Origin of the sequence: Actinacidiphila sp. DG2A-62, assembly GCF_035825295.1 — a bacterium.
Lineage (GTDB): Bacteria > Actinomycetota > Actinomycetes > Streptomycetales > Streptomycetaceae > Actinacidiphila.
Map to the genome: position 1 here is coordinate 5,252,721 of NZ_JAYMGI010000002.1, position 115,343 is coordinate 5,368,063.

95 protein-coding genes, 4 tRNA genes and 10 pseudogenes (2 of these 109 cut by a window edge) are annotated in these 115,343 nt (G+C 71.8%); 62 read left to right on the forward strand and 47 right to left on the reverse strand.

Annotation, left to right across the window (positions count from 1 at the left end; translation table 11 throughout):
- The 6 genes and pseudogenes from VSR01_RS23560 to egtA all read right to left on the reverse strand — a co-directional run.
- Positions 1-368, reverse strand: the start of a protein-coding gene (locus VSR01_RS23560) for a hypothetical protein (protein ID WP_326451146.1). Its footprint begins 1,138 nt before the window's first position; the window shows 368 of its 1,506 coding nt (coding positions 1-368); it begins with the start codon at positions 366-368; the stop codon falls past the left edge of the window.
- A gap of 772 nt (positions 369-1,140) precedes the next feature.
- The gene (locus tag VSR01_RS23565; RefSeq protein WP_326451147.1) at positions 1,141-1,839 is read right to left on the reverse strand and encodes a Crp/Fnr family transcriptional regulator; all 699 of its coding nucleotides are present in this window, start codon (positions 1,837-1,839) and stop codon (positions 1,141-1,143) included.
- Between the two features lie 165 nt (positions 1,840-2,004).
- Positions 2,005-3,012, reverse strand: a complete 1,008-nt coding sequence (gene egtD / locus VSR01_RS23570; protein ID WP_326453778.1) for an L-histidine N(alpha)-methyltransferase — start codon at positions 3,010-3,012, stop codon at positions 2,005-2,007.
- A 99-nt stretch (positions 3,013-3,111) separates the two neighbouring features.
- A pseudogene (locus VSR01_RS23575) lies at positions 3,112-3,861 on the reverse strand (class II glutamine amidotransferase); the annotation flags it as partial.
- A gap of 92 nt (positions 3,862-3,953) precedes the next feature.
- Positions 3,954-5,429 (reverse strand): annotated as a pseudogene (gene egtB, locus VSR01_RS23580) (ergothioneine biosynthesis protein EgtB); the annotation flags it as partial.
- A 209-nt stretch (positions 5,430-5,638) separates the two neighbouring features.
- The gene (gene egtA, locus VSR01_RS23585; protein WP_326451148.1) at positions 5,639-6,940 is read right to left on the reverse strand and encodes an ergothioneine biosynthesis glutamate--cysteine ligase EgtA; all 1,302 of its coding nucleotides are present in this window, start codon (positions 6,938-6,940) and stop codon (positions 5,639-5,641) included.
- A gap of 435 nt (positions 6,941-7,375) precedes the next feature.
- Here egtA and VSR01_RS23590 point away from each other — a divergent pair.
- The 4 genes and pseudogenes from VSR01_RS23590 to VSR01_RS23605 all read left to right on the forward strand — a co-directional run bounded on the left by VSR01_RS23590 (position 7,376) and on the right by VSR01_RS23605 (position 12,442).
- A pseudogene (locus tag VSR01_RS23590) lies at positions 7,376-8,394 on the forward strand (polyprenyl synthetase family protein).
- A gap of 271 nt (positions 8,395-8,665) precedes the next feature.
- Positions 8,666-10,060: a LolA family protein gene (locus VSR01_RS23595; RefSeq protein ID WP_326451149.1), complete on the forward strand. Its 1,395-nt coding sequence runs from the start codon at positions 8,666-8,668 to the stop codon at positions 10,058-10,060.
- Positions 10,061-10,236: 176 nt separating this feature from the next.
- Positions 10,237-11,232, forward strand: a complete 996-nt coding sequence (locus VSR01_RS23600; protein WP_326451150.1) for an ABC transporter ATP-binding protein — start codon at positions 10,237-10,239, stop codon at positions 11,230-11,232.
- Positions 11,233-11,572: 340 nt separating this feature from the next.
- Entirely contained in the window at positions 11,573-12,442 is an 870-nt protein-coding gene (locus VSR01_RS23605; protein WP_326451151.1) for an ABC transporter permease, read from the forward strand.
- On the opposite strand, the gene rarD is transcribed toward VSR01_RS23605, so the two are convergent.
- Both rarD and VSR01_RS23615 read right to left on the reverse strand, forming a co-directional pair.
- Positions 12,379-13,434, reverse strand: a complete 1,056-nt coding sequence (gene rarD, locus VSR01_RS23610; protein ID WP_326451152.1) for an EamA family transporter RarD — start codon at positions 13,432-13,434, stop codon at positions 12,379-12,381. The genes VSR01_RS23605 and rarD overlap by 64 nt on opposite strands.
- A 195-nt stretch (positions 13,435-13,629) precedes the next feature.
- Positions 13,630-14,490, reverse strand: coding sequence for an SDR family oxidoreductase (locus tag VSR01_RS23615; protein ID WP_326451153.1), 861 nt, complete (start codon positions 14,488-14,490; stop codon positions 13,630-13,632).
- Positions 14,491-14,628: 138 nt separating this feature from the next.
- Between VSR01_RS23615 and VSR01_RS23620 the strand changes: the two genes are divergently transcribed.
- Positions 14,629-15,012: a winged helix-turn-helix transcriptional regulator gene (locus VSR01_RS23620; protein ID WP_326451154.1), complete on the forward strand. Its 384-nt coding sequence runs from the start codon at positions 14,629-14,631 to the stop codon at positions 15,010-15,012.
- Between the two features lie 64 nt (positions 15,013-15,076).
- Here the strand turns inward: VSR01_RS23620 and VSR01_RS23625 are convergent, their stop codons facing one another.
- From VSR01_RS23625 to VSR01_RS23635, 3 genes are all read right to left on the reverse strand, one after another.
- Positions 15,077-16,141, reverse strand: coding sequence for a 2-oxoacid:ferredoxin oxidoreductase subunit beta (locus VSR01_RS23625; RefSeq protein WP_326451155.1), 1,065 nt, complete (start codon positions 16,139-16,141; stop codon positions 15,077-15,079).
- Complete coding sequence (locus VSR01_RS23630) at positions 16,134-18,137, reverse strand: 2-oxoacid:acceptor oxidoreductase subunit alpha (protein WP_326451156.1); 2,004 nt, start codon at positions 18,135-18,137, stop codon at positions 16,134-16,136. The genes VSR01_RS23625 and VSR01_RS23630 overlap by 8 nt, the downstream gene beginning before the upstream one ends.
- A gap of 220 nt (positions 18,138-18,357) precedes the next feature.
- Positions 18,358-19,017 (reverse strand): response regulator transcription factor, encoded by a 660-nt coding sequence (locus VSR01_RS23635; protein WP_326453779.1) that lies wholly within the window; start codon positions 19,015-19,017, stop codon positions 18,358-18,360.
- A gap of 209 nt (positions 19,018-19,226) precedes the next feature.
- Here VSR01_RS23635 and VSR01_RS23640 point away from each other — a divergent pair, with 209 nt between their 5' ends.
- On the forward strand, positions 19,227-20,327 hold the full coding sequence (locus tag VSR01_RS23640; RefSeq protein ID WP_326451157.1) for a quinone oxidoreductase family protein: 1,101 nt from the start codon (positions 19,227-19,229) through the stop codon (positions 20,325-20,327).
- 152 nt (positions 20,328-20,479) lie between these two features.
- Here the strand turns inward: VSR01_RS23640 and VSR01_RS37905 are convergent.
- The 3 genes and pseudogenes from VSR01_RS37905 to VSR01_RS23660 form a co-directional block, all read right to left on the reverse strand.
- Positions 20,480-21,197 (reverse strand): annotated as a pseudogene (locus VSR01_RS37905) (sensor histidine kinase); the annotation flags it as partial.
- Positions 21,192-22,027, reverse strand: a pseudogene (locus tag VSR01_RS23655) (sensor domain-containing protein); the annotation flags it as partial. The pseudogenes VSR01_RS23655 and VSR01_RS37905, both read right to left, overlap by 6 nt.
- A gap of 120 nt (positions 22,028-22,147) precedes the next feature.
- Positions 22,148-23,353 (reverse strand): sensor histidine kinase, encoded by a 1,206-nt coding sequence (locus VSR01_RS23660; protein ID WP_326451159.1) that lies wholly within the window; start codon positions 23,351-23,353, stop codon positions 22,148-22,150.
- 233 nt (positions 23,354-23,586) lie between these two features.
- Here VSR01_RS23660 and VSR01_RS23665 point away from each other — a divergent pair, with 233 nt between their 5' ends.
- The 13 genes and pseudogenes from VSR01_RS23665 to VSR01_RS23725 all read left to right on the forward strand — a co-directional run bounded on the left by VSR01_RS23665 (position 23,587) and on the right by VSR01_RS23725 (position 35,594).
- On the forward strand, positions 23,587-23,976 hold the full coding sequence (locus VSR01_RS23665) for an NADH-quinone oxidoreductase subunit A (protein WP_326451160.1): 390 nt from the start codon (positions 23,587-23,589) through the stop codon (positions 23,974-23,976).
- Positions 23,967-24,707, forward strand: a pseudogene (locus VSR01_RS23670) (NADH-quinone oxidoreductase subunit B); the annotation flags it as partial. The gene VSR01_RS23665 and the pseudogene VSR01_RS23670, both read left to right, overlap by 10 nt.
- Before the next feature lie 37 nt (positions 24,708-24,744).
- On the forward strand, positions 24,745-25,944 hold the full coding sequence (locus VSR01_RS23675) for an NADH-quinone oxidoreductase subunit C (RefSeq protein ID WP_326451161.1): 1,200 nt from the start codon (positions 24,745-24,747) through the stop codon (positions 25,942-25,944).
- Positions 25,941-26,903: an NADH-quinone oxidoreductase subunit NuoH gene (gene nuoH, locus VSR01_RS23680; RefSeq protein ID WP_326451162.1), complete on the forward strand. Its 963-nt coding sequence runs from the start codon at positions 25,941-25,943 to the stop codon at positions 26,901-26,903. The genes VSR01_RS23675 and nuoH overlap by 4 nt, the downstream gene beginning before the upstream one ends.
- A 2-nt stretch (positions 26,904-26,905) precedes the next feature.
- On the forward strand, positions 26,906-27,454 hold the full coding sequence (locus tag VSR01_RS23685; RefSeq protein ID WP_326451163.1) for a NuoI/complex I 23 kDa subunit family protein: 549 nt from the start codon (positions 26,906-26,908) through the stop codon (positions 27,452-27,454).
- Positions 27,451-28,080, forward strand: a pseudogene (locus VSR01_RS23690) (NADH-quinone oxidoreductase subunit J family protein); the annotation flags it as partial. The gene VSR01_RS23685 and the pseudogene VSR01_RS23690, both read left to right, overlap by 4 nt.
- Positions 28,081-28,171: 91 nt before the next feature.
- A complete protein-coding gene (gene nuoK / locus VSR01_RS23695; protein WP_326453780.1) occupies positions 28,172-28,555 on the forward strand; it encodes an NADH-quinone oxidoreductase subunit NuoK in 384 nt (127 codons plus the stop codon).
- Complete coding sequence (locus tag VSR01_RS23700) at positions 28,552-30,540, forward strand: NADH-quinone oxidoreductase subunit 5 family protein (RefSeq protein WP_326453781.1); 1,989 nt, start codon at positions 28,552-28,554, stop codon at positions 30,538-30,540. Before nuoK ends, VSR01_RS23700 begins: the two co-directional genes overlap by 4 nt.
- 6 nt (positions 30,541-30,546) lie before the next feature.
- Positions 30,547-32,123 (forward strand): annotated as a pseudogene (locus VSR01_RS23705) (complex I subunit 4 family protein).
- Positions 32,123-33,724, forward strand: a complete 1,602-nt coding sequence (locus VSR01_RS23710) for an NADH-quinone oxidoreductase subunit N (protein ID WP_326451164.1) — start codon at positions 32,123-32,125, stop codon at positions 33,722-33,724. The pseudogene VSR01_RS23705 and the gene VSR01_RS23710 overlap by 1 nt, the downstream one beginning before the upstream one ends.
- Positions 33,725-33,846: 122 nt before the next feature.
- Complete coding sequence (htpX, locus tag VSR01_RS23715) at positions 33,847-34,707, forward strand: zinc metalloprotease HtpX (RefSeq protein ID WP_326451165.1); 861 nt, start codon at positions 33,847-33,849, stop codon at positions 34,705-34,707.
- The gene (locus VSR01_RS23720) at positions 34,704-35,096 is read left to right on the forward strand and encodes a YccF domain-containing protein (RefSeq protein WP_326451166.1); all 393 of its coding nucleotides are present in this window, start codon (positions 34,704-34,706) and stop codon (positions 35,094-35,096) included. Before htpX ends, VSR01_RS23720 begins: the two co-directional genes overlap by 4 nt.
- Before the next feature lie 45 nt (positions 35,097-35,141).
- A complete protein-coding gene (locus VSR01_RS23725; RefSeq protein WP_326451167.1) occupies positions 35,142-35,594 on the forward strand; it encodes a peroxiredoxin in 453 nt (150 codons plus the stop codon).
- 262 nt (positions 35,595-35,856) lie between these two features.
- Here the strand turns inward: VSR01_RS23725 and VSR01_RS23730 are convergent, their stop codons facing one another.
- A complete protein-coding gene (locus VSR01_RS23730) occupies positions 35,857-36,345 on the reverse strand; it encodes a YajQ family cyclic di-GMP-binding protein (protein WP_326451168.1) in 489 nt (162 codons plus the stop codon).
- A 244-nt stretch (positions 36,346-36,589) separates the two neighbouring features.
- Here VSR01_RS23730 and VSR01_RS23735 point away from each other — a divergent pair.
- Positions 36,590-36,671 (forward strand) — tRNA-Tyr (locus tag VSR01_RS23735).
- A 134-nt stretch (positions 36,672-36,805) separates the two neighbouring features.
- Here VSR01_RS23735 and VSR01_RS23740 read toward each other — a convergent pair.
- Positions 36,806-40,735 carry a LamG domain-containing protein gene (locus VSR01_RS23740; RefSeq protein WP_326451169.1) on the reverse strand — a complete coding sequence of 1,310 codons (3,930 nt, stop codon included), beginning with the start codon at positions 40,733-40,735 and terminating at the stop codon, positions 36,806-36,808.
- A gap of 1,044 nt (positions 40,736-41,779) precedes the next feature.
- Between VSR01_RS23740 and VSR01_RS23745 the strand changes: the two genes are divergently transcribed.
- On the forward strand, positions 41,780-48,202 hold the full coding sequence (locus VSR01_RS23745; RefSeq protein WP_326451170.1) for an RHS repeat-associated core domain-containing protein: 6,423 nt from the start codon (positions 41,780-41,782) through the stop codon (positions 48,200-48,202).
- Between the two features lie 69 nt (positions 48,203-48,271).
- Entirely contained in the window at positions 48,272-49,036 is a 765-nt protein-coding gene (locus VSR01_RS23750; RefSeq protein ID WP_326451171.1) for a barstar family protein, read from the forward strand.
- A gap of 36 nt (positions 49,037-49,072) precedes the next feature.
- On the opposite strand, the gene VSR01_RS23755 is transcribed toward VSR01_RS23750, so the two are convergent.
- Positions 49,073-49,651 carry a transposase family protein gene (locus VSR01_RS23755; RefSeq protein WP_326453782.1) on the reverse strand — a complete coding sequence of 193 codons (579 nt, stop codon included), beginning with the start codon at positions 49,649-49,651 and terminating at the stop codon, positions 49,073-49,075.
- Here VSR01_RS23755 and VSR01_RS23760 point away from each other — a divergent pair.
- The gene (locus VSR01_RS23760) at positions 49,573-50,229 is read left to right on the forward strand and encodes a hypothetical protein (RefSeq protein WP_326451172.1); all 657 of its coding nucleotides are present in this window, start codon (positions 49,573-49,575) and stop codon (positions 50,227-50,229) included. The two genes, VSR01_RS23755 and VSR01_RS23760, sit on opposite strands and share 79 nt — an antisense overlap.
- 138 nt (positions 50,230-50,367) lie before the next feature.
- Positions 50,368-50,640, forward strand: a complete 273-nt coding sequence (locus VSR01_RS23765) for a hypothetical protein (protein WP_326451173.1) — start codon at positions 50,368-50,370, stop codon at positions 50,638-50,640.
- 188 nt (positions 50,641-50,828) lie between these two features.
- Here the strand turns inward: VSR01_RS23765 and VSR01_RS23770 are convergent, their stop codons facing one another.
- The 4 genes from VSR01_RS23770 to VSR01_RS23785 all read right to left on the reverse strand — a co-directional run bounded on the left by VSR01_RS23770 (position 50,829) and on the right by VSR01_RS23785 (position 54,734).
- Positions 50,829-51,446 (reverse strand): DUF3761 domain-containing protein, encoded by a 618-nt coding sequence (locus VSR01_RS23770; protein ID WP_326451174.1) that lies wholly within the window; start codon positions 51,444-51,446, stop codon positions 50,829-50,831.
- 336 nt (positions 51,447-51,782) lie between these two features.
- Positions 51,783-52,856 carry an ABC transporter substrate-binding protein gene (locus tag VSR01_RS23775; protein WP_326451175.1) on the reverse strand — a complete coding sequence of 358 codons (1,074 nt, stop codon included), beginning with the start codon at positions 52,854-52,856 and terminating at the stop codon, positions 51,783-51,785.
- A 166-nt stretch (positions 52,857-53,022) separates the two neighbouring features.
- Complete coding sequence (locus tag VSR01_RS23780; RefSeq protein ID WP_326451176.1) at positions 53,023-53,940, reverse strand: ABC transporter permease; 918 nt, start codon at positions 53,938-53,940, stop codon at positions 53,023-53,025.
- Positions 53,937-54,734, reverse strand: a complete 798-nt coding sequence (locus VSR01_RS23785; RefSeq protein WP_326451177.1) for an ABC transporter ATP-binding protein — start codon at positions 54,732-54,734, stop codon at positions 53,937-53,939. Before VSR01_RS23785 ends, VSR01_RS23780 begins: the two co-directional genes overlap by 4 nt.
- Before the next feature lie 374 nt (positions 54,735-55,108).
- On the opposite strand from VSR01_RS23785, the gene VSR01_RS23790 reads away from it, so the two are divergent.
- The 5 genes from VSR01_RS23790 (at position 55,109) to VSR01_RS23810 (ending at position 61,339) form a co-directional block, all read left to right on the forward strand.
- Positions 55,109-56,062 carry a transposase domain-containing protein gene (locus VSR01_RS23790; RefSeq protein ID WP_326451178.1) on the forward strand — a complete coding sequence of 318 codons (954 nt, stop codon included), beginning with the start codon at positions 55,109-55,111 and terminating at the stop codon, positions 56,060-56,062.
- A 519-nt stretch (positions 56,063-56,581) separates the two neighbouring features.
- The gene (locus tag VSR01_RS23795) at positions 56,582-59,569 is read left to right on the forward strand and encodes a sensor histidine kinase (protein ID WP_326451179.1); all 2,988 of its coding nucleotides are present in this window, start codon (positions 56,582-56,584) and stop codon (positions 59,567-59,569) included.
- A 147-nt stretch (positions 59,570-59,716) separates the two neighbouring features.
- Positions 59,717-60,139, forward strand: coding sequence for a roadblock/LC7 domain-containing protein (locus VSR01_RS23800; RefSeq protein ID WP_326451180.1), 423 nt, complete (start codon positions 59,717-59,719; stop codon positions 60,137-60,139).
- A gap of 49 nt (positions 60,140-60,188) precedes the next feature.
- Positions 60,189-60,545, forward strand: coding sequence for a DUF742 domain-containing protein (locus tag VSR01_RS23805; RefSeq protein ID WP_326451181.1), 357 nt, complete (start codon positions 60,189-60,191; stop codon positions 60,543-60,545).
- A gap of 26 nt (positions 60,546-60,571) precedes the next feature.
- Entirely contained in the window at positions 60,572-61,339 is a 768-nt protein-coding gene (locus VSR01_RS23810; RefSeq protein ID WP_326451182.1) for a class I SAM-dependent methyltransferase, read from the forward strand.
- A 31-nt stretch (positions 61,340-61,370) separates the two neighbouring features.
- On the opposite strand, the gene VSR01_RS23815 is transcribed toward VSR01_RS23810, so the two are convergent.
- The 3 genes from VSR01_RS23815 to VSR01_RS23825 form a co-directional block, all read right to left on the reverse strand.
- Positions 61,371-62,930 (reverse strand): carotenoid oxygenase family protein, encoded by a 1,560-nt coding sequence (locus tag VSR01_RS23815; protein ID WP_326453783.1) that lies wholly within the window; start codon positions 62,928-62,930, stop codon positions 61,371-61,373.
- Between the two features lie 371 nt (positions 62,931-63,301).
- A complete protein-coding gene (locus VSR01_RS23820) occupies positions 63,302-63,961 on the reverse strand; it encodes an NAD(P)H-binding protein (protein ID WP_326451183.1) in 660 nt (219 codons plus the stop codon).
- Between the two features lie 116 nt (positions 63,962-64,077).
- Positions 64,078-65,334, reverse strand: coding sequence for an amidohydrolase family protein (locus VSR01_RS23825; protein WP_326451184.1), 1,257 nt, complete (start codon positions 65,332-65,334; stop codon positions 64,078-64,080).
- A gap of 288 nt (positions 65,335-65,622) precedes the next feature.
- On the opposite strand from VSR01_RS23825, the gene VSR01_RS23830 reads away from it, so the two are divergent.
- The 8 genes and pseudogenes from VSR01_RS23830 to VSR01_RS23865 all read left to right on the forward strand — a co-directional run bounded on the left by VSR01_RS23830 (position 65,623) and on the right by VSR01_RS23865 (position 70,893).
- Positions 65,623-65,695, forward strand: a tRNA-Thr gene (locus VSR01_RS23830).
- A gap of 47 nt (positions 65,696-65,742) precedes the next feature.
- Positions 65,743-65,815, forward strand: a tRNA-Met gene (locus VSR01_RS23835).
- An 84-nt stretch (positions 65,816-65,899) separates the two neighbouring features.
- Positions 65,900-66,064 carry a 50S ribosomal protein L33 gene (rpmG, locus tag VSR01_RS23840; protein WP_004571794.1) on the forward strand — a complete coding sequence of 55 codons (165 nt, stop codon included), beginning with the start codon at positions 65,900-65,902 and terminating at the stop codon, positions 66,062-66,064.
- A gap of 155 nt (positions 66,065-66,219) precedes the next feature.
- Positions 66,220-66,666: pseudogene (locus tag VSR01_RS23845) on the forward strand (FAS1-like dehydratase domain-containing protein); the annotation flags it as partial.
- Positions 66,667-66,773: 107 nt separating this feature from the next.
- On the forward strand, positions 66,774-67,202 hold the full coding sequence (locus tag VSR01_RS23850) for a MaoC family dehydratase (RefSeq protein ID WP_326451186.1): 429 nt from the start codon (positions 66,774-66,776) through the stop codon (positions 67,200-67,202).
- 133 nt (positions 67,203-67,335) lie between these two features.
- Positions 67,336-67,866 (forward strand): annotated as a pseudogene (locus tag VSR01_RS23855) (TetR/AcrR family transcriptional regulator); the annotation flags it as partial.
- A gap of 359 nt (positions 67,867-68,225) precedes the next feature.
- On the forward strand, positions 68,226-69,611 hold the full coding sequence (locus VSR01_RS23860) for a DHA2 family efflux MFS transporter permease subunit (RefSeq protein ID WP_442785701.1): 1,386 nt from the start codon (positions 68,226-68,228) through the stop codon (positions 69,609-69,611).
- A 226-nt stretch (positions 69,612-69,837) separates the two neighbouring features.
- Positions 69,838-70,893, forward strand: a complete 1,056-nt coding sequence (locus tag VSR01_RS23865) for a UDP-N-acetylmuramate dehydrogenase (protein ID WP_326451189.1) — start codon at positions 69,838-69,840, stop codon at positions 70,891-70,893.
- An 18-nt stretch (positions 70,894-70,911) separates the two neighbouring features.
- On the opposite strand, the gene VSR01_RS23870 is transcribed toward VSR01_RS23865, so the two are convergent.
- Both VSR01_RS23870 and VSR01_RS23875 read right to left on the reverse strand, forming a co-directional pair.
- On the reverse strand, positions 70,912-71,931 hold the full coding sequence (locus tag VSR01_RS23870) for an adenosine deaminase (RefSeq protein WP_326451190.1): 1,020 nt from the start codon (positions 71,929-71,931) through the stop codon (positions 70,912-70,914).
- Positions 71,932-72,052: 121 nt separating this feature from the next.
- A complete protein-coding gene (locus VSR01_RS23875) occupies positions 72,053-73,336 on the reverse strand; it encodes a pyridoxal phosphate-dependent aminotransferase (RefSeq protein WP_326451191.1) in 1,284 nt (427 codons plus the stop codon).
- Positions 73,337-73,521: 185 nt separating this feature from the next.
- On the opposite strand from VSR01_RS23875, the gene VSR01_RS23880 reads away from it, so the two are divergent.
- The 5 genes from VSR01_RS23880 to cutA all read left to right on the forward strand — a co-directional run bounded on the left by VSR01_RS23880 (position 73,522) and on the right by cutA (position 76,983).
- Positions 73,522-73,594, forward strand: a tRNA-Trp gene (locus VSR01_RS23880).
- 96 nt (positions 73,595-73,690) lie between these two features.
- Positions 73,691-73,984, forward strand: coding sequence for a preprotein translocase subunit SecE (gene secE, locus VSR01_RS23885; RefSeq protein ID WP_326451192.1), 294 nt, complete (start codon positions 73,691-73,693; stop codon positions 73,982-73,984).
- 80 nt (positions 73,985-74,064) lie between these two features.
- Positions 74,065-75,009, forward strand: a complete 945-nt coding sequence (nusG, locus tag VSR01_RS23890) for a transcription termination/antitermination protein NusG (RefSeq protein WP_326451193.1) — start codon at positions 74,065-74,067, stop codon at positions 75,007-75,009.
- 466 nt (positions 75,010-75,475) lie between these two features.
- Positions 75,476-76,429, forward strand: coding sequence for an IS481 family transposase (locus tag VSR01_RS23895; RefSeq protein WP_326451194.1), 954 nt, complete (start codon positions 75,476-75,478; stop codon positions 76,427-76,429).
- A gap of 230 nt (positions 76,430-76,659) precedes the next feature.
- Complete coding sequence (gene cutA, locus VSR01_RS23900; protein ID WP_326451195.1) at positions 76,660-76,983, forward strand: divalent-cation tolerance protein CutA; 324 nt, start codon at positions 76,660-76,662, stop codon at positions 76,981-76,983.
- Here the strand turns inward: cutA and VSR01_RS23905 are convergent, their stop codons facing one another.
- Positions 76,984-78,246, reverse strand: coding sequence for a helix-turn-helix transcriptional regulator (locus VSR01_RS23905; RefSeq protein WP_326451196.1), 1,263 nt, complete (start codon positions 78,244-78,246; stop codon positions 76,984-76,986).
- A gap of 187 nt (positions 78,247-78,433) precedes the next feature.
- On the opposite strand from VSR01_RS23905, the gene tgmA reads away from it, so the two are divergent.
- Genes tgmA through tgmC form a run of 3 tightly spaced genes read left to right on the forward strand, consistent with a single transcriptional unit; the run spans position 78,434 to position 80,819 of the window.
- Positions 78,434-78,745, forward strand: a complete 312-nt coding sequence (tgmA, locus tag VSR01_RS23910) for a putative ATP-grasp-modified RiPP (RefSeq protein WP_326451197.1) — start codon at positions 78,434-78,436, stop codon at positions 78,743-78,745.
- Positions 78,742-79,692, forward strand: a complete 951-nt coding sequence (tgmB, locus tag VSR01_RS23915; protein WP_326451198.1) for an ATP-grasp ribosomal peptide maturase — start codon at positions 78,742-78,744, stop codon at positions 79,690-79,692. Before tgmA ends, tgmB begins: the two co-directional genes overlap by 4 nt.
- Positions 79,689-80,819 carry an ATP-grasp peptide maturase system methyltransferase gene (gene tgmC / locus VSR01_RS23920; RefSeq protein ID WP_326451199.1) on the forward strand — a complete coding sequence of 377 codons (1,131 nt, stop codon included), beginning with the start codon at positions 79,689-79,691 and terminating at the stop codon, positions 80,817-80,819. The genes tgmB and tgmC overlap by 4 nt, the downstream gene beginning before the upstream one ends.
- A gap of 197 nt (positions 80,820-81,016) precedes the next feature.
- On the opposite strand, the gene VSR01_RS23925 is transcribed toward tgmC, so the two are convergent.
- Both VSR01_RS23925 and VSR01_RS23930 read right to left on the reverse strand, forming a co-directional pair.
- On the reverse strand, positions 81,017-81,784 hold the full coding sequence (locus VSR01_RS23925) for an SGNH/GDSL hydrolase family protein (RefSeq protein ID WP_442785702.1): 768 nt from the start codon (positions 81,782-81,784) through the stop codon (positions 81,017-81,019).
- A gap of 216 nt (positions 81,785-82,000) precedes the next feature.
- Complete coding sequence (locus VSR01_RS23930) at positions 82,001-82,690, reverse strand: hypothetical protein (protein ID WP_326451200.1); 690 nt, start codon at positions 82,688-82,690, stop codon at positions 82,001-82,003.
- Between the two features lie 256 nt (positions 82,691-82,946).
- On the opposite strand from VSR01_RS23930, the gene VSR01_RS23935 reads away from it, so the two are divergent.
- From VSR01_RS23935 to VSR01_RS23985, 11 genes are all read left to right on the forward strand, one after another.
- Complete coding sequence (locus VSR01_RS23935; RefSeq protein WP_326451201.1) at positions 82,947-83,777, forward strand: helix-turn-helix domain-containing protein; 831 nt, start codon at positions 82,947-82,949, stop codon at positions 83,775-83,777.
- Between the two features lie 5 nt (positions 83,778-83,782).
- On the forward strand, positions 83,783-84,073 hold the full coding sequence (locus VSR01_RS23940) for a DUF397 domain-containing protein (RefSeq protein WP_326451202.1): 291 nt from the start codon (positions 83,783-83,785) through the stop codon (positions 84,071-84,073).
- Positions 84,070-84,549 carry a hypothetical protein gene (locus tag VSR01_RS23945; RefSeq protein WP_326451203.1) on the forward strand — a complete coding sequence of 160 codons (480 nt, stop codon included), beginning with the start codon at positions 84,070-84,072 and terminating at the stop codon, positions 84,547-84,549. The genes VSR01_RS23940 and VSR01_RS23945 overlap by 4 nt, the downstream gene beginning before the upstream one ends.
- Entirely contained in the window at positions 84,546-84,803 is a 258-nt protein-coding gene (locus tag VSR01_RS23950) for a type II toxin-antitoxin system RelE family toxin (RefSeq protein ID WP_326451204.1), read from the forward strand. Before VSR01_RS23945 ends, VSR01_RS23950 begins: the two co-directional genes overlap by 4 nt.
- Before the next feature lie 124 nt (positions 84,804-84,927).
- On the forward strand, positions 84,928-85,362 hold the full coding sequence (rplK, locus tag VSR01_RS23955) for a 50S ribosomal protein L11 (RefSeq protein ID WP_326451205.1): 435 nt from the start codon (positions 84,928-84,930) through the stop codon (positions 85,360-85,362).
- 96 nt (positions 85,363-85,458) lie between these two features.
- A complete protein-coding gene (rplA, locus tag VSR01_RS23960; RefSeq protein ID WP_326451206.1) occupies positions 85,459-86,184 on the forward strand; it encodes a 50S ribosomal protein L1 in 726 nt (241 codons plus the stop codon).
- A 133-nt stretch (positions 86,185-86,317) separates the two neighbouring features.
- The gene (locus tag VSR01_RS23965) at positions 86,318-87,190 is read left to right on the forward strand and encodes a hypothetical protein (protein ID WP_326451207.1); all 873 of its coding nucleotides are present in this window, start codon (positions 86,318-86,320) and stop codon (positions 87,188-87,190) included.
- 338 nt (positions 87,191-87,528) lie between these two features.
- Positions 87,529-88,065, forward strand: coding sequence for a 50S ribosomal protein L10 (gene rplJ / locus VSR01_RS23970; RefSeq protein WP_326451208.1), 537 nt, complete (start codon positions 87,529-87,531; stop codon positions 88,063-88,065).
- A 117-nt stretch (positions 88,066-88,182) separates the two neighbouring features.
- Positions 88,183-88,572, forward strand: a complete 390-nt coding sequence (gene rplL, locus VSR01_RS23975; protein ID WP_326451209.1) for a 50S ribosomal protein L7/L12 — start codon at positions 88,183-88,185, stop codon at positions 88,570-88,572.
- Between the two features lie 498 nt (positions 88,573-89,070).
- A complete protein-coding gene (gene rpoB / locus VSR01_RS23980; RefSeq protein WP_326451210.1) occupies positions 89,071-92,556 on the forward strand; it encodes a DNA-directed RNA polymerase subunit beta in 3,486 nt (1,161 codons plus the stop codon).
- A 113-nt stretch (positions 92,557-92,669) separates the two neighbouring features.
- Positions 92,670-96,569, forward strand: coding sequence for a DNA-directed RNA polymerase subunit beta' (locus VSR01_RS23985; RefSeq protein WP_326451211.1), 3,900 nt, complete (start codon positions 92,670-92,672; stop codon positions 96,567-96,569).
- 89 nt (positions 96,570-96,658) lie between these two features.
- On the opposite strand, the gene VSR01_RS23990 is transcribed toward VSR01_RS23985, so the two are convergent.
- The 11 genes from VSR01_RS23990 to VSR01_RS24040 form a co-directional block, all read right to left on the reverse strand.
- Positions 96,659-96,922 carry a hypothetical protein gene (locus tag VSR01_RS23990; RefSeq protein ID WP_326451212.1) on the reverse strand — a complete coding sequence of 88 codons (264 nt, stop codon included), beginning with the start codon at positions 96,920-96,922 and terminating at the stop codon, positions 96,659-96,661.
- Positions 96,919-97,173 carry a hypothetical protein gene (locus VSR01_RS23995; RefSeq protein WP_442785523.1) on the reverse strand — a complete coding sequence of 85 codons (255 nt, stop codon included), beginning with the start codon at positions 97,171-97,173 and terminating at the stop codon, positions 96,919-96,921. Before VSR01_RS23995 ends, VSR01_RS23990 begins: the two co-directional genes overlap by 4 nt.
- A gap of 58 nt (positions 97,174-97,231) precedes the next feature.
- A complete protein-coding gene (locus VSR01_RS24000) occupies positions 97,232-98,146 on the reverse strand; it encodes a peptidoglycan-binding protein (protein ID WP_326451213.1) in 915 nt (304 codons plus the stop codon).
- Between the two features lie 48 nt (positions 98,147-98,194).
- Positions 98,195-98,581: an ATP-binding protein gene (locus VSR01_RS24005; RefSeq protein WP_326451214.1), complete on the reverse strand. Its 387-nt coding sequence runs from the start codon at positions 98,579-98,581 to the stop codon at positions 98,195-98,197.
- A gap of 131 nt (positions 98,582-98,712) precedes the next feature.
- Positions 98,713-99,264: a hypothetical protein gene (locus tag VSR01_RS24010; RefSeq protein WP_326451215.1), complete on the reverse strand. Its 552-nt coding sequence runs from the start codon at positions 99,262-99,264 to the stop codon at positions 98,713-98,715.
- A complete protein-coding gene (locus tag VSR01_RS24015; RefSeq protein ID WP_326451216.1) occupies positions 99,264-100,382 on the reverse strand; it encodes a hypothetical protein in 1,119 nt (372 codons plus the stop codon). Before VSR01_RS24015 ends, VSR01_RS24010 begins: the two co-directional genes overlap by 1 nt.
- On the reverse strand, positions 100,379-101,434 hold the full coding sequence (locus VSR01_RS24020; protein WP_326451217.1) for a hypothetical protein: 1,056 nt from the start codon (positions 101,432-101,434) through the stop codon (positions 100,379-100,381). The genes VSR01_RS24015 and VSR01_RS24020 overlap by 4 nt, the downstream gene beginning before the upstream one ends.
- Before the next feature lie 88 nt (positions 101,435-101,522).
- A complete protein-coding gene (locus VSR01_RS24025; RefSeq protein WP_326451218.1) occupies positions 101,523-102,707 on the reverse strand; it encodes a hypothetical protein in 1,185 nt (394 codons plus the stop codon).
- Between the two features lie 103 nt (positions 102,708-102,810).
- On the reverse strand, positions 102,811-103,752 hold the full coding sequence (locus VSR01_RS24030; RefSeq protein WP_326451219.1) for a phage distal tail protein: 942 nt from the start codon (positions 103,750-103,752) through the stop codon (positions 102,811-102,813).
- A gap of 130 nt (positions 103,753-103,882) precedes the next feature.
- On the reverse strand, positions 103,883-105,193 hold the full coding sequence (locus VSR01_RS24035; protein ID WP_326451220.1) for a tape-measure protein: 1,311 nt from the start codon (positions 105,191-105,193) through the stop codon (positions 103,883-103,885).
- Entirely contained in the window at positions 105,190-106,383 is a 1,194-nt protein-coding gene (locus tag VSR01_RS24040) for a phage tail protein (RefSeq protein ID WP_326453786.1), read from the reverse strand. The genes VSR01_RS24035 and VSR01_RS24040 overlap by 4 nt, the downstream gene beginning before the upstream one ends.
- A 1,127-nt stretch (positions 106,384-107,510) precedes the next feature.
- Between VSR01_RS24040 and VSR01_RS24045 the strand changes: the two genes are divergently transcribed.
- A complete protein-coding gene (locus VSR01_RS24045) occupies positions 107,511-108,422 on the forward strand; it encodes a hypothetical protein (protein ID WP_326451221.1) in 912 nt (303 codons plus the stop codon).
- 53 nt (positions 108,423-108,475) lie between these two features.
- Here VSR01_RS24045 and VSR01_RS24050 read toward each other — a convergent pair whose 3' ends face one another.
- From VSR01_RS24050 to VSR01_RS24080, 7 genes are all read right to left on the reverse strand, one after another.
- Entirely contained in the window at positions 108,476-108,814 is a 339-nt protein-coding gene (locus VSR01_RS24050) for a hypothetical protein (RefSeq protein ID WP_326451222.1), read from the reverse strand.
- 65 nt (positions 108,815-108,879) lie between these two features.
- Positions 108,880-109,167, reverse strand: a complete 288-nt coding sequence (locus tag VSR01_RS24055) for a hypothetical protein (protein WP_326451223.1) — start codon at positions 109,165-109,167, stop codon at positions 108,880-108,882.
- Positions 109,168-109,259: 92 nt separating this feature from the next.
- A complete protein-coding gene (locus VSR01_RS24060) occupies positions 109,260-109,853 on the reverse strand; it encodes a phage tail tube protein (RefSeq protein WP_326451224.1) in 594 nt (197 codons plus the stop codon).
- A gap of 118 nt (positions 109,854-109,971) precedes the next feature.
- The gene (locus VSR01_RS24065) at positions 109,972-110,379 is read right to left on the reverse strand and encodes a hypothetical protein (RefSeq protein ID WP_326451225.1); all 408 of its coding nucleotides are present in this window, start codon (positions 110,377-110,379) and stop codon (positions 109,972-109,974) included.
- 450 nt (positions 110,380-110,829) lie between these two features.
- On the reverse strand, positions 110,830-111,027 hold the full coding sequence (locus tag VSR01_RS24070; protein ID WP_326453787.1) for a hypothetical protein: 198 nt from the start codon (positions 111,025-111,027) through the stop codon (positions 110,830-110,832).
- The gene (locus tag VSR01_RS24075; protein WP_326451226.1) at positions 111,027-111,800 is read right to left on the reverse strand and encodes a hypothetical protein; all 774 of its coding nucleotides are present in this window, start codon (positions 111,798-111,800) and stop codon (positions 111,027-111,029) included. The genes VSR01_RS24070 and VSR01_RS24075 overlap by 1 nt, the downstream gene beginning before the upstream one ends.
- Positions 111,793-112,161: a hypothetical protein gene (locus VSR01_RS24080; RefSeq protein WP_326451227.1), complete on the reverse strand. Its 369-nt coding sequence runs from the start codon at positions 112,159-112,161 to the stop codon at positions 111,793-111,795. The genes VSR01_RS24075 and VSR01_RS24080 overlap by 8 nt, the downstream gene beginning before the upstream one ends.
- Positions 112,162-112,569: 408 nt before the next feature.
- Between VSR01_RS24080 and VSR01_RS24085 the strand changes: the two genes are divergently transcribed.
- From VSR01_RS24085 to fusA, 5 genes are all read left to right on the forward strand, one after another.
- Positions 112,570-113,034, forward strand: a complete 465-nt coding sequence (locus VSR01_RS24085; protein WP_326451228.1) for a helix-turn-helix domain-containing protein — start codon at positions 112,570-112,572, stop codon at positions 113,032-113,034.
- A 73-nt stretch (positions 113,035-113,107) separates the two neighbouring features.
- Entirely contained in the window at positions 113,108-113,560 is a 453-nt protein-coding gene (locus tag VSR01_RS24090) for a DUF1707 and DUF4190 domain-containing protein (RefSeq protein ID WP_326451229.1), read from the forward strand.
- Positions 113,561-113,900: 340 nt separating this feature from the next.
- Entirely contained in the window at positions 113,901-114,272 is a 372-nt protein-coding gene (gene rpsL, locus VSR01_RS24095) for a 30S ribosomal protein S12 (protein WP_014144289.1), read from the forward strand.
- 2 nt (positions 114,273-114,274) lie between these two features.
- A complete protein-coding gene (gene rpsG, locus VSR01_RS24100) occupies positions 114,275-114,745 on the forward strand; it encodes a 30S ribosomal protein S7 (RefSeq protein ID WP_326451230.1) in 471 nt (156 codons plus the stop codon).
- 39 nt (positions 114,746-114,784) lie between these two features.
- Positions 114,785-115,343, forward strand: the 5' portion of a protein-coding gene (fusA, locus tag VSR01_RS24105; protein WP_326451231.1) for an elongation factor G. The gene runs 1,568 nt beyond the window's last position; only the first 559 of its 2,127 coding nucleotides appear in the window; the start codon lies at positions 114,785-114,787; its stop codon lies beyond the right edge, outside the window.

Here is a 115,343-nt window from a genome sequence, read left to right on the forward strand (position 1 = left end):
CCGAAGCCCGGCCCCGCGCCGGGCCCGTACGCCGCCTCCGCCGGGGGTCGGAGCGCTGCCTCCGCGCCTGGCCCGAACCCCGGCCCCGCGCCGGGCCCGTAGGCCGCCTCGATCCCCGCGCCGGGCCCGCACGCCACCTCGATCCCCGCGCCGGACCGCGGGTCCGGCACGGCCTCGCGGCCCCATCCCAGGGCCGCGTCGAAGACCGCCGCGCGCCGCCCCGCCCCGCGCGCGCCCAGGTCCGGCCGGCGGCCGGCCGCGCGCCCCGGCACGAGGTCCGCGGTGTGCCGCCCGCCGTCGGCCGCGGTGCGCGAGGGCGCGTCGTCGGTCGTACCCGGGGCCGCGTCGCCGGAGGCGTGCCGGGGCACAGTCCCCGGCGCCGGCCCGGCGCCTGCCCCGCCGTGTGCCCCGGCGTACGGCCGACGACGTCCCCCGACGCGTCCGGAGCCGGGCCCCCACCCGGCTCCGGACCCCCGACGGCCCCCTGCTCCGCCGGGCGTTCCACCCCCTTGTCCCCGCGACCCCCGTCGTCCCCCTGGCTCCCGTGTCCCGCCTCTTGCCCAGCCGACCGCTCCCGGGGTCGTTCCCCCGGTCGTTCCCCCGGCCGTTCCGGTGACTGTCCCGGTGACCGTTCCCCCGGCCGCTCCGCCCCGCCCGCGCCGTGCGCCTCGCCGTGCATCCCGCCGCCTCGCTGCCTCTCGCCGTGCTTCGCGCCCGCCGTGCGCGGCGCCGCCGCCCGCTTCCCGTACGGGGCCGGTACGTGCGACTGTCCTCCGGGCCGCGGCGTCGCGCTGTAGCCGTTTACACAGCGGCAGTCGGCGGTGGCGGCGTGCCCGGACGCCCCGGCGCGACCGGCCCGCGCCGCCCCGGGCAGCACGGTCCGACCGGCGGAACGGGTCCGACGGGAGACCAAGTCTGACGGACCGTCAGGAGATTCGTGCGACTTTCCGCGAACTTCCGCGCATCGGGACCTATCTGTGCTCCGGCGCGGCCCCCCGGGGGAGCCCGCGGCCACCGCTCCCGGAGCCCGCGCCGGCGCTCGACCGCCGGGCCCACGCCACCGGTCGAGTCGCCCCAGACGCCCAGACGCCCAGACGCCCGGCCGCCCAGCCGTCCAAGTCGCCGGCGCCGCCCGGCTGCTCAGCCGCCCTTCGCGCCGTCCGGCCCGCCGCCCAGCAGCCGCAGCGGCTCCAGGTCGGCGATGGTGATGGACTTGGGCGCGGTGGCGACCAGGCCCTCCTCGCGCAGCAGCCGCAGCGCCTTGGCGACGGCCTCGCGCGTAGCTCCGACCGCGGCGGCCAGGTCGCTCTGCGACAGCGGCAGCCGGATCGCCACCGAGCCGCCGCCCTCGCGCCGCCCGGTGCGGTCGGCCAGTTCCACCAGGCGGGCGGCGAGCCGCTGCAGGACCGTCGCCGAGGCCAGCGCGCGGCGCTCGTCGTCGGCGCTGCGCAGCCGCTCGATCAGCTGCGACATCACCAGCCCGGTGGCGTACGGCCGGGCGGCGAGGAAGTGCCGGAACCGCTCGCCCGGCACCACCGCGGAGGTCACGGGACCGAGCGCGGTGACCGAGGCGCTGCGCGGGCGCCCGTCCAACGCGGCCATCTCGCCGACGAGTTCGCCGCCCTGGCGGAGCGCGAGGATCAGCGGGCCGCGGTCGGTGGAGCGCTGCACCGCGCACCAGCCGGACAGGACGACCACGACGAAGGTGCTCGTGTCGCCCTCGGCGATCAGCGTCGCGCCGGCCTCGTACGAGCGCCGGACGCCGAGTCCCACCAGGGCCTGCCGGTCGGCGGCCCCCAGCTTCTCCAGGAGGACCCTGCGGTCCCCGAACAACCCCATACCGCACTCCGCCCGGCTGACAGGGGCGCTCAGCTTAGCCCCGGCGCGCCCGGGCGCTCAGCCGAACGGAACGACTGCTCCGCGGCCCGCGCGCCATGGTGGTGCGGGCATGCCGCCGCCCCTCCGGAAGGAGCGTGACCGGAGGGACGGCGGCGACGGGACGGGCTAGATGGGCACCACGAGCAGCAGCGCGAAGCGGCGGGCCGTGTCGGTCCACCAGTGGCGGACGGTGAAGCCGCCGGCCTTCAGCTCCGCGGTGAGCGACTCGCGGCGGAACTTGCAGGACAGTTCGGTGCGCAGGTCCTCGCCCTCGGCGAAGTCGACCGACAGGTCGAGGTCGGGGATCTTGACGGTCTGTGCGCGGCGCGCCCGCAGGTGCATCTCGATCCGCTCCTGCTCGGTGTTCCAGACCGCGACGTGGTCGTACGCGTCGGGGTCGAAGTCCGCGCCCAGTTCGCGGTTGAGCACGTGCAGCACGTTCTTGTCGAACTCCGCGGTCACGCCGGCCGCGTCGTCGTACGCGCGCACCAGCACTTCCGGCTCCTTGACCAGGTCCGCGCCGAGCAGCAGGACGTCGTCGCTGGTCAACTCCAGTGCCAGCATGCGGTAGAAGGCCGCGCGCTGGCTCTGGTCGAAGTTGCCGATGGTGCTGCCGAGGAAGGCGAGCAGCCGCGGGCCCGGTTCGTCGGACAGCGCGAGGCCGCCCTCGAAGTCGGCGACCGTGGCGGTCACCCGCAGGTCCGGGTAGTCGCGGCAGATCGCCCGGCCCGCCTCCTCCAGCGCCGCCGCGCTGACGTCCAGCGGGGCGTACCGGCGCAGGGTGCCGCCGGCGGTCAGCGCGTCGAGCAGCAGCCGGGTCTTGCGGGAGGAGCCGGAGCCCAGCTCGATCAGCGTGGCGGCCCGGGTGAGCTGGGCGATCTCCGGGGCGCGGCGCTCCAGGATCTCCTGCTCGGCGCGCGTCGGGTAGTACTCCGGCAGCCGGGTGATCTGCTCGAACAGGTCGCTGCCGCGCTTGTCGTAGAACCACTTGGGCGGCAGCGTGCGCGGCCTGCCGCCCAGCCCGCGCCGCACGTCGGCGTGCAGCGTGGTGCTGAAGTAGTCCGCGGGCAGCCGGTCGTCGAGGCTGAAACGGTCCTCTGCCGGGGTCGAGGTGGTCTGGCGGCTGTCGTCCATGAGGGTGCTGTCCTTGCCGTCGGCGCCGCGCGGGGTGCGCAGCGGGATGATCCGGACCCCCGCCGTGGTGGCGAGCAGCAGCGAGCGGTCGGGGACCTCGCACCAGTCCCCGGGCGCGTCGTCGGGCTCGGACGCCACGACGACGGAGGCCCTGCCCGTGCCCTCGTCCGCGACGCGGTACCAGAGGGTGTCCCCCCACGCGGTGGCCGCTATCGTGCGGCCGTCGGTGAGCAGCAGGTTCAGGCGCGCGGCCGGGCGTGCCGCGGCGACCTCGCGGACCACCGCGGCCAGCGCGCCGCCCGGCGACTCGCCCTGCCGCAGCCGCCGCGCGGTCATCGCCCACAGCAGCGCGGAGTCGCTGCGGGACTCCAGGCCGAGCAGCTCCGCCGACGTCAGCGGCGTCGGCAGCCGGGTCCAGTCGGCCACCGCGCCGTTGTGGCTGAACAGCCAGCGGCCGTCGCGGAACGGCGCCGCCGCCGACTCGTCCTGCGTGGTGCCCGCGGTGGCCGAGCGGACCGCCGCGAGGACCGCGCCGCTGCGCACGCTGCGGGCCAGCTCAGCGGCGTTGGCGTCGGCCCAGATCGGCAGCGCGCGGCGGTAGCGGGCAGGCACCGCGAACCCGGGGTCGCCGTCGGCCTCGCCCCCGCCGTCCGCCGCCGTACGGGCCCCGGGCGGCTGCTCGTCCGGCGCCTCCAACGGGTACCAGCCGAAGCCGAACCCGTCCGCGTTGACCGTCCCGTACCGCTGCCTGCGCGGCTGCCAGGACTGCTCGTACAGCCCGCGCGGCGGCTCGGTCAGCAGCCGGGCCAGCGTCACCGGCGGGCCGAGGTAGGCCAGGTGACGGCACATCAGGCCCCCTCCCGCGCGGCCGCGGAGGCGGCGCCGCTCGCCGCGCCGTCCGCCGCTCCGTTCGCTGTGCCGCCCGGTGCGCCGTCCGCCGTGTCACCCGGTGCGGCGTCGCGCGCGGTGCGGAAACCGGAGAAGATCTGCCGGCGTATCGGGTAGTCCCAGTTGCGGAAGGTGCCCCGGCACACCACCGGGTCGACGCCGAACGCGCCGCCGCGCAGCACCTTGTACTCCGGCCCGAAGAACACCTCCGAGTACTCCTTGTAGGGGAACGCCTCGAACCCCGGGTAGGGCGCGAAGTCCGAGGACGTCCACTCCCACACGTCGCCGATCAGCTGGCGGGCGCCGCTGGGGGCCGCGCCCCGCGGGTAGCTGCCGGCCGGCGCCGGGCGCAGGTGGCGCTGGCCGAGGTTGGCGTGCTCGGGGCCGGGGTCGGCGTCGCCCCACGGGTAGCGGCGGGTGCGGCCGGTCGCGGGGTCGTGGCGGGCGGCCTTCTCCCACTCGGCCTCGGTCGGCAGCCGGCGGCCGGCCCAGCGGGCGTACGCGTCCGCCTCGTACCAACACACGTGCAGCACCGGCTCGTCCGGCGGCACCGGTTCGATGTGTCCGAAGCGGCGGCGCACCCAGCCGCCGCCGGCGCCGGACCCGCCGCCGCCCTCGCCGTCGCGCAACCAGAACAGCGGGGCCTGCAGGCCGGCCTCCTGGACGTGCCGCCACCCCTCGGGCGTCCACCACGCCGGGTCGCGGTAGCCGCCCGCCTCGATGAACTCCTGGTAGGCGGCGTTGGTCACCGGCACGGTGTCCAGCCAGAACGCGGCGACGTCCACGGTGTGCGCCGGGCGTTCGTTGTCCAGCGCCCAGGCCTCGCTGTCGGTGCCCATGGTGAAGGGGCCGCCGGGCACGAGGACTTCGCGCGGCAGATCGGCGGCGTCCGCGGGGGCGGGCGGCGGCTCCGGGGCCTCCAGCACCGGCGGGCCCTGCCGCAACTGGTGGGTGGCGAGCATGGTCTCGTCGTGCTGCTGCTCGTGCTGGGCGAGCATGCCGAAGACGAAGCCGCCGGCGAGCAGCCGGTCGTGGCGCGGGGCCAGGTCCGCGCCGAACGCGGACGCCAGGGGCGGTGCGAACGGGCCGGCGCCGGTGCTGTCCCCGGCGTCGGCAGCGGGCTCGGTCCCAGCACCCGGCTCGGGCTCGGTCCCGGCACCCGGCTCGGTCCCGGCTCCCGGCTCGGTCCCGGCGTCGCGCGGCCCGCTCAGCGTGCGCAGTGCTTCGTCCAGCACCTCGTGCGTCTGCTCGCGCACCGCCGCCACGTACGCCCGCGCCTCCTCGGGGCCGAGCAGCGGCAGCGCGGGGCGGTCGGCGCGCGGGTGCTGGAACGCGTCATAGAGGTGGTCGAGGTCCGGGCGCAGCCCGGGGCGCCCGCCCGCCTCCCGGACCAGCCACAGCTCCTCCTGGTTGCCGATGTGGGCCAGGTCCCACACCAGGGGGGACATCAGCGGGGAGTGCTGGGCGACGAGGTCCTCCTCGGTGACCGCGTCGGTGAGCGCGAGGGTGCGGCGCCGGGCGCGCTCCAGCGCGGCGCGGGCCGCGCCGACCGGGTCGTTTCCGGGGCCGCCGTCGGCCGCGGCGCCGGGAGACAGGGTCCCCGGGTCAGAAGAGGCGGAAGGGGTGGAAGAGGCGGAAGGGGTGGAAGGGGTCGATGGGGCGAAGGGGGCTGGAGTTGCGGTGTCTCGGGCAGTGTTCCGGCTCGTACGTGGGTTGGTCACGAGATGCCTTCCAGGGGTCAGGCGCGGCTGAGCGCGTCCAACTGGTCGTGGGCGGGACATCGGCCCCGGTCCGGATAGCGCTCGGCGAAGGCCGACAGGGCCGCGCGCAGCGGCGCGGGCGCGTGGGCGCGGGCGAGCGCGCTCTCGGCCGCGGCGAAGCAGGCGCGGGCGGCCCGCCCCAGCTCCGGGTCGGCCAGGCCGTCCCGGCTGGCGCGCGCCCAGACCTCCTCGGCCGGCAGGGGCGCTCCCGCGCACAGCGGCTCGGTGGCCGCGCGGGCGGCGTCGGCGGCCAGCGGATCGTCGAGCAGGGTCGCGGCCAGCACGGTCGGCACGATCCAGCCGTCGCCGTCCTGCGCGTCGATCATCCGCAGCTCCAGCCACCCGCGGGGGCGCACCGGCGGGAAGAGCGTGCTCAGGTGGTAGTCGAGGTCGGCCGTCGTCGGCCGGCGGAGCCCTGGGTGGGCGCCGCGCAGCCAGCCGCGGAAGGTCAGCCCCGGCGGCGCCGACCAGTCCCCGCCGCCTCCCGGGCCGGTGCCGCCGGCGTCCGCGTCGGTGTCCCGTATGCACAGCACCCGCGCGTCCAGGGCGTACCGCGTCCAGGCCGCGCGGGGCTCGGCGTGGTGGCGGGGATGGCGGGTGCGGCCGGGGTCCATCCGCGCCCAGGTCGCCTGCCGGGTGGACAGCCACCCGGTGGGACGGCCGCTGCGGAAGGGGGAGTTGGCGAACGCGGCGACCAGGACCGGGCCGATCCGGTGGGCCAGTTCCCAGCGGGCGCGGTAGCCGCCGGCTCCGTCGCCCTCCTCGCCGCTGTCGAGGTTGATCTGCAGGGAGGCGGTGCGCCGCATCATCGTGCGGCCCCAGGGGCCCTCGCGGTCGAAGAAGCTCTCCATCGCCCGGTAACGGGGGTGGTCGAGCACCCGGGGCGGTTCCCTGAGCGGGTCCAGGCCCTTGCCGACCAGGACGAGTCCCGCCTCGTCCAGGGCCTGCCGCGCGGCGGCGAGGTCCGCGGCCATCGCCTCGACGCATGCGCCGAGGCCGCGGGCGGGCGGGGAACTCAGCTCCACCTGTCCGCCCGGCTCACGGGTGAGCCTGCTGCCCCTGGGAAGTGCTCCCGGGGCCTCGACCGGCGCGAGGGCCGCGTCCAGCCGGTCGACCGATATCAGTGCACGGGGGTCGGAGCGCTCCTGGACCAGCCACTCCAGCTCCACGCCGGTCCGCTCGGGCGGACCCGTCTTGAAGCAGACGCCGTGCACATGGGCTTCGGCGTCCTCCTCCGTGAGGTCGTCGAGGTCGTCGCGGCCTACCGGATGCGCTGTCATGGTCCACCTCCTCTCTCATGGGTCGGGCACAGGGTTTTCTGCTCCCGAAGCGAGGACATGTCACCTTTGGGTGGTGCTGCCGCGAGTGTAAGCGGCCCCGCTGCGGGAGCGTCTTACGTAATGATGAACCGCTCCTCGGTCAAGTATTCGAAATCGGCCCTTCATTCCCTGTGGACGTCCGGCGGCCGGATCGAGATCCTCGCGTCCGGATTTGTCACCCTTTTGAGTGAGGCAAACCTCCTCAATCGCCGTAATCAGGGTGATACGGGCGGTGGCCGCGCTCGGCTCGGCACGGCTGCCACGGGCTGGGCCATGCCCCGGCGGTGATCCACTGCCGACCGGCTACGCTGCCGGTAGGGGCAGTACCCGCTGCGCCGGAGCACGGACCGAGCACGGATTCCGCCATAAGCCAGATCAGCGACAGGAGTACCCCTCGTGACCGTCGTCGGGCCCTTCGGGTCGAGCGTGTGGGACGAGGCCCTCGAGGCCGACATCCAGGCCGGACTCGCGGCCGTGGAGGAAGGCCTGCTGGAGGCCACCAAGAGCGACGTGCCATTCATCACCGACGCGGCCCGGCACCTGCTGCAGGCGGGGGCAAGCGCTTCCGGCCGATGCTGGTGATGCTCGGCGCCCAGTTCGGCGATCCGCACGCTCCCGGCGTGGTGCCCGCCGCCGTGGTCATCGAGCTGACCCACCTGGCCACGCTCTACCACGACGACGTGATGGACGAGGCGGACGTGCGCCGCGGCGTGCCCAGCGCCAACAGCCGCTGGGGCAATTCGGTGGCCGTGCTGACCGGCGACTTCCTCTTCTCCCGCGCGTCCCACCTGCTGGCCGACCTCGGCCCCGAGGCGGTCCGCATCCAGGCCGAGGCGTTCGAGCGGCTGGTCACCGGCCAGATCATGGAGACCGTCGGCCCGCAGGCCGGCCGCGACCCGCTCGACCACTATCTGGAGGTCATCTCCGGCAAGACCAGCGCGCTGTTCGCGGTCTCCGGGCGCTTCGGCGCGATGATGGCCGGCGCCGACGAGTCGGTGGTGAACGTGCTCACCCAGTACGGCGAGCGGATCGGCATGGCCTTCCAACTGGCCGACGACGTGCTGGACATCGCCAGCGACAGCCACGAGTCCGGCAAGACCCCCGGCACCGACCTGCGCGAGGGCATCCCGACGCTGCCGGTGCTGCACGTGCGCAAATGGCACGCCGAGGGCCGCGGCGGCGACACCGCGGCCGACCGCAGGCTCAACGAACTGCTCGACGGCGACCTCACCGACGACGCGCTGCACGCCGAGGCGCTGGAACTGCTGCGCGCCCACCCGGCGCTGGAGGCGGCCCGGCGGGACACCGTCCGCTTCGCCGACGAGGCCCGCGCCGCCCTCGCCCCGCTGCCGGACGGCCCGGCGAAGTACGCGCTGGCCGGGATGTGCGAGACGGTCGTCCACCGGGCCGGCTGACCCCGTCACCGGGCCGGCTGACCCCGCCGGACCGCCCCCGGGGGCGGCTCCCCGGGGCCGAACCCCTAGGGGTCTGCGCCCTGGCGGGTACGGGTCGGGGTCGCGTCATACCGCGGGAGTACGCACGGTTGCATCCGGCGGCTGATGTGCCGCGCCGGCGGTTTTGCTGTGATGGATACGCCACTTCACGGCGGACCGGGCGACAATGGGCCCGGGGGAGTGGACGAGTGCGCAGCAGACCGACCGCCGCGACGACGGAGGTAGACAAGCAATGGCACCGATCCAACCGGCTCAGCCGGACCAGCCGGCTCAGCCGGACCAGCCGGGTCAGCCGGACCGAGCGGACCTGTCGGCGCCGTACGCCGATCACGAGCCGGCCGACGCCGCGACGCGGCGACGACGCAAGGCGGCGCGGTACGCCGTGCCCGTCGCGGTGGCGGGCGTGGCCGCGGCGACCATCAGCTTGGTGCCCGCGCTCGCCGACAGCGGCGACCCCTCGCTGCCCTCGATCACCGCGGAGCAGTTGCTGACGAAGATCGCCGCGTCCGACACCCAGACCGTGGACGGCACGGTGAAGGTCACCACCGACCTCGGCCTGCCCTCGGCCCTGTCCGGGGGTTCGGCGGCCGGCCTGTTCGGGGGCGCGGGGGCCTCCGACAGCGCGCCCGGCGGCCGGGGCGAGGGCGGCTCGGCCGCGGCGCCGCAGGCCAAGCTCACCGAACTGCTCGCCGGCACCCACACGCTGCACGTGGCCGCCGACGGCCAGGACCGGCAGAAGCTCTCGCTGATCGAGCCGGCCGCCGAGTACAGCGTGATCCACAACGGCACACAGGTGTGGGCCTACGACAGCAAGTCCGGCGACGTCTACCACCAGACCCTGCCGGCCGACGCCCGCCACCCGGGCGAGGACGGCGCCTCGCCCGGCTCCGGCGACCTCGGCGGGGTCCCGGCGACCCCGCAGGAAGCCGCCCGGCAACTGCTCAAGGCGGCCGACGGCACCGCCTCGTTCACCGTCGACGGCACGGCCCGGGTCGCCGGCCACAGCGCCTACGAACTGCTGGTCACCCCGCAGCACGCGACCACCACGACGGTCGGCTCGATACGGATCGCGGTCGACTCCAAGACCGGGGTGCCGCTAAAGTTCACGCTCGCGCCCAAGGGCGGCGGCAAGGCGGTCTTCGACATCGGCTTCACCAAGGTCGGCTTCGGCAAGCCGGCGGCCTCGACCTTCGACTTCACCCCGCCCAAGGGGTCCAAGGTCACCGAGGGCGGCACCGCGCACAGCGGCGGCGCTCAGGACCGGCCGTGGTCCGGCGGCGACCGGCGGGCCGCGGACGGCGCTGCCGGCCGGCCGACCGTGCTGGGCAAGGGCTGGGACTCCATAGCCGTCATCAGCTCGCCGGGCGGCGCGCTCGACAAGACCGGCAAGTCGGGTCCGGGCGGCGCGGGCGGCCTCTTCGGTGGCTCCCGCGACCACGGGAAGGACGGCGGTGACGCCCAGTCGCTGCTGAACAGCTTCGGCAAGCAGGTCAGCGGCGCGTTCGGCAGCGGCACGGTGTTCCACACCCGGCTGGTCAACGCCCTGCTCACCGACAAGGGCACGCTCTACGTCGGCGCGGTCACCCAGAGCGCGCTCACCGACGCGGCGAACGCGGCGGCGAAGTAGGAAGCCGGAAGTGGGAGGCCGAAGGCGGGAAGCGGGAGCCGGAGGCCGGACGTGGTGAGGGTCGGGCGCGGAGAGAGGACGGAGGTGCGGAGACGGACGCGGACGGGACGGGCGGCGCGGGGACGGGCTCGGCGCGCGGCGGGATCGCCTCGGGTGGCCCGCATGGCGCGGACGCGGTGGGCAGCGGGGACGCCGGGGACGGCGCGGTGGTGATCGAGACCCGGGGGCTGGCCAAGCGGTACCGCGGGACCCTCGCGGTGGACGGGCTGGACCTGCGGGTGCCGCGCGGCAGCGTCTTCGGTTTCCTCGGGCCGAACGGCTCGGGCAAGACCACCACCATCCGGATGCTGATGGGGCTGATCGCGCCGACCGCGGGCAGCGCCCGGGTGCTGGGCCGGCCGATGCCCCGCGCCTCCCGCAGCGTGCTGCCGAAGGTCGGCGCCCTGATCGAGGGCCCCGCGCTCTACGGGTTCCTGTCCGGCCGGGACAATCTGCTGCGGTTCGACGCGGCCGACCCCACCGCCGATCCGCGCACCCGGTCCGTCCGGGTCGGCGCGGCCCTGGACCGGGTGGGGCTCGCCGCGGCGGCGGGCAAGAAGGCCAAGGCGTACTCGCTGGGCATGAAGCAGCGGCTCGGGCTGGCCGCCGCGCTGCTCCAGCCGCGCGAACTGCTGGTGCTGGACGAGCCGACCAACGGGCTGGACCCGCAGGGCATGCGGGAGATCCGCGGGCTGGTGCGGGAGTTGGCGGCGGACGGCACCACCGTCTTCCTCTCCTCGCACCTGCTGGACGAGATCGAGCAGGTCTGCACGCACGCGGCGGTGATGGCGCGCGGCCGGCTGCTCACCCAGGGACCGGTCGCCGAACTGGCCGCGGGCACCCGTGGCAGGCTTGCGGTCACCACGCCCGATCCGGGGCGGGCGGCCGAGGTCCTCGCCGCGCACGGCGTCACGGGTCTGGCCACGGACCCGGGCGCCGGGGCGGGCGCGGGTCCGGCCGGCGCGAGCCCCCGGGTCACCGGCGACCTGCCGGCCGACCCGCCCGACCTGGCCGAGCTGAACGCGGCGCTGGTCCGCGCGGGAGTGCGGGTGCGCGGCTTCGGCGTCGAACGCGCCTCGCTGGAGGACGCGTTCGTGGCCCTGACCGGAGAGGGTTTCGATGTCGCGGGCTGAACCAGGAGCCGACGTCCCGACCCCCGAGCACGGCGGCCCCACCCCGCCCCCGCCCGCCCCGGCGCCGAACGGCACGCCCCGCCCGGCCGCCCCGCCGCCGAACGGCACCCCCCGCCCGGCCGCCCCGGCGCCGGCCGCTCCCGCGTCCGCGAGCGGCGCCGACGCGCCCCGCCCGGCCGCGCCCGTCTCCCCGTCCCCGGCGTCCCCGGCCGCGCCGGCGTCCCCGGCCGACGCGCCCCGCCCGGCCGCCCCCGCCTCCGCATCCCCGGCGTCTCCGGCAGCGGCGGCGTCCCCGGCCGCCTCCGCGTCTCCGGCGGCTCCCGCCGAGCCGGTCGCCTCCGTGCCGCCGGCAGGGGCCTCGCGGGGGCCGCGGTGGAGCTGGTCGTGGGGGCTGTTCCGGTCGGAGCTGGTCACGGTGTTCCGGCGGTGGCGGACGCTCGCGCTGTTCCTGGTGCTGGCGGGCGTGCCGCTGCTGGTCGGCATCGCGGTGAAGATCGAGACGCGGGACGGCGGCTCCGCGGGGCGCGGCGACGGGAACGGCCCGGCGTTCATCGAACAGGTCAGCAACAACGGCCTGTTCCTGACCTTCGCCGCCCTGGCCGCGACGCTGCCGTTCTTCCTGCCGATGGCGGTCGGTGTGGTGGCCGGCGACGCGGTCGCGGGGGAGGCCGGCGGCGGCACGCTGCGCTATCTGCTGGTCGCGCCGGCAGGCCGGACCCGGCTGCTGCTGGTGAAGTACGCCTCGGTGCTGGTGTTCTGCGTGGCGGCCACGCTCGTGGTCGCGGTGTCGGGGCTGGCGGTGGGGTTCGCGCTGTTCCCGGTCGGGGACGTCACGACGCTGTCCGGCACCACGATCGGCCTGTCCCAGGGCATGCTGCGGGCGCTGCTGATCGCACTGCTGGTGGCGGCCTCGCTGGTGGGCATCGCCGCGCTGGGGCTGTTCGTCTCCACGCTCACCGACAGCGGGATCGGCGCGATGGCGACGACCGTCGGACTGCTGATCACCGTGCAGATCGTCGACACGATCCCGCAGCTGCACGCCGTGCAGCCGTATCTGTTCCCGCACTACTGGCTGAGCTTCGCCGACGTCCTGCGCGCGCCCGTCCAGTGGGACGGCATCGTGCGGAACCTCGGCCTGCAGGCGCTCTACGCCGCGGTGTTCGGCTCCGCCGCCTGGTCCCGCTTCACCACCCGCGACGTCACCGCCTGACCGGCGGCCGTCCCGCCCGCCACCGTCCCGTTCCCCGCCGCGCCGCCGGACACGCCCGCCGCGCCCGCGACCCCCGCCGCCGTGGCCGCCGCGGCCGCCGCCGCGAGGGCCGCGCGTCCGCGCCGGGCCGCCCGCAGCGCGTCGGCGGTCAGCACCACGAGCGCCGCCCACACCATCAGGAAGCCGGCCCAGCGCTCGGCCGGCATCTTCTCGTGAAAGTGCAGCACACCCAGCAGGAACTGGATCACCGGCGTGAGGTACTGCGCCAGGCCGATCGTGGACAGCGGCAGCCGGTTCGCCGCCATGCCGAAGCACACCAGTGGCAGCGCGGTGATCAGCCCGCTGACGGCGATCAGCGAGGCGTGCCCGGCGCCGTGCGAGGCGAAGGTGGAGTCGCCGCGCGCGCCCAGCACCATCAGGAAGACGAAGGCCGGCACGAACTGCACCGACGCCTCCGCGCCCAGCGACTCCAGCCCGCCCAGCGCGATCTTCTTCTTCACCAGCCCGTAGAGCCCGAAGGAGAACGCCAGGGTCAGCGCGATCCACGGCAGCCGCCCGTAGCCCACGGTGAGCACCGCGACCGCGAGCACCCCGATGCCGACCGCCGCCCACTGCGCCGGACGCAGCCGCTCGTGCAGCACCACCACGCCCAGCGCGATGGTGACCAGCGGGTTGATGAAGTAGCCGAGCGCGGACTCCACGACGTGCCCGGAGTTGACGCCCCAGATGTACATGCCCCAGTTGACCGATATCAGCGCCGCGGCCAGCGCCACCAGCGCGAGCCGCCGCGGCTGCCGGACCAGCTCGGCCAGCCACGCCCAGCGCCGCACCACCAGCAGCGCCACCGCGACGACCACGAGCGACCACACCATCCGGTGCGCCAGGATCTCCATCGCGCCGGCCGGCTCCAAAAGCGGCCAGTACAGCGGGAAGAGCCCCCACATCCCGTAGGCCGCGAAGCCGTACGCCAGTCCAGCCCGCTGCTCGCTCATCGGCCCGTTCCCTCCGTGCGCCCGTCCCGGGCAACGACGGTAGCGGTCACGGGGCCGGGCTGCCAGGTCCGTATCACGGTACGGTCATGACAGCCCGGGTGCGGACGACGGCCGGAAGCCGCCCGCGGGAGCCGGACCCCGGGCCCGGCGCACTCCGCACCCCCACCCGGCGCCGGCCCCGGAGACGGCCGCGGCTCAGCCCTTCACGGCCGCGGCCACCGTCTGCGGCATCGGCGTCGTCGGGCGGCCGATCAGCCGGGCCAGGTCGTCCGAGCCGCCCGCCAGCACGCCGCGCGAGATGGCCGCGTCCACGTCGACCAGGAGGTCGGCGAAGGCCTCCGGCAGGCCCGCGCCGACCAGGATCGCCTTGTGCTCGGCGGGGGAGACGTTGCGGTAGGCGATGTCCCGGCCGGTCGCCTCGGAGACCGCCGCGGCGTACTCCGCGAAGCTCCACGCCACGTCGCCGCTCAGTTCGTACGCGGTGTTCTCGTGGCCCTCGCCGGTGAGCACCGCGGCCGCCGCCGCGGCGTAGTCGGCGCGGGCGGCCGAGGCGACCCGGCCGTCCCCGGCGCTGGCGACGACCGCGCCGTGCTCCAGCACCGTGCCCAGGTTCTGCACGTAGACCTCGGTGTACCAGCCGTTGCGCAGGAAGACGTACGGCAGCCCCGAGGCGAGGATCAGCTCCTCGGTGGCCTTGTGCTCGTCGGCCAGCTTCAGATCGGCCTTCGGGCCGCCCAGGATGCCGGTGTAGGCGAGCAGGGCGACGCCCGCCGCCTTCGCCGCGTCGATCACCGCCCGGTGCTGCGGGACGCGCTTGCCGACCTCGCTGCCGGAGATCAGCAGCACCTTGTCGCCGGCGTGGACGGCGGCCGTCAGGCTCTCCGGGCGGTCGTAGTCGGCCACCCGCAGCTCGACGCCGCGCGCGGCCAGATCGGCGGCCTTGGCCTCGTCCCGGACGACCGCCGCGATGTCGCCGGGCGCGACGCCGCGCTCCAGCAGGTCCGCGATGACCAGGCGGCCGAGGTGGCCGGTGGCTCCGGTGACGACGATGCTCATGAGGGCTCCAGTTCCAGCGGTGGGTTCAGGGTGTGCGCAGAGACATATGCGCATATGCGACGGTTGACCGTCCACGTGAGCCACCGTAACGCGAGCACTAACTTCGGGAAAGTACCCACCTTGACGTATGGTACGTACATGAAGGTAAGTGCGGTGAGGATCGCGGAGAAGCTGGAGCGCGGCTGCCCGGAGCGGGCCATCCTGGAGCACGTCACCAGCACCTGGGGCGTCCTGGTGCTCCTTGAGCTGTCCGACGGCCCCGAGGAGTCACGCCGCTTCAGCGAGCTGCGCCGGGCGATATCGGGCGTCAGCGAGAAGATGCTGACCCAGACGCTGCGGGTGCTGGAGCGCGACGGTCTCGTCAGCCGGCACGCCCGCCCCGTCATCCCGCCGCACGTCGACTACGCGCTCACCCCGCTCGGCGCGCAGGCCGCCGCGCTGGTGCGGGCGCTCACCGAGTGGACGGCCGTGCACGCGCCCGACGTGGCCGAGGCCCAGAAGACGTACGACGCCGCGCACTAGGCGTGCGCGGCGTCGCGGCGGGTCCGAAGGACGCCCCCGTCCCGGACGGGGCCCCCAGGCGGCGTCAGCCGACCACCGTCCACGTGTCGTTGCCGGCCAGCAGCTTGCCCAGGTCGCCTTCGCCCTGCCGGGTCTGCGCCTGCCGCAACTGCTCGGCCATGTCCACGTCGTAGACCGGCCGCGCGACGTCGCGCAGCACGCCCACCGGGGTGTGGAAGAGCGTGTCCGGGTCGGCCAGCCGGGACAGCGCGAAGGCGTTCGTCGGCGACGGCGCGTGCGCGTCGTGCACCAGCACCTCGTCGGCGCCCTCGGCGGCCACGTCGATCACCCGCAGGTCGCCGGTCGCCCGGTCGCGTACCACGCCCTTGCCGCCCAGGCCGTCCGCCGCGGGCGCGCCGAAGCGGATCGGCTGCCCGTGCTCCAGCCGGATCAGCGCCTCCTGCGCGCTCTCCTTGTCCTTGAGCGTGTCGAACGCGCCGTCGTTGAAGATGTTGCAGTTCTGGTAGATCTCCACCAGCGCGGTGCCCTCGTGCTGGGCCGCCGCCCGCAGCACGCTCTGCAGGTGCTTGCGGTCGGAGTCGATGGTGCGGGCCACGAACGACGCCTCGGCGCCCAGCGCCAGCGACACCGGGTTGAAGGGCGCGTCCAGCGAGCCCATCGGCGTCGACTTGGTGATCTTGCCGATCTCCGAGGTCGGGCTGTACTGGCCCTTGGTCAGTCCGTAGATCCGGTTGTTGAACAGCAGGATCTTCAGATTGACGTTGCGCCGCAGGGCGTGGATGAGGTGGTTGCCGCCGATGGACAGCGCGTCGCCGTCGCCGGTCACCACCCACACGCTCAGATCCCGCCGCGAGGCCGCCAGCCCCGTCGCGATGGCCGGCGCGCGCCCGTGGATGGAGTGCATGCCGTAGGTGTTCATGTAGTACGGGAACCGCGAGGAGCAGCCGATCCCGGAGACGAACACCACGTTCTCCCGGGCCAGGCCCAGTTCCGGCATGAAGGACTGCACGGCGGCCAGGATCGCGTAGTCACCGCAGCCCGGGCACCAGCGCACCTCCTGGTCGGACTTGAAATCCTTCATGGTCTGCGGCGCCTGTGCCTTGGGCACCAGTGCGAGTGCGTCAGACATTCCCGTGCTCCTCGTCGGCGGTGCCGAGCCCCTTGGCGGACCCGGTGGGTCCCGCGCCGAGGTCCTGGCTCAGCTCAGTGATGGCGGCGGCCAGCTGCTCCGCCTTGAACGGCAGTCCGGTGACCTGGTTGTACGACCGGGCGTCGACCAGGTACGTCGCCCGCAGCAGGTGTGCGAGCTGGCCGAGGTTCATCTCCGGCACGATCACCCGCTCGTAGGACCGCAGCACCTGGCCGAGGTTGGCCGGGAACGGGTTGAGGTGCCGCAGGTGCGCCTGCGCCACCGCGCCGCCCTCGCGCCGCACCCGCCGGACCGCCGCGGTGATCGGCCCGTACGTCGAGCCCCAGCCCAGCACCAGCGTGCGGGCGGCGCCGTCCGGGTCGTCCACCTCGACGTCCGGGACCGCGATGCCGTCGATCTTGGCCTGCCGGGTGCGGACCATGAAGTCGTGGTTCTTCGGGTCGTACGAGATGTTGCCGGTGCCGTCCTGCTTCTCGATGCCGCCGATGCGGTGTTCCAGGCCGGGCGTGCCGGGCACCGCCCAGGGCCGGGCGAGCGTCTCGGGGTCGCGCAGGTACGGCCAGAAGGTTTCGCTGCCGTCCTCCGCCGTGTGGTTCGGCGCGGAGGCGAACTCCACCCGCAGGTCCGGCAGTTCGTCGGCCTCCGGGATGCGCCACGGCTCGGAGCCGTTGGCCAGGTAGCCGTCGGACAGCAGCATCACCGGGGTGCGGTAGGTCAGCGCGATCCTGGCCGCCTCCAGCGCCGCGGTGAAGCAGTCGGCGGCGGTCGCGGGCGCGACCACCGGCACCGGCGCCTCGCCGTTGCGCCCGTACATCGCCTGCAGCAGGTCGGCCTGCTCGGTCTTGGTCGGCAGGCCCGTCGAGGGGCCGCCGCGCTGGATGTCCACCACCAGCAGCGGCAGCTCCAGCGACACCGCCAGGCCGATCGTCTCGGACTTCAGCGCCACGCCGGGCCCCGAGGTGGTGGTCACCGCGAGCGACCCGCCGAAGGCCGCGCCCAGCGCCGCGCCGATCGCCGCGATCTCGTCCTCGGCCTGGAAGGTCCGCACGCCGAAGTTCTTGTGCCGGGACAGCTCGTGCAGGATGTCCGAGGCCGGCGTGATCGGGTAGGAGCCGAGGAACAGCGGCAGCCCGCTGCGCACCGAGGCCGTGACCAGGCCGTAGGCCAGCGCCAGATTCCCCGAGATGTTGCGGTAGGTGCCGGCCGGGAAGGCGCTCGCGGCCGGCTGCACCTGGTAGGAGACCGCGAAGTCCTCGGTGGTCTCGCCGAAGTTCCAGCCCGCGCGGTAGGCCGCGACGTTGGCCTCGGCGATGTCGGGCTTCTTGGCGAACTTCGTGCGCAGGAAGCCCTCGGTGCCCTCGGTCGGCCGGTGGTACATCCAGGACAGCAGGCCGAGCGCGAACATGTTCTTCGCCCGCTCGGCGTCCTTGCGGGCCAGGCCGCTGTCCTTGAGCGCCTCCAGGGTCAGCGTGGTCAGCGGCACGGGGTGCACCGCGTACGCCTCCAGGCTGCCGTCCTCCAGCGGGTTCGCCGCGTAGCCGACCTTCTGCATCGCGCGCTTGGTGAACTCGTCGGTGTTGACGATGATCTCCGCGCCGCGCGGCAGGTCGGCCAGGTTCGCCTTCAGCGCCGCCGGGTTCATCGCCACCAGCACGTCCGGGGCGTCGCCCGGGGTGAGGATGTCGTGGTCGGCGAAGTGCAGCTGGAAGGAGGACACGCCCGGCAGGGTGCCCGCGGGCGCGCGGATCTCGGCCGGGAAGTTCGGCAGCGTCGACAGGTCGTTGCCGAACGACGCGGTCTCGGAGGTGAAACGGTCACCGGTGAGCTGCATACCGTCACCGGAGTCGCCCGCGAAGCGGATGATCACGCGGTCCAGCCGCCTGACCTCCTTCGACGGACTGCGCTGTACGCCGAGGACGTCGGTCACCACGGGTTGTGTCGCCCCGTCGACGGGGCTGCTGACCTGGCTGGTCACGGAAACGGACCTCCCATTCGAGGCGGCTTCGAGGCGGCGGCTCACCGGTCATCGTACGACGGTGAGGGTCACCTCCCCGGACGTCCCGCAATGTGGAAGTAACCGGAGTGACCCGCTGCGATCGTGCGGAGGTCGCGCTCCGGGCCGGCCGCGGGGGCGCGGGCGGCGGGACCCGCGACGGGCCCGCGCCGGCCAGCCGCTGGCCCGCGCGCCCTGCCCGCTACGAGTTCAGATAGGTGAGCACCGCGAGCACCCTGCGGTGGTCGCCCTCGCTCGGCGCCAGCCCCAGCTTCAGGAAGATGTTGCTGACGTGCTTCTCCACCGCGCCGTCGCTCACCACGAGCTGCTTGGCGACCGCCGAGTTCGTCCGGCCCTCGGCCATCAGCCCCAGCACCTCGCGCTCGCGCGGCGTCAGCCCGGCCAGCACGTCCTGCTTGCGGCTGCGGCCCAGCAGCTGCGCGACGACCTCCGGGTCCAGCGCGGTGCCGCCCTCAGCGACCCGCACCACCGCGTCGACGAACTCCCGCACCTCGGCCACCCGGTCCTTCAGCAGGTAGCCCACGCCGCGGCTGCTGCCCGCGAGCAGCTCGGTGGCGTACTGCTCCTCCACGTACTGCGACAGCACCAGCACGCCGATGCCCGGGTGGTCCCTGCGCAGCTGCACCGCCGCGCGCACGCCCTCGTCGGTGTGGGTCGGCGGCATCCGCACGTCCGCCACCACCACGTCCGGCGGCGCTCCCTGGTCGGCCAGCTCGCGCACCGCCTTGAGCAGGCCCTCCGCGTCACCGACGCCCGCGACCACGTCATGGCCGCGGTCGGTCAGCAGCCGGGTCAGCCCCTCCCGCAGCAGCACCGAGTCCTCGGCGATGACCACGCGCACTTCGTCCTCCACCGTTCTCCAGCCCCCGTCCGGCCCGTCCGGCCCGCCGGCTCTTCGCGCCGACTCTCCCAGCATCCCAGCAACGGCGGGCCGATGGGGAATACGGTTTGCCATGGGCAAGGTTGCGCCCGGCTCCGTCGCCGGAGGCCCGGTGCGCGAGCCCGTCAGCGAAGGCGCCGCGACCTGCGGCGCCCAGGAGAGGAGAGCGCGTGCGCGCGGTCGGTTTCGACGTCAACGGCGGTCCCGAGGTGCTGCGGCCCGTGGAGGTGCCGGTGCCGGTCCCGGGCCCCGGTGAGGTGCTGATCCGGGTCGCGTACGCGGGCGTCAACCACGGCGAGGTGCGGCACCGGCTGGGCGACTTCGGCGCACCCGACGGCATCGCCGTTCCCGGGTTCGAGGTCTCCGGCGAGATCGCCGAGGTCGGGCCCGACGTGGCCGGCGCGGCCCTCGGCGACCCGGTCGCCGCCTACCTCCCCGACGGCGGCGGCTACGCGGAGTACGCGGTCGCGCCCGCGGTGTTCGCCTTCCCGCTGGACGGCGTGTCGCTGCGCGACGGCGGCGGCGCGGGGCTCGGGCTCACCACCGCCTACGGGCTGCTGACCGGCGCGGCGCGGCTGGCCGCCGGCGACTCGGTCCTCATCCACGCGGCGGCCGGCGGGGTCGGCTCGGCCGCCGCCCAGATGGCCCGCGCGCTCGGCGCCGCCCGGGTGCACGGCACGGTCGGCTCGGCCGCGAAGACGGACTACGCGAAGCGGTTCGGGTACGACGCGGTGCACCTGCGCGAGGACTTCGCGGCGGCGTTCGCGGGGACGGCGGCGGGGACGTACGGCGAGGTGTCCGCCGGGTCCGCGGGGAGGTACGGCGAGGCGTCGGCCGGATCGGCGGCGGGAGCGTTTGCGCGGGCGTACGCCGGTCTCGACGCCGGCCTCGACGACGGCGGCGCCGGCTTCGACGTCGTGCTGGACCCGGTCGGCGGCCCGGCCCGGCTGGCCGGCCTGGCGGCCCTCGCGCCCTTCGGCCGGCTGGTCGTCTACGGCGAGGCGGCCCGCCGCCCCGACCTCAGCGTCCCGGTGCGCGGCCTGCGGGAGAACAACCGCTCCGTGGCCGGCTACGACATCCGCGACCTCGCCCGCCGCGCACCCGGCACGGTGCGCTCCCACGCCCTGGCCGCGCTCTCCCTGCTCACCTCGGGCGCGATCCGCGTCGACGTCACCTCCGAGCTGCCGCTGGCCGAGGCCGCGCGGGCCCACGAGGTGCTCCAGGCCGGCGCGAACGTCGGCAAGACGCTGCTCGCGGTCCGCCCCGCCTGACCGCCCGGCGAGAAGCACGCCGCGGGCGTACCGCGGGCCGGAGGCGTACCGCGCGCCGCAGGCGTACCGCGGGCCGGGGGCGTCCCGCCCCGAGAGGGGGCCGGGGGACTCGCGCGGCCGGTCCCGCGCGGGCCCCGCCGACCCGCCGGGGGTCAGGAACGCCAGGGCAGCTCGGCGGTGATGCGGGTCGGTCCGCCGCGCGGGGAGTCCACGACGAGCACGCCGTCGACGGAGTCCAGCCGCTCGGCGAGTCCCGCCAGGCCGGAGCCCGCGTCGGCGGACGCGCCGCCCCGGCCGTCGTCGCCGACGTGCAGCATCAGCCGGTCCTCGACCTGCCAGACGTCGACCCAGGCGCGCGAGCCGCCGCTGTGCTTGGAGACGTTCTGCAGCAGCTCGGAGACGGTGAAGTAGGCGATGCCCTCGATCGCCGGCACCGGCCGGGCCTGGCAGGTCGACCGTGACGGTCACCGGGACCGTGCAGCGCGCCGCGACCGCGGACAGCGCCGGGCCGAGCCCGCGGTCGGTGAGGATCGCCGGGTGGATGCCGCGGGCGAGGTCGCGCAGCTCCTGCAGGGCGATCTTCACCTCGCCGTGCGCCTCCTCGACCATCGCCGCGCCCGCCTTCGGGTCCTCCAGCAGCTTCTCCTTGGCCAGGCCGAGGTCCATCGCGAGGGCGACCAGGCGGGCCTGGGCGCCGTCGTGCAGGTCGCGCTCGATCCGCCGCAGGTCGGCGGCCGCGGTGTCGACGACCACCCCGCGGTCCGACTCCAGTTCGGTGACGCGGGAGGCCAGCCGGGACGGCCCGAGCAGCCCGCTCACCATGAACCGGTCCACGTGCGCCATGCCGCGGATCAGCCACGGCCCCGCCAGCACCAGCGCGCCGCCGACCACCACGCACAGCAGCATGTCCGCGGGGGTGTGCAGCCACCAGCCGTGCCGGCCGTCGTCACTGCCGTAGACCTGGAGGCCGTCCTGCCCGAAGTAGACCGGGAACACCCACCGCCACAGCGGGTAGGTCAGCAGCCCCCAGCCGTAGACCAAAAAACTGACCGACACCGAGAAGGTGGCGATGCCCCACGGGAAGTGCAGCAGGCAGTACGCCACGTGCCGCCAGTTCGTGCCGCTGCCCAGCTGCGCGCCGAGGCGGCCGAGCAGCCCCCGGTCCCGGCGGGCGGCCGGCCCGGCTCCTCGACGTCCAGCCAGAGCAGCGCGCGCGCCCTGGACCGCTCCACCCGGCCGACCGCGCGGCAGCCGGCCAGCGCGAGCGCCAGCAGCGGCAGCCCGACGAAGGTCACCAGCAGGCCCGCGCCCACCGCCAGCATCGTGACCGTCCAGACGAAGCCGACCAGGCACATCGGGAGGTTCAGCAGCAGGTAGCCGAACTCGCGCCAGGTCCGCGCCTCGAAGGGGGCGCGGAGCACCGGGGGCAGCCGGTGCGGGCGGGCCTCGCGGCGCGGGCCCTGGCCGGGCAGGTCGCCGTCGCGCAGGTCGCGGTCGGACAGGTCGCGGTCGGACAGGTCGCGGTCGCGCGGGTCACGGTCGCGCAGGTTCCGGCCGGTGCCGGTGCCGGTGCCGGTGCTCCCGGTGTGGCGCTCGGATGCGCGTTCCTGCGGCGAGAAGCCGTACGCCATGGTCGGGACCGTCCTTTCCGCGCTGCTCGTCATACGTCCAGGGTGGCCGGAACGCGTGCCCGTACCCATGGTGCGGATCGGCCTCTTCGGGGTGGGGTTAGCCCCACCCCGGACGCGGCGGTCCCGGCCCGCGACCGGATCGCGCCCCGGGAGCGGCGACCCCCGGCCGGCTCGCGCCGTGCCCGCGGCTCAGCGACGCGGCTGCGCGGTCTTCCGGAAGTCCCGGTCGCGCCACGGCAGTTCCGCGGTCACCACGGTCGGGCCGCCGACCGGCGAGTTGACGACGAACAGCCCGTCCACCGAGCCCAGCCGCTCGGCGAGGCCGGCCATGCCGGTGCCGCCCGAGGTGTCCGCGCCGCCCTGCCCGTCGTCCCGCACCTGGATCATCAGCCGGTCGTCGGCGCGCCACACGTCCACCGAGGCGCTGCGCGCCCTGCTGTGCTTGGAGACGTTCTGCAGCAGCTCGGAGACGGTGAAGTAGGCGATGCCCTCGATCGCCTCGGCCGGCCGCGCCCGCAGGTCGACGGTGACCGAGACCGGCACGGTGCAGCGCGTGGCCACCGACGACAGCGCCGCGTCCAGGCCGCGGTCGGTGAGGATCGCCGGGTGGATGCCGCGGGCGAGGTCGCGCAGCTCCTGCAGGGCGATCTTCACCTCGCCGTGCGCGTCGCCCACCATCTTCGCCGCGGCCTCCGGGTCCTCCAGCAGCTTTTCCTTGGCCAGGCCGAGGTCCATCGCGAGGGCGACCAGGCGGGCCTGGGCGCCGTCGTGCAGGTCGCGCTCGATCCGCCGCAGGTCGGCCGCCGCCGTGTCCACCACGACGCCGCGGTCCGACTCCAGCTCGGCGATCCGCCGCTCCAGTTCGTCCGAGGGCTGCAACAGGCCGCGGACCATCGCCCGGTCCACCGTCGTCATGCCCCGGGACAGGAACGGCAGGATCGGCCACGCCACGAACAGCGAGGTCAGCGTGATCACGAAGGTCACGATGCCCCACGGCAGGCGGGCCGCGAAGTACAGCGCGTGCCGCCACCCCACCGGGTCCTTCAGCGCCGCCCACAGCCAGCGCAGGAAGCCCATCCGGCCGCGCGGCAGCGGCGTCGGCTCCTCCACGCGCACGCCCAGCAGATCCCGGGCCCTGGCCCGCTCGACCTTGCCGAGCAGCCGGCAGCCCGCCAGGCCGGCGGCGAGCAGCGGCAGCCCGATGACGGTGACCGCCAGGCCCAGGCCCACCGACAGCATCGTCACCACGTAGACGAAGCCGACGATCACCATCGGCAGGTTCAGCAGCAGGTAACCGACCTCCTTCCACGTCGCGGTCTCGAACGCGAACCGCGGCGGCGGCAGTGGGTCGGTCGTGACGGTGGCGCGGCGGGCGGTCGGCGGCGAGGTGTTCATGGGGAGATCGTGCCGGTCCGGGGGCGGCCGGCGCCATGGGGAGCACGCTCCGGGCGGGGTGGGGTTATCCCCCCTTCGAGGGGACTCGGCGCGCCGGGGCGACGCCGCGCCGGCTGTGAGCCGTATCGCAGTGCGGTACGGCTGTCAGCGCGTTTTCGCCAGGGCCTAGACTCTCCCTCCGTATAAATCGTGCAAAGATCCATCCGGATCGAGAGGGAACGAGGGCGGACCCAGTGGACTCCCACGACCGGTTCCACGGCTACTTCCACGGTTACTCGGTGGTCGGCCTGGTCGCGGTGGTCGGTGTGCTCTTCGTGGTCGCCGCCTTCGCGGGCGGCCGGCTGCTGCGGCCGGTGGTGCCGACGCAGGAGAAGATGCTCACGTACGAGTGCGGCGTCGACCCGGTCGGCGAGGGCTGGGCGCACACCCAGATCCGCTACTACGTCTACGCGTACCTCTACGTGATCTTCGCGGTGGACGCGATCTTCCTCTTCCCGTGGGCCACGGTGTTCGCGATGCCCGGATTCGGCGGCACGACGCTGGTGGAGATGTTCGTCTTCATCGGCTTCCTGGCGGTCGGGCTGCTGTACGCCTGGAAGAAGGGCGTACTCGAATGGGCGTGAACGACAACGGGAACGATGACGGGAACGACGACGTGAGCGGGCAGGTGAACGGCGGCGCGGACGCGGGCGGCGGCGTGGCCGTCGGCGGCGGCGCGGACGCGGGCGGGCGTGGGCCCGAACTGCTGCCAGAGCCGCGCAGACTGGGCCCGCTGGCCAGGCTCGCCCCCGAGCCGATGAAGGTGGTCCTCAACTGGGGCCGCCGCTACAGCCTGTGGGTCTTCAACTTCGGCCTCGCCTGCTGCGCGATCGAGTTCATCGCCGCGTCGATGGCCCGGCACGACTTCATCCGGCTCGGCGTGATCCCCTTCGCGCCCGGCCCCCGCCAGGCCGACCTGATGGTCGTCTCCGGCACGGTCACCGACAAGATGGCGCCCGCCGTCAAGCGGCTGTACGAGCAGATGCCCGAGCCGAAGTACGTGATCTCCTTCGGCGCCTGCTCCAACTGCGGCGGCCCGTACTGGGACTCCTACTCGGTGACCAAGGGCGTCGACCAGATCATCCCGGTCGACGTCTACGTGCCCGGCTGCCCGCCGCGGCCCGAGGCGCTGCTCCAGGGCATCCTCAAGCTCCAGGAGAAGATCGCGCGCGAGTCGCTGGGCGAGCGGTACGCGGGTGCGGGTGCGGGTGCGGGTGCCGGCGCGGGCGGGGGCGGCGCGAGCCGGCGCGCCCCGGCCGCCGCGGTGACCAGCGGGCTGGTGACCCCGCCCGCCGGACCCGGCGGCACGGCCGGCCAGCCGAGGACCGTCCCGGTCCGAAGGCGGGGGAGCGATGAGCCTGTTCGACCGGCTGCCCGACGCGGCGGCGGAGGTCTTCGGCGACGGCGCGACCGGCGAACTGGCCTACGACCTGCTGACCGTCGACGTCCCCGCGCAGTCCTGGACCGCCGCGCTGACCATTGCCCGCGACGACCTCGGCTGCACCTTCTTCGACTGGCTCAGCGCGGTCGACGAGCCCGGAGCCGGTTTCCGCGTGTGCGCGCACGTGGTCGCGCTGAGCGGGCCGGGCGGCGCGGCCGAGCCGGGTGGTGCGGGCGGCGGGAGTGGGCCGGGCGGCACGGGCGGCGCGGGTGAGCCGGAGGTCTCCGGGCGTTCCGCGGGCGGTACGGCTGCCGCGGGCGATACGGCTGGCGCGGGCGGGCCGGCGCGCGTACGGCGCCTGCTGCTGCGGACGACCGTGCCGTACGAGTCCGCCGCGGTGCCGACCGCGACCGGCGTCTACCCGGGTGCGGCCTGGCACGAGCGCGAGACGCACGAGATGTTCGGCGTGGACTTCCCCGGACACCCGGGGCTGGCCAAGCTGTTGCTGCCCGAGGAGTTCGAGGGGCACCCGCTGCGCAAGGACTTCGTGCTGGCCGCGCGGGTCGCCAAGGCGTGGCCCGGCGCGAAGGAGCCGGGCGAGTCCCACGACGGCGGGCCCAAGCGGCGCCAGATGCTGCCGCCCGGCGTGCCCGACCCGAACGAGTGGGGCCCGCTCAAGGGCCAGCTGCCGCCGGCCCCGGCCCGTACGCCCCGCGCGGGCGCGGGTCCGCGCGCCGCGGCGGGCGAGCGGCCGCCGCGACGGATGCGCAGCGCGTCGGCGGGCTCCGCGAGCCAGCAGGAGCAGCAGGCCGCGCAGCCGCCGACCACTCCGCCGTCCCCGAACACCCCCGCCGCCCCGCCGGCTCCGGACGCGCCCGGTGCCTCCGGCGGCGCCGAGGCCGCGCCGCCGCGCAAACGCACCGCCGACGCCCCCTGGGAGCAGCCCCGCGAGCCGCGTGAGCCGCGTGAGGCGCGTCCAGAACGCCGCCGCCCGCCTGCCGAGCCGGGGCCCGAGCCCGCCCCTGAGCCCGGACCCGCGCCTGAGCCCGAGGCCGGGCCCGCGCCTGAGCCCGAGGCCGGACCCGCGCCCGAGCCCCCGCCTGCGACCGACCCGGCGTCCGGGACCGATCCCGAGCCGCCCGCCGACCCCCCTGCCGGAGGCACGACGTGAACGACACGCTGGACGTCGTCCTGCGGCTGGTCGCCGTGCTCGTCGTGTTCCTGGTGTTCCCGCTGCTGGTGGGTCAGACCGAGCACAAGGTGATGGCGCACATGCAGGGCCGGCTCGGCCCGATGTACGCCGGCGGCTTCCACGGCTGGGCCCAACTCGTCGCCGACGGCGTGAAGTTCGCGCAGAAGGAGGACGTGGTGCCGGCCGACGCCGACCGCCGCGTCTTCCAGCTCGCGCCGGCCGTCGCCCTGCTGCCGTACCTGCTGGTGCTGATCGCGATCCCGGTCGGCCCCGACGGCTTCGTCGGCCAGGCGCTGGACGCCGGACTGTTCTTCGTCCTGGCCGTGATGGGCGTCGGCGTGCTCGGCTCGCTGATGGCCGGCTGGGCCTCGGCCAACAAGTTCTCGCTGCTCGGCGGCCTGCGCACGGCCGCCCAGCTGATGGCGTACGAGCTGCCGATGCTGCTCGCCGCCGCCTCCGTGGCGATGGCCGCCGGCACCCTGTCGCTGCCCGGCATCGTGGAGTCGTATCACTGGTGGTGGACGCTGTGGCAGCTCGTGGGCGGCCTGGTGTTCTTCACCGCGGGGCTCGCCGAGCTGCAACGGCCGCCGTTCGACATGCCGGTCGCCGACTCCGAGATCATCTTCGGCGCGTACACCGAGTACACCGGCCTGCGCTTCGCGCTGTTCCTGCTCGCCGAGTACGCCGGCATCGTCGTGCTCAGCGGCCTGACCGCGGTGCTCTTCCTCGGCGGCTGGCACGGCCCGTGGTCCGGCAGCGTCGGCTGGCTGTGGACGCTGCTGAAGACCGCGGTGCTCTCCTTCGCGGTGATCTGGCTGCGGGTCAGCTACCCCCGGCTGCGCGAGGACCAGTTGCAGAAGCTCGCCTGGACCGTGCTGATCCCGCTCTCGCTCGCCCAGATCGCCCTGACCGGCGTCGTGAAGGTGGTGACCTCCTGACCATGGGGATCCCCGGAACCGGTCTGGCCAAGGGCCTGGCCGTCACCCTGCGGACCATGACCAAGCGGTCCGTCACCGCGCAGTACCCCGACGCGCTGCCCGAACTGCCGCCGCGCAGCCGCGGCGTGATCGCGCTGTTCGAGGAGAACTGCACGGTCTGCATGCTGTGCGCCCGCGAGTGCCCGGACTGGTGCATCTACATCGACTCGCACAAGGAGACCGTGCCGCCCGCCGCGCCCGGCGGGCGCGAGCGCAGCCGCAACGTCCTCGACCGCTTCGCCATCGACTTCTCCCTCTGCATGTACTGCGGTATCTGTATCGAGGTGTGCCCTTTCGACGCGCTGTTCTGGTCACCGGAGTTCGAGTACGCCGAGACGGACATCCTGGACCTCACCCACGAGCGCGACAAACTGCGCGCGTGGATGTGGACGGTGCCCGCGCCGCCGGCCCTCGACCCCGCGGCCGAGGAGCCCAAGGAGGTGGCCGCCGCCCGCAAGGCCGCGGAGAAGGCCGCCGCGGCCCGCCGCGAGGCGGGGGAGGACGGCACATGACCCTCTTTGCCGCCTACTCCCTCGGCGCTCCCGGCCGTCCCTCCGGCGGCGCGGCCGTCCACCTCTCGGCCGCCGCCCACCACCCCGGCTTCCTCTCGCCCACCGGCGTCGAGATCACCTTCGTGCTCGTGGGCCTCGCCACCCTCGGCGCCGCGCTGCTGACCGTCACCACCCGGCAGCTCGTGCACGCCGCGCTGTGGCTGGTCGTCGCCCTCGGCGGCCTGGCCGTCGAGTACCTGCTGCTCACCGCCGAGTTCATCGCCTGGGTCCAGGTGCTGGTCTACGTCGGTTCCGTCGTCGTCCTCCTGCTGTTCGGCCTGATGCTGACCAAGGCGCCCATCGGCCGGTCCCCGGACGCCGACTCCGAGAACCGCTGGGTCGCCCTCGGCGTCGCCGCGGCGGCCGCAATCACCCTGGTGTGGGTGGTCGTCGACGCCTTCCGCTCCACCTGGATCGACCTGCACGGCGCCGCCCAGGGCTCCTCCCGGGCGACCGGCGTGAGCCTCTTCCGGCACTGGGTGCTGCCCTTCGAGGCGCTGTCGGTGCTGCTGCTGGCCGCGCTGGTCGGCGCGATCGTGCTCTCCCGCCGCGACACCGGCGAGACCGCGAGCACCGCCGCCCCGGCCGCCCCGGGCGCGAGCCCGAGCGCCACGGCCGGCCCGAGCGTTACTGTGCGCGGCCCCAGCGCCGCCGCCAGCCGGCCGGCAAGGAGAACTGATGCACCTCGCCTATCCCGCCGTCCTCGCCGTCCTCCTGTTCTGCGTCGGCGGCTACGGGGTGCTCGCCCGCCGCAACGCGATCCTCGTCCTGATGTCCGTCGAGCTGATGCTCAACGCCGTCAATCTCAACCTGGTCGCCTTCGACGTGTGGCTGCGCGACACCCTCCACGCCGGCCAGGCGCTCACCCTGTTCACCATCACCATCGCCGCCGCCGAGATCGGGCTCGGCCTGGCCATCGTGCTGCTGGTCTTCCGCAACCGCGGCAGCTCCGACATCGACCGCCTCACCGCCCTCGCCGACCGGCCCGGGCCCGCGCACCCCGACCCGCGCGCCGACCCCGGACCGACGGGCGACGAGGAGAAGGCCGAGGCCACCGCGTGACCCTGACCGCCCTTGCCGCGCTCGTCCCCCTCCTGCCGTTCCTCGGCGCGGTCGCCGGGCTGCTGCTGGGCCGCAGCGCACCCGGCTTCGTCCGGCCGCTCGCGCTGCTGCCCACCCTCGCGTCGTTCGCCGTGGCCGTCGCGGTCGCCGCCCGGCAGGGCACCGGCGCGCCGCACGACGCCGCGCACCGGCTCACCGCCACCGGCACCGTGCCGATCGACCTCGCCCTGCACCTGGACGGCTTCGCCGTCCTCGTCGCCGTCCTGGTCGGCCTGGTCGCCACCTGCGTCCAGCTCTACTCCGTCTCCTATCTGCGCGACGACCCGCGCTACCCGTCCTACGCCGCCCTGGTCTCGCTGTTCACCTCCGCGATGCTGCTGGTCGTCTACACCGGCGACCTGATGGTCCTGCTGGTCGGCTGGGAGGTCATGGGCATCTGCTCGTACTTCCTCGTCGGCCACTACTGGGAGACCGAGACCGCCCGCGCCGCCTCGATCAAGGCGTTCCTGGTCACCAAGCTCGGCGACGTGCCGTTCCTGATCGGCGTGTTCGCGCTGGCCGCGGACGCCGGCACCTTCCGGATCAACGGCATCCTCACCGCCGCCGTCCACCACGAGCTGACCCACCCGACCGTGGTGGCGCTGCTGCTGCTCGCCGGCGTCGCCGGCAAGTCCGCGCAGTTCCCGCTGCACACCTGGCTGCCCGACGCGATGGCCGGCCCGACCCCGGTGTCCGCGCTGATCCACGCGGCGACCATGGTGGCCGCCGGCGTCTACCTGGTGGCCCGGCTGCTGCCGGTGTTCACCGCGTCCGCCGCCGCCCTCGCGGTGCTCGCCGCGATGGCCGCGGTGACCATGGTCGGCTCCGCGCTGGCCGCCCTCGCCCAGGACGACATCAAACGGGTGCTCGCCTACTCCACCATCGGCCAGCTCGGCTACATGGCCGGCGCCCTGGCCGTCGGCGACCGCGACGCCGCCGTCTTCCACCTCCTGTCCCACGGCGCCTTCAAGGCCCTGCTGTTCCTCGCCGCGGGCGCGGTCATCCACGCCGCCGGCACCAACTCCCTCACCGCGATGGCGCGGACGGGCTCGCTCGCCAAGCGCGCCCCCGACGCGATGTGGACGATGGGCATCGCGCTCGCCGCCCTGGCCGCGCTGCCGCCGCTGTCCGGCTTCTTCTCCAAGGAGTCGGTGCTGCGCGCCGCGGAGCACGCCTCCTCCGGCGACACCCCGCTGGTGCCGTCCGCGGTCGGCTGGACCGTCCTCGTGGCGGGCCTGGCCACCGCGGTGCTGACCGGCGGATACGCGACCCGGCTGTTCCTGCTCGCCTTCCGCGGCAGCGGCCCGCAGGCCCCCGACCACGGCAGGCAGCCGGCCGCCATGACCGGTGTGCTGTGGGTGCTGGCGGTGCCGACCATCGCCTTCGGCGGCCTGGCGTACCGCGAGCTGCCCGACTGGTTCGGCGGCGCGCCGCTCGGCCCCACCCTCGTCACCGGGGTGCTCGGCACCGGGCTCGCCCTGGTCGGCGTCGCCGTCGCGTACGTGGCCTGGCAGGCCACCGCCGCGGTGCGCCGCGCCCACCCGATGGGCGCCGTGGTCGCCGAGCCGGCCGACGCCGAGCCCGAGCGCGTCGAGGCCGAGGCCATCGAGGCCCACGCCCGGGTGTACGGCGACATCGCCGCCTCCGACGACCCGGGCGACCCCGGCCGGCTGCTGCTCGGCCCGCTGCACCGGCACGCCGCCCGCGGCTTCCACCTCGACGCCGTGTACGCGCTCCTCTTCGTCCGCCCGGTGCTCGCCGCCGCGAACCTGGTCCGCTTCCTGGACCGCGACGTCGTGGAGACGTACGTCCGCGGCGCCGGCGGCCTGCCGCGGCTGCTGGGCGCGGCCGTCCGCCGCGCGCAGACCGGAAACGTCCAGACATACCTCAGCGCGCTGCTGGCCGGTGCGGTCGTGCTCGCCGTCCTCGTCGCCGTCGGAACGTGAGATCCCGTGAACGACACCGCACTCCAGTACCTGCTCGCGGCGATCCTCGTGCTGCCGCTGCTCGGCGCGGTCGCGGCGCTGCTGCCCGCGCCCCCCGGACTGCGCGGCCGCGACCCCGGCCAGGCCGTCCTGCGGCACGGCGTGACCGTCACCGGCGCGGTGCTCGTGCTCGTGCTCGTCCTCGCGGCCGGCTTCGACCACGACCACCCGGCCCGGATGCAGGCCACCACGGACCTCGACTGGATCCCGGCCCTGCGCATCCATCTCCACCTCGGCGTCGACGGCATCTCGCTCCCCCTTCTCGTGCTGACCGCGCTCCTGACCTTCCTGTGCGCGCTCTACTCCTACTTCCACATGCCGGAAGGCCCCTCGCCCAAGGCCTTCGTGGCGCTGATCCTGCTGCTGGAATCGGGCACGCTGGCGACCTTCGCGGTGCTCGACCTGATGCTGTTCTTCCTGGCCTTCGAGACCGTGCTGATCCCGATGTACTTCCTCATCGCCCGCTGGGGCGGGGAGACCGCCCCGAGACCGCGGGCCGGGCCGCACTGCGCTTCATCCTCTACACCGTCCTCGGTTCCGTGATCATGCTGCTCGGCCTGCTCCTCATCGGCGTGAAAGCGGGCACGTTCGACATGGTGGCACTCGCCACTGACAACGGGTCGTCGCTCGGTCACTCCACGCAACTGATCGCGGTCCTCGCCATCGGCCTCGGCCTGGCCGTGAAGGCCCCGATGTGGCCGCTGCACAGCTGGCTGCCCGACGCGCACACCGCCGCGCCGACGGCCGGCTCGGTGCTGCTGGCCGGCGTCCTGCTGAAGATGGGCACCTACGGCCTGGTCCGCGTCCTGCTGCCGATGGCCCCCGACGGCATGCACACCTTCGCCCCCTACCTCGCCGCCTTCGCCGTCGTCGGCATCGTCTACGGATCGCTGGCCTGCCTCGCGCTCGCCCGGCAGGGCAACGGCGGCGACCTCAAGCGCCTCATCGCGTACTCCTCGGTCGGCCACATGGGCTTCGTGCTGCTCGGCATCGCCTCGCTCAGCCCGGCCGGCGTGAACGGCGCGCTGTTCGCCAACATCGCCCACGGCCTGATCACCGGCCTGCTCTTCTTCCTCGTCGGCGGACTGAAGGACCGGTACGGCTCCAGCGACCTCGACCACCTCGCCGGCCGCACCGGCGCCGCGCTCTACGGCCGCGCGCCCCGGCTCGGCGGCCTGCTCGCGTTCGGCGCGGTCGCCTCGCTCGGCCTGCCCGGCCTGGCCGGGTTCTGGGGCGAGATGCTCGCGATGTTCGGCGCGTTCAAGCCCGGCGGGAACCTCAGCAGGCCCGCCTACCTCACCTTCACCGCCGTCGCCGCGTTCGGCACCCTGCTCACCGCCGCGTACCTGCTGACCGTGGTCCGCCGGGTGTGCATGGGCGAGCGCGCCACCGCCGAGGCCGTGCCCGCCACCGCCGACGTCCGCGGCTACGAGTTCGCCGCGTGGACCCCGCTGGCCGCCCTCACCGTCGTGGCCGGCCTGTGGCCCGCGGTCCTGCTCGGGCTGACCGACCCCGCCGTACGCTCCCTGCTCGGAGGCAACTGATGCCGTCCCTCGTGCAGTCCGTCGACTGGACGGCGCTGACCCCGGTGGTGATCCCGGCCGGCCTGGCCGTGGTGGTGCTGGTCGCCGACCTCTTCCTGCCCGAACGGCGCAAACCGCTGCTCGGCTGGGTGACCGCGGCCGGCTTCCTCGCCGCCGGGCTGACCCTGATCCCGCTGCGTGACGGCCACCGTGCCACCTTCTGTCAGACCCCGGGTGCATCCTGTGCTCAGACCGCTTCCTACGCCGCCGATCACTTCACCCTCGTCCTCCAGGTGCTGGTGCTCGGCGGCGGGCTGCTCACCGCCCTGCTGTCGGTGACCGCCGGGTCCACCGACGCGCCCGTCGCCCCGCAGTCCGGCAGGCGCGCCCAGGCGCCCGCCGGGGAGTACTGGTTCCTGCTGCTCTCCTCAGCCGCGGGCGCCGCGCTGCTGCCCGCCTCCCGCGACCTGATCACGCTGATCGTGGCGCTGGAGGTCACCACGCTGCCCGCGTTCGCCCTGGTCGCCCTGCGCCGCGGCGACCGCACGGCGAGCGAGGCCGCGCTGAAGTTCTTCCTGTCCTCGGTCACCGCCACCGCCGTCTCGCTGCTCGGCATCAGCTTCGTCTACGCCGCCACCGGCACCGTCAACCTCTCCGGGGTCGCCGCGGGGCTGACCCACGCCCCCGGCCAGCTGGACCACCTAGCCAAGGTCGGCGCCGCCCTCACCCTGGTCGGCTTCGCCTTCAAGCTGGCCGCCGCGCCCTTCCACTTCTGGGTGCCGGAGACCTACGCGGGCGCCCCGCTGCCCGTCGCCGCGTACCTCTCGGTGGTCGGCAAGGCGGCCGGCTTCTCCGGGCTGATCCTGGTCACGGTGATCGCCTTCCGGCCCTACCACCATGTGTGGGGCCCGGCGCTGGGCGTGCTGGCCGCGCTGACCATGACGGTCGGCAACGTCGGCGCGCTGCGGCAGAGTCCGGACGCCGAGCGCGGCGCGGTCCGGCTGCTGGCCTGGTCCTCCATCGGCCAGGCCGGCTACCTGCTGGTGCCCATGGCCGCCGCCTCCTCCGCCCACGACCCGGCGCACGAGATCGGCGCCACCGTCGCGTACGCGCTGATGTACGGCGTGGTGAACCTCGGCGCCTTCGCCGTCGCCGCGCTGGTGACCCGCGGCGCCCCGGCCGGGCGGCTCGCCGACTACCGCGGCCTGTACGCCGCGCGGCCGCTCGCCGCGCTCGCCCTCGGCTTCTTCCTGCTCTGCCTGGCCGGGCTGCCGCCGGGCGTGGTCGGACTGTTCGCCAAGGTCGTCGTCTTCTCCTCCGCGGTGGGCGCGCAGCACGGCTGGCTCGCGGTGATCATGGCCGTCAACGTGGTGATCGCACTCGTGTACTACCTGCGCTGGACCGCGCTGCTGTTCACCCGACCGGGGGACGCGGACGCGGGCTCCGGGACGGCAGCGGGCGCCGGGGCGGGTGCCGAGCCCGTACGCCCAGGAGCCGCGGCGGCGGTCGCCGGCACCCCCTTCGCGCTCGGCGCGGCCATCGCGCTGACCGCCGTTACCGGACTGGTGCTGTCCGGCGCACCGCAGATCGTGCTGAGATACGCCCAGGGCACTCTGCTCTGACCAGCCGCTACGCCGGCGCCGCGGGGACGCGGGGGAACCGGCGGCGCTCAGGTGGCGTTGGCATGGGTAGGAGGTTCTCCTGAAGGGGGAGGGTCCCCCGCCGCAGAATTTTGGAGGGCGCCGTGCACAGCCGGCACAACGGGTTGAAGACCGCCGTACTGCTCGGCGTTCTGTCGGCCGTCATCCTGCTCATCGGCAGTTTCTTCGGCCGCACGGGCCTGATCATCGCGCTCGTCGTCGCCCTGGGCACGAACGCGTACGCGTACTGGAACAGCGACAAGCTGGCGCTGCGCTCCATGCGCGCCCGGCCGGTCAGCGAGATCGAGGCGCCCGGGCTCTACCGGATCGTGCGCGAGCTGTCGACCAGCGCCCGCCAGCCCATGCCGCGGCTGTACATATCCCCGACCGAGGCGCCCAACGCCTTCGCCACCGGCCGCAACCCCCGGCACGCGGCGGTGTGCTGCACCGAGGGCATCATGGAGATCCTGGACGAGCGCGAGCTGCGCGGCGTGATCGGCCACGAGCTGAGCCACGTCTACAACCGCGACATCCTGATCTCCTCGGTGGCCGGCGCGCTGGCCTCGGCGATCGTCTTCCTGGCGCAGTTCGCGATGTTCATCCCCATCGGCCGCTCGGACGACGACGACGGCCCCGGCATCCTCGGCATGCTCATGCTGATGATCCTCGGCCCGCTGGCCGCCTCCCTGATCCAGCTCGCCGTCTCCCGCTCGCGCGAGTACGAGGCGGACGCCTCCGGCGCCCGGCTCACCGGCGACCCGCTGGCGTTGGCCTCGGCGCTGCGCAAGCTCGACGTCGGCACCAAGCAGCGTCCGCTGGCGCCCGAGCCGCGACTGGAGACCACCAGCCACCTGATGATCGCCAGCCCGTTCCGCCCGGGCGACGTCTCGAAGCTCTTCTCCACCCACCCGCCCATGGCACAGCGCATCGAGCGCCTCGAGGAAATGGCCGGAGGTCCCCGGTGAGGACGATCCTGAACGTCATCTGGCTGATCCTGGCCGGGTTGTGGATGTGCCTGGCCTACCTCCTGGCCGGCCTGGTTCTGTGCATCACGATCATCGGCATCCCGTTCGGCATCGCGGCCTTCCGGATCGGCATCTACGCGCTCTGGCCGTTCGGCTACACCGCGGTCGAGCGCCGTGACGCCGGCGCGCCCTCGTTCGTCGGGAACGTGCTGTGGCTGATCCTGGCCGGCTGGTGGCTGGCGCTCGGCCACATCGTCACCGGCCTGGTGCTGTGCGTGACGATCATCGGCATCCCGTTCGGCATCGCGAACTTCAAGCTGATCCCGCTGTCGCTGATGCCGCTGGGCAAGGAGATCGTGCCCACCGACCGGCCCTTCGCGACGCGCTGACGGTCGTACGGTGTGGGTATCACCCCCACGCCCTAGGAGGCGGCGATGGCCCTGCACGTCGGCGACACGGCACCGGACTTCACGCTCCCCGACCAGTCCGGCACCCCGGTGACCCTCAGCGAGAGGCTCGCCGAGAAGGTCGTGGTGCTGTACTTCTACCCCAAGGACAACACCCGCGGCTGCACCGCCGAGGCGTGCAGCTTCCGCGACAGCTACGAGAGCTTCAGCGACGCCGGCGCCGAGGTGATCGGCGTCAGCTCCGACACGGTGGAGTCGCACGAGAAGTTCGCCGGCCGCCACGAGCTGCCGTTCACCCTGCTGTCCGACCGCGGGCGGACCGTGCGCAAGCAGTACGGCGCGACGTCGCTGGGCGTGGTGCCCGGGCGGATCACCTTCGTCATCGACCGCGGGGGCGTCATCCGGCACGCGTTCTCGTCGATGGGCAACATCGGCGCGCACGTCGACGACGCGCTCGCGGTGGTCAAGCAACTCACCTGAGCGAGCGGGCCCCGGGCGGGTACGGGGGCGGGTCCGCGGCGCCGCCTGCGGGGCGACCCGTACGCGGACCGGCCGGCCCGCCCCGTACCCCGGCGGGGGGAGGGGCGGGCGTGCGGGCGTACGCCGCCGGGGCGGCCTGTGCGGTGCGCGCGGCCTGGGCAGCCCGGGTGGCAGGGGCGGCCCCGGAATGGCCGGGCGGCCCGGAGCGGCCGGGCGGCCCCGAATCGGCTGAGCGGCCCCGGAGTGGCCGGGCGGCCACCGGCTACCGGTAGTTGACGAACTGGAGGGCGAAGTCCAGGTCCTTGCCCTTGAGCAGGGCCTGCACCGACTGCAGGTCGTCCCGGCTCTTGGAGCTGACCCGCAGCTCGTCGCCCTGCACCTGGGCCTTGACGCCCTTCGGGCCCTCGTCACGGATGATCTTCGCGACCTTCTTGGCGTTCTCCTGGGAGATGCCCTCCTCGATCGACGCGAAGATCTTGTACTCCTTGCCGGACAGCTGGGGCTCGCCCGCGTCCAGCGCCTTCAGCGAGATGCCCCGCTTGACCAGCTTGGTCTCGAAGACGTCCAGGATCGCCTTCACGCGCTCCTCGGAGTTCGCCTCCATCAGGATCTTCTCGCCGGACCAGGCGATCGACGCCCCGACGTTCTTGAAGTCGTACCGCTGGGAGATCTCCTTGGCGGTCTGGTTGAGGGCGTTGTCGACCTCCTGCCGCTCGACCTTCGAGACGATGTCGAAACTGGAGTCGGCCATTGTCAGTGGGCTCCTTGGCTGTGGTTCGTACGGATCAACGGTTCGGCGCGTCCGCCCGCGGCCCCGTCGGCCCGCCGGCTCCCGCCCGGCCGCGGCCCGCGGGCCGCGCCACCCGCCAGCCTAGTCACCCGGCCGCCCCCGGACCCTGATCAATCCGGTGGCGAACCACCCCTCCGCATCGGGTATCGTTTACGTCGTCGCCACGGACCACCGCACGACGCGGACCCCCGGGGCGTCATCCCATGGCGGTATGCCCGAGTGGCCAATGGGAGCGGACTGTAAATCCGTCGGCTTAGCCTACCGTGGTTCGAATCCACGTGCCGCCACACGCCTTGAGGGCCCCTGTCCAGCGTTCGCGCTGGACAGGGGCCCTTTGGCGTGGGGCTCACCACCCGGGAGCCGTGCGAATCCGGCCGCCCGCGGCCATGTGATCATGGGAACGGACGGCCGGAAGCCGTGATCAGGAGCCCGCGTACAGGTTGTGAACCTCGTCGGCCGTGAGCGCCGCCGGGATGGTACGGACATCTGCGATGGAGCCGTTCACCTGGTTGTACGGGGCAGTGCTGCCGGCGGTGAGGTTGGCACCGATCGTAAGAGGCGCGGTCGAGTTGTAAACGGGTGTGCGGTTGAGCGCAGCGGTGCTGGCGAGAACGCCGTTCACATAGAGTGACATGACGTCCGATTCCGCATCGTAGACCGCGGTGAGCTGGGTCCAACTCCCGGCCCTTGCCTCACCACCGCGAGCTGTGGGGTATGTCGTGCTGGCCGCATCGCTTGTCGTCGTCATGAAGTACCAGGAGCCGAGGTCGGCATTGTAACCGAGGTAAAACGCCTGGTGGTTGACGGTGCCTTGGCTGAGGACGGTCTGTGTTGTCGTCAGCGAATTGAGTTTCACCCACGCCGAGGCGGTATAGCTCTGGGTGGTGTTGAGCGCCGGATTCACGGTTCGCAGGTAGCCGGTGGTCCCGTTCACGGCGACTCCTCCTGCTGTAGCGGCCGGATGATCTGCTGCGCTGGTGACTCCACCAACCGCAATGGCCGTGTTCGTGAGGTCGACGTCCGCGGTGGCCGCCGCGCTGCTGAGCGGCCACTCGTCGGAGGCTCCTGTCGTGTTCCCGACGGTGGTCGCGGCGGCGAACGCATTGACGGCAGTGGCCCCCGTGCCGTCGGACGTCTTGCCCGGTCGGACAGTCACTGAGCCTGCGCTCGTGACGGACCAGAGGTCGGCGATGCCGTCGCCGGTGAGGTCTCCGTCCGAACCGACGAGCGGAGCGGCGGTGATGGACAGGTTGCCGATCTTGGTGCCGGCGCCGATGCCCGTCAAAGTCGGCTGCGGCGGGTCGATCGGGAATCCGTCGCCGCCGACGTCGGTAGTGCCAGTCGTGAAGGTGTAAGCAGAAATGTCACCTGTACTGCGGTTACGCACCCACAGGTCGGGTTTGCCGCTGCCGGAGGCGTCTCCTGGAGAAAGCAGGTCGAAGTTCTTCCATCCAGTCGCGGCGAGACAGACAGGCTTGCCCAGCGTGCCGTCTGCCACGGTGGGGTAGAACCAGAGTCCGGCGTCCCCAGACGAGTTTGTCTCAGTGGTGAGGATACCGGTGCGGTTCCCGAACTTGTCACTCACGAGTTGCGCGTCCGACACATCGCCGAGCGCTACGACTTGAAGTGTTGTGGACCAGTCCGGGGCGTAGCCGGTGCACTCGGCACATGACGGTCGGGTCAGCTCAGATTTCTTGTCGAAGCGGCCGTCAGTGCCGGTGTTGCCCGGGTTGTAGTAGAAGTCCAATTGCGGCGCGCCGTCCTTGTGGACGACGAGATCATCGACATTGTTGCCACTGCGCAGGCTTCCGCGGTGCGCGATGCGATAGCCGTTCCAACCGTCCGCCGCCGGCGAATCTGATGACTTGGCCGCCAACGAAACCGCGGCACTGGTGGCCTGGGTGTTTCCAGGGACGGAGTGCGCGTACAGGTTGCCGTCGCTGCCGGGCAGGACGATATCAGGTGAACCGTCACCTGTGGTGTCGCCGAACCGGGGGACGGGGCCATGAGGATTCCACGGCACATAGAACGCGTAGGAGACGACGCCGGAATAATTCCCTGCATTGTCCTCGGCCTGCGCGTAGAGGATGTTCGTGCCCCAGTGAGTGGCCGGAGTGTAAAGGCCTGTGGAGGATGGCAGCGAACTGCCGCACTGCCATCCAGCGTCAGCGAGTTCCGGGTCGAAGCTCCAGCGCATGCAAGCCAACCCCGAACTCGGCCCGTGAGGTGCTGGGTCCGCTGCGGTGAATGGCACCCAGCCGTGAGCCGGTGCGTAGAGGCCGGTGGTCTGGCCGTTGCCGGCTGGAGGGAAGGTCCAGCTGAGGTTGGAAACTTGGGCCGGCGCTGTGGGGACGGTCACCGTAGGTGGAGTCAGGTCCATGCGAAAGTGGCATGTTTCGGATGGATCGGACGACAGAAGACCGTCGTTGGCCCGGGCGTTCCAAGCGTACGCGTGGCCGTCGGAGAGGGCCCCGACCGGTACGCCGAAGGAGACCGTCGACCCCGAAGCCGCGTAGCCACCACCGCTGCTGTAACCGGACGCCACGGTCGGAAAGCCGCTGACGGAGTCGTCCCAGAGATCGAAATAACCGCGGACGGATTGGGGTGGCGTAGTGGGGCTGGTCGCCACTGCCTTCAAGCTGAGCCCCTGCGCGATTCCGGGATTTCCGATGAAAGCGCGGTCAGTGGGATTGGTGGTCGCCTCGCACGGCTGAGTAGTGCCAGCCGACGCGACACCTGGGGCAGGGGACGCCGTGGGATTATCGACTACCGGAGCGTGGTCGTACTCGATGGAGATCGTTGCTATGTTGGAAAGACGTTTGAATCCATTGGCATCGGACTCGTCGCCGCGCACGCTGAAGGTGATGTGAGGCCAGCTCGAGCCCACCGCGTTCCACAAGGCGGAGGTCACCGTGTACGCGAAATCCACATTTCCCGAGCATCCAGCCGACCCCGTGCCCCCGACATCGTCACTCAGGCCCAACGACGTGTCGGTGGGGTGGTTGTTCCACGTGGTGTCGTCGCCAATTGCGTCAGGCGATTCGTACAGGCGTAGCGAATATTTGTTGGTGCAGCTCCAGTCTGCCGAGTACGTCTGGGTGAGATGAAGCGTGGCGGAATGGATGTAGGCGTGGTGAGCGGCCAAACCACTGGTCTCGAACTGGTAGTAGGTGACTTCGGTGTCCGACGGGTTGCAACTGCCGCCGTCGGGATACGTACCGCAGACGCCCACACCGGGCTGCGCTGAGTGGGATGTTCCGTAGAGGCCGTAGTTGTCACTGCTACTGGGGTGCGCCGACTCGATCCATGTCCATGTGGGGGAGCTGTTGCTCCAGGGAAGCCAACTGGGGTCGATGTAGACCGGATATTGTGTGTTGGTCCCTCGCAGAATGCCGGCGTCAGGTGTCAGGCTGACACCGTCGTCGGTCGCAGTGACAGGGATCGGGGCGCTTTGGGCCGCCGTTCCTGGCCCTTCGGTGGTGCTGGGGTCTTGGGCCGCGGTGTCCGAGCCGGCGGCAGCCCGGTTGGCAGCCTTCACGCCAGCCGACTCGGTAGCCCCTACGCTGGTCGAGTCCCACATGGTGGGGGCCGGCGCAACGAAGCTCGCGGTGCCGGATGCGTCTACGGCTTCGAGGTTGCCGAGTGCATCGGCGTGCAGGGTCAGACCTGCCCCGGTGGTGGTCAGGTGCAGTGTCGATAGGGCTGGGTTGGCGGCGGCATCGGCAGTCTTGACGACGAGTACTTCCCGGATGCCGCCCAACTCGGTCGCTGTCACGTCGAGGTCGACGCCTGGTAGCACGTCTGCGTAGTGGGCGGTGGGCCCTGTGATGTCCGGCGTCGGCAGGTCGAACGGCATGGTTACCGACAGCGACTTGCCGTCCGCATTGGAGAGAGTCGCCAAAGGCGCATTCCCACCCCCGGAGAGCTTCAGGGGGTTGAGAGGGGCCTGCGCCGACAGCATTCCGTCGGCATCCACCTGCAAGTTGGCGTTGATCGGTACCCAAGTGCCGTTGAGTTTGACCCTCGTCGGCGACACCGTGCTGTTCTGGGTCAGGGTGCCGCTCGGGTTGGCTACGGTTTGCGAGTAGGGCGTGGTGAGCGCGTCGACCAGTACCGGACCTCCCGATGCCCGCGCCTGGGCCAATGCCAAGTCCTCGGCGCTCGCGTCGGGTGGTAGGTCCGAGACGTGCCCCGTGCTCTGCCCTTGATCGCTTCCGGTGTCAGCTCTTGCAGGGCCTGCTACGTTCACCAGCGCCGCGCCGGCCAGTACGAGCGCGATGAGAGCCTCTGTGCCTGTACGTATCGGATGCTTTCGGCGAACAGCGCGTATGGACATGCCGATGCCCCCCATCGGTTCCCTCCCCTTGCGGACGTCAGACAGCGTCCGGAACGCCGCACAGTAAGCGAAGGGGGCGGACGTCCGTCAAGCACACAAGTCCGATTCATGGCGTATGTCACTGAGTGTTCCATGTGTCGTGAGTGGAGATGAGCAAAAGTCGAGTCAAGAAGTGGTCGTGGGCTGTTCCCCAGTTCGAAGCGCCCCTTACATTCAGGTCTTCTGTGGTCGCCGGGAGTGATTCCGGCGACTTACGCATGCGAGGGGGAACTCGTGGGGGGTTGGGGACGAGTGCGTCCTGCACGAATCCGGAGCGGTTCTGTCTGGGTCGGGACAGGCGCCGTCATCGCTGTAGTGGCCACGCTTCTCGGACCGGTGTCCGCCGGCGCGACAGCACCGCTGCCTTCGGCCAACGCACGCAAAATATGGTCGCCGCCGGACACCCCGTTGCCGCGCACGGCCTCCCAGCCGGGCGAAGACCTTGCGGACCCCTCGCATCCGAAGCCGCTCTACCCGATACCTGCGGAGTGGGCTGGCCCCAAGCCCGCGGCCTCAACGAGCGGGACGGCGACGGTCACGGTTCCGGCGGATTCGGTCGGTGCGCCAGGATCCGCTCGGGTCGGGCACCTGCCGGTGTGGCTCCGCGCGGTGACAAGTCCACGGACGGCTAGCGGCGCTGATGCCAAGTCGCAGGTGAGGCCGGGCGGCCGTGGCGACTCGACGTCAGCCGTCACAAAAGCGGCTCCGACGGCAGTTGGTACGCCGATCACGGTCGACGTGCTCCCATCGCAGACGGCACTGAAAGCCGGTCTTCACGGGCCTGTGATCGCAGTTTCACGAGCCAGCGTCGGCCCCGACGGCGGCGTGGAGATCGGCGTCGACGTCAGCGCTCTTGACTCCGCTTTCGGCGGCGACGCAGCTTCTCGTTCTCGTATGGTCGCTCTGCCAGCCTGTGCGTTGACGACTCCGCAAGAGCCCGATTGCCGTAGGCAGGTCCCTCTTGCTTCCCACTTCGACCCGGCCACGGAGCGACTCGTCGCCGATGTGACGCTTCCCGCGGTGAGCGCGTTCCATAGTGCGAAGGGCAGCTCGCGCGTAGACGTGACGACTCAGGGCGTCGTGCTGGCGGCGGACGTTACCCCGAGCGGTGGCGGCGGTACTTACGCGGCAACCAGTCTGAACCCGAGCACAGCCTGGACCGCCGGAAGCAGCAGCGGAGGGTTCACCTACAGCTATCCGATTCAGGCACCGCCTGCGATCGGCAGTGACACACCTCAGGTGGCCCTGTCGTACGACTCCTCCTCGGTGGACGGCCTCACATCGTCGACCAACTCCCAGGCGTCGTGGATCGGTGACGGGTGGACATATGAGCCGGGCTTTGTGGAACTTCACTACAAGTCGTGTGACAAGGACGGCCTCGATCATTCGGGTGACGTGTGCTGGGGCGGTTACGACGCTCAACTGTCGATGGGCGGAACCTCCAGCGATCTGGTTCGAGACGACACATCCGGCGCCTGGCGGCTGAAGAACGACGACGGGTCAGTGGTCGAGTTCCTCACCGGCGCGAACAACGGCACTGCCACCGGTCAGTACGTCAAGATCAGCACGAGTTCGGGCAGCGTCTATTACTTCGGTCTCAACCACTTGCCCGGTGGAGACAACTCTGATCCGGCCTCGAACTCCGCCTGGTCAGAGCCTGTTTACTCGCCCAAGAGCAACGATCCCTGTTACGACTCCTCCAAGGGCACGGCTTCCTGGTGCCAGATGCCATGGCGGCTCAACCTGGACTACGCCGTCGATCCGCATGGGAACCTGACCACTTACACCTACAACCGCGAGACCAACTACTACGAGCGGGGTGCGGGCCAGAACTCCGGCGTTGGCACCCTGACCGCGTATACCCGGGCCGGAGCACTCGCATCGATCAACTACGGGCAGCGCCTTGCCGATCAGGTGACCGCGCACGGCGCTCTGAAACCCGCGGCGAAGATCGTTTTCACGCCGGCGCCGGAAGGCCGGTGCTCGACCGATGGCGGGTTCACCTGCAGCGGTGCCAAGCTCTCCACCGCCAATGCCTCCCACTGGCCCGATGTGCCGTACGACCAGAACTGTGGCAGCAGCGGGACATGCAACAACGCCAGCCCCACCTTCTGGTCCAACACCCGCCTGAAGACGATCACGACGCAGATTCTGTCCAACGGCGTGTACCAGGATGTCGACAAGTACGACTTGACGCAGAGCTATCCAGACCCTCGTGACGGCAACAAGCCGACGCTGTGGCTGAGCTCGATCACTCGCACCGGCGAGGACGGTTCTCCCGCAGTTTCGCTGCCTCCTGTGACCTTCACGCCCACCGAGATGCCGAACAGGGTCGACGGCACTGACCTGGTGCCCGCGCCGACGATTTTCGAGCGTCCGCGCATCCAGCAGGTCACCACGGAAACCGGCGAGCAGATCAATGTGGACTATCGGCTCCCGGCCTGCTCCCGGGTCAATCATGTGATGCCCGCATCGGCCGCGACGGACACGATGGCTTGCTACAACGTCAAGTGGTATCCGCCGGGCACGGTTGACGGCGCCCCTCCCGCCTCGGACTGGTTCAATCGGTACCAGGTCGATTCAGTCACCCAGAACGATCCCGTGGCTCATTCGAAGTCGGTTGTGACCCATTACGATTACGGGCCCGCCGCCTGGCACTACGACGACGATGAGCTCACGGACGCGGAAACCCGCACGTGGGATGATTTCCGCGGCTATGCTTCGGTCACTACCGTCACGGGTTCCGGGGAGGACGGCCCCAAGTCCCAGACAGTCACCAAGTATCTCCAGGGGATGGACCAGGACAAGGCGGCAAGCGGTACGCGATCGGTGACCATCGGGGACCGTTTGGGTGAGAGCGTCACCGACTCCGACTGGTTGGCCGGCCAGGTTCTCGAGACCGACACGTATGACAAGGCGGACGGGTCGGTCACCTCGTACACCGTCCACCGTAGTATCGGACAGTCGACCACGGCCATCCACGTACGCGGCTCGGGACTGCCCGATCTGGTGGCTGGGTACGCTGCTACGCAGACCGTCTCGACTTCCAAGGCGCTCAAGGCGGATGGGTCGTGGCGAACGACCACGACGACCACCGTCAGCGACCCGGATCACGCCAACCGCGCCGAGACGGTGGACACCCTGGCCAGTGGGCTGCCCGAGACGTGCGTCCGCACCTCGTACGCGACCGGGGCGAACCCGCTGATGAGTGGCTTGGCCGATCAGGCGATCACCGTCTCCGGAAATAACGCCTGCACCGCCACCGCCACGAAAACCAACACCGTTTCCGGCAGCCGTACGCTTTATGACAGCAAGACCTTCGGAGATGCGGGAATTGCAGGCAACGTCACCGCAGCTCAGGTGCTCGACCACTACGACTCCTCGGGCAATGCTGTCTACGTCACCACCAAAACGAACTCATACGACGTTTACGGGCGGATCGTTTCGACGACGGACCCGAATGCCACGGATTCCGAGCATGCCGGCGGGGCGACAACCAGCACCTCGTACACGCCTGCCCAAACGGGAGAACTGCCCAAGACCGTCACCGTGACCAGTCCGGCCCCGGGCAGCGCAACTGGTTGGACCACGACGGTCACCTACGACCCGGCGCGAGGCCTGGAGCTCAGTTCGACGGATCTCAACGCGGAAACGACCAACGAGGGATACGACGCGCTGGGGCGGCTGACGAAAGTCTGGTACCCAGGCCGCACTACTAGTCAGAACCCCAATCTGGTCTACGCCTACGCGCTCAATGGGTCCGGCGCTCCCTCCGCGGTTACTACCTCCACGCTGATGAGCGACACCCCGCTTTACAATGTCTCGGTCCAGATCTACGACGGATTCGGCCGGGCGCTCCAGACGCAATCCACCCCCGGTATATCTGCTTACCACGGCCGCGTTCTCGAGAACACAAACTTCTACGACTCGCAGGGACGGCTCCGAGAAACGCAGTCGCCACGTTACGACGACGGATCAGCCCCCAACGCCACGCCATCCATGCTTCCCGACGACGAGGTCGCGGGCCAGCAGACCATTCTCTACGACGGTCAGGGACGCACCACGGCGTCGGTCTTTTCTTCCTTCGCGGTCGAGCAATGGCGCACCACGACGGCGTACCCCGGTGTGGACGAAACCGATGTCAGTCCACCGGCCGGCGGCACGCCTACCACGACGATCACGGACTCACTGGGTCGTACCAGCCAGTTGTGGCAGTACAGGACTTCGACACCCACCGGCCAGGCAGCCGACGCCGATGTGACCACGTACACGTACACGCCGGATGGCAACCCCAGTACCCGCACCGATTCCACGGCCAAAGACACCTGGACGTATGGCTACGACCTGCGAGGCCGTCAAATCACCGCCGGCGATCCCGATACGGGGACCACCATCCAGACCTACGACGCCGACGGGCGGCTGGCCACAGTCACCGACGCCCGCAAGGTGACGCTCAGTTACGACTACGACCTCATCGGGCGCAAGACGGCCGAGCACAGCGTGACCGCTCCCTCGACGACGCCGAAACTCGAGGCCGCTTGGACCTACGACAGCATCAAGGGGGACCTGGGGCAGCCGGTAGCGTCCACCCGGTACGTCGACGGGGACGCGGCGAAGGCGTACACCAGCGCGATCGGGTCCTACGACGTCGGCTACCGCCCCACCAAGGTCACGCTCACTCTGCCCACCAGCGAGAAGGCCCTCGCTGGGCCATTTGTCACGCAGTCGGTGTACAACCCGATCACCGGAGCCCTCAAAGCCACACATACCGATCAGCGGGGCGATCTCGCGGCCGAGACCGTCAACTACACCTACGACGTGAACGGTGCTTTGCTCAGCTACGGAAGCGCCGGCACGGAATACGACCTGTCAACGGACTACGACGCATTCGGCCGGCCGATCCGTACCACGGTCAACCCGTGGGGCACCGAGATCGTCGCAACGGACAACTACGACAACGCCACCGGTTCGCTGCTGTCCAGTTACCTGGACAAGCAGACCTCTGCGACGGGTGCGGTCCAGCAGACCACGTATCTGCGGGACGACGCAGGACGGCTGACCGGCATACAGAACATCGCCGACAACAATCCGTCGCAGACAGACCTCCAGTGCTTCAGCTACGACTATCTCGGCCGGCTGACCACTGCCTGGACGGATACCGGCGGCATCAGCACCCAGCCACAGCCGAAGGTGCCGAACGTCGGCGGGTGCAAGAACAGCAGTCCCACCACGGGCGCGGCTGCAGGTGGCACCACCGTTGGCGGCCCGGCGGCCTACTGGACCTCCTACGCGTACGACACGCGCGGCAACCGCACCGGGCTGACACAGCACGACGTGGGCGGTGACACGGCGAAGGACGTCACGACGACGCAGACATTCCCCCCGGCAGGGCAGGTCAACGCGCCCACCACCGCCTCGGACGCCGGTGGTGGTACCGGTGGTCCGCACGCTCTGCTGTCCTCGACGAGCACCGGTCCGAACAGTCCCGGGGCCACCTCGTACCAGTACGACGCCGTGGGGGACACCACCGCCGTTACCGACACCTCCGGCACGAGCACCCTGAACTGGACGCCAGAAGACGAACTCGCCTCGGTCACTGCTACCGAGGCGTCCGGCGGCACCAGCTACGTCTACGATGCCGACGGAAACCAGTTGCTGCGGCGCGACCCCGGAATGACCACACTCACTTTCGGGGCTGACGAACTGAAGCTGGACACCAGCCCTGGGGGCACGGCCGCGGTCACTGGCACGCGGACATACAGTCTGCCCAACGGATTGACGGCGGTACGCCAGGGCAGTGCGCTGACCTGGCAGGTCGCCGACGCCCACGGCACTGCGACGATTGCCCTGGACTCCACCACGCTGGCCGAGTCCCGCCGCCCTGTCGATCCTTTCGGCAACCCGAGGGGCACACTCCCCTCCGTGTGGGCCGGCGACCACGGATTCGTCGGCGGCACTCAGGACCCGGCTACGGGCCTGACCAACCTGGGCGCGCGCGAATACCAACCTTTGACGGGGCGTTTTCTCAACCCCGACGAGATCCTTGATGCCGCGCAACCGCAGCAGTGGAACGGATATTCCTACAGCAACAACGACCCGGTGAACCTCTCGGACCCGGAAGGAACGGACCCTGCGGGAACGCAAGACGACTGTCAGTACGACCTCTCGCAATGTCATCGGGACAAGGGTGAGTGCAACGGCGTCAACTTCGCACCGTGCGGTTCGGACGGCACCACCACTGTCGGTGCACCCGGAAGCGGTGGGGGTCTCACCGTCGGAACGAATCAGGACGGTCAGCCGACCCTGGACGGTGTCCGCGTGCCCCCCAGGAAAGAGCTGATCGCCCGGCACCCGGAACGGTGGAAAGATTCCGACGCGCAACTTCTTCTGGCCTGGATACAAGAGGATGAATGCGGCGGCACCACCGCGGGTGTGCCGACGTTGGAGAAATTCTGCGCCGATGCGGGCGCAGGCGAGCTACTGCCCAAAACTCTTCCGGATCCGTTCGGTATAACAGCCGCAATTCATTGCATCAGCAAGGGGCATAATTGCGGCACGTTGGCTATCGAGCTGGTGTCTGACGCTTTGATGGCAGTTCCGTTGTTGGGCGAGGCGGACGAAGCCGCATTGGCCGGCCGGGGCGGTGCCGAGGCCGCGGGCACAGCAGGTCGGGAATCCGAGTCGACCGTGAGTGATCTGCTAGGAGAAGGCTGTCGAGCAAACAGCTTCCCCGGCAGCACTCGAGTCCTCAAGGATGACGGCACCAGTGTGCCCATCCAGAGTGTCCGCGTCGGGGACACGATCGAGGCCACTGATCCTTTGACCGGTGTCACGAAGGCGGAAAAGGTTCAGGCGGTCATCAAGACCCTGACCGATACCGACTTCACCGATCTCACGATCGCCGGCGGTGTCGGGGCCGACCCGATCGTCACCTCGACCCAGCACCACCCCTACTGGGACGTCACTCGCCACCGCTGGCTCGACGCCGCCGACATCCACCCCGGTGACACCCTCCGCACCCCCAATGGCCCCGCCGTCCACGTCACCCGCGTCCGCAACTACACCGGGCACATCGTCACCTACAACCTGACGATCTCGGAGTTGCACACGTACTATGTGCTCGCAGGGGCCACGGCGGTACTGGTCCACAACTGCCCTACTGGAAAGCTGTCGGATCCCCTGCCCAGGGGGATGAATAACAAGATTGCTTCAGCCTACGACGATGTGAAGGCGGGGCGGATTCCTTCGCACGACACGTATGGGGGGCGTGAACACCCGTGGTGGACGGGCGCCAAGGAGTATCGCGTGCCCGGTAGGCCGGACAGCGACCGAATTCTTGAAAAGGAATTGCCGAACGGCGTGAAAGTGTACGGCTGGACGTCCACTCATTACACGAAGATTCAACGCTTCAGTGCGCCTCATTTCCCTGACTCGGGGTGGTAGATCTAATGGTCGACTCCTGTTTCGACTCGATAGCGCTATTTAGCAGCGGTTCTGATTTTGGGGTTTTATATGGCTAGTGAAATTCCCGCGACGGTTGAGATGAATTTCCCGCTTTATGTGGTATCGGATGAACAATCCGAGGGTGTGCTTGTTGCGTCCGGGGCCGTTAAGGGATTTTTTGTCGATCCGAGTGAAGAGTCGTCGGAAGTGATCTTCTCGAAAATTCACGAGTTGAAATGGGGTAAGCGGACAGTCGAAGGCGCGGTACTGGAAGTTATGAATCGCCAACGGGAGAAAATAGGCGAATATCCCATTGGTCGAGCTGTGCTCGGATCGGTGGACGTAGCGGAAGCAACTGGAGTTATTTCGCGAGTCGTATGTCGGCTTTTTGGTAATCGGTGTGAGTATCCAGAAGCTGAAAGAATTTGGCCTCGTTGGGCATCAGGGGTTCCCCTGGAGAAGGGGGAGTGGTATCGATTGTCAGAGAATTATCAGGCTGCATGGCTGCATGTTGCGCAGAATTCCTGGTTTGCGTCGAGTCATAGGGCTGGTTGCTATGGAACGGACAATGTCGTCCATTTGGATGGTGCTCATATTTCCACCAGGTCAGGTTTTTTCTGTGCATTGGGTGAGGCGGTGAACGGTCCTGGTGGTTATTTCGGGTCGAATCTTGATGCGCTCGCGGATTGCATCTCCTCGGATTTTGGCGAAGGACGCTTGGTGAGGGTTGTTTGGCGAAATTTTCAGGAGTCTCAAGAATCCCTTGATGGTGCTTTTCTGGCCTCAATTGTCGAAATAATGCACGAATTTCACGTAGATCTTGTGACTTGCTGACTGCGCGCTGCTGCATATGTGCCCGAATGAACCTTTTCAGCGTTGCCTCTCCAGGGTGAGGACGGCCTTGGCGATGACGGTCATGCGGTTGGGGCCGATGCGTGACCTGTGGAAGATCTGCCAGCACTTCAGCCGTGCCATGCCGCGTTCGAAGGGGGGTGCGGGCTTGGGCGAGAGCCCGGTTGACGCTGCGCCGGGTTGGCGTGAGATCCTCGACTGGCGGGCGTCGGTGGTGACCCAGGTGCCGGCGTCTTGGTAGGCGCGGTCGGCCAGGATCGGAACGCCCTGCCGCTCGCAGATCCGGATGATCTTGTGGGTTCGGGCTGCGGTCAGGTCGTGGGTGCGGCCCGGCAGGGCGGCGAGATTTAGCACATGGTCGGCCGGATCGGTGACGACCTGCACGTTCACGCCGTGACGGCGGTGCTTGGCCGAGTAGTCTGCGCGGCTGTCGCCGACGCGGTCGCATTCTGCGAGTGTGCCGTCCAGAAGGACGAAGTCCGGGTCGTGCTCGCGCAGCGTCTTCAGCAGGCCGGGGCATGGTCGGCGAGCAGGTCGGCCACGGCGGTGACGTGGATGTCGGCGGCGTCGAGCCAGCGGTGGCGAGTGACGTCCCAGTAGGGGTGGTGCTCGGTCGAGGTGACGATCGGGTCGGCCCCGACGCCGCCGGCGCTCGTGAGATCGGTGACGCATACATCCTGCACCCCGGTGACACCCTCCGCACCTCCAACGGCCCCGCCGTCCACGTCACCCGCGTCCGCAACTACACCGGCCACATCGTCACCTACAACCTGACGGTCTCGGAGTTGCACACGTACTATGTCGTGGCGGGCGGTACGCCGATCCTGGTCCACAACTGCAATACGCTGTCGTTCAAGGCCGGAGAGGCGGACATCCGCTACCGCAAGCACGTTCTTGGCGTGCTAAAAAATGGTGCACTAAAGCCTGGCGGTGCGGATATGCCAGAGTTTTTGGACAAGGTCGATTATGTTCGTGGGGCGCGGGATCTTCTCGGTGGAGATTTAGGTGAAGGCGTCCTGGAGGCAACCCGCGGGACTGACACGCTTCGATTCGACACGAATACTGGAGAATTTGGCGTAAAGACGAGCGACGGGACCATACGTACGTTCTTCCGTCCAGGTGGCGGCGAAGGGTACTTCCGCACCCTCCCTGGCTTGACGCCAGTAAACTACTGACCCTAGGTGAAGAGTGCAGAATTTCGACCGCTTGATTGAGAAGAGAACTGCAGATAGTGGTTGGTCCAGGCTAAAAGGGCCGGGGAGTTCGTGGATGCTTGGCGGTCGTTTGTGGCGCAGTGCTCTGCCGGTTACGACATGATCATCTACGAATATGAGAACGATCTCGCCCTCAGGGCGGAGATTCAAGTATTGTTGGATGACTCCGAGCTTCAAAGGCTTGAAGGGTATAGGGAATTCTGCGACGGGATTTCAAGTGTCGATCGTGACTTCATGGCTCTCTTGCAGGAGGGAGTCGAGATTGGATCGACAAGCGACCCGTGGTGGACTAGGGGGGTCCTGCGCCAGGCATGCGCAGAGCTTGCGCGGGATTTTATGAATATCCACGGAGTCAGGATCAGAGTCGTCTGAATAGAATAATGTGCGGCCCCAACCGGGGATAGTTCCGGTGGGGCCGTTGGGGGTCTGACGGCAGCAGTTGACAGCAACGTCAGCGGACGGGCTGCCCAGCGCGTGTCAGTGTTCTCTTTCTGCTGCGCCTCCTGCTCTGCGCGGAGTGAGAGCAGTCAGGGTGCCGCGGGCAAGGCGCCGCAGCGGGGTCAGCGGTACCAGAGGGTGACGCCGCCGTGGTGGCTGCACGTGCCTCGGAAGGTGGCGGAGTAGCTGATCGTGCCGTCCGCGCACTGGGCTGTCGCGCCGGCGGGGTGGGGGGAGGACGCGGCGCAGGTGCCCACGGTGTGGGGGGCGCAGGTGGCCGCGGGCGGCGCGGCGGCGGTCGGGGCGTGGGTCGCGGGGTGCGATGCCGCGTGGGTGCGCGCCGGGGTGGGGGACGGGGGCGCCGCCGCGTGCGTCCGGTGCGGCGTCGGGGTGGGGGAGGGCTTGGGCGCGTGCGTGGTCGGGGTCGCGCTCGGCGTGGGGGTCGTCGGCGGCGTGGACGCGACCGTCGCGGTGGGCGTCGTCGGGTCCGGCGTGGGCGTCGGGGTCGGCGAGGTCGTGACCGCCGCGGCGGAGGCCGTGACCGACGACCCCGTGGCAGCCGTCTTGTCGTGCTTCGAGCCGCCCCCGGTGACCAGCACGAGCAGCGTCATCAGCACCACGAAGCCCGTGATGCCCATCGCCAGGCCCCTCCGGACCGACCAGTTCTGCGGGCGCCAGTCCGACCCCCGGCCCGAACCCGGCCCCGGCGGCGGCGTGTTGTGCGTGCTGCGTGTGTTCATCGGACCGGGTCCCCTCCCTTGCGGCGAGCGCGTGGCGCGCGCGTGAGGAGGTGAACGTATCGGGTCGGACCGTAGCCCGTGGTGACATCCCGGGAATGTGGTGAACCCGCGCATCAACGGGAGCCGCGGTGCGCATGCGGTGCGCATGCGGTGCGCATGCGGTGCGCATGCGTGCGCCGGCGCGGGACGCGCCCCTCGGAGGCGCCCACGGACACGCCCATCGGAGGCGCCCACGGACACGCCCATGGACGCGCCCACGGACACGCCCATGGACGCGCCCACGGGCTCCCGCCCATGGACGCGCCCGCGGGCTCCCGCCCGCGGGCGCCCCGCGGCTCAGGAACCCGACGCGCTCTGCGCCGCCTTCTGCACGTACTCGTCCGTGTACGTCTTCGACAGGTCGATCGTGTGGCCCTTGATCGCCGGGTCCACCGCGTTCAGCACGCGCAGAACGGTCTGCGGCGCGTCCGCCGGCATCTGGCCGGTGGGGTTGTACATGCCCATCTCGTTGGCCAGCGCCTGGGTGTACTGGTCCTTGCCGGGGCCGGAGTAGAAGTCGGCCGGGACCTGCGCGGTGATCTCCGCCGCCGAGTGCGACTCCATCCACTGCAGCGTCTGGTAGATCGCGTTGACCATCTTCTGCACGGTGTCCTTGTGGCCCGCGGCCCACGAGGACTTCACCGTCAGCGCGGTGCCCGGGTACGGGCCGCCGAGCGCGGCCTTGGTGCCGGCCAGCGTGCGCATGTCGGCGATGATCGTGCCCTGGTGCTTCTTCAGCATCGTCGAGATCGTCGGCTCCGTGGTGACGCCGGCGTCGACCCGGTTGTGCTGGAACGCCGCCACGAACGTGGCGCCCGCGGCCACCGCCACCAGGTGCGTGTCGGAGACGGCGATGTTGTTGTGCACCGCGAGGTAGGTGCCGATGGTGGCGCTGGCCGAACCCAGCGACGTCACACCGATGTTCTTGCCCTTCAGGTCCGCCGGGGACGTGATCGACGGCTCGTTGGCCCGCGCCATCTCGACCATGCCGGGCGCCTGGAGCAGCTGCACCACGGCCTGCGTGTCCTTGCCCTTGGCCTGGAGGTCGAGGTTGTGGTCGTAGAAGCCGATCATGCCCTGGGCCTGGCCTTTGAGCAGGGCGTCGGACACCTGCGGGGTGCCCTGGAGGTTGGCGATCTTGACGTTCAGTCCCTGCTTGGTGAAGAAGCCCATCCGCTGGGCGAGGATCAGCGGGAGGTAACTCTGGTTGGCCTGGTTGGACAGGGCGATCGTCACCGTCGGCAGGGAGCCCGCGCTCGCCGCGTCACTGGCGTCGGACGTGCTGTCGGAGCAGGCGGTCAGACTGCCCGTCGCCACGACGGCTGTCGCGGCTGCGATAACGATCTTCTTTTGCCACATGGTGTGCCGCATGAGCTGTGTCTTCTCCTCGGAAGCGGGCGCGCCGGCGGCCTGGTCGGGCCGCGTCGCGTGCCGCGGGTCGGTGCGGTGCGGTGGAGATGAGGGGGGCGGTTCATCGCCAGGGGGGTAGCTGGGTGCCGCATCGAGCGGGTCGCCGCGTGAGTCGGCGTCACGCGCCTCACACCTGCGCGCTCGACGACTTGTGCGGACGCGGCTGCCAGCGCAGCAACCGCCGTTCCAGAAGGGTGATCAGCCCCTCCGCGACCAGCGCGAAAACGGCCGTGATGACCAGGCCCGCGTAGACGCCGTCGGGGTCGAAGTTGGCCTGCGCCTGGAAGATCAGCAGCCCGAGGCCCTGCTGGGCGCCGAGCAGTTCGCCCACGATCGCGCCGGTGATGGCGAAGCCGAAGGCCACGTGCAGGCTGGTGGTGATCCAGCTCAGCGCCGAGGGGACCACCACGTGCAGGGTCACCCGGGTGTTCCCGGCGCCGAGGATGCGGGCGTTGGCCAGGAGGTTGCGGTCCACCTCGCGGGCGCCCTGGAACGCGTTGAAGAACACCCCGAAGAAGACCAGCACCGCCGCCAGGGTGACCTTCGAGCCAATGCCGAGGCCGAACCAGATCGCGAACACCGAGCCCAGCAGGATGCGCGGGATCGAGTTCAGCGTCTTGATGAACGGGGCGAGCACGTCGGACAGGAAGCGCAGCCGGCCCAGCACGACGCCGAGGACGACGCCGAGCACCACGCCGATCGCGAAGCCGAGCAGCGTCTCCTGGAACGTCACCCACACCTGGTCCCACAGCGGGCCCTGCGACGTCCCGTGCCGCGCCCAGTCCCAGAGCTTGGAGCAGATGCCGGAGGGCTTGCCCGTGTAGAACACGTCGACAGCCCCCGTCGAGGCCGTCACCTGCCACAGGCCGATGAACAGCGCGAGCAGGGCGACCCGTACGGCGTTCACCAGGACGCGGCGCCGGGTCCGCGCCCGGCGCACCCGCTCCACCCGCAGGACGCGCGCGTCGCGCTCCGGCGCACCGCCCTTCCCCGGCGCGGCGTCGCCGCCCGTGGACAGGGCGGCGGTCGAGGAATCGGTGGTCATGCTTCCACACCTCGTCCCGCGTCCGCACCGGAGGTCACGCGCCGGTACGCGAGCTGCACCTCGTCGCGCAGCGACTCCCAGATCCGCTCGTGGAGCTTGACGAACTCCGGGGTGTGCCGGATCTCGCGCGGGTTCCTCGGCCGCGGCAGGTCGATGTCGAACGACTCCTTGACCGTGGCCGGCCCGGCGGTCAGCACCACGACCTTGTCGGCGAGCGAGATCGCCTCCTCCAGGTCGTGCGTCACGAACACCACCGACGGACGGGTCAGGTCCCACAGCGAGAGCAGCTCGTCGGACATGATCTGCCGGGTCTGCACGTCCAGGCCCGCGAACGGCTCGTCCATCAGCAGCACCCGCGGCCGGTTGATCATGGTCTGCGCGAGCGCCACCCGCTTGCGCATCCCGCCGGACAGCTGGTGCGGGTGGTAGCGCTCGAACCCGGTCAGGCCCACCCGGCCCAGCCAGTCGGCGGCCTGGGCCTGCGCCTCCTTGCGGGAGGCGCCGCGGAAGCGCGGGCCGGCCGCGACGTTGGCGATGACGGTCTTCCACGGGAACACCGCGTCCGTCTGGAAGACGAAGCCGACGTCCTTGGTGATGCCGTCCACCGGCAGCCCGTCGACCAGGACCTCTCCGGCGTCGGGACGCTCCATGCCGGAGATCAACGAGAGGGTGGTCGATTTTCCGCAGCCGGTCGGGCCCACCACCGCGGTGAACTCGCCGGCCGCGACCGAAAAATTGATGTTGCGCAGAACATCATGATTTCCGCCCTGCGGCGTAGTGAAGGATTTGGTCACGTCGCGCAGCGCGATAGGCGGCGTCGTCGTCGCTTGCCGCGTTGTGACCGGCGCATTGCTGTGCCCCTGCTGGGATTCGCTTGTCACGCGAGGGAGGCTGCCAGAAGCCGGGGCAGAGCACCAACCTCTTCGAACAGGGGTCCATTGACTTAAGCGCCCGCCGTGCGCCGGATGCGCCGGTCATGCGCCCGCCGGTCATCCACCCTGTCGCCGGTTGTCCCGAGAAGTCGCTGAAAACATGCTTCTTCCGTCTTCAGCCGGTCGTGCCGGAAGGGTTAGACGCCGATGGTTTTCAGAGGTAACTTCTGCCGATGGCTTTGCGCTCTCCCGACTTACCCTCGACCACCCGACTTGCCGACCGACTCGCTTTGCGCATGCTCGTTGATACGTTCCAACCGGAGCTGATGGACCGGCTCCTGGACGACGCGGAACGGCGCGAGCGCCGGCGCCGGCTGCTGCCGGCGCAGCTCATGATGTACTTCGTGCTCTCGATGTGGCTCTTCGGGGCGTCCTCCTACGAGGAGGTGCTCGCGAAGCTGACCGGCGGGCTGCCCGAGATGTTCCAGCCGGCGGAGGAAGTGGCCACCGCGGCGGCGATCGCCAGGGCCCGGATGCGGCTGGGGACCGAGCCGCTCAAGGCGCTCTGGGGGCACGTGGCCGCGACGGCCGCTCGCCGCGAACAGCCCGGCCGGCAGCGGTCGTTCATCTACGAGAGCGTCGCGATGGAAGTGCCGGACACGGCCGCGAACCGGATCGCGTACGCCCCCGCGGCCACCGCCACGCCCTGCGGCGGCGAGCCGCAGGGCGTGGCGGCGGGCGACACCCGGCGCACCCTGGACGTCTGGCTGTCCTCGCTCACCGACTGCCGGCAGCGCGTCGCGCCCGTCGCCGCCATCGCGCCGGACCGGGCGAGCGGCGTCGAGGCCGTCGTCGCGCAGTGGCCGCACGACGCGTTCGGCGAGCGGACGGTGGTGGTCGGCGACGGGCAGCCGCTGTCCGCGGCGCTGTGGTCGGTGCTGGCCGAGGCGGGCGCCGACCAGATCTGGCGGGCGGCCGACCGGGCGAAGGCCGCGCAGCCGCTGCCGGTGGAACACCGGCTGGCCGACGGCTCCTTCCGGTCCACGCTCCGGCCGGCCCCGGCGACCCCGGGACGCGGGGCCTCGCCGTCCGGGTGGTGCCGCACGCCGCGGCCCTCCTGGTCACCTCGTTCCTCGACCCGGCGCTGCCGGCCGCCGAGATCGCCGCGCGCTACGAACGGGCCGTGCTGGACCGCGCGGACGGCGTCGGGCACTTCGCCGGACGGATCGCCGGACCGCGGGTGGTGCTGAGATCGAAAAGTCCTGAACTCGTCCGTCAGGAGATATACGCGATGCTGTGTACCTACCACGCAGTAGGGCATCTGGTGTCTCCCGTACACGGGGGTGCACATATTTCGGACGGGCTGTCCGCAGGCCGGAACGGATGGAGTGCCGTCGGGCGGCCTTAAGTCAGTAAGGCAATCCTTTGCTCTCGCGGGCGCGCGTGTGCTGCAATTAGGGCCCCCGGCGAAGGCGTCGAACGCAAGCGGACGCGCGAGATGACAAGGGGGAGCATCGGCGGTCGGAGCGGTATGACACCCGCGCTCCGGCGCGAGCCGACCATTGTGTACGAACGCGGACCGAGCCTTGTGTACAGAAGCCGGGGTTTCGTCGTGGATGAACCGGATGACCAGGCGTCGTCGCGTCATGCGACGGCGTTAATGAAGGTTAAGGGTTTAGTTGAATGGAAGACCAGCGGTCCCGTGGAACCGGACGTCCGATGACGTGCGGAAACCGCCCGCCGCGCCAGGGGGAGCACGGAGCGGCGACATGACAGGCGCGACGGAGCCGGCGAAGGAGCCGGGGGGGCCGGGGGCCGCCGCACCGCGGGGACGGGGAGCCGCGCTGATCGGGCGTCTCGCCGCCGGGCTGCGGGCCAAACGCAGGGTGGGCGACTGGCGGTTGCGCAACCGCATGCTGCTCCTCGTGCTGGTCCCGCTGGTCGCGATCATCCCGCTGGGCGGCGTGCGCGTGGTGTCCGAGGTCGGCAGCCTGCGCAACGCCTCGCACATCCAGGGCCAGACGCAGCTGGCCCGGCAGATCGCCACGCTGGTCAGCGCGCTGGACGACGAGCGGGACCTCACCGAGGTCGCGCTCACCGGGTCCGGCGTCCTGGGCGACCGGAAGCTGGCCGCGGCGCAGCAGGCCACCAACGCGCAGGTCACGGCCTTCGACGCGGCGCTGCACGAGCACCGGGGCAGCGTCGACGCGCTGCCCGCCGCCGTGCGGCAGCTCGGCGCCCGCGCCGAGGCCCGGCTCGGCGACCTCGCCCCGCTGCGCGCCTCCGCGCAGGGCCTGGCGCCCGGCGCCGGCACCCCGACCTTCAGCGCCTACAGCACGATCGTCGGCGACCTGCTGGACTTCAGCGACCAGCTGGGCGCGGTCAGCTCCGACCACACCCTGATCAGCCTGGTCTCGACGCTGGCCTCGATCCAGCAGATCGAGCAGCAGACCTCCAGCGAGCGCGGCTTCATCGCCGACGTGCTGGACCGCGGCGGCTTCACGCTGGAGCTGAAGGAGAACATCGAGCAGGCGCAGTTCGAGACGGCCAACGACGAACTGGCCACCAACGCGCCCACCTCGCTGCTGAACCTCTACCAGTCGACGGTCAGCGGCGACAAGGTCGGCGCCGCCGACGGCACGGTCCAGGCGGTCGCCACGGCCGCGCAGGAGGACACCTCGGTCGCGGGTCTCGGCATCGCCAAGAGCACCGCCTTCGGCCAGTTGACGGACAAACTCGACGCGGTGCGCGTGGTCGAGCGGCAGGCCGTGGCGGACATGAACGCCCGCGCCTCGCACCTGCTGTCGTCGGTGCGGACCCAGCTGTACCAGAACCTGGCGATCATCATCGTGGTGGTCGCGCTGTCCCTGCTCGGCGCCGTGGTGCTGGCCAGGTCCGTGGTGCGGCCGCTGCGCCAGCTGCGGGTCTCCGCGCTGGACGTCGCGGACAACCGGCTGCCGGACGCGGTGCGCCGGCTGCGCGACGTCCAGCCGTCGGACGACGAGGAGCCGGTGCGGGTCGAGCCGATCGAGGTGCGGACGCAGGACGAGGTCGGCCAGGTGGCCCGCGCCTTCGACCGGGTGCACGTGGAGGCGGTGCGGCTGGCCACCGAGCAGGCCCGGATGCGCAGCAACGTCAACGCGATCTTCACCAACCTCTCGCGCCGCAGCGAGAGCCTGGTGCTGCGGCAGCTCCAGCTCATCGACGACCTGGAGAACAGCGAGCAGAACCCCGGCCAGCTGGCCAGCCTGTTCCAGCTCGACCACCTCGCCACCCGCATGCGCCGCAACAACGAGAACCTGCTGGTGCTCGCCGGCGAGGAGCAGAGCCGCCGCTGGAACCAGCCGGTGTCGCTGTTCGACCTGGTCCGCGCCGCCACCGCCGAGGTCGAGCAGTACGAGCGGGTGGTGCTCTACGAGCTGCCCGACGTCGCGGTGGCCGGCCACGCCGCCACCGACCTGGTGCACCTGGTGGCCGAACTCGTGGAGAACGCCACCTCGTTCTCCGGGCCCGAGACACAGGTCCTGGTGGGCGCCAAGATGCTCACCTCGGGCGAGGTGGTGCTGGACATCGCGGACGCCGGCATCGGCATCCGCCCCGAGGAGCTGGACCGGATCAACCGCCGGCTGGCCGAGCCGCCGGTGCTCGACGTGGCGACCTCGCGCCGGATGGGCCTGTTCGTGGTCGGCCGGCTGGCCGCCAAGTACGGCATCCAGGTGCGGCTGACGAACACCGGCAGGACCGGCCTGAACGCGCTGGTGCGCATCCCGCTGACTTTGCTGCTGCCCGCCAGCGAGCTGGAGGCGATCGGGGCGCCGGCGTTCGACCAGGCGGCGCTGCGGCCCGGTCCGTACGAGACCGGCGAGTTCGCCGCGGTGGGCGGCGGGTACGCGGCCGGGCGCGGCGGCGACCCGCGCTTCGACGGGGCGTACGGCATGCCGCAGGCGGACCGGTACGGCGGTCGCGGCTACGGGGAGTCCTCGCCGGGACGCCACTCCGGTCCGCCCGACGGCGGCTTCCCGTGGTTCCACGAGGAGCAGGAGGGCCAGGGGCCGGGCGGCGGGGACTTCTCGTGGTTCGCGCCGGGCCCCGAGGACCCCGCGGACGAGGCGGGGGCGTACGGGCTCGCGCCGGGGCAGCCCCCGGCCGCGGCAGGGCAGCCCGGTCCGTTCCCACCGTCCGCCCAGTCCGTACCGCCCTCGCCGTCCGCGCAGCCCGCCCGGTCCGCGCCCGCCGCGCTGCCCGTGCCGCCCGACTCGCCCGCGCTCCCCGCGGCCGGCCGGCACGCGTACCCCGGCCAGATGCAGCAGCCGCGGACGCAGCCCCACCCGCAGCCGCAACCCCAGGCGTACGCGCCGCCGCAGAGCCCGTACCAGCAGCCGGCCCAGCACCAGCCCCGGCCGCAGGCGCAGCAGCAGCCGCACTCCCACGTCCAACCGCACTCCCACGTCCAGCCGCAGTCTCACGTCCAGCCGCCACCCCCGTCGCCGGCCCAGCACCAGCCCCGGCCGCAGGCGCAGGCCGGCGCGCAGTCGCCGCCGTCGGGACTGCCGCGGCGCGTGCCGTTCGACAACCTCGCGCCGGACTCCCGGCTGCGCCGCGCCGCGCCGCAGCCGAACCCCGCGCCGAGCGCGCCGCGCTCGGCGGGCCAGATGCGGGACCGGCTGTCCAACTTCCACCAGGGCGTCCGGCGCGGCAAGGACGGCGGCGACCGCGACGGCCGCGGCCGGCCGCCGGGCGGATCGGGTCCGCTATGAGGAGGCTGCGCTCTCCCCAGTCCCCGTCCCGGGCGCGCGCCGCCGCACCGTTCGCAGCGCCCACCCCCGGAGCGCCCCCGCCCGCGGCGCCCTCACCCGCGGCGCCGTCGGAGGTCGACTCCAGCAGCAGAGGAAGCAGCCACAGCCATGAGCGATCTGAGCAACGCAGCGCAGAACCTGAACTGGCTCATCGCCAACTTCGTCAAGCAGGTGCCGGGCGTCGCCCACGCGGTGGTCGTCTCCTCGGACGGCGTCCAGCTCCTGGCCTCGGCGTCGATGCCGAAGGAGCGCGGCGACCAGCTCGCCGCGCTGGCCTCGGGCCTCGCGAGCCTGACGCAGGGGGCGGCGACGCTCTTCGAGGCCGGCACGGTCACCCAGACCATCGTCGACATGCAGAACGGCTTCCTCTTCCTGACCTCGATCAGCGACGGGTCGGTGCTCGCGGTGCTGGCGGCGCCCGGCTGCGACATGAAGATCGTGGGGTACGAGATGACCTTGCTGGTCGAGCGGACCGGCGACGCGCTGACCCCCGCCGTGCGCAAGGAACTGCAGAAGGCGCTGGCGGGCTGACGGCCGGCCCGGCCGTCCGCTGGCCACACACCCGGAAGGACGTGCGTACGTGAGTGCAGACCGCAGGCGCAGCTCGCCGTTCGTACGCCCCTACGCCGTCACCCGCGGCAGGACCACGGCGCGCACCGACTTCGCGCTGGAGGCCCTGGTCAGCACCACCATGCTCGCCTGGGAGAGCGGGGTGAGGTTCTTCCCCGAGCAGCAGGCGATCTGCCGGCTGTGCATGAACCTCACCTCGGTCGCCGAGATATCCGCGGTGCTCACCATCCCGCTCCAGGTCACCCGCGTGCTGGTGGGGGACCTGGCCGAGAGCGGCTACGTCAGCGTCCAGCAGCCGGCCTACACGGGCGGACGGCCGGACGTCACGCTGCTGGAACGGGTGCTCACCGGGCTGCGCGGCCTCTGAGCCGCCCCGACGACCTACGGAGTGTCATGCCTGACCCCTCGCCGCTCGCCGTGTCCTTCGGGGTCGCGGCGCAGGAGTACGACCGCTACCGCTCGGGGCCGCCCGCGCAGGCGCTGGACTGGCTGCTGCCGGCCGGCTGCCGTTCGGTGCTGGACCTGGGGGCCGGCACCGGGCTGCTGACCCGTCAGCTCGCCGACCGGGTCGAGGACGTCGTGGCGGTCGAGCCGGACGCCCGCATGCGGGAGGTGCTGACCGCTTCCTGTCCCGGGGCGGCGGTGCTGGAGGGGACCGCCGAGGCGATCCCGCTGCCGGACCGCCGGGTGGAGGCCGTCACGGTGTCCGCCGCGTGGCACTGGATGGACCCGGCCGCCGCGCTGCCGGAGATCGCGCGGGTGCTGACCCCGGGCGGCACGCTCGGCATCCTCTACACCCGCAGGGACCGGCGGGTGCCCTGGCTCGACGGCCTGGACGCCTTCGTGCACCGGGAGATGGGGACCGACGACCGGGTCGGCGCCCTGATCCGGCGGATGAACGACGAACCGTGGCTGCCCAGGGACGCGCCGTTCGGCGAGACCGAGACGCACGCGGTGACCTGGACGGCGGTGATGACCGCCGAGGAGATCGTCGCGATGTTCGGCACCTACAGCAGGTTCATCACGCTGCCGGAGGAGCGGAAGCGGGAGCTGGCCGAACGCATCGGCGCGGAGGTCCGCGCCACCGCGCCGACCCGGGACGGCCAGGTCCTGATGCCCATGGTCTGCTACTGCTGGCGGGCCCGGCGCACCGCCCGCTGAGCCGCCGGCAGCGAGCCGGGCCGGGCCGCCCTCACACGTCGCGGACCCAGCTGCCGTGGAAGCCCAGCGGCACCCGGCCCGGCAGATGGACGCGGGCCAGCGGCGGCGCGGTGAAGTCCTGGGCGGCCAGGACGACCAGGTCCGACGCGCCGCGGTCCGGATTGTGGACGTACGCCAGCGCGTAGCCGTCGTCCTCCGCGCCGCGGCGGGGATCGGCGCCGCCGTGCGGGCCGTGTCCGGGGCGCCACTGGTCGCCGTCCGGGTCGCGCGGCACGAACACCGCCTCGCCGGCCGGTGAGTTCCTCGGGAAGCGGTGCACCTGCGTGGTGCCGCGCAGCAGGTCGTGCTTGATCAGGGCGTCGCCGAAGTTCCGGTCCGGCGGGACGCCGTCCACCGTCTCGTAGGCGCGCCACATCTCGCCGGCGCACGCCGCGTAGCCGTAGCGGTGCCGGTGGGCGACCAGCCCCTCGCGGACGCGCGGGAACTCCTGCGGCCGGTCGTCGATCCGCCGGGTGCGCAGCCGCCCGTGCTCCAGGTCGATGGTCCACCGCTCCAGGTACGGCGTGCCGGTCGCGGTCGGGCCGTCGCTGCCGCGTCCGGCGGCGAAGAACGGCGCCGGCATGCCGGCGAAGTCCACCACCACGGTCCGGCCGTCGTCGTAGGCGTTCAGGGTGTGCGAGTAGTACGTCGAGGGGTCGCCCTCGAACCAGCGGACCGGGCCGCCCGCGCGCGGCATCACGCCGACCCGCGAGGGGTGCCGGTCGTTCCACACGTACGGCACCATGGCGCCGGCCTCGGCCGCCGCCATGTCGAAGGTGACCGGGGTGTCGAAGACCACGACGTACCGCTCGGTCAGCGCGAAGTCGTGCATCATCGGACTGTCCGCGACCGGAATGCGGGTGGTCCTGGCCACCGTGCCGGTGTGGTCGACCACCAGGTGCCGGACGTGGTCCCAGGTCGGGTAGTACGTGATCGCGTGCAGCTCGTCGGCCTCCGCGTCGTACTTGGTGTGCGCGGTGAACGCGTCCTTCAGCGAGCCGCCGAAGTCGAACGCGCCGACCGTGTTCAGCTCCTCGTCCAGTTGGTACGGCATCGGGCCGCTCTCCTGGCAGGCGAGCACCCGGCCCTTGTACGGGACGACGTGGGTGTTGGCCGCGAAGTCGTTGTCCGGGACCGGCCCCCGGTACGGCTCGCCGAGCTTCGCGGCCACGTCGGAGGAGCGCACCCAGCGGTTGCGGTACCACTCGGCGCGGCCGTCGCGCAGCCGGACGCCGTGCACCATGCCCTGGCCGAGCATCCAGTGGTGGGCGCGGGGGTCCTCAAGGCCCAGCACGTTGGGGCCGTTGCGCAGGTAGCGGCCGTTCAGCTCGCGCGGGATCCGACCGGTCACCGGCAGGTCGAACGCGGTGACCTCCTCGGTCGCCGGGGCGAACGCCCCCCGCAGGAAGGGGAACCGGTTCGTCGCGGCGGCCGGCCCGCCGCCCGGCGCGGCGGCGCGGCCCGCGGCCGGCCCGCCGCCGGCCGCCCACGCGGAGCCGCCGCGCAGCGCCGCGAAGCCGCCGGCCGCGGCGACCGCGCCGCCGCGCAGCATCCGCCGCCGGGTCGGCCCGGAGCGCCCGGTCCCCGCGGAAGCCCCGCCGCCGAAAGCCCTCCCGGCCGCGCGGGCCGCGCCTGCCGCGCCCGCCGCCCCGGCCGCGCGGGCCGTCCCCGCGGCGTCCGCCGTTCCTGCCGCGTTCGCCGTTCCTGCCGCGGCGTCCGCCGTCCACGCCGTTCCCGCCGCGGCCTCCGTGCCGCTCGCGCGGTCTCCTCCGGTGTGCGCCATGCCGTCCACTCCCCGTCCCGCCGTTCGGTCCTGGTGCCGTTCTGCGTGCACCACGACCCTCTCCCGGCGCGCGGGCCGCGGTCATTGCGGACCGCACCCATGTCGGGGGCGGGGACAACCCCCCCGGTCCCGGACCCGCCCTACGGCGTCGGCGCGTGGGCGACCGCGTCCTCCACCGAGGTGTCGCCGGAGACGAGTTCGAGGGTGAGGCCGGCGGTCTCGGGCGCGGTCAGCAGCGCGGCGAGGACGGCCGCGACGTCCTCGCGCGGCACCGAGCCGCGGCCGGTGGCGGCGGCCAGCCGCACCCGGGAGGTCCCGGGCACGTCGGTGAGCGCGCCCGGCCGCAGCACCGTCCAGTCCAGCGCGTCGCGCGCGCGGATCGCGTCGTCGGCGGCGCCCTTGGCCCGCAGATACGCCTGGAACACCTCGTCGGAGTGCGTCGCGTCGGCGTCCGCGCCCATCGAGGAGACGATCAGGAAGCGGCGCACGCCGGCGCGTTCGGCCGCGTCCGCGAGCAGCACGGCCGCGTCGCGGTCCACCGTGATCTTGCGTTCCGCGCCGCTGCCCGGCCCCGCGCCCGCCGCGAACACCGCGGCGTCCGCGCCGCGCAGCACCGCGGCCACCTCGTCCACCGACGCCGACTCCAGGTCCAGCACGACCGGTTCCGCGCCGACCGCCCGCAGGTCCGCGGCCTGGGCCGGATCGCGGATCAGGCCCACCGCCTCGTCGCCGCGCGCCGCCAGCCGCCGCTCCAGCCGCAGCGCGATCTGCCCGTGTCCACCAGCAATCACCGTACGCATACCCCGACGCTACGCCCCGTCCGCCGCTTCCCCGCGCTTCCCCGCGCTTGGGCGCGCCCGGCGTCCCCGGCGCCTGACGCAGCGCCGGCCGGGCGCGCGCCGTCCCCGGACGGTGCTCAGGTCTGGCGCGGCGAGGACTGCCGGGGCAGGTCCAGGGGCGCGCTGCCGGCGGAGTCGCAGTACTCGCGGACCGCGCTGGTGCGCGAGACGACGCGGCCCCGGTGGATGACCAGGCGGCTGTACGCGTGGGAGAGGACGCCCTCGACGCTGTCGCCGCGCACCGCGAGCAGTTCCGCGGGGAAGCCGGCCTCGACCCGGACCCGCGGCAGGCCCAGCACCGCGCGGGACTGCGCGGCGACCGCCTCGTACGCGGCGCCGGCGTCGCAGTGCCCGTGGGAGGCCAGCAGGAAGGCCGCCTCCAGGGGGTCGCCGCGGCCCACCGGGTTGGCGAGGTCGGCGAGCGAGCCGCTGCCGGCGCACACCCGTACCCCGGCCGCGCGCAGCGCCCGCACCGGCGCGACCCCGCCGCGCTCCAGCGCACCGCAGCCGCCCTGCGGCAGCGCCGCGACCGAGACGCCCGCGGCGGCCAGCCGCTCCGCCGCCGCGGCCACCGCCTCGGGCGGCAGCGCCGCCAGGCCGTGGCACGGGCCGAGCGTCACGCCGGGCCGCATCCCGCCGGCCATCGCGGCCAGCCGCGCCAGCCGGGCCGGGTCGCCGGCCGCGGTGTGCAGGTCCACCGGCACGCCGAACTCCGCGGCCAGCGACAGCACCGCCTCCGCGTAGCCGCTCGGGTCCGGGTCCAGGTCCGGGCAGCCGCCGGCCACCGCCGCGCCCATCTTCAGCGCGTCGCGCAGCATCGCGTACCCGTCCGCGCCGGCCACGCCGGTCAGCAGCCGCGGCGCGGCGACCGGCTGCACCTCGACCAGACCGGTCAGCGTCCTGGCCGCCCGCAGCACCGCCTCCAGCGCGTGCAGGCCCTGCACCCCGCCGATCCGCACATGGGTGCGCACCGCGGTCGCGCCGTGGCCCAGTTGCAGCAGCGCGGCCTCGGTGACGCGGCGCTGCACGTCCTCCGCGTCGCCGGCCGGCGGACCGCCCGCGGTCAGCGCCTGGTCCAGGTGGGCGTGCGGCTCCGCGGGCGCGGGCAGCAGCAGATAGCCGCGCAGGTCGATCCGGGCGCCCTCGGCGAGGCTGCCCGCCGTGCCCACCGCCTCGATCCGCGCGCCGCTCAGCCGTACGTCGACGGTTCTGCCGTCGGTCAGCCGGGCCCCGCACAGCAGCAGGGAGGCGGCCTGGGCGGCGTCGCGGTGGGAGCCGTGCGAGCCGTGTGAGCCGTGGGAGTCGTGGGAGCTGTCGTGCGGGGCGTCGGACATCGCGCTCCTCCGGTCCTGGCAAGCGGGGGCGGCGGTACAACAAGACGGGCGGGGTGGACGAGACGGGCAAGATCACCTGTTCCGACCCTAGGACCACCGGCGGCCGACACCTCGCAGGAGAGCATTAGTCGTACCGGTGAGGGTCGCGCGCGGGGCGTCCAGGAGGCGCGCGCGGGGCGCCCGTCCGGCCCGGTGACGCGGGCGGCTCGTGCCCCGCCCGTGCCCGATGTGCCCCGCGGGATACGGATTTCACGTATCGCTGCGGACCGTGTAATGTCTTCCTCGCTCGCCCCAATAGCTCAGTCGGTAGAGCGTCTCCATGGTAAGGAGAAGGTCTACGGTTCGATTCCGTATTGGGGCTCTGGTGGATCGGTTCCCCGCCGCGACCGGCGGGGGCCAGTTCATCGAAGCGGCGTAGCTCAGTCGGTAGAGCAAGCGGCTCATAATCGCTGTGTCACCGGTTCAAGTCCGGTCGCCGCTACTCTCCGTAGCCGATTGCGGGTTCGGTCCCTCGGTCGGCTACTCTTCCTGTGTTCATTTCACCCGTTCGTCAAGGAGCACTCACGTGGCCGCCACCGACGTCCGCCCGAAGATCACGCTGGCCTGCGTGGAGTGCAAGGAGCGGAACTACATCACCAAGAAGAACCGGCGCAACGACCCGGACCGTCTTGAGATGAAGAAGCACTGCCCGCGATGCAACGCGCACACCGCGCACCGCGAGACCCGCTGACGCTCCGCAGGCTCCACGCCGTGTGCGCCGGGCGCCCGCGCCTTGCCCGCACACGTCAGGAAACAGCTCCACAGCCACCGCCACGAGGCCGTACCCGTGTTCACCGCCGGGGACGGCCTCGCGGCATGTCGTGATCCTTTTCCCCGGAGGTGCCGATGGCCCTGGACCAGTCCTTCGTCGGGCGCAGTTATCCGCCCACCGACCCCTATGAAGTGGGCCGGGAGAAGATCCGTGAATTCGCCGAGGCGATCGGCGACCCGAACCCGGTCTACCGCGACGCCGACGCGGCGGCGTCGCTCGGCCACGCCGATGTGATCGCGCCGCCGACCTTCGCCTTCTCGCTCACCTACAAGGCGGCCGGCGTGGTCGTCATGGACCCCGAACTCGGGCTCGACTACAGCCGCGTGGTCCACGGCGACCAGCGGTTCGCGTACACCCGCCCGGTGCGGGCCGGCGACCGGCTGACCGTCGTGTCGACCATCGAGTCGATCAAGTCCCTGGCGGGCAACGACATCCTGGACATCCGCGGCGAGGTCCACGACGCGTCCGGCGAGCACGTGGTGACCGCCTGGACGAAGCTCGTCGCCCGCGCGCTCAAGGACGGCGACGGCGGTTCCGCGGGCGGCACGGACGGCACGACGAGCGCCACGACGGACGCCACGGCGAGCGCCACGACGGACGGCACGACGAGCGGCAAGGGGGACGCGTGATGGCCGCGGCGATCGCCTACGACGACGTGGAGGTCGGCGCCGAACTGCCGGCCGCCTCCTTCCCGGTCACCCGCGCGACGCTGGTGCAGTACGCGGGCGCCTCCGGGGACTTCAACCCGATTCACTGGAACGAGCGATTCGCCCGCGAGGTCGGACTGCCCGACGTGATCGCCCACGGGATGTTCACCATGGCGTCCGCGGCGCGCGTGGTCACCGACTGGGTCGGCGACCCGGGCGCGGTGGTCGAGTACGCCGTGCGCTTCACCAAGCCGGTCGTGGTTCCGGACGACGACAAGGGCGCGGTGATCGAGGTGACCGCGAAGGTCGCCGCCAAGCTGGAGGACCACCGGGTCAGGGTCGACCTGACCGCGACCTCCGCCGGCCAGAAGGTGCTGGGCATGGCCCGCGCGGTGGTGCGGCTCGGCTGAGCGCCGGGCGCGGCCTGCGAGAGTCGTACAGATGTGCGCGTAAGGGGCGCCCACCCGGGGTGGGCGCCCCTTACGCGTCGCCCGCCCGCCCCCCGCTTGACGTAGATAGTGATTGGCCACTAACTTAGCTGCCATGGTCAGGATGAGCGCCGAGGAGCGGCGTGCCAAGGTCGTCCAGGAGGCGGTCCACGCCTTCGCCTACGGCGGATACGACGGCACGTCCACGGAGGAGATCGCCCGCAGGGTGGGCGTCTCGCAGCCGTACCTCTTCCGGCTCTTCCCCAACAAGCAGGCGATCTTCCGGGCCGCGGTCCGCGACTGCATGATCTCCACCCGCGACGCGATGACGGCGGCGGCCGAGGGGCTGCCGGCCGAGGAGCGGATGGCGGCGATGGCCGCGGCCTACTCGGCGCTGATCGAGCAGCACCCCGAGCGGCTGCTGCTGCAGATGCAGACGTACGCGGCCACGGCCGCCGCCACCGCCTCCGGTGACCACGCGTTCGGCGAGGTCGTGCGGGAGCAGTGGCAGGAGCTGTGGGACGCGGTGCACGAGCAGCTGGGCGGCGACATCGAGGAGACCACCGACTTCCTGGCGCACGGGATGCTGATCAACACCCTGGTCTCGCTCGGCTTCCCGCCCGAGCACCGCAACTGGCGGGGCTTCGACGAGGGCAAGCCCGACAAGACGCTGCCGCGCGGCCTCGGCGCGGGCGGCCGGAAGCCCGGCGTGTCCGGGGAGTCCGCCCCGTCCGCCGGCATGAAGGAGTCCGCCGGCGCGAAGGAGTCCGCCGCGTCCGGGGAGCGGGACGGCTCCGACCTCGCGTAGTCCCGTGGCCCGGGCCTGGTCCGGGCTTTTTTCACGGCCTGAAAAGTTAGTAAGCAATCACTAAACGAGCTGGGGGAACCGATGAGCACCGACACCGGAATCGACACCGACACGGGCGCCGACGCCGGCCCGACACCCGCAAGGGGCTGGGCGGCGGCGCCGTCTGGGCGCTGGTGATCACCAGCGTCGCCGGCTTCATGGCCGCCCTGGACAACCTGGTCGTCACCACCGCCCTGCCGTCCATCCGCGCCGACCTCGGCGGCGCGCTGTCGGACCTGGAGTGGACGGTCAGCGCCTACACCCTCACCTTCGCCGTGCTGCTGATGTTCGGCGCGGCGCTCGGCGACCGCTTCGGCCGCCGCCGGCTCTTCCTCGGCGGGCTCGCGCTGTTCACCGCCGCGTCCGCCGCCGCCGCGATGGCGCCCGGCATCGGCGAGCTGATCGCGGCCCGCGCGGTGCAGGGCGTCGGCGCCGCGGTGATGATGCCGCTCACCCTGACCCTGCTGACCGCCGCGGTCCCGGCCGAGCGGCGCGGGATGGCGTACGGGATCTGGGGCGGCGTCAACGGCCTCGCGGTCGCCAGCGGCCCGCTGATCGGCGGCAGCCTGACCGAACACGTCTCCTGGCACTGGATCTTCTGGCTGAACGTCCCGCTCGGCCTCCTGCTGCTGCCCGCCGCCCGGCTGCGGCTGGCCGAGTCCCGCGCCGACGACGCCCGGCTCGACGCCCGCGGCACCGCGCTGATCAGCCTCGGGCTGTTCGGCATCGTCTACGCGCTGGTCAGCGAGACCGGGCACGGCTGGACCAGCGCGCGGGTGCTGGCCGGGCTGATCGGCGGCGCGGTGCTGGTCGGCGCGTTCGTCCGGCACGGGATGACCGCGCAGCGGCCGATGCTGCCGATGCGGATGTTCCGCAACCGCGGCTTCACGGCGGTCAACGCGGCCAGCCTGCTGATGTTCACCGGCATGTTCGGGTCGATCTTCCTGCTCAGCCAGTTCCTGCAGAACGTGGTGGGCTACGGACCGACCGAGGCGGGCCTGCGGATGCTGCCGTGGACCGGGATGCCGATGATCGCCGCGCCGATCGCCGGCGCGCTCTCCGACCGGATCGGCGGCCGTCCGGTCGCGGCCACGGGACTCGCGCTCCAGGCGTTCGGCCTGGGCTGGTTCGCCGCGGTGGTCTCCACCGACGTCTCCTACACCGTGCAGCTCCCCGGGCTGATCGCCGGCGGCATCGGCATGGGCCTGTTCTTCGCGCCGGCCACCAACCTCTTCATGTCCGCGGTGCGGCCCGAGGAGCAGGGCATCGCCTCCGGCACCAACAACGCGCTGCGCGAGATCGGCGGCGCGCTCGGCATCGCGGTGCTCGGCTCGGTTTTCGCCGCGCGCGGCGGCTACGGCTCCGGCGCGCAGTTCGTCGACGGGCTCGTCCCCGCGCTGTGGATCGGCGCGGCCGTCGTCGCCGCGGCGTGCGTCGCGGCGCTGCTCTATCCGCGGCGGCGCGCCGCCGCGGACGGCGGGGCGACGGCGGAGGCCGCCGGCACCCCGGCGGCGGACGGCCGCACCCTGGAGCGGGTGGGCTGAGCCCCGGCCCCGGCCCCGGCCCCGGTCCCGGGACCGCCGACGTCGACCCCGGCACTCGGCCCCCGGCACTCGGCCCCCGGCCCCGCCCGCGCCCGCCCCGCGCCCCGCGGCCCGGACCCCCGCCTCCCACGGCGCGGGGTCCGGGCCGCGCGGCTGCGCGGGGGAGCGGGCCGGCCGCCGGCCCCGCCTCCGGGGGCGGCGGAGCCGCGGATGGGAGAATGACGGCGTGCACGTAATGGAAGACGTTCCGCTCGCCCCGTTCACCACCCTCCGTCTCGGCGGTCCCGCGGCGCGCCTGGTGACCGCGGTCACCGACGCCGAGCTGATCGAGGCGGTCCGCGCCGCCGACGCCCGCGGGGAGCCGGTGCTGCTGGTCGGCGGCGGGAGCAACCTCGTGATCGGCGACGACGGCTTCGACGGCACCGCCGTGGTGATCGCCACCCGCGGCGTGCGCCTGGCCGGCCGCACGCTGGAGGCCGCGGCCGGCGAGAACTGGACCGAGGTGGTCGCCGAGACGGTCAGGGCGGGCCTGGCCGGGATCGAGTGCCTGGCCGGCATCCCCGGCTCGGCCGGCGCCACGCCGATCCAGAACGTCGGCGCGTACGGCCAGGAGGTCTCCAGCACGATCACCGAGGTCGTCGCGTACGACAGGGCGGCCGGCGAGACCGTGACGCTGCCCGGCGCCGAGTGCGGCTTCGCCTACCGCACCAGCCGCTTCAAGCAGGAGCCGGAGCGGTACGTGGTGCTGCGGGTGCGCTTCGGGCTGGAGGACGCGGGCGGGCTGTCCGGGCCGGTGAAGTACGCGGAGACCGCGCGGGCGCTGGGCGTCGAGCCCGGCGACCGGGTGCCGCTGGCCAAGGCGCGCGAGACGGTGCTGGCGCTGCGCGCGGGCAAGGGCATGGTGCTCGACGCGGAGGACCACGACACGTGGTCGGCCGGGTCGTTCTTCACCAACCCGGTGCTCGGCGCGGAGGCGTACGCCGCCTTCCTGGACCGGGCGCGCGAGCGGCTCGGCGCGCAGGCGGCGCCGCCGGCGTACCCGGAGCCGGGGGAGCGGACCAAGCTCTCCGCGGCCTGGCTGATCGACCGGGCCGGCTTCACCAAGGGCTACGGCCGGGGCCCGGCGCGCATCTCCACCAAGCACACGCTCGCGCTGACCAACCGCGGCGGAGCGACCACGCGCGATCTGCTGGCGCTCGCCCGCGAGGTCCGCGAGGGCGTCGCCGAGGCGTTCGGCGTCACGCTCGTCAACGAGCCGGTCATGGTCGGCGTAGCCCTTTAGGAGCCCTCCAGAAGCCCTTCAGGACTCCCCGGCCAGCCACGCGTCGATGCCCGCCAGCATCCTTGTCCTGATGTCCTCGGGCGCGCGGGAGGCGCGGACGGACTGGCGGGCCAGCTCGGCCAGTTCGGCGTCGGTGAAGGCGTGGGCGGTGCGGGCGATGTCGTACTGCGCGGCCAGGCGGGAGCCGAAGAGCAGCGGGTCGTCGGCGCCGAGCGCCACCGGCACGCCCGCCTCGTACAGGGTGCGCAGCGGCACGTCCTCCGGCTTGTCGTAGACGCCGAGGGCCACGTTGGACGCCGGGCAGACCTCGCAGGTCACGCCGGACTCGGCGAGGCGGCGCAGCAGCCGCGGGTCCTCGGCGGCCCGCACACCGTGGCCGACCCGCTGCGCGTGCAGGTCGTCCAGACAGTCGCGGACGCTGGACGGCCCGGCCAGCTCGCCGCCGTGCGGGGCGGCCAGCAGCCCGCCGTCGCGCGCGATGGCGAAGGCCCGGTCGAAGTCCCGGGCCAGGCCCCGGCGCTCGTCGTTGGACAGCCCGAAGCCGACCACGCCGCGGTCGGCGTAGCGGACCGCGAGCCGGGCCAGGGTGCGGGCGTCCAGCGGGTGCTTCATGCGGTTGGCGGCGACCACCACGGCCATGCCGAGCCCGGTCTCGCGCGAGGCCGCGTCGACCGCGTCCAGGATGATCTCCATGGTCGGGATCAGCCCGCCGAGCCGGGGCGCGTACGAGGTCGGGTCGACCTGGATCTCCAGCCAGCCGGAGCCGTCCGCGACGTCCTCCTGCGCTGCCTCGCGCACCAGCCGCTGGATGTCCTCCGGCGTGCGCAGGCACGAGCGCGCGATGTCGTAGAGCCGCTGGAAGCGGAACCAGCCGCGCTCGTCGGTGGCGTGCAGCTTCGGGGGCGTGCCGGAGGTCAGCGCCTCGGGCAGCCGGACGCCGTGCCGGTCGGCCAGCTCCAGCAGGGTGGCGGGCCGCATGGACCCGGTGAAGTGCAGGTGCAGATGCGCTTTGGGGAGCCGACGTACTTCGCGTGCCATCCCAAGATCCTGCTATACGACGGCCCCCGTCCGGAACCGTTTTCTCCGAACGGGGGCTTGCCCGAAAAGGGGAGCGAGCGCCGGGACGGCCGGCGCGCGCGGGCGCGGACGCCGGCGGACGTCAGTCGGCTGCCTCGCCCAGCAGCTTCTGCAGCCGCGAGACGCCCTCGACCAGGTCCTCGTCGCCCAGCGCGTAGGACAGCCGCAGGTAGCCGGGGGTGCCGAAGGCCTCGCCGGGGACGACCGCGACCTCGGCCTCGTCCAGGATCAGCGCGGCCAGGTCCACGGACGTGGCCGGGCGCTTGCCGCGGATCTCCTTGCCGAGCAGCGCCTTCACCGACGGGTAGGCGTAGAAGGCGCCCTCGGGCACCGGGCAGACCACGCCCGGGATCTCGTTGAGCATCCGCACGATGGTCTGGCGGCGGCGGTCGAAGGCGGTGCGCATCTGCGCGACCGCGTCCAGGTCGCCGGTGACGGCGGCCAGCGCGGCGACCTGGGCGACGTTGGAGACGTTGGAGGTGGCGTGCGACTGCAGGTTGGTCGCGGCCTTGACGACGTCCTTCGGACCGACGATCCAGCCCACCCGCCAGCCGGTCATGGCGTACGTCTTGGCGACGCCGTTGACCACCACGCACCGGTCGCGCAGCTCGGGCACGATGGCCGGCAGCGAGGTGAAGGTCGCGTCACCGTAGACCAGGTGCTCGTAGATCTCGTCGGTGAGCACCCACAGGCCGTGCTCGACCGCCCAGCGGCCGATCGCCTCGGAGTCGGCCTCGGAGTAGACCGCGCCGGTCGGGTTGGACGGCGAGACGAACAGCAGCACCTTGGTGCGCTCGGTGCGGGCCGCCTCCAGCTGCTCGACCGAGACCCGGTAGCCGGTCGTCTCGTCGGCGACCACCTCGACCGGCACGCCGCCGGCCAGCCGGATCGACTCGGGGTAGGTGGTCCAGTACGGCGCGGGCACGATCACCTCGTCGCCCGGGTCGAGGATCGCGGCGAAGGCCTCGTAGATCGCCTGCTTGCCGCCGTTGGTGACCAGCACCTGGGAGGCGTCCACCTCGTAGCCGGAGTCGCGGAGCGTCTTGGCGGCGATCGCGGCCTTCAGCTCGGGCAGCCCGCCGGCCGGCGTGTAGCGGTGGTACTTCGGGGTGCGGCAGGCCTCGACGGCGGCCTCGACGATGTAGTCGGGCGTCGGGAAGTCCGGCTCGCCGGCGCCGAAGCCGATCACCGGGCGGCCGGCCGCCTTGAGGGCCTTGGCCTTGGCGTCGACGGCCAGCGTCGCGGACTCCGAGATCGCCCCGACGCGGGCCGACACGCGGCGCTCGCCCGGCGTGCCGGACGGGGTCGCGGGGGCGGCTGCCGGGGTGGTTCCTGAGGGGGTGGCTGAGGGGGTTGCTGCGCTCATGAGGGCATCGTCCCACCGGCGGCGGCGGCCCGGCACCGGGTTTGGCCGGCAATCGCCCCCCTGCTGGCCGCTCCCGGCCTCTTCCGGGTGCAAGGCGTTCGACGCGCAGCCTGAGAACCCGTACACTCCTACGTCGGCGGCCCTCCCGTCTGCCGTACTGCTGGTAGGTTGGGGGGAGTCGGCAAAGGGTCGTAGCTCAATTGGTAGAGCACTGGTCTCCAAAACCAGCGGTTGGGGGTTCAAGTCCCTCCGGCCCTGCTCACACGCCTGAAGGTGGGCGTGGGCAGGAAAACAGCACTCGCCGTACCGCGCGACGGGCGCGGCATGGCCACGACCGGAGTCAGGTGAGGACGAGTGACCGAGATCACGGACTCCATCGACGTCCCTGAGCCTGGCACGACTCAGGATGACAAGGAGACCGACAGGAAGCCCCGCCGCGGCGGCAAGCGCGGAAAGAAGGGCCCTCTCGGTCGTCTCGCTCTCTTCTACCGCCAGATCGTGGCGGAACTGCGGAAGGTCGTCTGGCCGAACCGCAACGACCTGATGACGTACACCACCGTGGTGATTGTGTTCGTTGTCGTCGTCATCGCCTTCGTAAGCGTGGTTGACTGGGGTTTCTCGAAGCTCGTCTCGTACGTCTTCGGCTGATCCCGCGGCGGGTGCCGGCTCCACGTCCACGGCGCCTGTCCGTATGTCCCACCCTTTGAAGTCAGGAAGAAGCAGTCACCGTGTCTGACCCGAACGTGTACGACGGCGCCGCCACCGACGAGTCTGCCGAAGGCGACGACACCGCACTCGACGCCGCCGAGGCGGCTGCGGGCGCCGACGGTGACGAGACCGAGGTCGCGGCGGAGGCCGCGGAGGACACCGAGCACGCGGAGGATGCCGAGGCCGGCGACGACGCGGAGGAGTCCGCGGAGGCTGTCGAGGCTTCCGACGAGGAGTCCGCGGCGGACGGCGCCGAGGACGGCGAGGCCGAGGCGTCCGGTGAGGTCGAGGCGTCCGGTGACGCCGACGAGGCCGAGGACTCCGGCGAGGACGGCGCGGCCGCGGCCGAGCCGGTCGACGCGGTGGCCGCCTTCCGCGAGGAGCTGCGGACGCTGCCCGGCGAGTGGTACGTGATCCACACCTACGCCGGCTACGAGAACCGCGTGAAGTCCAACCTGGAGCAGCGCGCCGTCTCCTTGAACGTCGAGGAGTACATCTACCAGGCCGAGGTTCCGCAGGAAGAAGTCGTCCAGATCAAGAACGGCGACCGCAAGACGATCCGGCAGAACAAGCTCCCCGGCTACGTCCTGGTCCGCATGGACCTGACGAACGAGTCGTGGGGCGTAGTCCGCAACACCCCCGGCGTCACCGGCTTCGTGGGCAACGCGTACGACCCGTACCCGCTGACCCTGGACGAGATCGTCAAGATGCTGGCCCCCGAGGTGGAGGCCGCGGCCGAGGCCGCCGCGATCGCCGAGGGCACCGCGCAGCCCCGCAAGGTCGAGGTCCAGGTCCTGGACTTCGAGGTCGGCGACTCGGTCACCGTCACCGACGGCCCCTTCGCCACCCTCCAGGCCACGATCAACGAGATCAACCCCGACTCCAAGAAGGTCAAGGGCCTGGTGGAGATCTTCGGCCGCGAGACCCCGGTCGAGCTGAGCTTCGACCAGATCCAGAAGAACTAGGCTTTGCAGCTTCCGAAAGAGCCCCTGACCAGCGGTTTTCCGTTGGGCGGGGGCTCTGTCGTATCGCAGGGGCCGTCCCGGGGCCGTTCAGCGCTTCCGGGACTTCCCGAAGGCGGCATCGACCGCCTTCCGGGTCCGGGTCTCGCTGGCCGGCATCAGGTGGCGCAGCTCCCGCAGAACCTTCGGGACGTCCTGGGGGCGGCAGCGCATGAGCGCGATCACCCCGAAGAGGGATCGGCAGAACCGCACCTTGAAAAGGAGGATATACCAAGTCAATTCGGACATTGTTGCGTAGCCTCTCGAAAGAGGCGCAGCCGGTCCGAGTACAAGGCGGGCCCGCTAGGTGTTCTGTCTCGGGAGGTTGTGGACGGTGACGGAGATCATCACTCGCTGATCTTGAAAAGGGTGAGGGCCTTCTGGCCTGGTGTGGATTGCGACATCTGCACCGGCGACCAGAAAGGCCCTCGTGCCTCACCGTAACGCACCCCTGACCGAGACCGGACGTCTGCGTCTGGCACGCTGCGTGGTGGACGACGGCTGGCCGCTGCGGCGGGCGGCCGAACGCTTCCAGGTCTCGCCGACCACCGCTCAGCGCTGGGCCGAGCGCTACCGGCAGTTCGGTGAGGCCGGGATGGGCGACCGCTCCTCCCGCCCGCGCACAAGCCCCCGCCGCACCCCGACCCGCACCGAGCGCCGGATCATCAAGGTCCGCGTCCTGCGCCGCTGGGGACCGGCCCGTATCGCGCACCTGCTACGGCTGGCGCCCTCGACCGTGCACCGGGTCCTGACCCGCTACGGCCTGGCCCGTCTGGCCCACCTGGACCGGGCCACCGGCCGCGTCATACGCCGCTACGAACGCGACCGGCCCGGCGAACTCGTCCACATCGACATCAAGAAGCTCGGCAACATCCCCGACGGCGGCGGCCACAAGGTCCTGGGCCGCCAAGCAGGCCGCAAGACCCGCTCAAACGCCGGCTACAGCTACCTCCACACCGCCGTCGACGACCACTCCCGCCTGGCCTACAGCGAAATCCTGCCCGACGAGAAGAAGGAGACCGCCACCGGCTTCTGGACCCGCGCCCACGCCTTCTTCGCCCAGGCCGGCATCACCGTCGAACGCGTGCTGACCGACAACGGCTCCTGCTACCGCTCACGCGACTGGCGCGACCTGCTGACGGCAGCCGGGATCACCCACAAACGAACCCGGCCCTACCGGCCCCAGACCAACGGCAAGGTCGAACGCTTCAACCGCACCCTGCTCGACGAGTGGGCCTACGCCCGCCCCTACCGCTCCGAGGCCGAACGCCGCAACGCCTTCCCCGACTGGCTCCACACCTACAATCACCACCGCGGACACACCGCGCTGAAAGGCCAACCACCCGACAGCCGCGTCCCCAACCTCACAGGGCAATACACCTAGGCCCAGGGCTTCGGGTGGCTTCTGCGCGCCAGTGGGTGCAGCCGAGAAGTAGGCGGGCGCCCAGTGTACTCGCGCGGGTGCCATGGCTGTTGTCGCGTACTTGGACCGTCCCCGCTGAGCGCGGCCCTTTTCGACGAGCCGCCCATCGGTGCTTCGGCCGGCAGAGGATCTGTCGTTGAGCCGGGTGTTCCGAGTACGGTCCCGGAGGACGCCGACGAAGGAGAACGATTGTGGCTGAGTACCTGACCGTTCTGACCACGACCGACGCCGCCGAGAAGGCTCAGGCATTGGCCGCCGGTGCGGTGGAGGCCAAGGTGGCGGCCTGTGCGCAGATCGAGGGGCCGATCACCAGCGTGTACCGGTGGGAGGGCGTGGTGCAGACGGACCGGGAATGGCGGGTGCTGTACAAGACGACCGCCGAGCGGTATCCGGAGCTTGAGGCGCACATCAAGCAGATGCACGATTACGACACCCCGGAGATCATCGCCACCCCGGTCACGCACGGCAGCGGCGCTTACCTCTCGTGGGTGAGCCAGGAGACGGCCAGGGGCTGATCACGTGGCGAGTGCGGCGCGGATGTCCTCGGCGAGGTCTCGCGCCGCGCTGTACTGCGGGGGCAGCAGGGCTGCCATGGACACCAGGCGCTGACGTCCCATGGTCGTAGGTGTTGCGACAGCGGCGTCCATGAACCGGCGTCCGACCTCCAGGCCCCGGTCCACGTTGCCGGTCATCAGATAACCCGTGGCCGCATCCGACAGGATCACGATGGACACCTTCGAGTCGTCGTCGCCCAGGTTCGTCAGGGCGTTCTCGGCGGCTTGGCCCAGGTCGGGGTGGCTGAGCTTGGAGTAGGTGGCGACGGTCAGGGAGTCGAGGCGGGATCGCTGGTAGAAGCGGATCCACGCCTGTCCGGCAGCGGGATCGGCATAGTCGAATGCGGTGACTGCCCGATCCAGCGCGCGTACCGCCCCCTCCCGGTCTCCGCACCCGGCGGCTTCTTCGGCCTCTCGGGCGGCCAGCCAAGAGCGGGCGGCAGCGTACCCGGCGCCGCGTACATGTTCCTGGGCGGCGGCCAGCATCTCCCGAGCCTTGCCCGCCGGTGCGGCGTAGGACGCATAACCCATGGCCAGGGCCACGACTGCCGGGTGCCCGCCTTCCCTTCCGGCCAGCGCCGCGGTGGCGTAGTAGTGCCGTGCCGTGTCCATGTCGCCGATGTCGTAGGCCACCCAACCCGCGAGGGCCGCTGTCTCTCCGGCGGCGACGGTGAGCGCGCGGCGATGGGGGCCGGAACGGGGAATCAGCGCGGTCAGGGCCTCCAGGTGGCTACCCAGACGACCCACTAGCAGCTCAGCGGGCAGATGGTGCTCGCTGACGAACAGATTGGCGGTGGCCTCCACCAACTGGTCGGTCAGCTGCCGGTCCACGGTCGGTCCGGCCAGTGCCGCCGCCAGCCGTCCCCAGGGTTCGGTGGCGATTCCGGCGGCCAGCATCGAGACGCCAAGAAATTCACGTCGCTCCACGCGGGTGATGTCCTCCCGGTCCTCTGACAGCCGCGATGCCGATGCGAGCCTGCGGTAGCGACGGCTGGCGGCAACTGCCTGTCGGACTTCCTCCACTGGGATGCCGTACCCTCGGGCGATCGTCTCGTGCAGGTGGGGGACGGGGAGCCGTTTCTCCGTCTCCCAGCGCTTGATGTTCTCCGGGTCGACGAACCGGCTGCTGACAGCCCCCAGGTGTTCGGCCTGGTCGCGTCTGGTGCGTCCCGCCTGTTCCCGAAGCCCGCGCAACAGGTGGCCGATGCCGTTCGGACTCGTCATGCGCGCCCCCGTGTTCGGTTCGCCGTCCTGCTTCTCATCCTGGCCCCCCGGACCGGCCCCCTGCCGGAAAACGCACCCTTTTCCGGCCCTCGCAGACCGAAGCGAAGCGTCGTTGGCTAGGTGTATGCCCACTGCCCAGCAGATGGACACGGCCTCACGCAGACGCCAACGACCAAGGAGGGGCACGGTGTTCAACCACTCCGACAGGTTCCCGACCGGCACCCCGTTACCGTCCGGAGCCGACACCCCCACGCCGTGGGGGCTCCGGCGCATGGCTCCGTATCCCGTCCTCGCACCCGGCTACGCCCGCACAGAGCTGGACCCGGTGACCCAGACCGCTCGGTACTTCGACGCCGCGGGGCGGGTGGTGGAGATGCCAGGCCACGGCACCAGCACCGGTACGCACCCGCCCACGGGCACCGGCAACCCGTCCGATGGCTCGGGGCCGGGCGGCAACGGCGCCGGGGATCAGGACACCGGGAACGACTCCGACCAGTGAGCCGTGCGCGTCCGGTTCTGGTCGTCACCAACTTGGACGACCCCACGACGGATGTCGTGATCGACGAACTGCATGACCGGGGTGTCCCGGTCGTGCGTTTCGACTCCGGGGACTTCCCCGCCACCCTGTCGATCGCGGCTGCCATTACGCCGAAAGGCATAGAAGGAAGACTGTTCACGCCGTCCCGGGTCGCCGACCTCTCCCGGGTCCGGTCGCTGTACTACCGCAGGCCCTCCGGGTTCGTCTTTCCGCGCCTGGACGAGCAAGCGGCCCGGTTCGCTGTCACACAGGCTCGATACGGCCTCGGGGGTGTCCTTGCCGCTCTCCCCGGATGCCTGTACGTCAACCATCCCCACCGCATCGGTGACGCCGAGTTCAAGCCGTCCGGCCTAGCTGCCGCCGTCGAGGCAGGCTTCAGGGTCCCGCCGACGCTCATCACTTCGGGTCCAGACGCGGCCCGGGCGTTCATCAAACGAAACGGGCCGGTGATCTACAAGCCGTTGTCCGCGCCCCTCTACCAGATCGACGGGGTGTCGTGCACGGTGCAGGTGGCCGAAGTCACGGCGGACGAGATCGACGAGACGGTGGCCGGCACCGCGCATCTGTTCCAGCAGCGTGTGGAAAAGGTGGCGGACATCCGCGTCACGGTGATGGGCGACAAGGTGTTCTGCGTTCGTATCGACTCCGGCCTGCTGGACTGGCGCACCGACTACGGTCGCCTGACGTACTCCGTGGTCCGACCGCCCGACGGCATCACCGAGTCTCTCCACGCCTACCTGTCGCGCTTCGGTCTGGTCTTTGGCGCTTTCGACTTCGCCGTGGACCATGAGGACCGGTGGTGGTTCCTGGAATGCAACCCGTCCGGCCAGTGGGCCTGGCTGGAACCGGAAACCGGGCTGCCGATGGTGGCGGCCATGGCCGACCTTCTGGAGGGAAAACCGAGGTGAGGGATCCCGAAGAGCTGCGCTGGGCGCTCGTGGGCCGGCTGGCGGGCGGAGGCTTTCTGCGCACGCCGTCGTGGCGGGAGGCAGTGGCGGCCGTTCCGCGACACGAGTTCCTGCGCGGCGGGTTCTTCGAGCAGGTCGCCGGGTCGGCGCCCACGGCCTGGCGGCCGGTGATGCCGGAGGACGACAGATGGCTAGAGCGTTGCTACGCGGATGATTCCCTGGTCACCCAGATCGCGGGCACGGTGGTGCCGGGGGACCTTCGGGGAGAGATCATGCGCGCGCCCACCTCGTCGAGCACCATGCCTGGCCTCGTGGTTCGGATGTTGGAGGACCTCCTGGTGGAGGACGGACACCACGTGCTCGAGATCGGCACCGGCACCGGCTACTCCACTGCCTTGATGTGCCACCGGCTCGGCGACGACCTGGTGACCTCCGTCGAGGTGGACGGGGACGTCTCCGGCCGCGCCGGCGCTTCGCTCGGTGCCTGCGGCTATATGCCTGAGCTTGTGGTGGGCGACGGGTTGGCCGGGCATAAGGACCGTGCCCCGTACGACCGGGTGATCGCCACCTGCGGGGTGCTCACCGTGCCAGGCACGTGGATCGACCAGACGAGCCCCGGTGGAATCGTCCTGGCCACCGTGTGCGGCTGGTTGTACTCGTCAGAGCTGGCTCGGCTGACCGTCCACGGGGACGGCACGGCCTCCGGGCGGTTCCTGGGGGGTCAGATCTCATTCATGCTGGCCCGCCCCCACCTTCCGCCTCCGCTGGGGCTGCTGCCCGACCTCATGGACGGTGAGGAGCGCCCCGCCGTGCTGGGCCCCGATGAGCTGGCCATGGACTGGACCGCCCGGTTCGTCGCGCAACTCGCCGCCCCCCATGCGCAGCAGATCAGCATGACCAACGACGGGCGTACGGAACGGGTTTTCATCGATGTGGGGTCCGGGGCCTGGGCGACGCTGTGGCGCGTCGGCGAACACTGGATGGTGCGGCAGGGCGGCCCGGCTCGCATATGGGACGAGGTGGAGGAGCGGGTGGGCCGCTGGCGTGCGGACGGCGCTCCGGACGTGGAGCGGTTCGAGATTCGGGTAACGCCGGATGAGCAGGTCATCACCTGGCCCAGTCGGTAGGTGGGGAGCCGGGACGCGGCGCACAGCCGACGTCGTCCACGACGGCCAGTCAGCTCCCCTATGGAGCGGCCGGTCCGACACGCGACCGGGTGCCGCATCGGCAGGGCCCCCGCGCCGGGTGGGCGGGGGCCCTGCCGTGTGTGTGGGGGGTGGGGGGATGGGGCCGGGAAACGGGATGGTTCGGGGTCGGCAGCGGGTCAGTCGTTGGCGTTCAGGACCGGCAGGTAGCCGGCGGAGTGGCCGGTGGCCGTGGGGTGGTAGGACTCCCAGCTCGGCGAGATGACCAGCGAGTGCAGGTAGTCGTCACCGGAGCACAGCTCGTGGCCCTTGAAGGTGCTGCGCACGTCGCCGAAGGTGAAGCCGTGCGCGGCGGCGCGGGCGGCGGTGGTGGTGTCGATCAGGTCCGCGGCCTCGTCGATCTTCTGGTGCTTGGTGGCGCTCATGCCGATGCAGAAGACGTTGAGGGTGTACATGTCGGGGTAGCCCAGGACCACCACGTGGGCGTTCGGCGCCTTGGCGTGGATCGCGTTGTACACGGTGTCCAGCCGCCCGGGCAGGGTGTTGCGCACGAACGTCTCCGCGGTGTTGACGCGGTTGACGCAGTCGGTGTCGGAGCCGGTCACACAGGTGGTCATGACGTCGGAGAACCCGGCGTCGTTGCCCCCGATGGTGATCGTGACCAGGCCGGTGGAGGAGTTGAGCGGACCGAGCTGGTTGTTGACGACGTCCGCGGTGACCGCGCCGGAGCACGCGGTGTCCGCGAACGAGGAGGGCGCGTGCGCGTTCTTCCACAGGTACGGGTACGCGTTCAGGCTCCGGTGGCAGTCGCCGCTCGAACTGTCGTAGTTCCCCGCGCCGTTGCCGGCCGAGTACGAGTCCCCGAGGGCCACGTACGCGGGCCCGGCCGCCTGGGCCGGCCCGACGAAGACGACGGACAGCGCGAGCGCGAGGGCGAACGTGCCGATCGCTGCGAGGTACTTGGCGAGGTGCTTGGTCGATCTCACGGGACCTCCATGGGGGGCAGGATCGCTGCTTGCTACCACTTGGTAGCAAGCAGTTCCCCTCCATGGGAAGTGTTCATGCCAAGAATTCTCTGCGCGTAGACCACGAATTTGCCGGGCGTCAGCGGGAGTTCGGAGGTTTGCGCCCGGGCCCCGGATGGGTATCGCGCGAGGCCCTCGCTACGAGCAGCGGGTCAGTTCGAGCACCGCCTGCGAGGCGAGGAACCAGGGCGAGCCCGCGGCGCCGTAGGGGTGGTACGCGTCCTGTGACGCGCGCAGGGTGCGGCCGTCCTCCGCGGGGGTGCAGTAGCCGCCGAACACGCCCCACACGCGCGGCTTGCGGCTGTGGATGAGCAGCGGCTCCCCGAGGTGCGGGCACAGGCGGATCGCCAGCTCCGCGCAGGGCCGGCAGACCGGCGGCTTGGTGGTGAGCGTTCCCTCGGCGTCCCGCCCGGTCTCGCGCTCCGGGGACTGCGGGGAATCGTGCGCGGGCACGAGGAAGAGCCAGCCGCGCGCCGTACGGGCGGCCGGTCCGCCGCACACCTGGCAGCGCAGCCCGAAGACCGCTTCGCGCTGGCGGTAGGCGTGCATCGCGCGGTAGTCGGGCCGCCCGGCGCCCGGCGCGTCGCCGATGCGCGCCCAGAGCACGCCGTGCCGGTCCCGGTCGCGCGGCGTCTCCCGCTCGTACGTCAGCCCGGAGCCGTCCGGCTTCACCCGCAGCCCGGCCATGGAGGTCGCCTCCCCGGTCCACCGCGCGGCATACGGCACGGGCAGCGCTTTGGGTCCCCAGGTCAGCGGGGTCGGGGTCGCGGCCCCGGTCGCGGTCACGGTCGCGGTCGCCTTGGCGGGCGCGGGGGTGCAGGTGGACATGGCGAGGGGTCCCTTCGGGCGGGGGCGTTGGACGAGGCCGCGCCGTCGGCGGCCGGTTCAAGCTTGGTCGGCGTGCCCGATGCGCCGCAACGCATAGTGAAAATTCCGCCGCGTATGGCATAGTCCGTAACGTACGCTGTCAGTCACGTGATGGAGACTGTCCGTTAATGCACCGGGGCTCTCGTAGCGGGCCCCTACACTCGACCTCTGGGGAGGCAGGCTCATGGCAGCACCGACGGGACCCACGGTCCGGCGCATGCAACTCGGCGCGGAGTTGCGCAGGTTGCGCGAGAAGGCCGGTCTCACGCTGGTCGAGGCGGTCGACGGCCTCGCGCTCTCCACCACCAAGGTCCACCGGGTGGAGAACGGCCTGACGGCCTTCAAGTCCACCGCCGAACTCCGCCTCCTGCTGGAGCGCTACGGCGTCGAGGACGAGGAGGACATCGAGTTCCTCACCGAGATCCAGCGCGACTCGCTCAACCGTGGTTGGTGGTCGCAGTACCGCAGTGTGATGCCGTCCGGCATGGAGATGTACGTCGGCCTGGAGGCTGGCGCGAAGGCGGTCCGCGCGTGGCACCCGAGCGTGGTGATCGGTCTGCTCCAGACCGAGCGCTACGTGCGCGCGATGCTGGAGGTGGCCAAGCCGGTCGAGGAAACGACGACGGAGTTCGTCGAGCGGATCATTCAACTGCGGATGGAGCGCAAGGATCAGTTGGTCCGGCGGAAGCCCAGCCCGGAGCTGTGGGCGATCCTCGATGAGGCGGCCCTGCGCAAAATGGTCGGCAGCGCTGACGTGATGCGCGAGCAGTACGAGGAGATCATCCGCCTGACGAAACTCGACAACGTGACCGTGCAGATCCTGCCGATGGCCAGCTCGATCTACCGGTCCAGCTTCAATTTCAACTTGCTGGACTTCGAAGCGCCTGCGCTCACCGTCGTTCAGACGGATCTGCCCGACGGCTCGAACGTCAGCGACAAGCAGACGACGGTCTGGGCGTTCACGCGCCGGTTCGACGCCCTCCGCGCGGGCGCGCTCGCGCCGGGCGAGACCCCCACCTTTCTGCACCGACTAGCGGGAGAGATCTGATCCACATGACCTACCGAGCGGCCCCCGACCTCGCTCCCGAGAGCGCCTGGTTCAAGTCCTCGTTCAGCGGCGAGCAGGGCAACAACTGCATAGAGGTCGCGCCCGAGAGCGCCTGGTTCAAGTCGTCCTACAGTTCCGAGAACGGCACGGCGTGCGTGGAGGTCGCCGACCTCAGCACCGCGGGCCGGGTCGCCGTGCGGGACTCGAAGGACAAGGCCGGCCCCGCGCTCGTCTTCTCCGCGGCCGCGTTCGCCGACTTCGTGGCCGCCGTCCGCGAGGGCCGCTTCGACGGGTGATCATCGATCTCGTCCAGCGAGGTCGTGGTTTCCGCGGCGGCCTGTCGTATCCGTGCGGCAAGGTTGGTTGTGCGGTGAGTCCCGTTCCGCTGCCGAAGCGAGGAGAAGGCGACGTGGTGAAGGAAGACCCGTGGACAGCTGCCGTCCGGCAGGCGCGCGAAGAGCTGGGCTATCACGGCGCGGAGATCCCGAGAACCGTCGCCGGGATTCTGGGCGCCCTTCGAGCCAAGCACCGTGACGCCTTCCACGCGGACCTGGCCACGCTCTCGCAGGGGATCGCGTTCGAGGTCTTCCTGGACCAGTGGTGGACGCAGGCCGTGGTCGACGCGGCGCGGGACGACGACGGGCGGGAGGCCGCCCTTGAGTTCGCCGACCTTGCGGTGGCCCTGCGCATCAGCGCGGGAGACGGACCCACGCTGTCCACCGCGGAAGTGGAGCAGATGATCGGATTGCACATCTCGGCGGAGGCGCAGTGACGTACACGCTCATCTGGGAGCCGGCCGCCCTGGAGGCGCTTAAGCGCTTACGCCAGCGCGACGGCGACAGGGTCCGTCCCCTGATGAGGGCGATCAACAGCCTGGCCGCAGACCCTGAACCGGCGGAGAGCAGCAAGCTCGGCGCGACGAACAAGCGTCGCCTGCGCATCGGCGTCTACCGGGCGCTGTACGAGATCGACGGTGACCGGGTGGCCGTCAAGGTGCTCACCGTCGGGAGTGCTCCCCAGCGCTGATCCGTGCGCGCGGTCTCTCTTGCGGGGGACCCGCGATTTCAGGGCCGGGGACGTTACCCGCTATCGTGGTGCGGTATGCCTGTCCGCAGGCATGGACACTCTCAACAAGACCCGGAGAGAGCAAATGCCTCCCAAGAAGAAGAAGGTCACGGGGCTGATCAAGCTCCAGATCAACGCCGGTGCGGCCAACCCGGCGCCGCCGGTCGGCCCCGCGCTGGGCCAGCACGGCGTGAACATCATGGAGTTCTGCAAGGCCTACAACGCGGCCACCGAGTCGCAGCGCGGCATGGTGATCCCGGTGGAGATCACGGTCTACGAGGACCGGACCTTCACGTTCATCACCAAGACCCCGCCGGCCGCGAAGCTCATCCTGAAGGCCGCGGGCGTGGAGAAGGGCTCCGGCGAGCCGCACGTGAAGAAGGTCGCGAAGCTGACCCGCGACCAGGTGCGGGAGATCGCCACCACCAAGCTCCCCGACCTGAACGCCAACGACCTGGACGCCGCGGAGAAGATCATCGCGGGTACCGCCCGGTCCATGGGCATCACGGTCGAGGGCTGACGCGCGAGCCCGCGTAGCCCCCGTACCACCACCAGCAGCTGTGGCAGGGCCTGCTCGGCCCGGACCACGACTCCGAAAGAAACGTAGGAGCAGCACGTGAGCAAGCGCAGCAAGTCTCTCCGCGCTGCGGACAGCAAGATCGACCGGGAGCGCCTGTACGCGCCCCTGGAGGCCGTCCGCCTCGCCAAGGAGACCGCGACCACCAAGTTCGACTCGACCGTCGAGGTCGCCTTCCGGCTGGGCGTCGACCCGCGCAAGGCCGACCAGATGGTCCGTGGCACCGTGAACCTCCCGCACGGCACCGGCAAGACCGCCCGGGTCCTGGTCTTCGCGACCGGTGACCGTGCCGCGGCCGCGGAAGCCGCGGGGGCCGACATCGTCGGCTCCGACGAACTGATCGACGAGGTGGCGAAGGGGCGGCTGGACTTCGACGCCGTCGTCGCCACCCCGGACCTGATGGGCAAGGTCGGCCGGCTGGGCCGGGTGCTCGGTCCGCGCGGTCTGATGCCGAACCCGAAGACCGGCACCGTGACGCCCGACGTGGCGAAGGCGGTCACCGAGATCAAGGGCGGCAAGATCGAGTTCCGCGTCGACAAGCACTCGAACCTGCACTTCATCATCGGCAAGGTGTCGTTCGACGACACGCAGCTGGTGGAGAACTACGCGGCGGCGCTGGACGAGATCCTGCGGCTCAAGCCGTCCGCGGCGAAGGGGCGCTACGTCAAGAAGGCGGCGGTCTCCACGACCATGGGTCCCGGCATCCAGGTCGACCCCAACCGCACCCGCAACCTCCTCGTCGAGGAGGACCCGGCGGCCGTCTGAGCCCCCGGGTCACGCCTCGCGGCCTCCCGCACCACGGGCCCGCCCCCACCGTCTGGGGCGGGCCCGCTCGCGTACTGTGCTCCGCACAGGTCAGGGGATTCAGCGGCCGGGGGGCCGGGGCGGGGGGACGTACGTGCGTACACGCGTGCTCGCGGTGGGGATCACGCTCGCGGCGGCGATCACCGGGGTGTCCGGCTGCGGCGGGGACGAGGATGGCACGCATGCCGCTGCCACGCCGAAGTCCGTGCGCTGGTCGGCCGCCCCGCCGCCGGCCACCACCGCCGATCCGCGGCTGGGTGCGACGATGAAGCGGCTGTCCACGTGGAGCGACGGCAAGCGCTCCGCGGTCGCCACCATGGTCATGACCACCGGCGGCCGGGACCTGCGGTTCGACGGCGTATTCAGCTGGGGAGAGCACCCGGGCATGCAGGTGCAGGCACCGACCGCCCAGCTGGGCATCCAGAAGCTGAACTCCGCGGCCACGACGCAGATACGGATGGTCGACGGCACGTACTACTACCGCGTCGACACCCGGCCGAGCGGGCCGCTGAAGGGCAAGCACTGGATGAAGGCGGCGCTCTCCGACCTGCCCGGCGGCACCGCCGCCCAGCCGGCCGACCCGGTGCTCCAGGACAACCCCACCGTCGGGCTGATGATGCTCGCCGACATCACGGGCGTGACCGACCTCGGGACCGAGAACCTCGACGGCACGGTGGGCACGCACTACCAGGGCACCGTCACCCGCGCCCGCCTGAGCGGAGACCGGCGGTTCGCGGGCGCGGCCGGGTCTCCCGGCGGCATCCTGGGCGGCGCCGACAGCGCGCAGCTGGACGTGTGGGCCGACAGCCACGGGAAGCCCTTGCGGTGGGTCGCGACCATGCAGGACCCGAAGCGGTCCGTCGCCGTCGACCTCTACAGCTTCGGGGGCCCGCGGACCGTGGCAGTGCCCGCGCCGGGGGACACCGTCGACGCGGCGGCGCTGGCACGCGGGCGGTCGGGTGCTTGAGGCCGGCGGGGCCGGGGCCGGGGCCGGCGTCGGACGGGCCGCGCCGGGGGCGATTTGCTCCGTGGGGGGCCGGGCCCGTACTCTGAGCGGCGAAGCCAAAGACCGCAGGTTGTCGTCGTGCCCTGACGCCAGGGCGGGGCGGCCGAAGGTTCCGCTGGGAGCGGACGGCCCGCGCAGGTGACCGTGGAAGATCTCCGGAAAGCGTCGGGCGCGCGTGAGCGTGCCGCGTGATCCGTCGAGTCCGCCCCGTGCGCCTGCGCCCGGGGCGTTCGTGTGTCCCGAGTCGAGTCCCCTTCACGCCGGGCGGTCCGCAATCACCCGGAAGGAGGCCGAGACTCATGGCGAGGCCTGACAAGGCTGCCTCGGTTGCCGAGTTGACGGACCAGTTCCGCTCCTCGAACGCCGCTGTGCTGACCGAGTACCGCGGTCTCACCGTGGCGCAGCTCAAGACGCTGCGCCGTTCCCTCGGTGAGAACGCCACGTACGCCGTGGTGAAGAACACGCTGACCAAGATCGCGGCCAACGAGGCCGGGATCAGCACGCTCGACGACCTGTTCGCGGGTCCGTCGGCCGTCGCCTTCGTCACCGGTGACCCGGTCGAGGCGGCGAAGGGTCTGCGCGACTTCGCCAAGGAGAACCCCGCTCTCGTCATCAAGGGCGGTGTCCTTGACGGCAAGGCGCTGTCCGCCGACGAGATCAAGAAGCTTGCGGACCTCGAGTCCCGCGAGGTTCTGCTCGCCAAGCTGGCGGGCGCCATGAAGGCCAAGCAGTCCCAGGCTGCCGCGGTCTTCCAGGCGCTCCCGTCGAAGTTCGTCCGCACCGCGGAGGCACTTCGGGCCGCACGGGCCGAGGCAGAGCAGGGCGGTGCCGAGTAACTCGGCTCGCACCCTGACCGTCGCCCGCCCACCGCGGGCCCGGTCGCCGCGGGCCACACGTACGCCCGCCGATATGTACATCCGGCACCAGCCGATCGACACGGAAGGACCGCCACCATGGCGACCAAGCTCAGCACCGAGGAACTGCTCGCCCAGTTCGAGGAGCTCACCCTGATCGAGCTCTCCGAGTTCGTGAAGGCGTTCGAGGAGAAGTTCGACGTCACCGCCGCCGCGCCGGTCGCCGTCGCGGGCGTCGCGGGCCCGGGCGCCCCGGCCGCCGAGGCCGTCGAGGAGAAGGACGAGTTCGACGTCATCCTCACCGCCGCGGGCGACAAGAAGATCCAGGTCATCAAGGTCGTGCGCGAGCTGACCTCGCTGGGTCTGAAGGAGGCCAAGGACCTCGTGGACGGCGCCCCGAAGCCCGTCCTGGAGAAGGCCAACAAGGAGGCCGCGGACAAGGCGAAGGAGGCGCTCGAGGGCGCCGGCGCCTCGGTCGAGGTCAAGTGACACCAGCTCCACCCGTGCACCACGCGCCGCGGGGCGGTCACCCATCCGGGTGGCCGCCCCGCGGCGTTTTCGATCTCCACCGGCCTCGGGGCCTTGACGTATGCGACGCTTCGCGCAATTCTCAGGACGGCCGCCGCGCCGTTCAGGTGCAGCCCGCAGGCACTTCTTCGCCTGCGGATGCATGGATCGGCGGCGATGCGGGAATGCATGGCTGTGCAGCGTGACGGATGCCGGTCCGGTTCCACTCCGAGGGGGAACCGGGTCGCGAGACGGGCGAGGGGGCGACGATTCGGTACTCCGAATCTCAGCTCTGGACATCAGTGGGCCAAGTGGCTACACTGACCCTTTGCGCTGCCTGTTAGCTGCTGCCTGGCCCGTCACCAGTGGCATGTCCCTATCCGAGCTTCCGGTCGTAAGCCCCCCATCAGGGCTTATGCCCCGGCTCAGGGGCAGACCGGCACGCGCGTAGTGAGTCCGAGCCCTCGGAAGGACCCCCTCTTGGCCGCCTCGCGCAACGCCTCGACTGCCAATTCGAACAACGGCGCAAGCACCGCACCGCTGCGCATCTCTTTCGCGAAGATCCGTGAACCCCTCGAAGTTCCGAACCTCCTCGCGCTCCAGACCGAGAGCTTTGACTGGCTGCTCGGCAACGCCGCGTGGAAGGCCCGGGTCGAGGCGGCCCTGGACAGTGGGCAGGACGTCCCCAGGAAGTCCGGTCTGGAGGAGATCTTCGAGGAGATCTCCCCGATCGAGGACTTCTCCGGGTCGATGTCGCTCACCTTCCGCGACCACCGCTTCGAGCCGCCGAAGAACTCGCTGGACGAGTGCAAGGAGCGCGACTTCACCTACGGCGCGCCGCTCTTCGTCACCGCCGAGTTCACCAACAACGAGACCGGCGAGATCAAGTCGCAGACCGTCTTCATGGGCGACTTCCCGCTGATGACGTCCAAGGGCACCTTCTGCATCAACGGCACCGAGCGTGTCGTCGTCTCGCAGCTGGTCCGCTCCCCGGGCGTGTACTTCGACAGCCAGATCGACAAGACGTCCGACAAGGACATCTTCTCCGCCAAGATCATCCCCTCCCGGGGCGCCTGGCTGGAGATGGAGATCGACAAGCGCGACATGGTCGGCGTCCGCATCGACCGCAAGCGCAAGCAGTCGGTGACCGTGCTGCTCAAGGCGCTCGGCTGGAGCACCGAGCAGATCCTTGAGGAGTTCGGCGAGTACGAGTCGATGCGCGCCACCCTGGAGAAGGACCACACCCAGGGCCAGGACGACGCGCTGCTGGACATCTACCGCAAGCTGCGTCCGGGCGAGCCGCCGACCAAGGAGGCCGCCCAGACCCTGCTGGAGAACCTCTACTTCAACCCCAAGCGCTACGACCTGGCCAAGGTCGGCCGCTACAAGGTCAACAAGAAGCTCGGCAGCGACGCGCCGCTGGACGCCGGCGTGCTCACCACCGAGGACATCATCGCCACCATCAAGTACCTGGTGAAGCTGCACGCCGGCGAGACCGAGACCAGTGGCGAGAACGGCACGACCATCGTGGTCGAGGTGGACGACATCGACCACTTCGGCAACCGCCGCCTGCGCAACGTCGGCGAGCTGATCCAGAACCAGGTCCGTACCGGCCTGGCCCGGATGGAGCGCGTCGTCCGCGAGCGGATGACCACCCAGGACGTCGAGGCGATCACGCCGCAGACCCTGATCAACATCCGGCCGGTCGTCGCCTCCATCAAGGAGTTCTTCGGCACCAGCCAGCTGTCGCAGTTCATGGACCAGACCAACCCGCTGTCCGGCCTGACCCACAAGCGCCGCCTGTCGGCGCTGGGCCCCGGCGGTCTGTCCCGTGAGCGGGCCGGCTTCGAGGTCCGCGACGTGCACCCCTCGCACTACGGCCGGATGTGCCCGATCGAGACGCCGGAAGGCCCGAACATCGGTCTGATCGGCTCGCTCGCCTCCTACGGCCGGGTCAACGCGTTCGGCTTCGTGGAGACCCCGTACCGCAAGGTCGTCGGCGGCGTCGTCACCGACGAGGTGGACTACCTGACCGCCGACGAGGAGGACCGCTTCGTCATCGCGCAGGCCAACGCGCCGCTGACCGAGGACCTGCGGTTCGCCGAGTCCCGCGTGCTGGTCCGCCGCCGCGGCGGCGAGATCGACTACATCCCCGGCGACGACGTCGACTACATGGACGTCTCGCCGCGCCAGATGGTGTCGGTCGCCACCGCCATGATCCCGTTCCTCGAGCACGACGACGCCAACCGCGCGCTCATGGGGTCGAACATGATGCGCCAGGCGGTGCCGCTGATCAAGTCCGAGGCGCCGCTGGTCGGCACCGGCATGGAGTACCGCTGCGCGGTCGACGCCGGCGACGTGATCAAGGCCGAGAAGGACGGCGTGGTCCAGGAGGTCTCCGCCGACTACGTCACGGTCACCAACGACGACGGCACGTACACCACCTACCGCGTCTCCAAGTTCTCCCGCTCCAACCAGGGCACCTCCTTCAACCAGAAGGTCGTCGTGGACGAGGGCGCCCGCGTGGTGGCCGGCCAGGTGCTGGCCGACGGCCCGTCCACCGAAGAGGGCGAGATGGCCCTCGGCAAGAACCTGCTGGTCGCGTTCATGCCGTGGGAGGGCCACAACTACGAGGACGCGATCATCCTGTCGCAGCGCCTCGTGCAGGACGACGTGCTCTCCTCGATCCACATCGAGGAGCACGAGGTCGACGCCCGCGACACCAAGCTGGGCCCCGAGGAGATCACCCGGGACATCCCGAACGTCTCCGAGGAGGTCCTCGCCGACCTCGACGAGCGCGGCATCATCCGGATCGGCGCCGACGTGGTCGCCGGCGACATCCTGGTCGGCAAGGTCACCCCCAAGGGCGAGACCGAGCTGACCCCGGAGGAGCGGCTGCTGCGCGCGATCTTCGGCGAGAAGGCGCGCGAGGTCCGCGACACCTCACTGAAGGTGCCGCACGGCGAGACCGGCAAGGTCATCGGCGTGCGCGTCTTCGACCGCGAGGAGGGCGACGAGCTGCCGCCCGGCGTCAACCAGCTGGTGCGCGTCTACGTGGCGCAGAAGCGCAAGATCACCGACGGCGACAAGCTGGCCGGCCGGCACGGCAACAAGGGCGTCATCTCCAAGATCCTGCCGGTCGAGGACATGCCGTTCCTGGAGGACGGCACCCCGGTCGACATCATCCTCAACCCGCTCGGCGTGCCCTCCCGGATGAACCCCGGCCAGGTGCTGGAGATTCATCTGGGCTGGCTGGCCAAGCAGGGCTGGGACGTCTCCGGTATCGCCGAGGAGTGGGCGCGCCGGCTGGACGGCATCGGCGCGGGCCAGGTCGCCCCGAACACCAACGTGGCGACCCCGGTCTTCGACGGCGCCCGCGAGGACGAGATCGCCGGCCTCTTCGAGGCGACGATCCCCAACCGCGACGGCGACCGCATGGTGCAGTCCTCGGGCAAGGCCCGGCTCTTCGACGGCCGCTCCGGCGAGCCGTTCCCGGACCCGATCTCGATCGGCTACATGTACATCCTCAAGCTGCACCACCTGGTGGACGACAAGCTGCACGCCCGCTCCACCGGTCCGTACTCGATGATCACCCAGCAGCCGCTGGGCGGTAAGGCGCAGTTCGGCGGGCAGCGGTTCGGCGAGATGGAGGTGTGGGCGCTGGAGGCGTACGGCGCCGCGTACGCCCTCCAGGAGCTGCTGACCATCAAGTCCGACGACGTGCTCGGCCGGGTGAAGGTCTACGAGGCCATCGTCAAGGGCGAGAACATCCCCGAGCCCGGCATTCCCGAGTCCTTCAAGGTGCTCATCAAGGAAATGCAGTCCCTCTGCCTCAACGTGGAGGTGCTGTCCTCGGACGGCATGTCCATCGAGATGCGCGACACCGACGAGGACGTCTTCCGCGCGGCGGAGGAGCTCGGTATCGACCTGTCCCGGCGCGAGCCGAGCAGCGTCGAAGAGGTCTGACGGGCCGGCCGCCCGGTTTCCGGTCCCCCGCGACCGCGGGCCGGGCGGCCTCTCCCAGGACCGTCCAGACCATGTTTGACATTCGACGACCCCGAAAGAGGGATTGACGACAAGTGCTCGACGTCAACTTCTTCGACGAGCTGCGGATCGGCCTGGCCACCGCGGACGACATCCGGACCTGGTCGCACGGCGAGGTCAAGAAGCCCGAGACCATCAACTACCGCACCCTCAAGCCCGAGAAGGACGGACTCTTCTGCGAGAAGATCTTCGGCCCCACCCGGGACTGGGAGTGCTACTGCGGCAAGTACAAGCGCGTCCGCTTCAAGGGCATCATCTGTGAGCGCTGCGGCGTCGAGGTCACCCGTGCCAAGGTGCGCCGCGAGCGGATGGGCCACATCGAGCTCGCCGCGCCGGTCACCCACATCTGGTACTTCAAGGGCGTCCCGTCGCGCCTGGGCTACCTGCTCGACCTGGCCCCGAAGGACCTGGAGAAGGTCATCTACTTCGCGGCCTACATGATCACGTGGGTCGACGAGGAGCGCCGCACCCGCGACCTGCCCTCCCTGGAGGCCCAGGTCTCCGTGGAGCGCCAGCAGATCGAGCAGCGCCGCGACGCCGACGTGGAGGCCCGGCAGAAGAAGCTGGAGGCCGACCTCGGCGAGCTGGAGAACGAGGGCGCGAAGGCCGACGTGCGCCGCAAGGTGCGCGAGGGCGCCGAGCGCGAGATGAAGCAGCTGCGCGACCGCGCCCAGCGCGAGCTGGACCGCCTCGACGAGGTGTGGGCCCGCTTCAAGAACCTCAAGGTCCAGGACCTGGAGGGCGACGAGCTGCTCTACCGCGAGCTGCGCGACCGCTTCGGCACCTACTTCCAGGGGTCGATGGGCGCCGCCGCGCTGCAGAAGCGGCTGGAGTCCTTCGACCTGGAGGAGGAGGCCGAGCGCCTCCGCGAGATCATCCGCACCGGCAAGGGCCAGAAGAAGACCCGTGCGCTCAAGCGGCTGAAGGTCGTCTCCGCGTTCCTGCAGACCACCAACAAGCCCAACGGCATGGTGCTGGACTGCGTCCCGGTGATCCCGCCGGACCTGCGTCCGATGGTGCAGCTGGACGGCGGCCGCTTCGCGACCTCCGACCTGAACGACCTGTACCGCCGCGTCATCAACCGCAACAACCGGCTGAAGCGCCTGCTCGACCTCGGTGCCCCCGAGATCATCGTGAACAACGAGAAGCGGATGCTCCAGGAGGCCGTCGACGCGCTCTTCGACAACGGCCGCCGCGGCCGCCCGGTCACGGGCCCCGGCAACCGTCCGCTGAAGTCGCTGTCCGACATGCTCAAGGGCAAGCAGGGCCGCTTCCGGCAGAACCTGCTCGGCAAGCGCGTCGACTACTCCGCCCGTTCGGTGATCGTCGTCGGCCCGCAGCTGAAGCTGCACCAGTGCGGCCTGCCCAAGGCGATGGCGCTGGAGCTGTTCAAGCCGTTCGTGATGAAGCGCCTGGTGGACCTGAACCACGCGCAGAACATCAAGTCGGCCAAGCGGATGGTCGAGCGCGGCCGCACGGTCGTGTACGACGTGCTGGAAGAGGTCATCGCCGAGCACCCGGTGCTGCTCAACCGGGCGCCGACGCTGCACCGCCTGGGCATCCAGGCCTTCGAGCCGCAGCTGGTCGAGGGCAAGGCGATCCAGATCCACCCGCTGGTCTGCACCGCTTTCAACGCGGACTTCGACGGCGACCAGATGGCCGTGCACCTGCCGCTGTCCGCGGAGGCGCAGGCCGAGGCCCGCATCCTGATGCTGTCCTCGAACAACATCCTCAAGCCGGCCGACGGCCGCCCGGTCACCATGCCGACCCAGGACATGGTGCTCGGCCTGTTCTTCCTGACCACGGACTCCGAGGAGCGCCAGGTCAAGGGCGAGGGCCGGGCGTTCGGGTCGACCGCCGAGGCGATCATGGCCTTCGACGCGCGCGAGCTGTCGATGCAGGCGCCGGTGGACATCCGCTTCCCGGTGGGCACCGTCCCGCCGCGCGGCTGGACCCCGCCGGAGCCGGCCGAGGGCGAGGAGCCGTACCAGGTCGGTGACAGCTTCCGGCTGCGCACCACCCTGGGCCGGGCGCTGTTCAACGAGCTGCTGCCCGAGGACTACCCGTTCGTGGACTACGCGGTCGGCAAGAAGCAGCTCTCCGAGATCGTCAACGACCTCGCCGAGCGCTACCCCAAGGTCATCGTGGCGGCGACGCTCGACAACCTGAAGGCGGCCGGCTTCCACTGGGCGACCCGCTCCGGCGTCACCGTGGCCATCTCCGACATCGTGGTGCCCGAGGCGAAGAAGGGCATCATCGCCTCCTACGAGGCGCAGGACGAGAAGGTCCAGAAGCAGTACGAGCGCGGTCTGATCACCAAGCAGGAGCGGTCGGACGAGCTGATCGGCATCTGGACCAAGGCGACCAACGAGGTCGCCACGGCCATGAACGCCAACTTCCCGAAGACCAACCCGATCTTCATGATGGTCGACTCCGGGGCCCGCGGAAACATGATGCAGATGCGTCAGATCGCGGGTATGCGCGGCCTGGTCTCCAACGCCAAGAACGAGACCATCCCGCGTCCCATCAAGGCGTCGTTCCGCGAGGGCCTGTCGGTGCTGGAGTACTTCATCTCCACCCACGGCGCCCGCAAGGGCCTCGCCGACACCGCGCTGCGCACCGCCGACTCGGGTTACCTGACCCGACGCCTGGTGGACGTCTCGCAGGACGTCATCATCCGCGAGGAGGACTGCGGCACCGAGCGCGGTCTGAAGCTGCGGATCGCCGAGCGGCAGCCGGACGGCTCGCTGCGCAAGGCCGACGACGTCGAGACCAGCGTGTACGCGCGGATGCTCGCCGAGGACGTGGTGGTGGACGGCAAGGTCGTCGCGCCCGCCAACGTCGACCTCGGCGACGTGCTGATCGACCAGCTGGTGAAGCTGGGGGTCGAGGAGGTCAAGACCCGCTCGATCCTCACCTGCGAGTCGGCGGTCGGCACCTGCGCCTACTGCTACGGACGCTCGCTGGCCACCGGCAAGCTGGTGGACATCGGCGAGGCGGTCGGCATCATCGCCGCCCAGTCGATCGGTGAGCCCGGCACCCAGCTGACCATGCGTACCTTCCACACCGGTGGTGTGGCCGGTGACGACATCACGCAGGGTCTGCCGCGTGTGGTCGAGCTGTTCGAGGCGCGCGTCCCCAAGGGCGTCGCCCCGATCTCCGAGGCGGCCGGCCGGGTGCGCATCGAGGAGACCGAGAAGACCAAGAAGATCGTCGTGACCCCGGACGACGGCGCCGACGAGATCGCCTACCCGATCTCCAAGCGCGTCAAGCTCCAGGTCGGCGAGGGCGACCACGTCGAGGTCGGGCAGAAGCTCACCTACGGCGCGACCAACCCGCACGACGTGCTGCGCATCCTGGGCCAGCGACAGGTGCAGATCCACCTGGTGCAGGAAGTGCAGAAGGTCTACAACTCGCAGGGTGTGTCGATCCACGACAAGCACATCGAGATCATCATCCGGCAGATGCTGCGCCGGGTGACGATCATCGAGTCGGGCGACGCGGAGCTGCTGCCCGGCGAGCTGGTCGAGCGCGGCCGGTTCGAGACCGAGAACCGCCGCGTGGTGTCCGAGGGCGGTCACCCGGCCTCGGGTCGTCCGCAGCTGATGGGCATCACCAAGGCCTCGCTGGCCACGGAGTCCTGGCTGTCGGCGGCCTCCTTCCAGGAGACGACCCGGGTGCTGACGGACGCGGCGATCCACGCCAAGTCCGACTCGCTGCTCGGCCTGAAGGAGAACGTCATCATCGGCAAGCTCATCCCGGCCGGTACGGGCCTGTCCCGCTACCGCAACATCCGGGTGGAGCCGACCGAGGAGGCCAAGGCCGCGATGTACTCGGCCGTGGGCTACGACGACATCGACTACAGCCCGTTCGGCACGGGCTCGGGCCAGGCGGTCCCGCTGGAGGACTACGACTACGGGCCGTACAACGGCTGAGGGTCGCCCTCCGGGCAGGTAGCACGAGAAAAACGGGCGGCGCCCCGGGTTCGCGAGAACCCGGGGCGCCGCCCGTTTTCTCGTGGGGGTCAGCGGGAGGCCAGTTCGAGGGCCGTGACGACCACCGTCGCCAGGGCGGCCAGGGCTCCGATGCTGGCCAGCGGCCAGCGGGCGCGTTCCAGGGAGTCCAGTCGGCTCTCGTGGTCGGCGAGCTGGCGGTCGGTCTGGTCGCTGCGCTGGACGAGCAGGGCCAGCGCCCCGTCGACCCGGGCGAAGCCGGCCTCCACGGTGCCGCGCAGCCGCTCCAGCTCCAGTGCGACGGCGGCCGGGTCGGACAGGCTCGGCTCGCTCATGCACCACCGTCTTCCGGGACGTCGGTGCGCAGCCAGGGCGGCAGCGCGGCCTGCACCGCGGGCAGCGCCATCAGCCGGCTGAGGGCGCCGGCCACGGCGACCGCGCCGGCCGCCCACGGCAGCGTCGCGGTCAGGCCCGCGGAGTCGAGCACCGGCGGCAGCAGCACGCACAGGCCGACCAGGCTCTGCACGGCGGTGCGCAGGGCGCGCCTGGCGGCATCGGACAGGGCGGCATCCGGTGTGTCGGGCATGGTGGGTGCACCTCTCTTCCTCGCGTCTTCCTCGCGTCTTCCTCGCGCGGGCGCGCGGTCAGCCGGTGTAAGGGACGTTCAGGGCCGCCCAGGAGGCCGCGCCGGGCCAGCCGTCCGCATCCGCGCCGGTGTACCCGAGCTTGCGCTGCCAGCGGGCGTAGCTCTCCCGGTCGGCCTCGGTCCACTGCGGTCCCGGCCCCTGCCGGTACGCCGAGCAGCCTTCGGCGACCAGCCGCCTGCCCATCGCGGTGACCACCGGGGAGTGCGGCCGCGCGTGGAACCAGGCGGCGCCCGGGAAGGGCTGGTGGACCGGGTGCGCCGGCGGGTTCGGCGCGGACGGGGCCGACGCCGAGGGGCCGGAGGCCGGGTTCGAGGGGGACTGGCGCAGCCGGACCGCGATCTTGGCGCGGAGGCTGTCCATGGTGAAGCCGACCGGGTCGATCTTCGCGCTGGTCCACTCCTTGTGGCCGATCACCGAGGGCGCGTGCCAGCCGTGCGCGCGGCAGATCGCGGCCGACACCCGGACCATCGCGTCGAGTTGGGCGGCCGGCCAGGGGTCGCGCCCGTCGCCCATGTTGACGCACTCGAAGCCGTAGAAGCGGGTGTTGCCGTCGGCGGTGCGCTGCCGGGGCGGCGGCAGCGGAGAGCGCTCGGCGACGACCGCGGCCAGCACGTCGGGGTCGCCGGCGCCCGCGTGGTTGGCGCGGCCGTTGCCGACCAGGTGCACCGAGCCGTCCTTGGCGATCACGCCGTGGCACAGCGGTCCCGGCAGGTCGGAGCGGCCGTCGTAGCACAGGGCGACCGAGGCGTCGGTGCCGGTGGTGACGGTGTGGTGGATCACCACGCCGTTCACCGGCCCCCAGGCGCCCTTGCTGTTGCGGTTGTGGGTGCGCCAGCCCTCGTGTTCGACGACGGTGACGCCCTCGGCCCGCAGCGCGGACACGAGGGCGTCGGCGGACAGGGGGTTCGCCATGGTCCTCCCCAATCGTGGCAGGTGGAACGGGGGGTCGAAGGGGTACGGTCAGCCGCCGGAGGGGTCGGTGTCCTGCGGGGGCGCCCACTGCGCGCACAGCGCGGTGTAGCGGTCGGCGCGGTCCCGGAAGTCGGCGACGGCCTTGGCGACCGCGGCGGGCACCGAGGTCTGGTCCGGCGGGACCGGGTCGGTGCCGGCGGGGTTGACGATCACGTCGCCGAAGCCCTGGAGCACGGCGTCGCCGGTGCCGTACTCGCGGATCTGCGCGCTGACGTAGACCGCCGGGTACTGGCCGGTGATCGGGTCGGGTGCGAGCGGGCTGCCGAGCGTCTGGTCGTAGACGCGGATCACCACGGTGTGGCCGGAGTCGGTGACGGTCGCGCGGCCGTAGTAGTCCAGGGCGACGCCCCAGGGCTGCGCCGGGTCGATGTCCATGCGGGGTCCTTCGCGGGAGGTAGCGGTGAGGGGGAGCCGGGAGGGGGCCGGGGAAGAGACGGAAGGGGGCGGGGGCAGAGCGGGGGCGGGGGCAGAGCGGGGGCGGGGCGAGGGCAGAGCGCGGCCGCGGGTCAGCTCTGCGCGCCGTGCGCCATCAGCGGCTGCGCGTACACCGTGCCGCTCGCGCTGGTGACCTTCGCCTGCAGCTCGACGGTGATCTTCTTGCCGAACAGCGAGGGGAAGTCCGCCTTCGGGCAGACCGGGGCCATCACGTCGAGCAGCGCGCCGGCCGACACGACGTCGCCGAACGGCTTGCCGTCGACCAGCACCTGGACCTGCCCGGTGGCCCCGGCGGAGACCGCGGTCTGCACCACGATGTGCATCTGCGGCTGCCACACGACGTTGTAGGAGGAGGCGATCGGGGTCCAGCCGGTCGCGCTGGTCTGCGGCCAGTGCGCCTGCGTCAGGTCGGCCGGCGGCGTCATGGCCAGCCACGGCCGGCCCAGGCCGCCGGTCGACGCGTCGTCGGCGATGATCAGCTCGCCGTTGACGTCGTAGATCCGGATCGCCGAGCCGCCGACGCGGATGAGCGCCGGGCGGGTGTTGACCGCCGTGGACAGTTGCTTGATGCGGCGTTCCATCGCGGTGATCCGGTCGATGATGTCCTCGGGCAGCTGGGCCATCAGACGGCCTCCTCCAGATAGAGGTCGGCGGTGTCGGGGCGCCCGCGCTGCGGCGGGGTCACCTTGACGCCGATGATCCGGTAGCGCGCGTCGAGCCCCTCGGCCCACCACGCGTCGTGGATGCGCAGCCGCACGGTCCGGCCCAGCAGCGTCGGCGGCACCAGGTCGTCCAGCCGGATGGTGATCTCCGGGATCACCACCGCGCCGCGGGAGGCGGCGAGTTCGGCGGTGGCCAGCGAGTTCAGCGTCGGCACGTCGGTGACCGTGTTGTAGTCCGCGGTCAGGTCCACCCGCGGGTAGCCGGCCGAGATCAGGTCCTCGGCGACCTGCACGTCCGAGACCAGCGGCCGGGACTCCTCGGCCTGGTCGTCGTTGACCGACGCGCCGCGGGCCCTAGCGGTGGTGCCGCCGCGGGTGGCGTCGGCGGGGAAGGAGTAGGCGAGGATCGAACCCGGCATGTCCAGCACCAGGTCGGTGCTGCCGGTGGTGATCCGCGGGCTGCCCAGCCGCAGCCGCCGCACCCGCCGGGCGCTGACCGGGTCCCGGTAGACGGTGATCTGGTGCTCGAAGCCGTCGTCCAGCGCGGCGAGCTGGGTGATCGCGTCGTAGAAGACGGTCTCGTCGCCGTCGCGGTAGGCGACCTCGCGGGTGACGCCGGAGGTCTCGTCGCCGAAGGTGACGCCGATGTCGCCGCCCTCGTCGTGCTGCAGCGAGGCCCACAGCCCGCGCACGATGTCCAGCTGGTCGGCGCTGTGGGCGCCGGTCCAGTCCAGCGCGGTGCGGATGATGCGGCGGTTGGCGTAGGAGTCGAAGGTCGCCGCCTGGATCTCCAGGGTCAGCACGCCCCGGTCGGTGCTGGCCAGCGTGCTGGTCCAGACGATGCCGCCCCACCACAGGTCGCCGCCGCGCTCCAGGTACACCGAGGTGCGGCCCTCGTGGACCTGCCGGGCGCGGGCCGCGAGCGCCTCGTCCGGCAGCGGCACGGTCCCGGTGAGCGAGCCGGGCTTGCCGATGTAGTCGTCCAGCGTGACGTCGCGCAGCGGCAGGATGTCGAAGACGGTGTCGCTGCGCAGGTCGCAGAAGATCGCCCGGTACGGGGTGGTGGCCGCGGTGGTCATACCGCCGCCTCGTAGGTTCCGCTGCCGCTCAGGGAGTGGCCGGCCGCCCACACCCACGGGCTGACCGAGTCGGTGAGCCCGGTCACCGGCGCGGTCACGCCGGGCATCGTCGCGCTGATCTCCAGCTCGAACTGCGTGGTGGACGCGCAGCGCAGCCGCGCCACCGCCCGCTGCTTGACGTCGTTCGGGTACAGCTCGGCGAAGCCCATGCACGCCGGCACGCCGGCGGCCGGGACGGGCAGCGAGAACAGCCAGTTGTCCGAGGTGCCGGCGCCGGTGCCGAAGGCGGTCGTGGTGCCGAAGCCGATCTGGAAGGTGAAGTGCACGGTGGGGCCGTGCTGGACGTACCGGCAGGTGAGCGAGGCGTTGCCGAACGACGGCAGGTGCAGTCCCGAGGAGGTGGTCCACACCGGGGTCCAGTTGCGCCACACCGGGTCGGGGTAGGCGGGATAGCGGGCCCAGGCGTGGCCGTTCCAGCGCTCCAGGTGGCCGGTGGCCGAGGACTCGGCGACGTCGCGGAACTGGCCGGGGTAGGCGCCCGGCGCGGTGTCGGTGGACACCGGCAGGATGCCGCCGGCGGCGACCGTGGCGTTGCGCACGCCGGTGAGCGCGGTGGCCCACTGGATGCCGTTGCTGGCGCTCGCGTTGACCGGGACCTGCACCTGGTACAGCGCGATGGCCTGGGCGGGCACGGCCGGCGCCGCGGGGGTGGCGGCCGGCGTGCCCTTGATGATCTCCACGGTCGCCTCGTTGCGGCCCGAGGCGTCGAACTGGTCGTCGTAGACCCGCAGGACGACGAGGTCGATCCGGCCGTACTGGGCGTCGCCGTCGTCGAAGGACAGCGTCAGGTTCTCGGTGAGCGAGACGGCGTAGGCGCCCTGGGCGTCCAGGCCCTGGACCACCGCGCGCCCGGGGTAGACCTGCGCGGTCATCGCGGTGACCCCGACCACGGTGAAGCCGGAGATCCGGGAGGTCCCGTCGGCGGAGCCGGGCACCACGCCGGAGCGGGTGGCCATCGCCGAGGTGGGGGTGAAGGTGCCGGTCGGCGACACGCGGGTGTCCTGCGGCTCTGGCCGTTGTCGAGCAGCCAGGCGGAGTGGAGGGGCATGGTGGGAGTCCTTTGCGGGGCGGGATGGTCGGCTACACCGCGGGTTCGATGCGGATGAAGCGGTTGTCGAACCAGGTCTTCTTGGTGGTGTCGGTGGCGCGGTAGGCGCACGTCGCGGTGCACGAGGCACCTGGGGTGAGCCCGCCGACCCGGTAGGTGAACACCACCGAGTTCTGATAGCTGTAGGTGCCCGTCGCGGCCCGGTCGTCGCCGGCGTCGGAGATCACCGTGCTGCCCTGGGCGATCACCGCGCTGATGTAGCCGGTGGTGGTGGCGTCGCCGGTGGTGTGGACGGCCGCGCCGACCGTCACCAGGACCGCCCCGGTGGGCGGCGCGACGAAGCCCACGGCCATCGGCAGTCCCGAGGTGTCGCCGAGCGTCTTGACGTAGGTGGCGGACGACGTGCTGCCCGCGTCGGCGGAGGACAGGAACGCCGAGACGGCGGGGAAGACGGTCTGCCAGGCGGCGCCGTTCCACCGCTGCAACTGCCCCGCGTTGTCGCGGTACTGGCCGACGTAGCTCGCGGCGACCCCCGAGCCGCTGGGCACGATGCCGCCGATGCCCTGCGGGTAGGCCACCCACGCGGTGCCGTTCCAGCGCTGCAGCACGTCGCCGACGTCACGCAGCTGGCCGACGTACGAGCCGGGGACCGCCGCGTTGCCGTAGACCGGCAGCACGCCGCCGACGGCGACCGTGGTGGTGCGCAGGTCGGCCGCGTTCGCCCAGTCCACCAGACTGTTGGCGGCCGAGGCGTTGGCGTGCACGGTGACGGTGTACAGCGGCAGCGCCAGGTCGGGGACGTCCGGCGGCTGCGGAGTGGGGTTCGCCTCGCCCTCGACCACCGTGAGCACGGCCTCGGCGGTCCCGGTGTCGTCGTAGGAGCCGTCGCGGACCTGGAGGCAGATCAGGTCGATCCGGTCGTACTGGGCGTTGCCGTCGGAGAGCGTGACCGGCGTGGTCTCCGCCAGGGTGACCGGGTACGCGCCCTGGGTCGCCATGCCCTGGACGACCGCGCGGCCGGGTTCGATGGTGGCGGACATGCCGGAAGTGTTCTTCAGCCAGAACCCGGCGACCTTGGCGGTGCCGTCGGGCGAGCCGGGCAGGATGCCGGACCGCACCCTGAGCGCGTCGGCGGGCAGCGTCGCGCCCAGCTGCGTCAGCCGGGTGTCCTCGCGCGACTGGCCGGTGGGGGTGAGCCACGAGGAGCGTACGGTCATGGGAACTCCGTTTCGGAAGCGGTGGGTCGGGCGGAGGCGGGCCGAGGCGCGGGTGCGAGCCGGGTTCGGCGCGGGCCGGGGGCGCGCGGGCGGGGCCGGCGGCTCACCACTCGGCGCTGCGCCAGCTCACCGCCATGCGCGCGTCGGGCGTGGAGATCTCCGGCCGGAAGGACAGCTCGAAGCGGCCCGGCGCGAAGGCGAACAGCTCCTCGGGGCTGCTGTCGGCGCCCGCGGTGTGGCGGCGCGAGGCGGTGCCGTTGAGAGTGACCGTGCCGGCCGCGGTGTCGACCTCCAGCTGGTCGCCGGGCGCGAGCTCGATCTCGTAGCGCAGCCGGCGCCCGCCGGTGTGCTCGGTGACCGCGGGGTTGGTGCACGGTCCGGTGAAGGTGATGACCGGCTGGGTGGGCGCGGAGCCGTTGTTCTCGGCGCTGACGTCGCCGGTGCTGGTGGCCGGGCCGAAGTCCAGCGGCCAGCTCAGCGGCCAGGTCAGCCCGGTCTCGGGCTCCGGCGGCGCGGTGCTCAGGGTCTGCTGGTCGGCGGAGTAGCGGCGCGGGTCGTCGGACTGCCACTGCACCGCGGCGCGGGCCACCCCCTGCGTGGCGTACGCGCGGTCGGCGGGCAGCACCCGCTGGTTGACGCGGGCACGGGTGACGAGGGTCTCGCCGTGCAGCCGCACCGACAGCCAGCGCTCGTCGTCGCTGAGCGACAGCGCCTGGCGCAGCGCCCGGATCGCGGTGACGGTGGCGTCGCCGGCGGCGGACGGCAGCACCCAGATCTGGCCGGAGACCTTGCGCGGCTTGGCGTAGCGCGAACCGGGCCAGGCGCCGTGCGCGGTCGGCCGGTCCGCGTCGCTGGTGTCGAAGTCGGGGATGTCCTCCCAGCCGGACAGCCCGTTGCTGTCGATCTGGTAGGGCGTGCCGGGGCCCATCAGCAGCCCGGCCCACTGGAGTTGGCCGTCGCGGGTGATCAGGGAGCCGGGCGCCAGGTCGTCGGTCGGCCCGGCTGCGGGCTGGTCGTCGCCCGGCGGGGTGTCGGTGTCGGCCATCGGAGACGTCTCCTGCCTGTCGTGACTGTTCGGAAGGTCGTGCGGACGCGGGGCCCGCCGGGCCTGTGGGATCTGTGGGGCCCGGCGGTCACAGCGGCGCCGCCGCGGCGCGGGCGGTGCGCGCCGGCCGTCATGCCGGCGCGGTCGCCGCGGCCGTCGCCGTCGCCGTCGTCGCGGCGAGGAAGAGCAGGTCCTCGGCGATACCGCGGGCGCCGTCGCCCGGCCGCTCGTGGAAGGCCGCGATCCGGTACGGCCCGCCGGCCGCGCCGGTCCGGCCGGCGGGTCCGGCCGCCGCGGCGGAGCGCAGCCGCCGGTCCAGCGCGGTCAGCGGCAGCACCCGGCGGGCGGCGCGCGCGGTGGCCGGGAGCACCACGCCGCCGTCGGCGAGCATGGGGATCGTGTCGATGTGCACGCCGAAGTGCTTGCCGAGGAAGGAGAAGCCGAGCGAGTTCAGGCCCTCGATGACCCAGTTGGCGAAGCCGATGATCCCCTCCAGCGGCGCCTTCATGACCGCGACGACCGCCTGGAGCCCGGTGCGGACGAAACCGCCGATGCCGCCCAGGGCGCTCGCCACGGCGTCCTTGACGTGCTGGAAGGCGCGCGGAAGGTCCCGGGTGAGGAAGTCCAGCACCGGCCTGACCGCGTTCCGGAAGGAGGTCCACAGCCCGGAGACCGTGCCGCGCAGCGGTGCCACGGCGCTCGACACGGCGGCCCGCATGCCGGGGAACCCCTTGGTCAGCAGGGCGCTGACCACCGTGAGCACGTCGACCACCACCGTCAGGTAGGCGGTGAAGTAGGTCGCGACCACCGTGCCGATCACCTTCAGCGCGGGTGCGAGGTAGGTCGCGACCTGGAGAAGGCCGCGCGCCGCCTGGTCGAAGACCTGCTGGATGATCCGCTGCCCGGTCTGCGAGGTGACCGCCAGGTCGATCAGCTGCGAGGCCAGCGGCAGCAGCAGCCCGGTCACCAGACCGATCGGCGTGGTCCTCGACAGCAGGTCGATCGCCGTCATCACCGCGGACGCCACCGTCGCGGCCTTGCCGAACAGGTCCATCAGCCGGGCGATCTGCGGCACCGCGAGCAGCATCCCGCCGACCAGCGAGAGCAGCCCGCCGAGCGCCGAGTCGAGCCTGCCCAGGCTGCTCCTGATCCGCCGGGCCGCCGCGGTCACCGCCGCGAGGCCGGTGGCCGCCGAGGCGGCGCCGCGCGCGGTCCGGGTGATGGCGCGGGCCCCGGCGTCCGCTTCCGCCCTGATCTGCCGCAGGATGCCGGCGGCCTGCGCCGCCGAGCCGCGGATCCGGCCGGCCGCCGCCCTGGCGGCGGACGTGCCCGCGGTGACCGCGGCCAGCGGCGCGCGCACGGCGGCCGCGGGGAGCAGCAGCAGCTCCACGGCGGCGCCGACGCCGGCCAGCGCGGCGCCGGAGGCGTCGGCGGCGCTCATCCGCGGGCCTTCGCCAGGAACATCAGCGCGTCGGCGGTGGCCTGCGGGCTGGTGGTGGTCGCGGCGTAGTAGTTCTCGATCCGGAAGCCCGCGGCGCTCGCGCCGTCACCGCCGCCGAGCCGGGCCTGCGCGGCGGTGCGCGACAGCAGCCGGTCCAGGGTGCTCAGCGGCAGCACCGCCTCGGCCTCGCCGGCCTCGGCGAGGATCGCCGGCACGCCGCCGGACCGCGGCATCACCAGGCCGCCGGTGGCCAACTGCGGGATGGTCGGCAGGTGCACCCCGAAGGACTTGCCGCCGACGCCCGGCACCCAGCCGGGGATCGACACGTGGATCGCGTTGATGCGGCCGATCGCGGAGTTGATCAGTCCGATCACCGAGTTGATCGGACCGGTGACCGCGCCGCGGATCGCGCCGAACGCGTTCTGCGCGATGCCCTTCAGACCGCCCCAGATGCTGGACAGCTTGTTCCGCACCGCGGTGAACGCGTCGGGGATCGCGGACCTGATCCAGGTGACCACCGGGCTGATCACGGCCTTGACGCCGTTCCAGACGCTGCTGACCACCGCCTTGATCGCCTTCAGCGCGGTGGTGATGACGGCCTTCCACAGGTCCACGTAGGTTTTGACGACGGTGGCGACGGCCTTGACGACGGTGGTGACCGCCGTCCTGATGCCGTTCCATACCTCCTTGAACAGGGCGCCGGCCTTCTGCATGATCGGGCCGACGGCCTTCATCACGGCGGCGATCACCTGGTGGATGACCTGGAACGCCTTCTGCATCACCGCCTGCATGGTCTTGGAGCGGGTCGCCATGTCGACGACCTTCTGGATCAGTGGCGCGAGCAGCTGCATCAGCAGGCCGAGCAGGTTGCCCTTCATCGACTTGTTGAGGCCGTCCATGCCCTGGCCGGCCTTCTTGGCGCCGGACTCGAAGCCGCCGAGGCTCTTGCCGCCGGTGGTGCCGGTCCGGCCGGCCTTCGTCATGGACCGCTCGGCCTGGTCGGCGGCGCTCTGCACGGACTTCAGGCCGCTGGTCGAGCCCTGCGCGGACGACCTGAGCTTCTTCAGCTGTCCGTCGGCGGAGCCGGTGCCGTCGCCGAGGGTCTTCACCGAGCGCCCGGCGGCGGTGGCCTGGGCGGCGAAGTCCCGCAGCGAGGTGACGGCCTGCCGAAGAGAGCCGGCGAACGTCACCACGTCACGGCCGAGTTGGACCAGCGCCCGGCCCAGCGTCAGCAGTGAGGAGGCCAGCGACTTCACGTTTCTGCCGGTGCTGCCGAACGCCTGGCCGAGCGAGCGCAGCGAGGCGCCGACGTCGCGCACCGAGCCGGCGACCGAGCGGATGCCGTCGCCGATGCCGCGGATCGCGCCGCCGATGCCGTCGATCGAGGAGACGACGTCCTTGACGCCGGTGGCGATCTTGCCGATCGCGTCGCCGACCGAGCCGATGGCCTCGGCGACGGTCCTGATCGGCTTGGCGACGGCCTCGCCGACGTCCCCGCCCAGGCCCTTGATCGCGGTGCCGATCTTCCCGATCGCGCCGGAGACGTCGGTGGCGATCTGCCGCGCGACGCCGCCGACGGCCTTGCCCGCCTTGGTGATCGCGGCGGTGACGGTCGCCAGCGGCTTGCTGACGGCGGAGGCGATCGAGGTGCCCAGGCGCTGGATCGACGTCCCGACGCCGGTCAGCGTCCGGTCCACCTCGGCGGTGATCGCCGAGCCGATGCCGGCGGTGATCTTCCTGATCTGCGCGGTGACGGCGGCGCCGATCCGCGCGAGCGGCTTCTCGATGTTCGCGGCCAGCGACGCGGCGATGGCCGCGACGGACCTGGCGAGGGCGCCGGTGGAGCCGGCCAGCCGGGCGACGGCCCGGTCCAGGCCGTCGACGGAGCGGGCCACGCCCGTCACCGCCTTGCCGATGCCGGTGATGGACTTCTCCACCGAGCCCAGGGACTGCTGGAGTCGGGCGGTGGTGCTCGCCACCCCTTCCCTGAAATCGGTGAGCACCTGTTCCGGGGGTGCAGCGGTCATGTTCGGCCTCCTTCGGCCGCGGGCGGCCGGGGGTCTGCCGCGGCCCTGCGGCGCGGCCGCGGCCGCCGCTCGGCGGACGGGCCACAGCTGCCGGACGGCGGCGGGAGGTATGATTCAGCGTTTGCCCACTGGTAAACGCGCAGGTCAAGTCCCCATTGGAGGGGACATTCCGGTCGATGGGGCCGGGCCTGGAGGAACGGCCGACCGCGTGGCGAGGGGGCTCCGCGGAGGTTGTCGCACCGGTGCGCTGTAGTGGTACGCGGGGGGACGAGACGTCCAGGGAGATGTCGGTGGGTGGGGATGACAACCAGGGGGGAACCGTCGACCCCGCGGGCGGCGGCGCCGTACCGCGGGAGCACGGCGCGGGCGAGGACGCGGGAGCGGCGGCCGGCCTCGTGCCGGGAGCGCTCCCGGCGCCGGGCGCACCGACCCGGCCCCCGGCGGCGGCCGGTACCGGGCTGCCCCGGCTGATGGCGCGGCTGGGACGGCTGCTCGAACGGCACGGGCCCGAGGGCGTCGTGGTGATGTCGGAGGAGGAGTACGAGCGGGTCCAGCACGCGACGTACGCCGCCGGCTGGCAGGACGCGGCGCAGGAGTACGGCCCGCGGATCGCCGCGGCCCGCTGGGAGGGCTGGCTCGGCCGGTGGCGGCCGATGCGGGTGATGGACGCGCCGGGCGAGGTCATCGCGTTCCCCGCGGGACAGCGGGGTGGCGAGCCGGGCGACCCGGCCGGGGAGGCGGGGCCCGCCCCGGAGGCGGGGCGCGACTCCGGGGCGGGTGGGGTGTCCGGCGGGGCATCGGGTGGGGTGCAGGGTGGGGTGTCCGGCGGGACGTCGGGTGGGGTGCCGGGTGCGGTGTCCGGCGGGACGTCGGGTGGGGTGCAGGGCGGCGTGCCGGGTGGGGTGTCCGGCGCTGCGTCGGGTGGGGTGCAGGGTGGGGTGTCCGGCGGGACGTCGGGTGGGGTGCCGGGCGGCGGTTCCGGCTCCGCGCGGGGGCGGCCCCGGGGCGGGACCCCGGTGCCGCGGCCGTTCCTGTCGCCGAAGAACCGCCGCTCGAAGTCGCCGACGATCCCCCGGCTGCCGGCGAAGGAGCCGCACCGGCCGCGCCGCGCGGCGGACGCCGCGGACGGCCCGGCGCAGGCCCGGGGCCAGCAGCAGCCGGGCCCGTCGCCCGCGTCGGCCCCGGACGAGCCGGGGGAGTGAGGCCGCGGGCGCTCGGCGAGCGCCCGCGGCGACAGCCCCCGGCCGCCGTCCGATCAGCCGAAGAAGCTCAGCAGCTCCGCGGCGGAGGGGCGGTGCGGGTGCGGGTCGGCGTCGGGGTCGGCCTCCGGGTCGCGGCGGGTGCCGTCCGGCCGGGGGAGCGGGGCCGGCGGGTCGGTCGCGTCGGCGTCCTCGTCGCTGTTGACGCGCGCGAACATCCAGTTGGCGGCGGTGAGATGGTCCACGGCGGCGGCCAGCAGGTGGTCGGTCACCGTCCAGTCGGCGGCCTCCCCGTACAGCTCGCGGTGGACCGCGCTGTCCCGCGGCAGGTGCCGGACCAGCACCGCGAGGCGCCGGCTGGAGAGCCGGCCGCGGTGCCGGTCGAGCAGGTCCACCCCGTAGAACCTGAGCAGGTCCGCTTCCAGGGCCTCGGCGTGTTCTTCGGCGAACTCGTCGAGGCTCAGCCTTCCCCCAGGCCGAGCCCGGTCTCCTTGCCGTAGGCCTCCAGGATGGCGGCGACGTCCTGCATGGTCAGCTCGTGCTGCTCGAAGCGCGGGTACTGCTCGTCGCCGAGGAGGAGCCGGAGCAGCCCGTCCACGTCGTTGTCGTCGAGCGCGCGCAGCTGCCGGGCGACGGTGCGCGGCAGCTCGGTGGGCAACTCGAAGGACTCGTCGTCCAGTTCGAAGGACCAGGTGCGGCCGAGCGCCTCCTGGCGCTGGGCGCGGGCGGCGTTGACGTTGAAGGACATGGCTTCCTCTCGGGAATGACGGGTGGGTGCGCGGATGCGGCGGACGGTGCGCGGGGCGGCGGGAGTGCCGCCGCCCCGCGCCGGGCGGTCGGTCAGGCGGCCGGCGCGGCGTAGGCCGCGTCCTTCATGTAGAAGGTGGCCAGCGGGTCGGTCCCGTTGTTCAGCGCGGTGAAGGTGACGCCGAGCTGGGCCGCGGCCTTGCGGGCCAGCTTGATGTCGTCGCTCGCGGTGACCTGGCCGCGCGGGATGACGAAGCGGTACGTCACCGCGCCGCCGTCGGTGAACTCCAGGCCGAGCGCGCGCTCGTCCGCGCCGGGGCCGTCGGCCAGGTCGTAGCGGTAGACGTCGCCGGTCGCGCCGGAGACCGCGGCGACCTTGCCGCCGCCCATGAACAGCGGCAGCGTGTCGGCGTTGAACTGGAGCAGCGAGAACTTCAGCGTCAGGTCCCGGTCGGAGTAGACGAAGCGCACCGGGCTGACCGCCTGCCAGGTGTCGACCGGGTCGAGCTTGTCCTTCTTGCTGAAGGTCACGCCGTCGGACGAGGTGAAGCCGAGGTCGGTCCAGCCGGTCCAGTCGGCGCTCCCGTCCGCGCTGAACGTGCTCGGCGCGGTGGCGCCGATGGCCCCGACCAGGACGCGGCCGGTGCCGGCGATGCGGATCTCGGAGGAGTTGTTGCTGTTCGCCATGGTGTTCTCCCAGGGGTGGTGGATACGGCAGAGGCCCCGCCGGGCGGCGGGGCCTCGTCTGTGGGGCGCGGGGGTCGCGCCGGGGCGCGCGGTGGGCCTTCGCGGCCCGCGCCGGCGGTCAGCGGACGTCGAGCGCGAGCTTGATCACGCACACGTAGCGGTTGGCCGCGCGGTAGAGGTAGTCGGGCATCCAGCGCGGCCCGTCCTGCTCGACGACGTCGGTGAACGTGGTCCCGCCGTACGTGCCGCCGAGGGTGGCGAGCAGCGCGTGGCGGGCGGCGTTGGCCAGGATCGAGGCGCTGGCCTTGTCCGGGCCGTAGACCTCCAGCTGCATCATCGGGTTGTCCAGGTACAGGTCGCCGACCCAGGTGCCGCCCAGCCGGCTGACCAGCACGGCGCTCTGCGTCCCGTCGAACCCGGCCGGGGCGTCCCGGCTGACCTCGGCGGCGCCCAGGGACGGGTCGCTCTTCAGGATGTCCACGACGAGCTTCTCGACGTCGGGGAAGGCGATCGGGGGGGTCGTCATGACGGTGTCACCTCGTGGAGGGTGGTCGCGGTGTCGCGGCGGACTCGCGCCCGGTCGCGACGGTGGCGTGGCCCCGTCCCGCGGCGGGGGCTCGGTCGCGGGGCGTGCCGGGCCGGGGCCCTCGCCGGAGGGAGCGGTACGGCCTGCGGCCCGGCACGCGAAGACGGCGGGCCCCGCCCTTGCGGGCACAGCTCCGCCGTCCCCTCAACTGTTCCTCATTTCGCGCGCGCACGCAACCACTCTCGGATCGGGCCTCCCGAGACCCCGGCGCAGCCCCCCGCGACACGGCTGCGCCGGGCGTCGAGATCGGGGGCGCGGGGAAAGCCGTACTGCCCGTTCGGGGCGGGGCATGGCGACGGCCCCCGGGGGAAGACCGGGGGCCGGGAGCGGAGCGGTGGTCAGGGCGGTGGGTCAGGACAGCGGGTCAGGGCGGCGGGTCAGGCCGGCGGGTCAGGACGGCGCCTTGGGGGACGAGGGGCGCCGCGTTCCGCCGTGCGCGGCACGTTCCGCCGCGAAGACGTCCTCCAGCCGGAACACGTGTGCCCGTCCCACCTTCCCCGCCGCGGTCAGATACCCGAGACGCACCCACGTGCGAAGCGTCGCCGGCGCGACGCCGACCTCCCGCGCGGCCAGCGCCGCGGGCAGCATCACGGCCCCACCTCCATCGCCCGCGCGAACCGCGCCATCTCCGCGGGCCCGACCCCGAGCGCCGCCCACTCGCCCTCCGGCCAGACGTGGCGGTACGCCGGATCGTCCCGGCACCCGCACTCCGCGACCGCGCACCTGCACCCGGGGTTCACACACAGCACCGCCCGCCGCGCGGGGAACGCCCGCAGCGACACCGAGGCGCACCAGGGACACCGCCCCGGCACCCGTACGATCTGCTCCGCGTCGCCCAGCGCCCGCGCGCAGCGCCGCGCCATCCGCCGCGCCTCGTCCCGCACATGGCGGGCCAGCACCGGGTGCGCCGCGACCGCGTCCAGCAACGCGCCGATCCGGCGCAGCCGTTCGGGCACCCGCGCCCGGCGCGGCAGCGGCAGGCCGAGCTTCGCGTGCACCGCCTCCTCCAACTCCACGACGCCGTCGGTGATGTCGCGGATCGCGTCGGAGACGTGCAGCCGCAGCGGCGCGGCGCTGTGGCCGGGCACGGCCAGTCCGTGCCGCTGCCGCACCAGCAGCGCGTCCTGGCGCTCGGCGCGCAGCAGGGCGGCCTCGGCGGCCCTGGCCCGTTCGCCCTCCCGGCCGCCGCGGTCGTCCGCGCCGCGCTCCGGCTCGCGTGGCCGCGCGCCGCGTCCGGGCGCCAGCTCCTCGATCAGCTCCGGGAACTGGCGGACCAGCATCCCGATCCACAGCGCCGCGTCGCCGACCGTGCCGGCCGACTCCGCCGTGCCGCCCGCCTCGTCACCTTGCTGCTCAGACATCCGTACCCCTTTCACCCGCACCCCTCTCGCCTGTGGTCGCGCCGACGCCGACCGCCGCGCCCGCCGTGCCGCCCGCGCCCGAGGCGCGCCTCGCGCGCACCGCGCCCGCCGCGCCCGCCGCCTCCGTACGCACCGAACCGGCTTGCGCCGCGCGGCCGTTGCGCCACAACCGGCCGGCGCACACGCCGTCGAACCAGGACGCCGCCGGCGCCACCGTCTCCTCGCACTCGCGCCGCACCGTGCACACCGCACACGCGCGCAGCGCGGGCTCGGCGTCGGCGGCGCGGCGGGCGAAGACCGCGGCCGCGGGGAGACCTCGGCAGGCGGCGGCGGCCTGCCAGGACAGAGCAGGGAGGGACATGGAACCTCCGGATGGGTCCGCCGTCGCTGTGCGCGACGGGGCAACCACGGTGACATCATGCGTGCGAGCGCGCAACTAATTGGCCGTCCGCGCGGCGCGGCGGACGTGCCCAGCGCGCCCCGGGGTCCCGCCCCGCGCGCCCCAACGCACCCCTGCGCACCCCCGGCGCGGGTCCCGCGCGCACCGGCCGCGCGCTCCTTCCCGGAATCCCGCGCGCTCCCGCCCCGCGCGCCCTCCGGGATCGCCCGCCGCACCTCCGCCCCCTCGCCGTCCCACCGATCGCGTGCGCCCCGCAGGTAAACGGAACGGGTCCGTCTCCAGAGAACCTCCACGAATTGCGTGCGAGAAGGCACGTAATTCCGTGCGCGCAAGCGCGCTAAGCTGGATGCCCCTGGAGGGAGCAGGTGCATGACCACCACCCAAGAACTTGACGCCTTCGCGAGCTGGGTCGAGGACCTGATGCGCAGGCGCGGATACGACATCGACAGCCCCCGCGGCGGCGGCAAGTCGCGCATCGCGGACGAGGCCGGTGTGCACCGCGCCGCGGTCACCCGGCTGCTGCAGCGGCAGAGCATGCCGGACCTGGAGACCACCCGGCGGCTGGCCCGGGTGCTCGGCGTGCCGGTGCGCGACATGCTGATCCGCTCCGGCCGGCTGACCGCGGAGGAGCTGCCGCTGCCCGCCGCCGGCTCCGCAGGCGACGCCGCGGACCTCGACGCCGACGGCCCGCCCACGCTGGAGGAACTGGCCGAGGTGCTCGGCGTGCCCGCAGACCGGCGTGACATGTTCGTCAAGGTGATCGGCCAGTTCCTGCCGGCCGAGGCCGGGGAGCCGCCGCGCGAGGGCACCGCCCCGGCCGGCCACCGTCCCTGAGCCGGCCCTGAAACGTCCCTGATGTCTGCCCGCACACCGCTCGCACCGCCCGCCCCCCGGGCATGATGGAAGCATGCTGGCGGGTGACGCGGACCGGGAGCGCGCGGTGGACGTCCTCAAGGACGCCTTCACCGAGGGGCGGCTGACCCGGGACGAGTACGACGAGCGGCTCGGCCGCGCTTACGCCGCGCGGACCCACCAGGACCTGGCGCTGCTCACCGGCGACCTGCCCGGCCCGCCGCCGCGCGCCTTCCCGCCGCCGCGCGCCTTCCGGCCGCCGCTGCCGCCGCGCACCAACTCCTACGCGGTGGCCTCGCTCAGCTGCGGGATCGCCGGGACCTTCCTCGGCCTGCCGGCCGTCCCCGCGGTGGTGCTCGGCCACATGGCCAGGCGCCGGATACGGCAGACCGGCGAGCAGGGCGACGGCCTCGCGGTCGCCGGCCTCGTCCTCGGCTACACCGTCTGCGCCCTGCTGGCCGCCGTCCTCGCCCTCCTCGTCGTGGTCGCGGTCCTCGTCGCGACCTGAGACCCTGGGACGCGGGAGCGTCGCCGCGCGAGCCCGCCCCCGGCGGGCCCGGCCCGGCCGCCCGGCCCGGGGTTCCGGCCGGATCACGGGCGTGTCCGGCCCGTACGCATTTGTTTTGACCCCAGCGAATGCGATAGGTACGCTCTGACCTTGTGCCTGGGGTGTGCCCGGGTTCTTGTGCGTGCCATCGGGCCGCACGGGAGCGCCGAGGCCGTGACACCCGCACCTCCGCACCTTTCCGGACGCTTCGGATACGTGTGGGGTGTGCGACACACCCGACCGCGTGGGTCGGTCCCCAGGTTAGTTCCATCGAGATCGGCACACAGAAACCGGAGAAACGGTGCCTACGATCCAGCAGCTGGTCCGCAAGGGCCGGCAGGACAAGGTCGAGAAGAACAAGACGCCCGCGCTGAAGGGCTCGCCCCAGCGCCGCGGCGTCTGCACGCGTGTCTACACGACCACCCCCAAGAAGCCGAACTCGGCGCTGCGGAAGGTCGCACGTGTGCGTCTGACCAGCGGTATCGAGGTCACCGCTTACATCCCGGGTGAGGGTCACAACCTGCAGGAGCACTCGATCGTGCTCGTGCGCGGCGGTCGTGTGAAGGACCTGCCGGGTGTTCGCTACAAGATCATCCGCGGCTCGCTCGACACGCAGGGCGTCAAGAACCGCAAGCAGGCCCGCAGCCGCTACGGCGCCAAGAAGGAGAAGTAAGCATGCCTCGTAAGGGTCCTGCCCCGAAGCGCCCGGTCATCGTCGACCCGGTCTACGGCTCTCCTCTGGTGACGTCCCTCGTCAACAAGATCCTCCTGCACGGCAAGCGGTCCACCGCCGAGCGCATCGTGTACGGCGCCCTGGAGGGCCTGCGCGAGAAGTCCGGCACCGACCCGGTCATCACGCTCAAGCGCGCGCTGGAGAACATCAAGCCCACCCTTGAGGTCAAGTCCCGCCGCGTCGGCGGCGCGACCTACCAGGTGCCGGTCGAGGTCCGCCCGGGCCGCCAGAACACCCTGGCGCTGCGCTGGCTGGTCGGCTACTCCCGCGCCCGTCGCGAGAAGACCATGACCGAGCGGCTGATGAACGAGATCCTCGACGCCAGCAACGGCCTCGGCGCCTCCGTGAAGCGCCGCGAGGACACGCACAAGATGGCCGAGTCCAACAAGGCCTTCGCGCACTACCGCTGGTAGTCGTACACCCCATCGAGAACCGAGAGAAGACTGAGCCACATGGCCACCACTTCGCTTGACCTGGCCAGGGTCCGCAACATCGGGATCATGGCCCACATCGACGCGGGCAAGACGACGACCACCGAGCGGATCCTGTTCTACACCGGTGTTTCGTACAAGATCGGCGAAGTCCACGACGGCGCCGCCACCATGGACTGGATGGAGCAGGAGCAGGAGCGCGGCATCACGATCACGTCCGCCGCGACGACCTGTCACTGGCCGCTCGAGGACGTCGACCACACCATCAACATCATCGACACGCCCGGCCACGTCGACTTCACCGTCGAGGTCGAGCGCTCGCTGCGCGTCCTCGACGGCGCGGTCACCGTGTTCGACGGTGTCGCCGGTGTGGAGCCGCAGTCCGAGACGGTGTGGCGCCAGGCCGACCGCTACGGCGTGCCGCGCATCTGCTTCGTCAACAAGCTCGACCGCACCGGCGCGGAGTTCCACCGCTGCGTCGACATGATCGTGGACCGCCTCGGCGCGACCCCGCTGGTCATGCAGCTGCCGATCGGCGCCGAGGCCGACTTCAAGGGCGTGGTCGACCTCGTCCAGATGA

Bases quoted from the DNA above. Each gene is read 5' to 3' on its own strand.
- VSR01_RS23675 (WP_326451161.1), top strand. From the start codon at position 24,745: ATGAGCCTGTTCGACCGGCTGCCCGACGCGGCGGCGGAGGTCTTCGGC.
- VSR01_RS23625 (WP_326451155.1), bottom strand. From the start codon at position 16,141: ATGTCTGACGCACTCGCACTGGTGCCCAAGGCACAGGCGCCGCAGACC.
- VSR01_RS24070 (WP_326453787.1), bottom strand. From the start codon at position 111,027: ATGCTGCCCGCGGCGCTGGCCGCGCGGGAGGTCGGCGTCGCGCCGGCG.
- VSR01_RS23815 (WP_326453783.1), bottom strand. From the start codon at position 62,930: ATGCTGCGCGGCGGCGCGGTCGCCGCGGCCGGCGGCTTCGCGGCGCTG.
- VSR01_RS24090 (WP_326451229.1), top strand. From the start codon at position 113,108: ATGCTGGCGGGTGACGCGGACCGGGAGCGCGCGGTGGACGTCCTCAAG.
- VSR01_RS23775 (WP_326451175.1), bottom strand. From the start codon at position 52,856: ATGCGGCACACCATGTGGCAAAAGAAGATCGTTATCGCAGCCGCGACA.
- VSR01_RS23765 (WP_326451173.1), top strand. From the start codon at position 50,368: ATGATCATCTACGAATATGAGAACGATCTCGCCCTCAGGGCGGAGATT.
- VSR01_RS23825 (WP_326451184.1), bottom strand. From the start codon at position 65,334: ATGTCCGACGCCCCGCACGACAGCTCCCACGACTCCCACGGCTCACAC.
- VSR01_RS23750 (WP_326451171.1), top strand. From the start codon at position 48,272: ATGGCTAGTGAAATTCCCGCGACGGTTGAGATGAATTTCCCGCTTTAT.
- VSR01_RS23810 (WP_326451182.1), top strand. From the start codon at position 60,572: ATGCCTGACCCCTCGCCGCTCGCCGTGTCCTTCGGGGTCGCGGCGCAG.
- VSR01_RS23620 (WP_326451154.1), top strand. From the start codon at position 14,629: ATGAAGGTAAGTGCGGTGAGGATCGCGGAGAAGCTGGAGCGCGGCTGC.
- VSR01_RS24015 (WP_326451216.1), bottom strand. From the start codon at position 100,382: ATGACCACCGCGGCCACCACCCCGTACCGGGCGATCTTCTGCGACCTG.
- VSR01_RS23940 (WP_326451202.1), top strand. From the start codon at position 83,783: ATGACCTACCGAGCGGCCCCCGACCTCGCTCCCGAGAGCGCCTGGTTC.
- VSR01_RS24030 (WP_326451219.1), bottom strand. From the start codon at position 103,752: ATGGCCGACACCGACACCCCGCCGGGCGACGACCAGCCCGCAGCCGGG.
- nuoK (WP_326453780.1), top strand. From the start codon at position 28,172: ATGCACCTCGCCTATCCCGCCGTCCTCGCCGTCCTCCTGTTCTGCGTC.
- rplL (WP_326451209.1), top strand. From the start codon at position 88,183: ATGGCGACCAAGCTCAGCACCGAGGAACTGCTCGCCCAGTTCGAGGAG.
- VSR01_RS24060 (WP_326451224.1), bottom strand. From the start codon at position 109,853: ATGGCGAACAGCAACAACTCCTCCGAGATCCGCATCGCCGGCACCGGC.
- VSR01_RS24055 (WP_326451223.1), bottom strand. From the start codon at position 109,167: ATGTCCTTCAACGTCAACGCCGCCCGCGCCCAGCGCCAGGAGGCGCTC.
- VSR01_RS23760 (WP_326451172.1), top strand. From the start codon at position 49,573: ATGGTCGGCGAGCAGGTCGGCCACGGCGGTGACGTGGATGTCGGCGGC.
- VSR01_RS23595 (WP_326451149.1), top strand. From the start codon at position 8,666: ATGGCACCGATCCAACCGGCTCAGCCGGACCAGCCGGCTCAGCCGGAC.
- VSR01_RS24065 (WP_326451225.1), bottom strand. From the start codon at position 110,379: ATGACGACCCCCCCGATCGCCTTCCCCGACGTCGAGAAGCTCGTCGTG.
- VSR01_RS23615 (WP_326451153.1), bottom strand. From the start codon at position 14,490: ATGAGCATCGTCGTCACCGGAGCCACCGGCCACCTCGGCCGCCTGGTC.
- VSR01_RS23740 (WP_326451169.1), bottom strand. From the start codon at position 40,735: ATGGGGGGCATCGGCATGTCCATACGCGCTGTTCGCCGAAAGCATCCG.
- VSR01_RS24000 (WP_326451213.1), bottom strand. From the start codon at position 98,146: ATGGCGAACCCCCTGTCCGCCGACGCCCTCGTGTCCGCGCTGCGGGCC.
- VSR01_RS23565 (WP_326451147.1), bottom strand. From the start codon at position 1,839: ATGGGGTTGTTCGGGGACCGCAGGGTCCTCCTGGAGAAGCTGGGGGCC.
- VSR01_RS23995 (WP_442785523.1), bottom strand. From the start codon at position 97,173: ATGCCCGACACACCGGATGCCGCCCTGTCCGATGCCGCCAGGCGCGCC.
- VSR01_RS23795 (WP_326451179.1), top strand. From the start codon at position 56,582: ATGACAGGCGCGACGGAGCCGGCGAAGGAGCCGGGGGGGCCGGGGGCC.
- VSR01_RS24035 (WP_326451220.1), bottom strand. From the start codon at position 105,193: ATGAGCGCCGCCGACGCCTCCGGCGCCGCGCTGGCCGGCGTCGGCGCC.
- VSR01_RS24085 (WP_326451228.1), top strand. From the start codon at position 112,570: ATGACCACCACCCAAGAACTTGACGCCTTCGCGAGCTGGGTCGAGGAC.
- rplK (WP_326451205.1), top strand. From the start codon at position 84,928: ATGCCTCCCAAGAAGAAGAAGGTCACGGGGCTGATCAAGCTCCAGATC.
- rarD (WP_326451152.1), bottom strand. From the start codon at position 13,434: ATGAGCGAGCAGCGGGCTGGACTGGCGTACGGCTTCGCGGCCTACGGG.
- VSR01_RS23930 (WP_326451200.1), bottom strand. From the start codon at position 82,690: ATGTCCACCTGCACCCCCGCGCCCGCCAAGGCGACCGCGACCGTGACC.
- VSR01_RS23660 (WP_326451159.1), bottom strand. From the start codon at position 23,353: ATGAACACCTCGCCGCCGACCGCCCGCCGCGCCACCGTCACGACCGAC.
- VSR01_RS23905 (WP_326451196.1), bottom strand. From the start codon at position 78,246: ATGACGAGTCCGAACGGCATCGGCCACCTGTTGCGCGGGCTTCGGGAA.
- VSR01_RS23875 (WP_326451191.1), bottom strand. From the start codon at position 73,336: ATGAGCGCAGCAACCCCCTCAGCCACCCCCTCAGGAACCACCCCGGCA.
- VSR01_RS23990 (WP_326451212.1), bottom strand. From the start codon at position 96,922: ATGAGCGAGCCGAGCCTGTCCGACCCGGCCGCCGTCGCACTGGAGCTG.
- VSR01_RS23860 (WP_442785701.1), top strand. From the start codon at position 68,226: ATGGCCGCCCTGGACAACCTGGTCGTCACCACCGCCCTGCCGTCCATC.
- VSR01_RS23790 (WP_326451178.1), top strand. From the start codon at position 55,109: ATGCTCGTTGATACGTTCCAACCGGAGCTGATGGACCGGCTCCTGGAC.
- VSR01_RS23685 (WP_326451163.1), top strand. From the start codon at position 26,906: ATGGGGATCCCCGGAACCGGTCTGGCCAAGGGCCTGGCCGTCACCCTG.
- rplJ (WP_326451208.1), top strand. From the start codon at position 87,529: ATGGCGAGGCCTGACAAGGCTGCCTCGGTTGCCGAGTTGACGGACCAG.
- VSR01_RS23935 (WP_326451201.1), top strand. From the start codon at position 82,947: ATGCAACTCGGCGCGGAGTTGCGCAGGTTGCGCGAGAAGGCCGGTCTC.
- VSR01_RS23800 (WP_326451180.1), top strand. From the start codon at position 59,717: ATGAGCGATCTGAGCAACGCAGCGCAGAACCTGAACTGGCTCATCGCC.
- rpsG (WP_326451230.1), top strand. From the start codon at position 114,275: ATGCCTCGTAAGGGTCCTGCCCCGAAGCGCCCGGTCATCGTCGACCCG.
- VSR01_RS23820 (WP_326451183.1), bottom strand. From the start codon at position 63,961: ATGCGTACGGTGATTGCTGGTGGACACGGGCAGATCGCGCTGCGGCTG.
- VSR01_RS23725 (WP_326451167.1), top strand. From the start codon at position 35,142: ATGGCCCTGCACGTCGGCGACACGGCACCGGACTTCACGCTCCCCGAC.
- VSR01_RS24005 (WP_326451214.1), bottom strand. From the start codon at position 98,581: ATGGACATCGACCCGGCGCAGCCCTGGGGCGTCGCCCTGGACTACTAC.
- VSR01_RS24080 (WP_326451227.1), bottom strand. From the start codon at position 112,161: ATGTCCCTCCCTGCTCTGTCCTGGCAGGCCGCCGCCGCCTGCCGAGGT.
- VSR01_RS24025 (WP_326451218.1), bottom strand. From the start codon at position 102,707: ATGACCGTACGCTCCTCGTGGCTCACCCCCACCGGCCAGTCGCGCGAG.
- VSR01_RS23850 (WP_326451186.1), top strand. From the start codon at position 66,774: ATGGCCGCGGCGATCGCCTACGACGACGTGGAGGTCGGCGCCGAACTG.
- VSR01_RS23710 (WP_326451164.1), top strand. From the start codon at position 32,123: ATGCCGTCCCTCGTGCAGTCCGTCGACTGGACGGCGCTGACCCCGGTG.
- VSR01_RS24010 (WP_326451215.1), bottom strand. From the start codon at position 99,264: ATGGCCCAGCTGCCCGAGGACATCATCGACCGGATCACCGCGATGGAA.
- egtD (WP_326453778.1), bottom strand. From the start codon at position 3,012: ATGGACGACAGCCGCCAGACCACCTCGACCCCGGCAGAGGACCGTTTC.
- VSR01_RS23870 (WP_326451190.1), bottom strand. From the start codon at position 71,931: ATGGCACGCGAAGTACGTCGGCTCCCCAAAGCGCATCTGCACCTGCAC.
- egtA (WP_326451148.1), bottom strand. From the start codon at position 6,940: ATGACAGCGCATCCGGTAGGCCGCGACGACCTCGACGACCTCACGGAG.
- VSR01_RS23780 (WP_326451176.1), bottom strand. From the start codon at position 53,940: ATGACCACCGATTCCTCGACCGCCGCCCTGTCCACGGGCGGCGACGCC.
- VSR01_RS24075 (WP_326451226.1), bottom strand. From the start codon at position 111,800: ATGTCTGAGCAGCAAGGTGACGAGGCGGGCGGCACGGCGGAGTCGGCC.
- VSR01_RS23730 (WP_326451168.1), bottom strand. From the start codon at position 36,345: ATGGCCGACTCCAGTTTCGACATCGTCTCGAAGGTCGAGCGGCAGGAG.
- VSR01_RS23770 (WP_326451174.1), bottom strand. From the start codon at position 51,446: ATGAACACACGCAGCACGCACAACACGCCGCCGCCGGGGCCGGGTTCG.